101 protein-coding genes and 2 pseudogenes (1 of these 103 cut by a window edge) are annotated in these 112,824 nt (G+C 73.1%); 59 read left to right on the top strand and 44 right to left on the bottom strand.

All coding sequences use genetic code 11. From position 1 onward, the window contains the following. Together ACZ6IM_RS09750 and dacB are read left to right on the top strand one after the other, a co-directional pair. Positions 1 to 139, top strand: partial view of a hypothetical protein gene (locus ACZ6IM_RS09750; protein WP_052837480.1) — the end only. 458 nt of this gene lie to the left of the window's left edge; the window shows 139 of its 597 coding nt (coding positions 459-597); the start codon falls outside the window, past its left edge; the stop codon is at positions 137 to 139. A gap of 192 nt (positions 140 to 331) precedes the next feature. Next, positions 332 to 1,687 carry a D-alanyl-D-alanine carboxypeptidase/D-alanyl-D-alanine endopeptidase gene (gene dacB / locus ACZ6IM_RS09745; RefSeq protein WP_052837479.1) on the top strand — a complete coding sequence of 452 codons (1,356 nt, stop codon included), beginning with the start codon at positions 332 to 334 and terminating at the stop codon, positions 1,685 to 1,687. A gap of 65 nt (positions 1,688 to 1,752) precedes the next feature. Here dacB and ACZ6IM_RS09740 read toward each other — a convergent pair whose 3' ends face one another. Next, on the bottom strand, positions 1,753 to 2,190 hold the full coding sequence (locus tag ACZ6IM_RS09740) for an ATP-binding protein (protein WP_469555603.1): 438 nt from the start codon (positions 2,188 to 2,190) through the stop codon (positions 1,753 to 1,755). Positions 2,191 to 2,275: 85 nt separating this feature from the next. On the opposite strand from ACZ6IM_RS09740, the gene ACZ6IM_RS09735 reads away from it, so the two are divergent. Both ACZ6IM_RS09735 and ACZ6IM_RS09730 read left to right on the top strand, forming a co-directional pair. Further along, positions 2,276 to 3,094 (top strand): helix-turn-helix domain-containing protein, encoded by an 819-nt coding sequence (locus ACZ6IM_RS09735; RefSeq protein ID WP_052837690.1) that lies wholly within the window; start codon positions 2,276 to 2,278, stop codon positions 3,092 to 3,094. Next, positions 3,091 to 3,324 carry a DUF397 domain-containing protein gene (locus tag ACZ6IM_RS09730; protein WP_052837477.1) on the top strand — a complete coding sequence of 78 codons (234 nt, stop codon included), beginning with the start codon at positions 3,091 to 3,093 and terminating at the stop codon, positions 3,322 to 3,324. The genes ACZ6IM_RS09735 and ACZ6IM_RS09730 overlap by 4 nt, the downstream gene beginning before the upstream one ends. Here ACZ6IM_RS09730 and ACZ6IM_RS09725 read toward each other — a convergent pair. Continuing rightward, positions 3,278 to 4,795: a carboxylesterase/lipase family protein gene (locus ACZ6IM_RS09725; RefSeq protein ID WP_052837476.1), complete on the bottom strand. Its 1,518-nt coding sequence runs from the start codon at positions 4,793 to 4,795 to the stop codon at positions 3,278 to 3,280. The two genes, ACZ6IM_RS09730 and ACZ6IM_RS09725, sit on opposite strands and share 47 nt — an antisense overlap. Positions 4,796 to 4,937: 142 nt before the next feature. Between ACZ6IM_RS09725 and ACZ6IM_RS09720 the strand changes: the two genes are divergently transcribed. After that, on the top strand, positions 4,938 to 5,252 hold the full coding sequence (locus ACZ6IM_RS09720; protein WP_052837475.1) for an STAS domain-containing protein: 315 nt from the start codon (positions 4,938 to 4,940) through the stop codon (positions 5,250 to 5,252). Positions 5,253 to 5,257: 5 nt separating this feature from the next. Here ACZ6IM_RS09720 and ACZ6IM_RS09715 read toward each other — a convergent pair whose 3' ends face one another. Beyond that, positions 5,258 to 5,911, bottom strand: a complete 654-nt coding sequence (locus tag ACZ6IM_RS09715) for a hypothetical protein (RefSeq protein WP_469555598.1) — start codon at positions 5,909 to 5,911, stop codon at positions 5,258 to 5,260. Positions 5,912 to 5,962: 51 nt separating this feature from the next. Further along, positions 5,963 to 6,292, bottom strand: a complete 330-nt coding sequence (locus ACZ6IM_RS09710) for a hypothetical protein (RefSeq protein WP_052837473.1) — start codon at positions 6,290 to 6,292, stop codon at positions 5,963 to 5,965. A 128-nt stretch (positions 6,293 to 6,420) separates the two neighbouring features. Here ACZ6IM_RS09710 and ACZ6IM_RS09705 point away from each other — a divergent pair, with 128 nt between their 5' ends. Continuing rightward, on the top strand, positions 6,421 to 6,822 hold the full coding sequence (locus ACZ6IM_RS09705; protein WP_469555908.1) for a VOC family protein: 402 nt from the start codon (positions 6,421 to 6,423) through the stop codon (positions 6,820 to 6,822). On the opposite strand, the pseudogene ACZ6IM_RS09700 reads toward ACZ6IM_RS09705, so the two are convergent. The 5 genes and pseudogenes from ACZ6IM_RS09700 to ACZ6IM_RS09680 form a co-directional block, all read right to left on the bottom strand. After that, positions 6,811 to 7,491: pseudogene (locus tag ACZ6IM_RS09700) on the bottom strand (helix-turn-helix transcriptional regulator); the annotation flags it as partial. The gene ACZ6IM_RS09705 and the pseudogene ACZ6IM_RS09700 sit on opposite strands and share 12 nt — an antisense overlap. 133 nt (positions 7,492 to 7,624) lie before the next feature. Beyond that, positions 7,625 to 8,563: an AraC family transcriptional regulator gene (locus ACZ6IM_RS09695; RefSeq protein WP_052837472.1), complete on the bottom strand. Its 939-nt coding sequence runs from the start codon at positions 8,561 to 8,563 to the stop codon at positions 7,625 to 7,627. Between the two features lie 33 nt (positions 8,564 to 8,596). After that, positions 8,597 to 9,385, bottom strand: coding sequence for a copper homeostasis protein CutC (locus ACZ6IM_RS09690; protein ID WP_052837471.1), 789 nt, complete (start codon positions 9,383 to 9,385; stop codon positions 8,597 to 8,599). Beyond that, positions 9,382 to 10,935, bottom strand: a complete 1,554-nt coding sequence (locus ACZ6IM_RS09685) for a M81 family metallopeptidase (RefSeq protein WP_052837470.1) — start codon at positions 10,933 to 10,935, stop codon at positions 9,382 to 9,384. Before ACZ6IM_RS09685 ends, ACZ6IM_RS09690 begins: the two co-directional genes overlap by 4 nt. Positions 10,936 to 11,036: 101 nt before the next feature. Then, positions 11,037 to 12,257 carry an ROK family protein gene (locus ACZ6IM_RS09680; RefSeq protein WP_469555595.1) on the bottom strand — a complete coding sequence of 407 codons (1,221 nt, stop codon included), beginning with the start codon at positions 12,255 to 12,257 and terminating at the stop codon, positions 11,037 to 11,039. Positions 12,258 to 12,467: 210 nt separating this feature from the next. On the opposite strand from ACZ6IM_RS09680, the gene ACZ6IM_RS09675 reads away from it, so the two are divergent. The 5 genes from ACZ6IM_RS09675 to ACZ6IM_RS09655 all read left to right on the top strand — a co-directional run bounded on the left by ACZ6IM_RS09675 (position 12,468) and on the right by ACZ6IM_RS09655 (position 18,858). Next, on the top strand, positions 12,468 to 14,276 hold the full coding sequence (locus ACZ6IM_RS09675) for a peptide ABC transporter substrate-binding protein (protein ID WP_469555592.1): 1,809 nt from the start codon (positions 12,468 to 12,470) through the stop codon (positions 14,274 to 14,276). 61 nt (positions 14,277 to 14,337) lie between these two features. Beyond that, positions 14,338 to 15,297 (top strand): ABC transporter permease, encoded by a 960-nt coding sequence (locus ACZ6IM_RS09670; RefSeq protein WP_052837467.1) that lies wholly within the window; start codon positions 14,338 to 14,340, stop codon positions 15,295 to 15,297. Continuing rightward, positions 15,294 to 16,187, top strand: a complete 894-nt coding sequence (locus ACZ6IM_RS09665; RefSeq protein WP_052837466.1) for an ABC transporter permease — start codon at positions 15,294 to 15,296, stop codon at positions 16,185 to 16,187. The genes ACZ6IM_RS09670 and ACZ6IM_RS09665 overlap by 4 nt, the downstream gene beginning before the upstream one ends. After that, entirely contained in the window at positions 16,184 to 17,914 is a 1,731-nt protein-coding gene (locus tag ACZ6IM_RS09660) for a dipeptide ABC transporter ATP-binding protein (protein ID WP_469555588.1), read from the top strand. The genes ACZ6IM_RS09665 and ACZ6IM_RS09660 overlap by 4 nt, the downstream gene beginning before the upstream one ends. Then, on the top strand, positions 17,911 to 18,858 hold the full coding sequence (locus ACZ6IM_RS09655) for an ROK family protein (RefSeq protein ID WP_469555585.1): 948 nt from the start codon (positions 17,911 to 17,913) through the stop codon (positions 18,856 to 18,858). Before ACZ6IM_RS09660 ends, ACZ6IM_RS09655 begins: the two co-directional genes overlap by 4 nt. On the opposite strand, the gene ACZ6IM_RS09650 is transcribed toward ACZ6IM_RS09655, so the two are convergent. After that, the gene (locus ACZ6IM_RS09650) at positions 18,859 to 20,028 is read right to left on the bottom strand and encodes a YihY/virulence factor BrkB family protein (RefSeq protein ID WP_469555582.1); all 1,170 of its coding nucleotides are present in this window, start codon (positions 20,026 to 20,028) and stop codon (positions 18,859 to 18,861) included. Between the two features lie 100 nt (positions 20,029 to 20,128). On the opposite strand from ACZ6IM_RS09650, the gene ACZ6IM_RS09645 reads away from it, so the two are divergent. The 15 genes from ACZ6IM_RS09645 to ACZ6IM_RS09575 all read left to right on the top strand — a co-directional run bounded on the left by ACZ6IM_RS09645 (position 20,129) and on the right by ACZ6IM_RS09575 (position 35,181). Next, a complete protein-coding gene (locus ACZ6IM_RS09645; protein ID WP_469555579.1) occupies positions 20,129 to 21,772 on the top strand; it encodes an acyl-CoA dehydrogenase family protein in 1,644 nt (547 codons plus the stop codon). 242 nt (positions 21,773 to 22,014) lie between these two features. Next, positions 22,015 to 23,304: a helix-turn-helix domain-containing protein gene (locus ACZ6IM_RS09640; RefSeq protein WP_469555576.1), complete on the top strand. Its 1,290-nt coding sequence runs from the start codon at positions 22,015 to 22,017 to the stop codon at positions 23,302 to 23,304. 196 nt (positions 23,305 to 23,500) lie between these two features. Next, the gene (locus ACZ6IM_RS09635) at positions 23,501 to 24,814 is read left to right on the top strand and encodes a hypothetical protein (RefSeq protein ID WP_469555574.1); all 1,314 of its coding nucleotides are present in this window, start codon (positions 23,501 to 23,503) and stop codon (positions 24,812 to 24,814) included. A gap of 78 nt (positions 24,815 to 24,892) precedes the next feature. After that, positions 24,893 to 25,465, top strand: coding sequence for a GNAT family N-acetyltransferase (locus tag ACZ6IM_RS09630; protein ID WP_052837460.1), 573 nt, complete (start codon positions 24,893 to 24,895; stop codon positions 25,463 to 25,465). A 150-nt stretch (positions 25,466 to 25,615) separates the two neighbouring features. After that, positions 25,616 to 25,699: a putative leader peptide gene (locus ACZ6IM_RS09625; protein WP_350890428.1), complete on the top strand. Its 84-nt coding sequence runs from the start codon at positions 25,616 to 25,618 to the stop codon at positions 25,697 to 25,699. A 150-nt stretch (positions 25,700 to 25,849) separates the two neighbouring features. Further along, positions 25,850 to 27,547 carry a sulfite reductase SirA gene (sirA, locus tag ACZ6IM_RS09620; RefSeq protein WP_052837459.1) on the top strand — a complete coding sequence of 566 codons (1,698 nt, stop codon included), beginning with the start codon at positions 25,850 to 25,852 and terminating at the stop codon, positions 27,545 to 27,547. Further along, positions 27,544 to 27,723 (top strand): hypothetical protein, encoded by a 180-nt coding sequence (locus tag ACZ6IM_RS09615; RefSeq protein WP_469555571.1) that lies wholly within the window; start codon positions 27,544 to 27,546, stop codon positions 27,721 to 27,723. Before sirA ends, ACZ6IM_RS09615 begins: the two co-directional genes overlap by 4 nt. After that, on the top strand, positions 27,720 to 28,430 hold the full coding sequence (locus tag ACZ6IM_RS09610) for a phosphoadenylyl-sulfate reductase (protein WP_469555568.1): 711 nt from the start codon (positions 27,720 to 27,722) through the stop codon (positions 28,428 to 28,430). The genes ACZ6IM_RS09615 and ACZ6IM_RS09610 overlap by 4 nt, the downstream gene beginning before the upstream one ends. Position 28,431: 1 nt before the next feature. After that, on the top strand, positions 28,432 to 29,025 hold the full coding sequence (gene cysC / locus ACZ6IM_RS09605; protein ID WP_469555565.1) for an adenylyl-sulfate kinase: 594 nt from the start codon (positions 28,432 to 28,434) through the stop codon (positions 29,023 to 29,025). After that, complete coding sequence (gene cysD / locus ACZ6IM_RS09600) at positions 29,022 to 29,969, top strand: sulfate adenylyltransferase subunit CysD (protein ID WP_469555562.1); 948 nt, start codon at positions 29,022 to 29,024, stop codon at positions 29,967 to 29,969. The genes cysC and cysD overlap by 4 nt, the downstream gene beginning before the upstream one ends. Positions 29,970 to 29,971: 2 nt before the next feature. Then, positions 29,972 to 31,363 carry a sulfate adenylyltransferase subunit 1 gene (locus tag ACZ6IM_RS09595; protein ID WP_469555560.1) on the top strand — a complete coding sequence of 464 codons (1,392 nt, stop codon included), beginning with the start codon at positions 29,972 to 29,974 and terminating at the stop codon, positions 31,361 to 31,363. Positions 31,364 to 31,596: 233 nt separating this feature from the next. After that, positions 31,597 to 32,700 (top strand): aliphatic sulfonate ABC transporter substrate-binding protein, encoded by a 1,104-nt coding sequence (locus ACZ6IM_RS09590; RefSeq protein WP_052837454.1) that lies wholly within the window; start codon positions 31,597 to 31,599, stop codon positions 32,698 to 32,700. Positions 32,701 to 32,733: 33 nt separating this feature from the next. Further along, positions 32,734 to 33,528 (top strand): ABC transporter ATP-binding protein, encoded by a 795-nt coding sequence (locus ACZ6IM_RS09585; protein ID WP_469555556.1) that lies wholly within the window; start codon positions 32,734 to 32,736, stop codon positions 33,526 to 33,528. Next, positions 33,515 to 34,426 carry an ABC transporter permease gene (locus ACZ6IM_RS09580; RefSeq protein WP_052837452.1) on the top strand — a complete coding sequence of 304 codons (912 nt, stop codon included), beginning with the start codon at positions 33,515 to 33,517 and terminating at the stop codon, positions 34,424 to 34,426. The genes ACZ6IM_RS09585 and ACZ6IM_RS09580 overlap by 14 nt, the downstream gene beginning before the upstream one ends. Positions 34,427 to 34,434: 8 nt before the next feature. Next, positions 34,435 to 35,181 carry a sirohydrochlorin chelatase gene (locus tag ACZ6IM_RS09575; protein ID WP_469555553.1) on the top strand — a complete coding sequence of 249 codons (747 nt, stop codon included), beginning with the start codon at positions 34,435 to 34,437 and terminating at the stop codon, positions 35,179 to 35,181. Positions 35,182 to 35,196: 15 nt separating this feature from the next. Here the strand turns inward: ACZ6IM_RS09575 and ACZ6IM_RS09570 are convergent, their stop codons facing one another. Next, positions 35,197 to 35,745, bottom strand: a complete 549-nt coding sequence (locus tag ACZ6IM_RS09570; protein ID WP_052837450.1) for a DUF1697 domain-containing protein — start codon at positions 35,743 to 35,745, stop codon at positions 35,197 to 35,199. A gap of 351 nt (positions 35,746 to 36,096) precedes the next feature. On the opposite strand from ACZ6IM_RS09570, the gene ACZ6IM_RS09565 reads away from it, so the two are divergent. Next, positions 36,097 to 38,367, top strand: coding sequence for an MMPL family transporter (locus ACZ6IM_RS09565; RefSeq protein WP_469555550.1), 2,271 nt, complete (start codon positions 36,097 to 36,099; stop codon positions 38,365 to 38,367). Positions 38,368 to 38,457: 90 nt separating this feature from the next. On the opposite strand, the gene ACZ6IM_RS09560 is transcribed toward ACZ6IM_RS09565, so the two are convergent. The 5 genes from ACZ6IM_RS09560 to ACZ6IM_RS09540 all read right to left on the bottom strand — a co-directional run bounded on the left by ACZ6IM_RS09560 (position 38,458) and on the right by ACZ6IM_RS09540 (position 43,850). After that, positions 38,458 to 39,714, bottom strand: coding sequence for a glycosyltransferase (locus tag ACZ6IM_RS09560; protein WP_469555547.1), 1,257 nt, complete (start codon positions 39,712 to 39,714; stop codon positions 38,458 to 38,460). Then, entirely contained in the window at positions 39,711 to 40,493 is a 783-nt protein-coding gene (gene erm(O), locus ACZ6IM_RS09555) for a 23S rRNA (adenine(2058)-N(6))-methyltransferase Erm(O) (RefSeq protein WP_469555544.1), read from the bottom strand. The genes ACZ6IM_RS09560 and erm(O) overlap by 4 nt, the downstream gene beginning before the upstream one ends. A gap of 290 nt (positions 40,494 to 40,783) precedes the next feature. Beyond that, positions 40,784 to 42,073 carry an ABC transporter substrate-binding protein gene (locus ACZ6IM_RS09550; protein ID WP_469555542.1) on the bottom strand — a complete coding sequence of 430 codons (1,290 nt, stop codon included), beginning with the start codon at positions 42,071 to 42,073 and terminating at the stop codon, positions 40,784 to 40,786. Next, positions 42,073 to 42,906, bottom strand: coding sequence for a carbohydrate ABC transporter permease (locus ACZ6IM_RS09545; protein WP_469555539.1), 834 nt, complete (start codon positions 42,904 to 42,906; stop codon positions 42,073 to 42,075). Before ACZ6IM_RS09545 ends, ACZ6IM_RS09550 begins: the two co-directional genes overlap by 1 nt. After that, entirely contained in the window at positions 42,903 to 43,850 is a 948-nt protein-coding gene (locus tag ACZ6IM_RS09540) for a carbohydrate ABC transporter permease (protein WP_052837445.1), read from the bottom strand. The genes ACZ6IM_RS09545 and ACZ6IM_RS09540 overlap by 4 nt, the downstream gene beginning before the upstream one ends. A gap of 152 nt (positions 43,851 to 44,002) precedes the next feature. On the opposite strand from ACZ6IM_RS09540, the gene ACZ6IM_RS09535 reads away from it, so the two are divergent. Then, positions 44,003 to 44,869 carry a phosphotransferase enzyme family protein gene (locus ACZ6IM_RS09535; RefSeq protein WP_052837444.1) on the top strand — a complete coding sequence of 289 codons (867 nt, stop codon included), beginning with the start codon at positions 44,003 to 44,005 and terminating at the stop codon, positions 44,867 to 44,869. 40 nt (positions 44,870 to 44,909) lie between these two features. Here the strand turns inward: ACZ6IM_RS09535 and ACZ6IM_RS09530 are convergent, their stop codons facing one another. Further along, on the bottom strand, positions 44,910 to 45,644 hold the full coding sequence (locus ACZ6IM_RS09530) for a 3'-5' exonuclease (RefSeq protein ID WP_052837443.1): 735 nt from the start codon (positions 45,642 to 45,644) through the stop codon (positions 44,910 to 44,912). A 116-nt stretch (positions 45,645 to 45,760) separates the two neighbouring features. Beyond that, the gene (locus ACZ6IM_RS09525; protein WP_469555533.1) at positions 45,761 to 47,008 is read right to left on the bottom strand and encodes an SAV2148 family HEPN domain-containing protein; all 1,248 of its coding nucleotides are present in this window, start codon (positions 47,006 to 47,008) and stop codon (positions 45,761 to 45,763) included. Positions 47,009 to 47,373: 365 nt separating this feature from the next. Here ACZ6IM_RS09525 and glgX point away from each other — a divergent pair, with 365 nt between their 5' ends. Continuing rightward, positions 47,374 to 49,482: a glycogen debranching protein GlgX gene (gene glgX, locus ACZ6IM_RS09520; protein WP_469555530.1), complete on the top strand. Its 2,109-nt coding sequence runs from the start codon at positions 47,374 to 47,376 to the stop codon at positions 49,480 to 49,482. 71 nt (positions 49,483 to 49,553) lie between these two features. Continuing rightward, positions 49,554 to 52,025, top strand: coding sequence for a malto-oligosyltrehalose synthase (gene treY / locus ACZ6IM_RS09515; RefSeq protein ID WP_052837441.1), 2,472 nt, complete (start codon positions 49,554 to 49,556; stop codon positions 52,023 to 52,025). 51 nt (positions 52,026 to 52,076) lie between these two features. On the opposite strand, the gene ACZ6IM_RS09510 is transcribed toward treY, so the two are convergent. Together ACZ6IM_RS09510 and ACZ6IM_RS09505 are read right to left on the bottom strand one after the other, a co-directional pair. Continuing rightward, positions 52,077 to 53,402, bottom strand: a complete 1,326-nt coding sequence (locus ACZ6IM_RS09510; RefSeq protein ID WP_052837440.1) for a M14 family zinc carboxypeptidase — start codon at positions 53,400 to 53,402, stop codon at positions 52,077 to 52,079. A gap of 237 nt (positions 53,403 to 53,639) precedes the next feature. Next, the gene (locus ACZ6IM_RS09505) at positions 53,640 to 54,191 is read right to left on the bottom strand and encodes an FHA domain-containing protein (protein ID WP_052837439.1); all 552 of its coding nucleotides are present in this window, start codon (positions 54,189 to 54,191) and stop codon (positions 53,640 to 53,642) included. Positions 54,192 to 54,370: 179 nt separating this feature from the next. Between ACZ6IM_RS09505 and treZ the strand changes: the two genes are divergently transcribed. After that, complete coding sequence (treZ, locus tag ACZ6IM_RS09500; protein ID WP_469555526.1) at positions 54,371 to 56,116, top strand: malto-oligosyltrehalose trehalohydrolase; 1,746 nt, start codon at positions 54,371 to 54,373, stop codon at positions 56,114 to 56,116. Positions 56,117 to 56,148: 32 nt separating this feature from the next. On the opposite strand, the gene ACZ6IM_RS09495 is transcribed toward treZ, so the two are convergent. Continuing rightward, complete coding sequence (locus ACZ6IM_RS09495; RefSeq protein WP_469555523.1) at positions 56,149 to 57,087, bottom strand: aminoglycoside phosphotransferase family protein; 939 nt, start codon at positions 57,085 to 57,087, stop codon at positions 56,149 to 56,151. Between the two features lie 55 nt (positions 57,088 to 57,142). Beyond that, complete coding sequence (locus ACZ6IM_RS09490) at positions 57,143 to 58,273, bottom strand: M24 family metallopeptidase (protein WP_052837436.1); 1,131 nt, start codon at positions 58,271 to 58,273, stop codon at positions 57,143 to 57,145. 173 nt (positions 58,274 to 58,446) lie between these two features. On the opposite strand from ACZ6IM_RS09490, the gene ACZ6IM_RS09485 reads away from it, so the two are divergent. Next, a complete protein-coding gene (locus ACZ6IM_RS09485; protein WP_469555519.1) occupies positions 58,447 to 59,202 on the top strand; it encodes a metallophosphoesterase in 756 nt (251 codons plus the stop codon). Positions 59,203 to 59,256: 54 nt separating this feature from the next. Here ACZ6IM_RS09485 and ACZ6IM_RS09480 read toward each other — a convergent pair whose 3' ends face one another. From ACZ6IM_RS09480 to ACZ6IM_RS09465, 4 genes are all read right to left on the bottom strand, one after another. Further along, positions 59,257 to 59,865 (bottom strand): PDZ domain-containing protein, encoded by a 609-nt coding sequence (locus ACZ6IM_RS09480; protein ID WP_469555516.1) that lies wholly within the window; start codon positions 59,863 to 59,865, stop codon positions 59,257 to 59,259. Positions 59,866 to 59,940: 75 nt separating this feature from the next. Next, on the bottom strand, positions 59,941 to 62,139 hold the full coding sequence (gene cyc2 / locus ACZ6IM_RS09475; RefSeq protein WP_052837433.1) for a germacradienol/geosmin synthase Cyc2: 2,199 nt from the start codon (positions 62,137 to 62,139) through the stop codon (positions 59,941 to 59,943). A gap of 139 nt (positions 62,140 to 62,278) precedes the next feature. Further along, positions 62,279 to 63,496, bottom strand: coding sequence for a damage-control phosphatase ARMT1 family protein (locus tag ACZ6IM_RS09470; RefSeq protein WP_469555512.1), 1,218 nt, complete (start codon positions 63,494 to 63,496; stop codon positions 62,279 to 62,281). 16 nt (positions 63,497 to 63,512) lie between these two features. Continuing rightward, entirely contained in the window at positions 63,513 to 64,160 is a 648-nt protein-coding gene (locus tag ACZ6IM_RS09465) for a ScbR family autoregulator-binding transcription factor (RefSeq protein ID WP_052837431.1), read from the bottom strand. 389 nt (positions 64,161 to 64,549) lie between these two features. Between ACZ6IM_RS09465 and ACZ6IM_RS09460 the strand changes: the two genes are divergently transcribed. From ACZ6IM_RS09460 to ACZ6IM_RS09440, 5 genes are all read left to right on the top strand, one after another. Continuing rightward, positions 64,550 to 65,563, top strand: coding sequence for a substrate-binding domain-containing protein (locus ACZ6IM_RS09460; RefSeq protein WP_052837430.1), 1,014 nt, complete (start codon positions 64,550 to 64,552; stop codon positions 65,561 to 65,563). Positions 65,564 to 65,631: 68 nt separating this feature from the next. Further along, positions 65,632 to 68,157, top strand: coding sequence for a sensor histidine kinase (locus tag ACZ6IM_RS09455; RefSeq protein WP_469555507.1), 2,526 nt, complete (start codon positions 65,632 to 65,634; stop codon positions 68,155 to 68,157). Then, positions 68,154 to 68,573, top strand: coding sequence for a roadblock/LC7 domain-containing protein (locus ACZ6IM_RS09450; protein ID WP_007445343.1), 420 nt, complete (start codon positions 68,154 to 68,156; stop codon positions 68,571 to 68,573). The genes ACZ6IM_RS09455 and ACZ6IM_RS09450 overlap by 4 nt, the downstream gene beginning before the upstream one ends. A 1-nt stretch (position 68,574) precedes the next feature. Then, positions 68,575 to 68,934 (top strand): DUF742 domain-containing protein, encoded by a 360-nt coding sequence (locus ACZ6IM_RS09445; RefSeq protein ID WP_052837428.1) that lies wholly within the window; start codon positions 68,575 to 68,577, stop codon positions 68,932 to 68,934. Continuing rightward, entirely contained in the window at positions 68,921 to 69,532 is a 612-nt protein-coding gene (locus ACZ6IM_RS09440) for a GTP-binding protein (RefSeq protein WP_052837427.1), read from the top strand. Before ACZ6IM_RS09445 ends, ACZ6IM_RS09440 begins: the two co-directional genes overlap by 14 nt. Positions 69,533 to 69,553: 21 nt before the next feature. Here ACZ6IM_RS09440 and ACZ6IM_RS09435 read toward each other — a convergent pair whose 3' ends face one another. The 8 genes from ACZ6IM_RS09435 to ACZ6IM_RS09400 form a co-directional block, all read right to left on the bottom strand. Then, positions 69,554 to 70,516 carry an ABC transporter substrate-binding protein gene (locus tag ACZ6IM_RS09435; protein WP_052837426.1) on the bottom strand — a complete coding sequence of 321 codons (963 nt, stop codon included), beginning with the start codon at positions 70,514 to 70,516 and terminating at the stop codon, positions 69,554 to 69,556. A gap of 74 nt (positions 70,517 to 70,590) precedes the next feature. After that, the gene (locus tag ACZ6IM_RS09430; RefSeq protein WP_052837425.1) at positions 70,591 to 71,256 is read right to left on the bottom strand and encodes an ABC transporter permease; all 666 of its coding nucleotides are present in this window, start codon (positions 71,254 to 71,256) and stop codon (positions 70,591 to 70,593) included. Further along, a complete protein-coding gene (locus ACZ6IM_RS09425) occupies positions 71,253 to 71,954 on the bottom strand; it encodes an ABC transporter permease (RefSeq protein WP_052837424.1) in 702 nt (233 codons plus the stop codon). Before ACZ6IM_RS09425 ends, ACZ6IM_RS09430 begins: the two co-directional genes overlap by 4 nt. Further along, positions 71,951 to 73,108: an ABC transporter ATP-binding protein gene (locus ACZ6IM_RS09420; protein WP_052837423.1), complete on the bottom strand. Its 1,158-nt coding sequence runs from the start codon at positions 73,106 to 73,108 to the stop codon at positions 71,951 to 71,953. Before ACZ6IM_RS09420 ends, ACZ6IM_RS09425 begins: the two co-directional genes overlap by 4 nt. 227 nt (positions 73,109 to 73,335) lie before the next feature. Next, positions 73,336 to 73,743 (bottom strand): peptide-methionine (R)-S-oxide reductase MsrB, encoded by a 408-nt coding sequence (gene msrB / locus ACZ6IM_RS09415; protein WP_052837422.1) that lies wholly within the window; start codon positions 73,741 to 73,743, stop codon positions 73,336 to 73,338. 14 nt (positions 73,744 to 73,757) lie between these two features. After that, a complete protein-coding gene (murC, locus tag ACZ6IM_RS09410; RefSeq protein ID WP_052837421.1) occupies positions 73,758 to 75,155 on the bottom strand; it encodes a UDP-N-acetylmuramate--L-alanine ligase in 1,398 nt (465 codons plus the stop codon). Positions 75,156 to 75,218: 63 nt separating this feature from the next. Further along, entirely contained in the window at positions 75,219 to 75,692 is a 474-nt protein-coding gene (locus ACZ6IM_RS09405; protein ID WP_469555498.1) for an indole-3-glycerol phosphate synthase, read from the bottom strand. A 217-nt stretch (positions 75,693 to 75,909) separates the two neighbouring features. After that, entirely contained in the window at positions 75,910 to 76,707 is a 798-nt protein-coding gene (locus ACZ6IM_RS09400; RefSeq protein ID WP_052837419.1) for a pyrimidine reductase family protein, read from the bottom strand. Between the two features lie 260 nt (positions 76,708 to 76,967). Here ACZ6IM_RS09400 and zapE point away from each other — a divergent pair, with 260 nt between their 5' ends. The 9 genes from zapE (at position 76,968) to ACZ6IM_RS09355 (ending at position 86,035) form a co-directional block, all read left to right on the top strand. Further along, entirely contained in the window at positions 76,968 to 78,080 is a 1,113-nt protein-coding gene (zapE, locus tag ACZ6IM_RS09395; protein ID WP_469555496.1) for a cell division protein ZapE, read from the top strand. A gap of 195 nt (positions 78,081 to 78,275) precedes the next feature. Next, a complete protein-coding gene (locus ACZ6IM_RS09390; RefSeq protein ID WP_052837417.1) occupies positions 78,276 to 78,677 on the top strand; it encodes a hypothetical protein in 402 nt (133 codons plus the stop codon). Between the two features lie 78 nt (positions 78,678 to 78,755). After that, complete coding sequence (locus ACZ6IM_RS09385; protein WP_052837416.1) at positions 78,756 to 79,337, top strand: carbonic anhydrase; 582 nt, start codon at positions 78,756 to 78,758, stop codon at positions 79,335 to 79,337. A gap of 8 nt (positions 79,338 to 79,345) precedes the next feature. Next, the gene (locus ACZ6IM_RS09380; RefSeq protein ID WP_469555492.1) at positions 79,346 to 80,842 is read left to right on the top strand and encodes a SulP family inorganic anion transporter; all 1,497 of its coding nucleotides are present in this window, start codon (positions 79,346 to 79,348) and stop codon (positions 80,840 to 80,842) included. 109 nt (positions 80,843 to 80,951) lie between these two features. Further along, positions 80,952 to 81,728 carry a slipin family protein gene (locus tag ACZ6IM_RS09375; protein ID WP_052837415.1) on the top strand — a complete coding sequence of 259 codons (777 nt, stop codon included), beginning with the start codon at positions 80,952 to 80,954 and terminating at the stop codon, positions 81,726 to 81,728. An 89-nt stretch (positions 81,729 to 81,817) separates the two neighbouring features. Continuing rightward, complete coding sequence (locus ACZ6IM_RS09370; RefSeq protein WP_469555489.1) at positions 81,818 to 83,215, top strand: PhoX family protein; 1,398 nt, start codon at positions 81,818 to 81,820, stop codon at positions 83,213 to 83,215. 69 nt (positions 83,216 to 83,284) lie between these two features. Next, positions 83,285 to 84,808: an FAD-dependent oxidoreductase gene (locus tag ACZ6IM_RS09365; protein WP_052837413.1), complete on the top strand. Its 1,524-nt coding sequence runs from the start codon at positions 83,285 to 83,287 to the stop codon at positions 84,806 to 84,808. A gap of 89 nt (positions 84,809 to 84,897) precedes the next feature. Next, entirely contained in the window at positions 84,898 to 85,782 is an 885-nt protein-coding gene (locus tag ACZ6IM_RS09360; RefSeq protein ID WP_469555486.1) for a polysaccharide deacetylase family protein, read from the top strand. A 31-nt stretch (positions 85,783 to 85,813) separates the two neighbouring features. Further along, entirely contained in the window at positions 85,814 to 86,035 is a 222-nt protein-coding gene (locus ACZ6IM_RS09355; RefSeq protein WP_052837411.1) for a hypothetical protein, read from the top strand. Here the strand turns inward: ACZ6IM_RS09355 and ACZ6IM_RS09350 are convergent. Next, positions 86,027 to 86,449: pseudogene (locus tag ACZ6IM_RS09350) on the bottom strand (hypothetical protein); the annotation flags it as partial. The gene ACZ6IM_RS09355 and the pseudogene ACZ6IM_RS09350 sit on opposite strands and share 9 nt — an antisense overlap. On the opposite strand from ACZ6IM_RS09350, the gene ACZ6IM_RS09345 reads away from it, so the two are divergent. The 4 genes from ACZ6IM_RS09345 (at position 86,446) to ACZ6IM_RS09330 (ending at position 91,249) form a co-directional block, all read left to right on the top strand. After that, the gene (locus ACZ6IM_RS09345; RefSeq protein ID WP_052837410.1) at positions 86,446 to 87,180 is read left to right on the top strand and encodes a peptidyl-tRNA hydrolase; all 735 of its coding nucleotides are present in this window, start codon (positions 86,446 to 86,448) and stop codon (positions 87,178 to 87,180) included. The pseudogene ACZ6IM_RS09350 and the gene ACZ6IM_RS09345 sit on opposite strands and share 4 nt — an antisense overlap. A 138-nt stretch (positions 87,181 to 87,318) precedes the next feature. Next, positions 87,319 to 88,635, top strand: a complete 1,317-nt coding sequence (locus ACZ6IM_RS09340) for an MbnB/TglH/ChrH family RiPP precursor modification enzyme (RefSeq protein ID WP_052837682.1) — start codon at positions 87,319 to 87,321, stop codon at positions 88,633 to 88,635. 115 nt (positions 88,636 to 88,750) lie between these two features. Beyond that, positions 88,751 to 89,548: a TIGR04222 domain-containing membrane protein gene (locus tag ACZ6IM_RS09335; RefSeq protein ID WP_469555483.1), complete on the top strand. Its 798-nt coding sequence runs from the start codon at positions 88,751 to 88,753 to the stop codon at positions 89,546 to 89,548. 117 nt (positions 89,549 to 89,665) lie between these two features. Further along, entirely contained in the window at positions 89,666 to 91,249 is a 1,584-nt protein-coding gene (locus tag ACZ6IM_RS09330) for an alpha/beta hydrolase (protein ID WP_469555480.1), read from the top strand. 28 nt (positions 91,250 to 91,277) lie between these two features. Here the strand turns inward: ACZ6IM_RS09330 and hemQ are convergent, their stop codons facing one another. Together hemQ and hemG are read right to left on the bottom strand one after the other, a co-directional pair. Beyond that, positions 91,278 to 92,009: a hydrogen peroxide-dependent heme synthase gene (hemQ, locus tag ACZ6IM_RS09325; RefSeq protein ID WP_052837407.1), complete on the bottom strand. Its 732-nt coding sequence runs from the start codon at positions 92,007 to 92,009 to the stop codon at positions 91,278 to 91,280. Positions 92,010 to 92,013: 4 nt separating this feature from the next. After that, the gene (hemG, locus tag ACZ6IM_RS09320; protein WP_052837406.1) at positions 92,014 to 93,513 is read right to left on the bottom strand and encodes a protoporphyrinogen oxidase; all 1,500 of its coding nucleotides are present in this window, start codon (positions 93,511 to 93,513) and stop codon (positions 92,014 to 92,016) included. Positions 93,514 to 93,660: 147 nt separating this feature from the next. On the opposite strand from hemG, the gene ACZ6IM_RS09315 reads away from it, so the two are divergent. After that, entirely contained in the window at positions 93,661 to 94,659 is a 999-nt protein-coding gene (locus ACZ6IM_RS09315) for a DUF4349 domain-containing protein (protein WP_469555475.1), read from the top strand. Between the two features lie 33 nt (positions 94,660 to 94,692). Continuing rightward, entirely contained in the window at positions 94,693 to 96,090 is a 1,398-nt protein-coding gene (locus tag ACZ6IM_RS09310) for an FAD-dependent oxidoreductase (protein ID WP_469555903.1), read from the top strand. Between the two features lie 14 nt (positions 96,091 to 96,104). Here ACZ6IM_RS09310 and ACZ6IM_RS09305 read toward each other — a convergent pair whose 3' ends face one another. Beyond that, positions 96,105 to 96,452 (bottom strand): hypothetical protein, encoded by a 348-nt coding sequence (locus ACZ6IM_RS09305; RefSeq protein WP_052837404.1) that lies wholly within the window; start codon positions 96,450 to 96,452, stop codon positions 96,105 to 96,107. Positions 96,453 to 96,587: 135 nt separating this feature from the next. On the opposite strand from ACZ6IM_RS09305, the gene ACZ6IM_RS09300 reads away from it, so the two are divergent. After that, positions 96,588 to 97,406 (top strand): rhomboid family intramembrane serine protease, encoded by an 819-nt coding sequence (locus tag ACZ6IM_RS09300; protein WP_052837403.1) that lies wholly within the window; start codon positions 96,588 to 96,590, stop codon positions 97,404 to 97,406. Between the two features lie 18 nt (positions 97,407 to 97,424). Here the strand turns inward: ACZ6IM_RS09300 and ACZ6IM_RS09295 are convergent, their stop codons facing one another. Genes ACZ6IM_RS09295 through ACZ6IM_RS09275 form a run of 5 tightly spaced genes read right to left on the bottom strand, consistent with a single transcriptional unit; the run spans position 97,425 to position 102,801 of the window. Then, positions 97,425 to 98,636: an MFS transporter gene (locus ACZ6IM_RS09295; protein WP_052837402.1), complete on the bottom strand. Its 1,212-nt coding sequence runs from the start codon at positions 98,634 to 98,636 to the stop codon at positions 97,425 to 97,427. An 11-nt stretch (positions 98,637 to 98,647) separates the two neighbouring features. Further along, positions 98,648 to 99,220 (bottom strand): GNAT family N-acetyltransferase, encoded by a 573-nt coding sequence (locus ACZ6IM_RS09290; RefSeq protein ID WP_469555471.1) that lies wholly within the window; start codon positions 99,218 to 99,220, stop codon positions 98,648 to 98,650. Continuing rightward, the gene (locus ACZ6IM_RS09285; protein WP_052837679.1) at positions 99,213 to 100,421 is read right to left on the bottom strand and encodes a type III PLP-dependent enzyme domain-containing protein; all 1,209 of its coding nucleotides are present in this window, start codon (positions 100,419 to 100,421) and stop codon (positions 99,213 to 99,215) included. Before ACZ6IM_RS09285 ends, ACZ6IM_RS09290 begins: the two co-directional genes overlap by 8 nt. Continuing rightward, positions 100,418 to 101,743 (bottom strand): DUF6271 family protein, encoded by a 1,326-nt coding sequence (locus ACZ6IM_RS09280; RefSeq protein ID WP_469555469.1) that lies wholly within the window; start codon positions 101,741 to 101,743, stop codon positions 100,418 to 100,420. Before ACZ6IM_RS09280 ends, ACZ6IM_RS09285 begins: the two co-directional genes overlap by 4 nt. Further along, entirely contained in the window at positions 101,725 to 102,801 is a 1,077-nt protein-coding gene (locus ACZ6IM_RS09275) for a YbiU family protein (protein WP_052837400.1), read from the bottom strand. Before ACZ6IM_RS09275 ends, ACZ6IM_RS09280 begins: the two co-directional genes overlap by 19 nt. 417 nt (positions 102,802 to 103,218) lie before the next feature. Between ACZ6IM_RS09275 and ACZ6IM_RS09270 the strand changes: the two genes are divergently transcribed. Next, positions 103,219 to 104,739 (top strand): glycoside hydrolase family 3 protein, encoded by a 1,521-nt coding sequence (locus tag ACZ6IM_RS09270; RefSeq protein WP_469555466.1) that lies wholly within the window; start codon positions 103,219 to 103,221, stop codon positions 104,737 to 104,739. Positions 104,740 to 104,764: 25 nt separating this feature from the next. Here ACZ6IM_RS09270 and hemE read toward each other — a convergent pair whose 3' ends face one another. Next, positions 104,765 to 105,832, bottom strand: coding sequence for a uroporphyrinogen decarboxylase (gene hemE, locus ACZ6IM_RS09265; RefSeq protein WP_052837399.1), 1,068 nt, complete (start codon positions 105,830 to 105,832; stop codon positions 104,765 to 104,767). Between the two features lie 150 nt (positions 105,833 to 105,982). Between hemE and ACZ6IM_RS09260 the strand changes: the two genes are divergently transcribed. The 5 genes from ACZ6IM_RS09260 (at position 105,983) to ACZ6IM_RS09240 (ending at position 112,695) form a co-directional block, all read left to right on the top strand. Next, positions 105,983 to 106,672, top strand: a complete 690-nt coding sequence (locus tag ACZ6IM_RS09260) for a DUF3000 domain-containing protein (protein ID WP_469555463.1) — start codon at positions 105,983 to 105,985, stop codon at positions 106,670 to 106,672. A 293-nt stretch (positions 106,673 to 106,965) separates the two neighbouring features. Further along, complete coding sequence (locus tag ACZ6IM_RS09255) at positions 106,966 to 107,628, top strand: response regulator transcription factor (RefSeq protein WP_003972894.1); 663 nt, start codon at positions 106,966 to 106,968, stop codon at positions 107,626 to 107,628. Positions 107,629 to 107,825: 197 nt separating this feature from the next. After that, entirely contained in the window at positions 107,826 to 109,112 is a 1,287-nt protein-coding gene (locus ACZ6IM_RS09250) for an HRDC domain-containing protein (protein WP_469555460.1), read from the top strand. A 239-nt stretch (positions 109,113 to 109,351) separates the two neighbouring features. Continuing rightward, positions 109,352 to 110,569 carry a thiolase family protein gene (locus ACZ6IM_RS09245; RefSeq protein ID WP_052837396.1) on the top strand — a complete coding sequence of 406 codons (1,218 nt, stop codon included), beginning with the start codon at positions 109,352 to 109,354 and terminating at the stop codon, positions 110,567 to 110,569. Further along, entirely contained in the window at positions 110,566 to 112,695 is a 2,130-nt protein-coding gene (locus ACZ6IM_RS09240; protein WP_052837395.1) for a 3-hydroxyacyl-CoA dehydrogenase NAD-binding domain-containing protein, read from the top strand. The genes ACZ6IM_RS09245 and ACZ6IM_RS09240 overlap by 4 nt, the downstream gene beginning before the upstream one ends. Positions 112,696 to 112,824 lie beyond the last annotated feature (129 nt).

Below are 112,824 nucleotides of genomic sequence, written 5' to 3'. Positions count from 1 at the left end.
GCCGGTGACCGGGACGGGCTCCGGACTGGGCCGGGTGATGGCCGCCGCGACGGTGGCGGGCCTGGCGGTGGCCGGTGGCGCGGTGCTGCGCGCCCGGTGGCGGGGCGATGCCCCGAAGTCCCGCGCTCCGGGGAACTGAGGGGCAACGGAATTTCCCGTCCGGCATCGGGAGAATCCCCTGCGCGAAAGCGCTCGGACAGCCGTCCGCCAATTCGGTCGCAAGATATTCACACGCCGTCAATTTCCGCCCGAGCCCTTCATATGACGGCTGGTAGCGTGCCCAACGCTTCACCCCCACAGAACGAAGTAACCGATCCTTGGATTTCACTTCATGACTGGTACGCCTGACGAAACCCCCACGAACACATTCGCGCCGGGCGGACGGCGCAGGCACCGCAAGGCGAGAGTGAGCCGTGTCGGCGCCCGCCGGGCCCTCGTCCTCGCGATGGCCGTGCCCGTGGCCTCCGCCACGCTGGCCGGAACGTCCGCCTTCGCCGCCGACGACAGCACCCCGCAGTCGCAGGGCATCTCGGTCGACGACCTCGCCGCCGACGACGCGCAGCTGGTGAAGAACCTCAACGAGCGTCTCGCCGACGAGCGCCTGGGCACCGACGTCAGCGGTGTGGTGCTCGACGCCGACTCGGACACCGCCCTGTGGGACCACAACGGCTCCACCGCGCTGATGCCGGCCTCCAACGCCAAGCTCGCCACGGCCACCACGGCCCTGACGCTGCTGGGCGCGAACCACGAGTTCACCACGAAGGTCGTGTACGGCGAGGGCACCCTCACCCTCGTCGGCGGCGGTGACCGCACCCTCACGAGCGAGGACGTCGCCGAGCTGGCCAGGACCGCCGCCGACGGGCTCAAGGCGGCGGGCCGGTCCGACGTCCAGGTCCGGGTGGACGACAGCCTGTTCGCCGACCCGAGCCTCGCCGAGGGCTGGAACGAGGGCTACTACCCCACCGAGGTCGCGCCGGTCCGTTCCCTCGTCGTCGACGGTGCCGCCGTCCAGGACACGTCGATCGACGCGGGCAAGGTCTTCGCGAAGAAGCTCGCCGAACAGGGCGTCACCGTCACGGGCGAGGTGGGCCGTACGACGGCGAAGCAGTCCGACGTACCGGTGGCGCAGCACAAGTCGGCGCCGCTGTCGGACATCGTCAAGAAGATGCTCAAGACCAGCGACAACAACATCGCCGAGACCCTGCTGCGGATGACCGCCGTGGAGCTGGGCAAGCCGGGCACCTTCGAGTCCGGCACCGCGCTGGTCCGCCAGGTGCTCAGCTCGTACGGCATCTCCCTGGACAACTTCGAGATGCACGACGGCAGCGGCCTCTCCCGCGCCGACCGCATCCCGGCCACGACGCTCGCGCAGCTCCTCGACGCGATCACGGAGTCCCCCGCCCTGGGCTCGATCCTGGAGGGTCTGCCGGTCGCGGGCGAGGCCGGGGCCAGCCTCGGCCCGGAGTGGGGACGCTTCGACGACCCCAACTCCCAGTGCGCCGTCGGCAAGGTGCAGGCCAAGACCGGCACGCTCACTGGTGCCATCGCCCTGAGCGGTGTCACCCGGACCGACGACGGCGACTGGCGGATCTTCTCCTTCATCGAGAACAACTCGACGGCCGACCCGAGCGACATCAAGGACGCCATGGACGGCCTCGCCGCGACCGTGAACGGCTGCTGGGCCTGATCCGTCGCAGGTGACGGAGCGTGGAGATCCGGTGAAGGCCCCCGAGGGCAGACGGGCGTGCCCCGTCAGTCCACCGGGAGGACGCACTCGAACCACACGACCTCGCCGGGCTCCCGCTCCGTCACGCCCCACTTGTCCGCCAGCTCCGACACCAGCAGCAGCCCGCGCCCGCCCTCGTCCGAGCCGCCCGGCTCCAGCGGTACGGCCGGTACGCCGCCCCCGCTGTCGTGGACCTCCACGCGTACGCCGTCCCCGCAGGGCAGCAGACGCAGCAGGAAGCCCCGGCCCGGCGGTACGCCGTGCAGCAGGGCGTTGGTCGCCAGTTCACTCACGCACAGCACCACGTCGTCCGCGCGCCCGCGCACACCCCAGTCGGCCAGCACCTCCCTCGCGAACTCCCGCGCGGCGGGGACGGACCGGCGCTCCCGGCGATAGAAGCGCTCACGTGGGGACGGGGGTGGAGTTTCGTTGTTCACGGGACGAGGGTCACGCTCCGTGGTCATGATGGGACAGTGCGCATGGCCGTACATCCGGTCCGTACGGGTGCGCGTTGGTGAACGTACGCGCGCGGGTGGGGAGTTCGACCTCATGGGCACGACGACACGGAGGAACGCCTCCGCGATGAAGATGGTGGGCGCGCTGCTCGCCCTCTACCGGCAGGCGGCGGGACACACCCAGCGCTCCCTGGGCGAGCGCTTCGTCATCGGCGAGCAGCAGATCGCGTCGATCGAACAGGGCCGACGCCCGCTGAAGCCGGATCTCGCCGAGCAGCTCGACGAACTCCTGGGGACCAAGGGCGCGTTGTCGACCGCGCTGAGCAAGATGCCGGAGGTGGATCTGGTCCCGTTGTGGGCGGAGGAGTATCTGGACAGGGAGCGGGAGGCAATCGTCATTTCCTCCTACGAGAACCAGGTGTTGCCGGGGCTGCTTCAGACCGAGGGCTACGCCCGAGCGGTGTTCCGCAGCCGCATCCCCGCCCTCGAAGACGACGAGGTCGAACGTCACGTGGCGGCCCGCGTGGAGCGCCAGGCTCTCTTCCACCGCAAGGACCCGCCCATCACTTGCTTCGTCATCTGGGAGGCGGTGCTGCGGGACCACTTGGGCGGCAAAGGGGTGTTCCTGAGCCAGGTTCGCCATCTGCGCGAGTGCTGTGAACTCCCCAACCTCGCGGTTCAAGTCCTGCCGCTGGCACGCACCGCCCACGCGGCACTGGACGGGCCGTTCGTGCTCCTGGAGACACCAGATCACCAACGGCTCGCCTACACGGAAACGCAGCGGGGCAGCCAACTGATCGCTGCCCCCGATGAGGTGGCCATCCTTACACAGAGGTGTGCGATGCTGCGGTCGCAGGCCCTCACCCCTGAGGACTCGAGGGACTTTCTGGACCGTCTGCTAGGAGACCAATGAGCGGCAGCGCACTTCGGTGGTTCAAGTCGAGCTACAGCGGAAGCGACGGCGGCAACTGCATCGAAGTCGCCTACGAGTGGCGCAAGTCCAGCTACAGCGGCAGCGAAGGCGGCCAGTGCGTCGAGGTCGCCCAAGAACCCACCGCCGTCCACATCCGCGACTCCAAAGCCCCGCAGGGACACCTCACCGTCGGACCAGACGCCTGGGCCGCGTTCCTCGCGGCGTGCTGACGTCGGCCTTCCACAGGTCGTACTCGGCGTCGAGCGGGCCGTGGGCCGTGTGCGGGTCGCCGTCGCCGAAGACGCGCACGGGGTGTGTGGCGTCCCAGGGCGCCCACCCGGGGTCGCCGGTCTCCGCGAAGCGGACCCACGCCCCGTGCATCGCGTCGGCCAGCTCCTGCGGAGCGCCCTCGCCCGCGAGTCTGCGTGCGTCGGGGCCGTCGCCGGAGTCGAAGACGAAGCCCAGCTCCAGGGCGTGGCAGGCGCCGAGGTCGGGCAGGTTTGACGGCCAGGCGAACTCGTAGACGTACGAGGAGGCGGGCCGCGCGTCGGCCAGGCGGTGCATGGGCATGCGCAGCAGGTGGTCGGTGACCAGCTGGCCCACGATCTCGGCGGCCCCCGCGCCGGGGCGCAGCGCGCGGTAGCCGCGTACCACCTCGTTGCCGCAGTGGCAGCGGGCGCGGGCGCCCGCGAGGGCCACCGCGCCGAGCCGGTCGACGCGTTCGAGGAGGCCTCCGGGGACCAGCCAGAGCCGGTACTCGTCGCGGGTCCAGCCCATCATGAGGTCGACGCCGGGTGCCGCGTCGCCGTCGACGAGCGCCTCCAGCGGGTCGCGGGGCAGCACGTCGCCGTCGACGACGAGGCCGAACCCCGGACCGCCCAGCACCGGACTGCTGAACCTGCCCACGTCGGCCTGGACCCGCAGCAACTGGTCGCGGTCGGCGGCGGCGAAGGCCTCGGCGGTGGCGGGGATCTTCAGGCGGGAGGCCATGCGGCGGACCATGCGCCGCACCTTGTCGCGGTCGGAGGCCTCGGGTGCGCCGCTCTGGAGCACTGCCCGCCGGAACAGGCCCCGGGCCCCGGGTGCGGCGAGGAGCGCGCCGGTGCTGATGGCGCCCGCGGACTGCCCGGCGACGGTGACCCGGTCGGGGTCGCCGCCGAAGGCCGCGATGGACTCCCGCACCCACTTCAGGGCGGCGATCTGGTCGCGCAGGCCGGCGTTGGCAGGGGCGTCCGGGAACAGGCCGTAGCCCTCCACACCCAGCCGGTAGTTGATCGACACGCAGACCACGCCGTCCCGGGCGAAGGTGCTGCCGTCGTAGACCGGTACGGCGGAGGATCCCCTGGTCAGGGCGCCGCCGTGCAGCCAGACCAGGACCGGCAGGCGGGAGCCGGGACCGGGCTCGGGGGTCCAGACGTTGAGGTTGAGGCAGTCGTCGCCGGGGATCGCCGGGTCTGAGAGGTACCGGGCGAATGCCTCGGAGTACGGCGGTTTCGGGGCCGTCGGGCCGAAGGAGCCCGCGTCGCGGACGCCGTCCCAGGGCTCGGGGGGTACGGGCGGGCGGAAACGGCCCGGCCCGAAGGGGGGCGCCGCGTAGGGGATGCCGCGAAAGACCGCGACACCGTGCTCGTACCTGCCGCGTACCGCGCCGTGAACCGTCCTGACCACGGGGTTCGTCTGGTTCGTCTGGCCTGACCGCATGCGCCCACCAGCCCTTCGCCGCACTCTCGTACCGCTCAACGCATAGCGCCACACGACCGGGGATCTATTCCGGGAGGCCCCGGTCGCCACGGCTGGGGGACAATGGAGACCACGCACGCGATGCGCGACCGAGGAGGCTGCCGTGACGGACGCACCCGTGAGGATCGCCGAGGCCGACGGGCGGCACGCGGTGCTGGCCTTTTCCGGGGACCTGGACGCCCCGGCCCTGGGCGTGCTGGAGGAGCTGCTGCTCGACCCGCGGCTGCGGGAGCCCGGGGCCTGGACCCTGGACATGAGCGGCCTGGACCACATCGACCTGGCCTGCGCCTACGCGCTGCTGCGGACGGTGACCCGGGCGCCCGAGCCGGTCGCCCTCACGGTGCGCGGTGCCCGCCCGTCCGTGCACCGGACGCTGCGGCAGGCCGGTCTGGACACGGTGGCGGCCTTCACTGCGTAGCCGGGTCAGCCGCCCACGTCCACGTGGTTGTCGGGTGCCCCGTCGCCGAACGGGGGCAGGTCGCCGCGCTCGACCGGCGCACTGGGCGCGGGTTCGGCGGAGGGCAGGAGGCGGTCGGTCTCGGCGGCGTCCGGGCGGTGGGCGGCGAGGGCGGCGGCGCGCAGGACGTCACGCGGTACGGCGTCCTTCTCTGCGGAGACGCGGACGACGTGGCCTTCCTCGGGCAGGGCGTACTCGTGCCGTCCGGCACCGGTGCGGTACCAGGCCCGGCCGTCGCGCTCGCACGTGGTGTGCTCGCCCGGCATGTCGCCGACGGGCTGGTCGGCGCAGGTGCCGGCCGTGATCGTGCCCCGGTCGACGGCCAGGCGCAGCAGCGCGTTGGTGTCGCCGTCGACCCAGGTGGCGGAGAAGCCCTCGTCGCCCAGGACGCCGACGGACTGCTGGGCGAGGGTGAAGCCGGCGGCCTCGGTGACGTAGACCAGTTCGGGGGCCACGCCCATCGCCTGGGCGCGGGAGGCGAGTTCGCCGGTGCCGGCGTCCGCGGCCGGGGCGGAGGCGGGGCCGGACGGGCCGGGGCCGCCCGCCTTCTCCGAGCCGCAGGCGGTGAGCAGCAGCGGGGCCAGCAACAGCACCGGCAGGACACGCGCGTGACGAATCATGCGGCCATCCTGCCGTACGGGTGTTCCCCCGGGGCCGGCTTCGGTGTGGGCCTAGGGGTGGTGCGCGGCGGCGTCCTTGGTCAGTTTGACGGCCTGGCGCAGGCTGAGTCCGGGGGCCGCCTCGCGCAGGGTCTTGACGGCTCGGACGGAGTCGACGGGGCCCTCGTGGCCGGCCGCGGCGAGGCGTTCGTGCACCCAGCGGGCGAGCAGCGCGGCGTCGGGCTCCGCGGCGGCCTGCTCGACCAGGGCGGCGGCGCGCTCCAGTCCGGGCCGGTCCTCCGGTGTCGCCTCGGCGAGCGCCTGACGGATGCCGTGGGCGACGACGTCCGTGTCGCGCAGGACGAGGACGTTGAGTTCCGGTGGTGCGAGTCGTCCGAACATGCGGCCATGATCGGCTGTACACCCCGTGCCGTTCAACGGACTTGAGGAGCTTCTGAGGCGGGCGGCGCGGCGCCCGGCTGGCCGTCTTCTTCAAGACCGGGTTCGGGCGCCCGGCCTACGGTGGGCCCATGACCGCACGATTCAACGCCATGGGCCTCGTCGTCTGCGACATGGCCGCGTCCGTGACCTTCTACCGCAGGCTCGGTTTCGCCTTCCCCGAGGGCGCCGAGAAGGAGCCGCACGCCGAGGCGGAGTTGCCGGGCGGCATCCGGCTGCTGCTCGACACCGAGGAGTCCGTCCGCTCCTTCACCCCCGGGTGGGAGCCGCCGGCCGGCGGCGGGCGGCACTCGCTCGCCCTGCTGTGCGACACGCCCGCGGAGGTGGACGCCTTCTACGCGGAGCTGACCGGCGCCGGATGCCACGGCGAGCGCGCGCCCTGGGACGCCCCCTGGGGGCAGCGGTACGCCGTCGTCAGCGACCCGGACGGCCACGGCGTCGACCTGTTCGCGCCGCTGGCTGCCGCGCAGTAGCTCGCCGGGCGTCGCACCCGCCAACTCGCGTACGTCCCGCGCCAGGTGTGCCTGGTCCGCGAAGCCGGTCAGGGCGGCCGTCTCGGCGAGGGGCGTGCCGGTCCGGGCCAGGGCGAGGGCGCGCTGCAGTCTGAGGACGCGGGCCAGCGTCTTGGGGCCGTAGCCGAAGGCCGCAAGCGAGCGGCGGTGCAGGGTGCGGGCTCCGATACCGAGGGCGTCGGCGGTGGCGGCGACCGGGCGGCCCGCGTCGAGGGCGGCGACGATCCGGACCAGCAGCGGGTCGGGCGGCCCGGTCTCGGCGGCGCGGAACAGCGCGGCGTCCTCCAGGCCGGTCGCCGGGTCGGGGGCTGCGTTCACCCGGTCGGTGAGGTGCCGGGCGCGGGCGGCGGGCCAGAGGTCGGTGAGGTGGACGCGCCGGTCGCGCAGTGCGTCGGCGGGGACGCCGAGGAGGGCGGGCGCGGTGCCGGGGTAGAAGCGGACGCCGGCCCAGGGACCCGGGGCGCCCTCGGTGACGTAGGCGTGGGTGTCGGGGCCCGCGACCAGCAGCCGTCCGTCGTGCCAGAGCAGGTCCATGCAGCCGTCGGGGAGGACCCGTCCAGGGCCGGGGCCGGTCGGGGTGTTGGTCCACACCACCGCACCGGCCAGCCGGGACGCCCGCTCCGCGTACACGCGTGCCAGGTTACGCCGGGACGGGGTTCGCACCGGTGCGGGTCGCACGCCGCACGCTCCGCCGCAGCCCCGGGCACACGTGCCCCGCCCGCTCGACCGAGGCCGTGCGTGTTCCGCGTACCCGTCTGCCGGGCTAGGCCGGGCCCCGGGTCCGGTACTCCTGCGGGCTGACGCCGTACTCCCGTTTGAAGGCGGTGGACAGGGCGAACGCGCTGCCGTAGCCGACCTGGCGGGCGATCGCGGCGAGGGTGTCCTCGCCGTCCCGCAGCCGGTCGGCGGCCACGGCGAGGCGCCAGCCGGTGAGGTACGCCATGGGCGGTTCGCCGACCAGGTCGGTGAAGCGGCGGGCGAGCGCGGCGCGGGAGACCCCGGCCTTGGCGGCGAGGGACGCGACGGTCCAGGGGTGCGCCGGGTCGTCCTGGAGCAGCCGCAGGACCCGGCCGACGACCGGGTCGCCCATCGCCCGGTACCAGGCGGGCGCCTCGGCCGACGGCCGGGCGAACCAGGCCCGCAGCGCGGCGATGACCAGCAGGTCCAGGAGCCGGTCCAGGACCACCTCCTGGCCCGGCTCGTCCCGCGTGACCTCCGTCATCAGCAGGGGGGTGAGGGGGTTGTCCCACGCCTCGGCGGTGAGGGACAGCAGCGGGGGCAGCGCGTCGAGGAGGCGGCCGCCGATCTCGCCGCGGACCAGGTAGGTGCCGATGAGGAGCACCGCCTCGCCGTCGGGGCGGTCGCCCCAGGTGCGTACGCCGAGGTCCATCGAGCCGTTGAGGGGGCGTCCGTCGGGGTAGCTGCACGCGCCGCCCGGCAGGATCACCGCCTGCGGGGCGGTGGCGGGGTCGTCGGCGCAGACGTACGGGTCGGGGCCGCGCGCGACGGCCAGGTCCCCGGCCCTCAGCCGCAGCCGCTCCCCCGTGTCCGGCACGATCCAGGCGTCGCCGCGGACCATCAGCATCACGGTCAGCGGCGCCCCGTCCTCGACGCGCACGGCCCACGGCGGATCGAAACAGGCGCGGATCATGAAGGCGCCACGGGCCCGGGGGCCCTCCAGAAGTCCGGCGAGTGCGTCCACGGTGACAGTGTCCCGGTCCGGCCCGCGGACGGTTCACCGAGGGGCGCCCGGGACCTCCCCCCGCCGGCCGAGCGTCGCGTCCAGAGCCCTCCTCGCCTCCACGACGACGGCGGCGTCGGTGACGAAGTGGGTGTCGTCGGCGGCGGAGGTGCCGCCGGCGCCGAGCGGTACCCAGCCGGCCGCGCGCCGGGGCGTGGCCCGGGACTTGGCGGACAGGTGCACCGAGGTGGCGCCCGCCGCCAGCAGCCCGGCGACGTCGCCGGGCCGCACTCCGCCGCCGGCGGCGACGTCGATCCCGGGGGCCGCGGCGGCCATCGCGGTGAGCACGGCGCTGCCCTCGATCGCGGTGGGCGCGCCGCCGGAGGTCAGGACACGGGTGATGCCGAGCCCCGGCAGCGCCGCGACGGCGGCCACCGGGTCGCTCGCCTGGTCCACCGCCCGGTGGAGCGTGACCTGCGCGGCGGGATCGGTGTCCCGCGCGGCGCCCAGGAACGCGGCGAGGGCGTCCGTGTCGAGGGCGCCGTCCGGGGTCAGCGCCCCGACGACGACGCCGCGGGCACCCGCCCGCAGGGCGGCGCGCACCTCGGCGGCCATCAGGGCGACCTCCTCGTCGTCGTACACGAAGTCGCCGGGCCGGCAGCGGACGAGGACGTGGACGGGCGGCCCGGCCTCGACGGCCGCCTCGACGGCCGCGGTCGAGGGGGTGAGGCCGCCCAGTTCGAGCCCGGTGCACAGTTCGATGCGGTCCGCCCCCGTGTCGCGGGCGGTGCGGGCACCGGCCGGGGAGGTGACGGCGATCTCCAGGCTGGGGCGGGCGCTCACTCGTCGGCCCCGGTCAGCGGCTGGTCGGCGGCCGGGACGAGGCGGGCGGACAGGTCCGGGTCGGCCATGGCGGGGTCGAAGGGGAACATCGGCCGGCGGATGCGGTGGTGGCCGAGCCGGACGAGGTCCTGGTCGACGCCGCCCGGGGTGAGGGCCATCTTCCAGTCGGCGGCCATCGCGAACAGCTCGGGCTCCAGGTAGCCGATCTTCACGATGACGATGTCGGCTCCGCGCGGGTCGAGGTCCAGGCCGGTGAAGTCGTGCTCGTGGTGGTAGGGCTTGCGCAGCTCGGTGAGGATGACGTACGCGCTGCCGACGCGTATCACCACCTCGGTCCGCGCGTCGCGGTCCCCGTGCCGGACGGCGTGCACGACGCCGGTGAGGGTGACGGGACCGGCGTGCCGGTCGTCGACCTCGGCGCCCGCCGTCACCGTCACCGTGGCCCCGACGCCCGCCGCGGCGGCGTGCCGGACGGCCTCGGGACCCGGCACCGAGGCGTACAGGACGGTCGGCCCGTCCTCCTTCCGGAACTCGGGGCGGGCCAGCAGCCGCGCCAGGCCCCAGGTCACGTCACCGGCGCCGCCCGCGGTGGGGTTGTCGCCGGTGTCGCTGACGTAGTACGGGCGTCGCTCGCCCGCCAGGGCCTCGTCCAGGATGTCGTCGAAGGTGCCGGTGGGAGCGACGAAGTCGAAGTCGTGGCGGGCTTCCCAGAAGCCGCGGGCCAGCCGTTCGGCGCCCGCGGACACCGCCCGCTCGTCGTGCCCGGTGACCACGACCGCGGCCCGGTTGCGGGGTTCGTCCGCCCAGGCGTAGCCGACCCAGATCGCCGCGTCGATCACGCCGTCCTGGGCCTCGACCTCGGGAACGGCCCCGTACACGCTCTTGGCGGGCTCGATCCGGGTGGAGGTCTGCTCGCCGGCCAGCAGGACGGGGACGGGCACCCATGCCTTCACCGGGCGGGGGGCGCCGGAGGCGAGGTGGGTGAGCAGATTGCGGACGGCGCGTTCCTTGGTCTCCATGTGGTCCTCGTGCGGGGCCATCCGGTAGCAGGTGATCAGGTCGCTGCGGTGGACGAGGGCGCGGGAGACGTTGCCGTGCAGGTCCATGGAGGTGGAGACGATCACGTCGTCGCCGACGACGGAGCGGACCTTCTCCAGGAGCAGCGCCTCGGCGTCGTCGATGCCCTCGACGGTCATGGCGCCGTGGATGTCGAACCAGAGGCCGTCCAGCGCGGGCAGCGCGGCGAGCCGGGTGAGGAGTTCCCCGGTGAGTTCCTCCCAGGCCGCGGCCGTGACGGTGCCGCCCGGCAGCGACTTGCCGACCAGGGCGCCGTGCCAGTCGGCCGCCTCGCGCAGTTCCTCGCCCGCGGCGAGGAAGGGGTAGCGGTCCAGCACCTCCTGGCCGCGGGAGGGGTGGAAGGCGGGCGCCTGGGTGCGGGCGGGCGAGAAGGTGGACGACTCGATGCCGAGACCGGCGATGGCGATGACGGGGCGGCGGGAGGGGGTGCCTGCGGGGGTGCTGGGGGTGCTGGGGGTGCTGGGGTGCGACATGGCTCCTCGTTCGTGCGAGTGGTGCGGGAGGTGCGTGGTGCGCGGGGTGTGTGGTGCGGGAAATGCGGGTTCAGGGAGAGAGGGGTGCAGGGAGTGCGGGTTCAGGGGGCGGAGGTCTGGAACCGGTCCGGGTCCAGCTGGGCTCCGCCGACCTCGCGCAGGGCCTGGGCCAGCGCCCGCTGGAGGGCGAACTGTCCGGCGCCCAGGAGGCCGGCGTCGGCGCCGAGGACGGCCCGTTCGATGGCGAGGTGTTCGGTGACCAGGGGATGGCAGCTCTCGTAGAGCTGGCTGCGCACGGCGGCGACGAACGGTTCGACGGTGGAGAGGATGCCGCCCAGGTAGACGGCGTCCGGATTGAAGAAGTTGACGTTCGCGGCGAGCACCTGACCGAGGTAGTCCCCGGCCCTGCGCACCGCCCGGTTGGCCTCCGGGTGCGCGTCGGTGGCCAGCCGCACCACGTCCTCGGCGCTGGTGACGTCGACGCCCTCGTCCCGCAGCACCCGGACGAGGGCGGCGCCCGAGGCGACCGTCTCCAGGCAGTCGGTGTTGCCGCAGGAGCAGGGCATGTGGTCGCCGTGGGCGATGCGGATGTGGGTGATCTCCCCGGCCACTCCCCTGCCACCCCGGTAGAGCCGGCCGTCCACGAGGGCGGCGGCGCCGATGGCGGTGCCCGTCTTCACCATGATCACCTGCTGGTGACGCCCCTTGCGGGCCGTGTGCTCGCCGACGGCCATGCAGTTGGCGTCGTTGTCGGCGACGGCCGGGACCGCGAAGCGCTCCCGCAGCCAGGACTCGACGGGGAAGCGGTTCCATCCCGGCATGCGGGAGGGCTGCACGACGCTTCCCGTGGCGGTGTCGACCGGACCGGGCAGGGAGAGACCGACGCCGCGCAGCCGTGCCCTGCCGTGGCGTTCGACCAGCTCGTCCAGGGTGGCCGCGAGCCGGGAGAGCGCCGCCTGCGGGCCCTCGGCGATCACCAGCGGCACGGTGGAGACGTCGCGCAGCTCGCCGCCCGGCAGGACCACTCCGACGCGGGCGTGGCTGCCGCCCAGGTCGGCGGCGAGGGCGAACTCGTCCTGGCCACCGAGCCTGAGCACCTTGCGCGGGCGCCCGCCGTTGGAGGACTGGGTGCCTTCCTCGGCGACGAGACCGTGCTCCACGAGCTGTGCCACGGCCACCGAGACGCTGGAGGCCGCGGCGCCGAGCAGCTCGGCGAGCTGGGCCCGGGAGGTCGCCCGGCCGGAGGCGATCAGTTCGAGGGCCCGCGCCGCCAGCGCCGAGGTACCCGCCGCCCGCCGCCCCCGCGTACTTATTTCATTCATCTACGTGCTTACTTCCCCATGGTCGGTCCGAAGCAGACAGTACGCCTGAAACGCGGTCCCGTGAATGGCAATATCCGCAGCAATTCGTAGCTGGAACAGCGTCCGGACTTTTTTCAGAAACGGAGATACTTAGTTGTTACGCAACTTTGTTTGAACCTGCATCGAGTCAGGCGTTAGCTGACCTCCAGGCCACTCACCTGGAGGAGATACATGTCCCCTGCTCGCACAGCGACACGCCGACGCCGGGCGCTCGTCGTCGGCGCATGCGCGGCCGTGGGCGTGCTGCTCAGCGGCTGCGCGGGCGGTGTGACCGCGCCCTCCGGCTCGAAGGACGAGATCAACTACGCCCTCCCGGCGAACTTCACCCCCAACTGGATCGTCCCGATCGGAACGCCGGGGCACCTCAACACCAACAACTCCTCCATATCCCAGGTCATGTGGGAGCCGCTGATCGCCTATGACGGCTCCAGCGGCGAGATCGGCTGGAACAAGGACAACTCACTGGCGACGGACGCGGAGTTCGCCGCGGACAACAGAAGCGTCACCATCACCCTCGGCGACCGTCATTGGAGCGACGGCGAGCCGGTCACCTCCCGGGACGTCGAGTTCTGGTTCAACCTGGTCCGGGAGAACAAGAAGTCGTGGGCCAGCTACAGCCCGGGCAAGGCCCCGGACACCTGGACCTCCTTCCGGACCATCGACGACCGGCACTTCACGCTCGGCTTCGACCGCTCCTACAACCGGCAGTGGATGCTCGCCAACCAGCTGAGCATGATCCGCCCGATGCCGCAGCACGTGTGGGACAAGACCGGCGACTCGGGGGAGGTCTCCGACCTCGACCGCACCCCGGCCGGCGCCGAGAAGGTCTGGACGTACCTGATCGACGCCGGCAAGAAGATCTCCCACTACGCGAGCGACCCGCTGTGGAAGACGGTCAGCGGACCGTACACGCTCAAGTCCTTCTCCACCGCGGGCAAAGTCGAACTCGTCGAGAACGAGAAGTACGACGGCGGGGGCGCGGCCCAGGTCGGGCAGATCAACCTGCTGTCCTTCACCACCGTGGCCGCCGAGGAGAACGCGCTGCGGGCCGGCACGGTCGACTACGGCTACATCAAGGCCTCCGACCTCGGGATCAAGAAGTCCTTCACGGACCTCGGCTACCACGTCGAGCGGTGGTCCGGCTGGGCCGTCACCTACATGCCTTACAACTTCAACAACCCGGAGATGGGCGCCGTCTTCCGGCAGTTGTACGCCCGGCAGGCCATCCAGATGTCCGTCGACCAGAAGACCCTGGCCAAGGTGCTCTACAACGGCACCGCCGTACCCACCTACGGCCCCGTCCCGCAGGGGCAGGCGTCCGCCTTCCTCTCGGACGAGCAGAAGGCCGAGCCGTACCCCTTCTCCAACTCCGAGGCGCGCAAGCTGCTGACGGACCACGGCTGGAGCCCGAAGGACGGCACCATGGTGTGCACCTCACCGGGCGAAGGCGCGGGTCACTGCGGCGAGGGCGTCGAGAAGGGCACCGAGTTCAGGATGCGGGTGCTCTCCCAGTCCGGCTCCACGGAGACGGACAACATGATGAGCGCCCTGCAGTCCTCCTTCGAGGAGACCGGCATCGACTTCGACATCAAGACCGCGCCGGTCAACTCGGTCCTCTCGCAGACCGGGCAGTGCGAGCGCGACGACCCCGCCTGCAAGTGGCAGCTCTCCTTCTTCGGCAGCGCGGGCAGCTGGTACTTCCCCGCCTACCCCAGCGGTGACGCGCTCTTCGCGAGCGGCGGCGGCTCCAACTTCGGCAGTTACTCCAACCCCGAGGTGGACAAGCTGATCGACCGGACCACCACCTCCTCGTCCCCCGAGGCCATGCCCGCCTACGGGACGGCCCTCGCCAGGGACCTGCCCGTGATCTGGCTCCCCGAGCCCGACTACCAGGTCTCCGTGATCAGGGACGGCCTCGGCGGGTTCGCCCAGGACTCCCTCGCCAACTTCCACCCCGCCATGTGGGCGTGGACCGAGTGAGCCCGCGCCCGGTCCCGCTCCCCCGCAGACGCCCCGTCCCCACCCAGTCACCCGGAAACCCATGAGCACATACTCCTTCCTGATCAGGCGTGTCCTGCAGGCCCTGGCGGTGGTCCTCCTCGTGACCGTCGTGGTGTTCTGCCTGCTGCACGCCCTGCCCGGGGGCCCCGCCCGCGGCATCCTCGGCCCCCAGGCCACCGCCCCGCAGATCGCCGCCTTCAACCACGAGCAGGGGCTCGACAAGCCGCTGCCGGTTCAGTACGCGTACTTCCTGAACCAGCTGGTCCACGGCGATCTCGGCATGTCCTACACCCTCAACGAGCCCGTCTCCCAACTGATCACCGAACGGCTGCCGAAGACGCTGCTGCTGACCGTCCTCTCGGCGGTCGTCGGCCTGCTGGTCGCGGTGCCGCTCGGCGTGTGGCAGGCCGTCCGCCGCAACAAGCCGGTCGACTACGTCATCACCACGCTCAGCTTCATCGCCTACTCCACCCCCGTGTACTTCCTCGGCCTCGTCCTGGTCCTCGTCTTCAGCCAGGTCCTGCCCTGGTTCCCGGCCCAGGCGCCCCAGGGCAACAGCGTCGCCGACGTCCTCGCCCAGCCCCAGGGGCTGGTGCTGCCGGTGGTGGCCGGCGCGGCCACGATGGTCGCCGTCTTCAGCCGCTACATGCGCTCGGCCACGCTGGAGAACCTCACCGAGGACTACGTGCGGACGGCGCGGGCCGGCGGCTCCCGTCCCCGGGCCATCCTGACGCGGCACGTCTTCCGCAACTCGCTGACCCCCGTGGTGGCCATGCTCGGCTACTACGTACCGGTGCTCTTCGGCGGTGCGCTGGTGGTGGAGCAGCTCTTCAACTACCCCGGAATGGGCCTGCTGTTCTGGACCGCCGCCCAGTCCTCCGACTATCCCGTGCTGCTGGGCTGCGTCCTGGTCATCTCGGTCGCCACGGTGACCGGCACCCTCCTGGCCGACATCCTCCAGCGCGTCATCGACCCCCGAGTGAAGGCAGGTCGGTCATGAGCTCCCTCACCTCCCTGGACGGGCTCGCCGCGAAGCCCGCGCGCGCCGCCTCCGGCACCCGGCTCGCGGTCCGCCGCTTCCTGCGCAACCGCCTCGCCGTAGTGGGGCTCGGTGTCGTGGTCTTCTTCGTGCTGTTCTGCTTCGTGGGCCCGCTGATCCACTCCACCGACCAGACCCACACGCTGCTCCAGCAGGTCAACCAGTCGCCCAGCGCCGCCCACTGGCTCGGCACCGACGCGGTCGGCCACGACGAGCTGGGCCGGCTGATGTACGGCGGCAAGGTCTCCCTGATCGTCGGTTTGTCGGCCGGCGTCCTCGCCACGGTCATCGGCACCCTGTGGGGCGCCGCGGCCGGCTACGCGGGCGGCTGGATCGACGCGGTCATGATGCGCGTGGTGGACGCGGGCATCGCCATCCCCGCCCTGTTCATCCTGCTGGTGGTCTCCGCGATCACCACCCCGGACCTGACCGGTCTCGTCGTCATCCTCGGCCTCATCTCCTGGCTCGTGCCCTCACGGCTGGTGCGGGCGGAGACCCTGACACTGAAGAACCGGGACTTCGTCCTCACCCTGCGCGCCATCGGCGGCACGCACGCGCGCGCCATCGTCCGGCACATCCTGCCGAACTCGGTGTCGACCATCATCGTGGCGGCCACCTTCCAGATCGCCGACGCGATCCTGCTGGTGGCCTACGTCTCCTACCTCGGCCTGGGCGTCCAGCCCCCGGCCACCGACTGGGGCGGCATGCTCTCCACGGGAATGACCGCCGCCTACTCGGGCTACTGGTGGCTGATCGTGCCGCCGGGCCTCGCCATCATCCTGGTGGTGTGGGCGTTCAACGCGATCGGAGACGGACTCCGGGACGCATTCGACGTGAGGGGGCGCGCGTGAGCGCCGTTCGACGACCGGCCGCTCCCGCCGCCGGGGACCACATCCTCGACCTCGACGACCTGGGCGTCGTCTTCACCACGGAGACCGGCACGGTGCAGGCCGTGCGGGGCGTGTCCCTGCACGTAGCGCCCGGCGAGACGCTCGCCCTGGTCGGCGAGTCGGGCTCGGGCAAGTCCACCGTCGCGCTGGCGGCCATGGGGCTGCTGTCCGGCAACGCCCGCGCCACCGGGAGGGCCGTCGTGGACGGCACCGACATCGTCGGCGCCGACGAGGAGCGGCTGACCGGGCTGCGCGGATCGACCGTCTCGATGGTCTTCCAGGAGCCGGCCACCGCGCTCGACCCGCTCACCCGGGTCGGCAAGCAGATCGCCGAGGTGATCCGCAACCACCGGCGGACGTCCGCGCCCGACGCCGCCGCGCGCGCCGTCGAACTGCTGCGCCGCGTCGGCATCCCCGAGCCCGAGCAGCGGGCCCGCTCCTATCCGTTCCAGCTCTCCGGCGGCCAGCGCCAGCGGGTCGTCATCGCCATGGCCATCGCCAACGAACCGGCGCTGCTGATCGCCGACGAACCCACCACCGCGCTCGACGTGACCGTGCAGGCCGAGATCCTCGACCTGCTGCGGCGGCTCGCGGCCGAGACCGGCACGGGTGTCCTGCTGGTCACCCACAACATGGGCGTCGTCGCGGACTTCGCCGACCGGGTCGCGGTGATGTACCAGGGCGCCATCGTGGAGACCGGACCCGTCGAGGACGTACTGCTGCGCCCCTCGCACGACTACACCAAGCGGCTGCTGTCCGCCGTACCGCGGCTCTCCGTCGCCGAGGTGTCCGAGTCCGGCGAGTCCGGCCAGCGGCGGGCGCAGGAGCCCGACGCGGCGCCCGCCGGAGAACCGGCGGTGGAACTGAGGGACGTCTCGGTGGTCTTCGGCCGCGGGAAGCGGGCGGTGCACGCCCTCAAGGGCGTCTCCTTCGCCGTCCACCCCGGTGAGACCCTCGGCCTGGTGGGAGAGTCGGGCTCCGGCAAGTCCACCGCATCCCGGGTGGCGCTCGGCCTGATCACCCCCACGGCCGGCTCCGTCACCCTCTTCGGCGCCGACCTGGCCGCCACCCGCGCGCGGGCCCGGCGGGCGCTGCGGGCCGGCATCGGTGTCGTGCTCCAGGATCCGGTCGCCTCGCTCGACGCCCGGATGACGGTGGGCGAATGTGTCGCCGAACCGCTGCGGATCCACCGCGGGAGGCTGTCCGGCAGGGAACGGGAGTCCCTGGTCGGCGCCGTGCTCGACCGGGTCCGGCTGCCGCGGGAGGTGGCCCGGCGCACGCCGCGCGAACTGTCCGGCGGCCAGCGCCAGCGCGTGAGCCTCGCGCGCGCCCTGGTCCTCGAACCGCGCCTGCTGGTGGCGGACGAACCCACCAGCGCCCTGGACGTGAGTGTGCAGCAGGCGGTCCTCGAAGTCATCCGCGAACTGCAGGATGAGCTGGGCTTCGCCTGCCTGTTCGTCTCCCACGACCTGGCCGTCGTGCAGCAGTTCGCGCGCCGGGTGGTGGTGATGCGGGCCGGGCGGGCCGAGGAGCAGGGGCTCACGTCGGCCACGCTGCTGCATCCGGAGACCGACTACACCCGGCGCCTGCTGGCGGCGGTGCCCGTGCCCGACCCCGTCGTCCAGCGGGGCCGCCGGGCGGAGCGACTGGCGACCCTCGCCGCCGGACGGACGGAGGAGCAGGCGTGAGCGGTCACGACACGCCGGTCTTCGCGGGGGTCGACATCGGCGGCACCACCACCCAGGTGGTGCTCTGCGACGAGGAACTGAGGGTGCTCGACCGGGCGGACACGGCCACTCCGGCCCGTTCCGGCGGGCGGGCGATGATCGCCGCGACGCTCGACGCGCTCGCCGACGTGCGGGCGCGCACACCCGGCCGGCTGGCCGCCGTGGGAGTGGGCGCCGCCGGAGTGGTCGACGCCGTCTCCGGTCACGTCCTGGTGGCGAGCGACTCGTTCACCGACTGGGCCGGTTTCCCGGTGGCCCCGGCCCTGCGCACCGCGCTGGGCGTCCCCGCCTTCCTCGACAACGACGTCAACGCCTTCGTGCGCGGCGAGACCGCGTGCGGCGCGGCGGCGGGCGAGCGGGACGTCCTGGGCATGACGCTGGGCACGGGCGTCGGCGGGGCGCTGTGGACGGGGGGAGAGCTGCGCACCGGCGCCCACGGCGCGGCCGGCGAGATCGGCCACATCCCCGGCTTCGGCGACCTGCCGTGCACGTGCGGTGGGCGCGGCCACCTGGAGACGCTGGCCTCGGCCCGTTCGCTGCGGGCCCGCTACGGCGAGCGCACCGGGCGGGAGCTGTCCGCCCGCGAGGTGGCCGAGGCGGCCCGGGGCGGGGACGCCGACGCCCGGGCCGTGTACGCGGCGGCGGGCGCCGGGGTCGCGCGCGCGATCGTGATGACCGCCGGTCTCGTCGACATCACCACGGTCGTGATCGGGGGAGGCGTCAGCGGCGCCTGGCCGCTGCTCGAACCACTGATCAAGGGGCCGCTCGCCGCCGAACCGCCGATCAGCGGCCATCCCGTCAAGCTGCTGCGGGCGGCCCTGGGGACCGACGCCGTGCCGCTGGGCGCGGCGGCCCGGGCACGCCACGAGCTGACCGCCCGCCGGGCCCGGCCCGGGGCGGCGTAGCTAGGAGGCCTCCGGCTTGTCGTGCCCGTGGCCGTCGTCGTGGTGGTCGTGATGGGTGTGGTTCGCGGGGGGCAGGCTCTTCGGGTGGGTGCGCAGGCGGGCCGTGACGTCCTCGGGGGGCAGGAAGCGGGACCAGCGCTCGGGGAACTCGGAGGGCATGTCGGGGTCGCCCTCGCCGTTCGCCGAGGTGCGGGCCACGTACTCGGCGACCTGGGCCTGACGCAGCCGCTCGTTGGCCTCGCGGGCGGCCGCGGTCGCGGCGGCCGGCCACACCCGGTCGATGGCCGCGTTGACCGCGGCCCCGACGAGCACCGCGAACGCGGACACGCCGATCCACAACAGCACGGCGACGGGCGCGGCGAGGGAGCCGTAGATGGTGGGCCCCTCGACGGTGCTGGTGAGGTAGATGCGCAGCAGGAAGCTGCCGAGCACCCACATGGCGAGGGCGACCAGCGCGCCGGGGACGTCCTCGATCCACGGGGAGCGCACGGGCACCGACACGTGGTACAGCGTGGTCAGGAACGCCACCGACAGGATGATCACGACCGGCCAGTAGAGCACCTGGACGACCGTCGTCGACCACGGCACGATCCGCACCACGGCGTCCGGTCCCGCCACCATCAGCGGCAGCGCGATCGACCCGATCAGCAGCGCCACGATGAACAGCAGGAAGGCCATCAGGCGGGTCCTGACGATGCCCCGGACGCCGTCGAGGCCGTACATCACGGTGATGGTGTCGATGAAGACGTTCACCGCGCGGGAGCCCGACCACAGCGCGAACAGGAAGCCGATGGAGATGACGTCGGGCCGGCCGCCCTTCATCACGTCGTCCAGGATCGGCTCGGTGATCTGCTTGACGCCCTTCTCGGAGAGCACCGCGCGGGAGGCGTCCAGGATGTTGTTGCGCAGGCTCTCGGTGGTGTCGGCGCCGATCCAGGAGTCGACGTAGCCGAGCAGTCCGAGCAGGCTCAGCAGGAGGGGCGGCACCGAGAGCAGGGTGAAGAACGCGGCCTCGGCGGCCAGGCCGAGGATGCGGTACTCCATGCACGAGTTGACCGTGTCCTTGAGCAGCAGCCAGGCGGTCCTGCGTTTGGAGACGTTCCGGTACAGGACCCGGGCGCGGTGGAGCCGGCCCGAGGGCCGTTCGGGGGAGTCACTTGCTGGCTGCACGCCCTAAAGGTATCCGGCGCCGGGGGTGCCACTCATCCGCGGACGCCCGCCGCCGCGGTCCCGGCCCGCCCAGGGCCCGCGGCACGGTAGGTTCACGGTCATGGCAGGCAGTACCCACACCGTGACGAATCAGGCGCCCCCGCTGTCCGGCTACGACGTCTTCACCTCCGACCGGGTCCTGACCGAGGCGGTCGGGCGGCATCTGGCGGCGGGGCCGCGCGAGGAGGCGTCGGCCGAGCTGTCGGGCCTCGGCCGGGGCTGCGGGTCCTTCCAGACCCAGGAGTGGGGCGCGCAGGCCAATGACCATCCGCCGGTCCTGCGCACCCACGACCGCTACGGCCACCGCGTCGACGAGGTCGACTTCCACCCGGCCTGGCACCGGCTGCTCGGCAAGGGCGTCTCGGCGGGCCTGACCGACGCCTGGTCGCGGCCGGGCGGACACGTGCGGCGCGCGGCGGCGTTCCTGATGTGGACCCAGGTGGAGGCGGGAAACTGCTGTCCGCTGTCGATGACCCACGCGGCGGTGCCGGCCCTGCGCGCCGACCCGGAGCTGGCCGCCGAGTGGGAGCCCCGGCTCACCTCCCGGGTCTACGACCGGGAGCTGCGGCCGGCCCACCTGAAGGCCGGGGTGCTGTTCGGAATGGGCATGACGGAGAAGCAGGGCGGCAGCGACATTCGGGCGAACACCACGTCGGCGCGGCCACTGGCCGAGGACGGGGCCTACGAGCTGACCGGGCACAAGTGGTTCTGCTCGGCGCCGATGTCGGACGGCTTCCTGGTCCTGGCACGGGCCCCCGGTGGGCTGACCTGCTTCCTGGTGCCGCGCGTGCTGGCGGACGGCACCCGCAACGTGTTCCTGATCCAGCGGCTCAAGGACAAGCTGGGCAACCGGTCCAACGCCTCGGTCGAGGTCGAGTTCGCCGGGACCTGGGCGCGCCGGGTCGGCGCGGAGGGGCGCGGGGTGCCCACGATCATCGACATGGTGGCGGCGACCCGGCTGGACTGCGTGCTGGGCTCGGCGGGCCTGATGCGGCAGGCGGTGGCCCAGGCGGTGCACCACTGCGCCTACCGGGAGGCGTTCGGCGCGAAGCTGGTCGACCAGCCGCTCATGCGCAACGTCCTCGCGGACCTCGCGATCGAGTCGGAGGCGGCCACGACGCTCGGACTGCGGCTGGCGGCGGCCTGTGACGCGGCGGGCGGGGGCGACGAGCGGGAGCGGGCGCTGCTGCGCCTCGCGGTCCCGGCGGCCAAGTACTGGGTGACCAAGCGGTGTGCGCCGGTGGTGGTGGAGGCGGCCGAGTGCCTGGGCGGCAACGGGTACGTCGAGGAGTCCGGCCTGCCCCGGCTGGTGCGCGAGTCGCCGCTGAACTCCGTCTGGGAAGGTGCCGGGAACGTGCAGGCGCTGGACGTGCTGCGGGCGCTGGGGCGCGAACCGGCGGCGCTGGACGCGTACCTGACGGAGGTGGGCGCGGCGCGCGGGGCCGATCACCGGCTGGACGCGGCCATCCGGGACCTGCTGACGGACCTGGCCGACCTCGCGGCCGCCGAGGGCCGGGCCCGGCTGCTGACGGAGCGGCTGGCGCTGGTGCTGCAGGGCTCGCTGCTGGTGCGGTACGCGCCGCCGGAGGTCGCCGACGCGTTCTGCGCCTCGCGGCTGGGCAGCGACGGGGGCGCGGCCTTCGGCACGCTGCCGTCGACGCCGGCTCTCGCGGCGGTGGTGGAGCGGGCCCGCCCGGAGGCCTGATTCCGGCCGCGTGGCGCGGGGGTGGTGCTGCGCCGACACGGCACCACCCCCGCCACACGGGCCTGTTCAGGCCGCGTACGCCGCTCGGGACGGCGTGGTTCGAGTTTGGCCACCCGCAGAGCGGTCCACCAGGGTTGCAGGGGGTTGCAACTTGCGGTCGGCTGTGTGCGGACTGTGCCCGCGGGGGGTGGGCAACCGGTCAGTACGAGACGAACGTTCGGATTCCGGAAGGACGAGGTCCCGTGGCGCTCTCGCCCATGGACGTGACGCAGTTCGCCGCCGTCGACACGGCGCGTGCGGCCCGGATGCTCAGCGAGGTCCGCTCCGCGAGACTCTCGGGCGGCCGTGCCCCGGTGGCACCGCGTCCGGTGATCGAGCAGTCCTGGGACCGGATGCTGCGCAGCGGCGTCGACCCGGAGCACGACTTCCGCTCCGGGCTGCTGGCCCCGGAGGAGGTCCGCCGGCGGCGCGAGGCCTCTGAGCTGCGGCATGTGCTGCCGGTGCTGCGGGAGGCGCTGCTGTCGGTCGCGGACGTGGCCCACCACATCATGGTGATCGCGGACGAGGACGGCCGGGTGCTGTGGCGGGAGGGCAGCGCGCGGGTGCTGCGCCGGGCCGACGGGCTCGGCTTCGAACTCGGGGCGGACTGGCGGGAGGAGGTGGTCGGCACCAACGGCGTGGGCACACCGGCGGTCACCCGGCGGCCCGTACAGGTCTTCGCCTCCGAGCACTTCGTGCGGTCGCAGGCGACCTGGACCTGCGCCGGGGCCCCGATCACCGACCCGCGCAGCGGGCGGCTGCTCGGCGTGGTCGACGTGAGCGGGCCGCTGGAGACGATGCATCCGGCGACGCTGGCGTGGGTGGACTCGGTGGCCAAGCTGGCCGAGGCACGGCTGCGGGAACTGCACACCCGGTCGCTGGAGCGGCTGCGGGCGGTGGCGGCGCCGGTGCTGGCCCGGCTCGGCGGACGGGCACTGGTGGCGGACCGGGACGGCTGGACGGCGGCGGTGACGGGGATGCCGTACCTGGACCGGGTGGTGCTGCCCAAGTCGCCGGAGGCGGGGGCGCGGTGGCTGCCGGCGTTCGGGGCGTGCACGGTGGAGCCGCTGGCCGGGGGCTGGCTGGTGCGGGCCGCGGCCGAGGCGGTGCCGCAGGGCGCCACCCGGATCGTGCTGGACCTCGGGCAGCCGCGCCGCTGGTCGGTCCGGGTGCTGGGCGGCGCGGAGGACTGGGAGCGGGAACTGAGTCCCCGGCACGCGGAGTTGCTGTACCTGCTGGCGGTGCACCGGGGCGGCCGCAGCGCCGCCGCGCTGGCCGAGGACATGTTCGGCGACGCCGCTCGCACGGTGACTGTACGGGCCGAGATGTCGCGGGTGAGGAGGTACCTCGGGGCCTACCTGGAACACCGGCCGTATCGTTTCTGCGAGGACGCGGAGACAGAAGTCCTCCTCCCGGCCGACCCCCGCGACCTGCTCCCCCACTCCACGGCCCCGACGGTGGCGAAGGGGCGGGCGTCGATGGGGGTGCCGTGACCCTCCGGGGCCGCCGCCCCGCCGCGGGACCGGGGTCCGGATGGCCGTAAAGGCGGGTTGATTTCGCATATTTGCATCGTCTGCGTCCGCCGGACCGCCGGTCTGTCGTAGCATCCTTGATGGACCGCCCCATCCGCTCCTCGGTCAACACGACCACCGTCGAGCGCAGTTGGTCCGGGGTGTCCGTGGAGGTTCTATGAAGCAGCGCGGCAGACACCGCCGGCGCAGACGGGGCAGGGCACTGCGCGCGGCCCTGACCGGTGCGGCCCTCGCGCTGACCGGTGCCGCCACCCTGATCAGCGCCTCGCAGGCCACGGTCGCCGACGACCCCGGCGCCCTCAAGCCCCTCACCTCCGCCGCCGAGACCGACGCGCTGCGCCTGACCGAACACCGGGTGCCGACGGCCTGGCTCGACCGGCTCTCCGCCGCGATGGGCGACCCGGTGGGCGTCGACACCGTCCTCGAATCCGCCGACCACACCCTGCGCGACGCCGCCGACTGCACGGCCGGGGACCGCGAGGCACTCCCGGTCTCCCCCGCCGCCACCCGCGCCTACTGCTGGGACGAGGCCGACACCGACGGCTGGCGCCCCGGCGCGGTCACCACCTCAGGGGACGCCGACGAGGACGGCCGCTGGGGCACCCACCGCGTCATCCTCTCCGCCTGGTCCCGCGACGACGGCACCCCCCAGGGCGGCCTCGCCCGGGTCTCCTTCGTCGACGCCGACGACCCCGGCCGGCTCGGCTACACCTCCGCGCTGCTCGCCGTCCCGGTCGACGGCGGCCACGACTACCGGGGGCTCGCCTCCCCCGTCACCGGCATGGTCTGGTACCAGGACAAGCTGCTGGTCACCACCGCCGCCGGAGACCGCGACGCGCTGTACGTGTACGACGTGGAGCGCGTCCAGCGCGCCACCACCGCGGCGGACGCCGTCGGACGGGTGCCCGGCGGCTGGGCCGCGGGCGGCCACCGGTACGTGCTGCCCGCCATCGCCTCCTACCGGCTCCCCGACACCGACACCGCGGCCCGCCCCGGCGCGATCTCCCTGGACCGCGGCACCGCCCCCGACAGCCTGGTGGCCACCGAGCACGTGGACGCGGACGGCGACCGGCCCACCCGGCTGTGGCGCTACCCGCTGCGCACCACCACGGACCCCGACCACACCGGACTGCCCGCCACGGACCCGGCCGGCCGGGTGAACGCGGTCGAGGCGTACGAGACCGGGGCGGACGAGGTCGGAGGCGTGCTGTCGTACCGGCCGCCCGGCGCGGCGCGGTCCGAGTGGTACCTGGGACGCGCGGCCGGCGGACAGGACGGACGCGGGACCCTGTGGCGCCAGGACACGGAGGGCGCCCGGGCCGCGGAGTGCGGGGCGGACCGGTCGCAGCAGTGCTGGAGCGGCCGGGCGGGCTCGATGTCGTACTGGGCGCGGACCGGCGAGGTCTGGTCCCAGTCGGACCGCATGCTGTTCGCGTTGCCGCTGGCTTCGATCGAGGACGCGCTCGACTGACCGCCCCGGCCCGCACCGCACCCCACCCCACCGGGCGGGGATCGACAGATCCGCGGAGCGGATGATTCCCTGACCGGCATGACCAACATCGCCGTGACCACCTGGTCCCTGGAGCAGACGGCGCCCACCGATCTGCTGCCGGCCGCCGCACCGGAGGGGGACGTCCGGATCGTCCGCGCCGAGGTGCCCTCCCCCGAGTTCAGCCGCTTCCTGTACGCCTCGGTCGGTGGCGACATCCGCTGGACGGACCGGCTCGGCTGGAGCCACGCGCGGTGGCGGGAGCACCTGGAGCGGCCGGGCGTGGAGACCTGGGTCGCCCACGACCGCGGCACCCCCGCCGGATACGTGGAGCTGACGCCCGGCGACGACGGCGTGGTGGAGATCGAGTACTTCGGCCTGATCCCGGCCTTCCGCGGCCGGCGCATCGGCGGTCACCTCCTCTCTTACGGCACCGCCCGGGCCTGGGACCTGGCGGAGCGCTGGCCGGGGCTGGCCACCACCAAGCGGGTGTGGCTGCACACCTGCAGCAAGGACGGCGAGTACGCCATGGACAACTACCAGCGCCGCGGCTTCCGCCTGTTCGACACCAAGGTGGAGGAGGAGCCGGACGTGGCCGCTCCGGGTCCGTGGCCGGGCGCTTTCCCCGCCTGACCGCTGCCGACACGGCTGTTTCCGGCCGACTGACCGACCGGGTCGCCCCAGGTGTGACCAACGACACCCTTGTCTCGCTCTACGAGACAAGGGTGTCCACATTTTGGATTAAGCTGGACCAGTCACAGATCGCCGTGCCACGCTTCCGTCATGTCTGGAACTGGAATTGCCTTGGTGAGTCGGCGGCACGTCGACCTCGGCCGCATGTCCAGCGCCATCTGTCCGGGCCGCTGAGAGCACCCTCCAGCACCTTCGGATTCCCCGCATTCGCCTCGCTCCCGCGCAATGACGCGCACGCGTGTCTCACGTACGCCCACGTAGTGCCATGCGCCATGCGCGCAGGTCAGAGCCGCATTTCGCCTGTCTCCAAAGGACGTGTCAACCATGGCCGCCACCCCGCCGAAGCCCGCTGCCGCGACCCCGCGCCGCAAGGTGAGCCGTCACCGCGGCGAGGGCCAGTGGGCGGCCGGGCACTTCACCCCGCTCAACGGCAACGAGCAGACCAAGAAGGACGACGACGGTCTCAACGTTCGGACACGTATTGAGACGATCTACTCCAAGCGCGGTTTCGACTCGATCGACCCCGGTGATCTGCGCGGCCGTATGCGCTGGTGGGGGCTGTACACCCAGCGCCGCCAGGGCATCGACGGCGGCAAGACGGCGGTGCTCGAACCGGAGGAGCTGGACGACCGCTACTTCATGCTCCGCGTCCGCATCGACGGCGGCGCGCTGACCACCGCCCAGCTGCGCGTCATCGGTGAGATCTCGCAGGAGTTCGCGCGCGGCACGGCCGACATCACCGACCGGCAGAACGTCCAGTACCACTGGATCCGGATCGAGGACGTGCCGGAGATCTGGAACCGCCTGGAGGGCGTCGGCCTGTCCACGGTGACCGCCTGCGGCGACACGCCCCGCGTGATGATCGGCTCCCCGGTGGCGGGCATCGCCGAGGACGAGATCATCGACGGCACGCCCGCGCTGGAGGAGATGAAGCGCCGGGTGCTGAACAACCCGGCGTACTCGAACCTCCCCCGCAAGTTCAAGACCGCGATCTCCGGGTCGCCGGTCCTCGACGTGGTGCACGAGATCAACGACGTGGCGTTCGTCGGCGTCGAGCACCCCGAGCACGGACCGGGCTTCGACCTGTGGGTCGGCGGCGGCCTGTCCACCAACCCCAAGCTGGGCGTGCGGCTCAACGCCTGGGTGCCGATCGACGACGTGCCCGACGTCTACGAGGGCGTCATCTCCATCTTCCGCGACTACGGCTACCGGCGGCTGCGCAACCGCGCCCGGCTGAAGTTCCTGGTCGCCGACTGGGGCGCGGAGAAGTTCCGCCAGGTGCTGGAGGACGAGTACCTGAAGCGGAAGCTGACCGACGGCCCGGCGCCCGCCGAGCCCACCAGCCGCTGGCGCGACCACATCGGCGTGCACCGGCAGAAGGACGGCCGCTTCTACGTCGGCTTCGCCCCGCGCGTGGGCCGCGTCGACGGCACGATCCTGACCAAGGTCGCCGACCTGGCCGAGGCGCACGGCTCGGGCCGGGTGCGCACCACGGTCGAGCAGAAGATGATCGTCCTCGACGTCGAGGAGGGGCAGGTCGACTCGCTGGTCGAGTCCCTGGAGGCGCTGGACCTCACCGCCCGGCCCTCCACCTTCCGGCGCGGCACCATGGCCTGCACCGGCATCGAGTTCTGCAAGCTCGCCATCGTCGAGACCAAGGCGCGCGGCGCCTCGCTCATCGACGAGCTGGAGCGGCGCCTCCCGGACTTCGACGAGCCCCTCACCATCAACCTCAACGGCTGCCCGAACGCCTGCGCCCGCATCCAGACCGCGGACATCGGTCTCAAGGGCCAGCTCATGCTCGACGAGCACGGCGAGCAGGTCGAGGGCTACCAGGTGCACCTGGGCGGCGCCCTCGGTCTGGAGGCCGGCTTCGGGCGCAAGGTGCGCGGCCTCAAGGTCACGGCCCAGGAGCTGCCTGACTACGTGGAGCGCGTCCTCAAGCGCTTCCAGGCCGAGCGCGCGGACGGCGAGCGGTTCGCCTCCTGGGCGGCCCGGGCCTCCGAGGAGGCCCTGTCGTGAGCGAGCGCGCCGCGCCCTTCTACTGCCCCTACTGCGGCGACGAGGACCTGCGTCCGGGTGAGCAGGGCCACGGCGCCTGGGAATGCGGGGCGTGCAACCGCGCCTTCCAGTTGAAGTTCCTCGGGCTGCTAGCCCGGGGCCTTCAGCCCAACTCCACGGGAGGGGAACCGGCATGACGGCGGTTCAGGAAGAACGTACGACCGAGGAACTCAAGGCGCTCGCCGAGCGGGCGGGCCGCGAGCTGGAGGACGCCACCGCGCTGGAGATCCTGCGGTGGGCGGCCGAGACGTTCGGCGACCGGTTCTGCGTGACCTCCTCCATGGAGGACGCGGTCGTCGCCCACCTCGCCTCCCGCGCCCTGCCCGGCGTGGACGTGGTGTTCCTCGACACCGGCTACCACTTCCCGGAGACCATCGGCACCCGTGACGCGGTCGAGGCGGTGATGGACGTGAACGTCATCACGCTCACCCCGCGCCAGACGGTCGCCGAGCAGGACGCCGAGTACGGTCCGCGGCTGCACGACCGCGACCCCGACCTGTGCTGCGCGCTGCGCAAGGTCAAGCCGCTGGAGGAGGGCCTGAAGGGCTACCAGGCCTGGGCGACCGGGCTGCGCCGCGACGAGTCGGAGACCCGGGCGAACACACCGGTCGTCGGCTGGGACGAGAAGCGGGGCAAGGTGAAGATCTCGCCCATCGCCAAGTGGTCACAGGAAGACGTGCAAACGTACGTCACCGAGCACGGCGTCCTCACCAACCCGCTGCTGATGGACGGCTACGCCTCCGTGGGCTGCGCGCCCTGCACCCGTCGCGTCCTGGAGGGCGAGGACGCCCGCGCCGGACGCTGGGCGGGCCGCTCCAAGACCGAGTGCGGGCTGCACGGCTGACATGACGACGACCACCGGACCGACGACCACCGGACCGAAGACCTCCAGGGAGAACCACGTGACGACCGGAGCCACCGTCTGGCTCACGGGGCTGCCCAGCGCCGGCAAGACCACCATCGCCCGCGAGCTGGCCGACCGCCTGCGTGAGGAGGGCAGGCGCGTCGAACTGCTCGACGGCGACGAGATCCGCGAGTTCCTCTCGGCGGGCCTCGGCTTCGACCGCGCGGACCGGCACACCAACGTGCAGCGCATCGGCTTCGTCGCCGAACTGCTCGCCCGCAACGGCGTCACCGCGCTGGTCCCGGTGATCGCGCCGTACGCGGACAGCCGCGACGCGGTGCGCGAACGTCACGAGGCGAACGGCACGGCGTACGTCGAGGTGCACGTGGCCACGCCCGTCGAGGTGTGCTCGGTGCGCGACGTGAAGGGCCTGTACGCCAAGCAGGCCGCGGGCGAGCTGACGGGGCTCACCGGGGTCGACGACCCGTACGAGGAGCCCGTCAAGCCCGACCTGCGCGTCGAGTCGCAGGACCAGACCGTTCAGGAGTCCGCCGCGGCGGTCCACGCCCTGCTCACCGAAAGGGGACTGGCATGACGACGTCCTTGACGTCCGCGGCCGCGGTGGAGGAGGGTGCGGACAGCCCGTACGCCCTCTCCCACCTGGACGCCCTCGAGTCCGAGGCGGTGCACATCTTCCGCGAGGTGGCGGGCGAGTTCGAGCGGCCGGTGATCCTCTTCTCCGGCGGCAAGGACTCGATCCTGATGCTGCACCTGGCGCTGAAGGCCTTCGCCCCGGCGGCGGTGCCGTTCTCCCTGCTGCACGTGGACACCGGGCACAACTTCCCGGAGGTCCTGGACTACCGCGACCGCACGGTCGCCGAGCACGGGCTGCGCCTGCACGTCGCCTCCGTGCAGGACTACATCGACCGGGGTGTGCTCAAGGAGCGCCCGGACGGCACCCGCAATCCGTTGCAGACGCTGCCGCTGACCGAGAGGATCCAGGCGGAGAAGTTCGACGCCGTCTTCGGCGGCGGACGCCGGGACGAGGAGAAGGCCCGCGCCAAGGAGCGGGTGTTCTCGCTGCGCGACGAGTTCTCCCAGTGGGACCCGCGCCGCCAGCGCCCCGAGCTGTGGAACCTGTACAACGGCCGGCACGCCCCCGGCGAGCACGTCCGCGTCTTCCCGCTCTCCAACTGGACCGAGCTGGACGTGTGGCAGTACATCGCCCGTGAGGGCATCGAGCTGCCCGCCATCTACTACGCCCACGAGCGCGAGGTCTTCGCCCGGGGCGGCATGTGGCTGACGGCCGGCGAGTGGGGCGGCCCGAAGGACGGCGAGACGGTGGAGAAGCGCAAGGTCCGCTACCGCACCGTCGGAGACATGTCCTGCACCGGCGCCGTCGACTCGGACGCCGACAGCATCGAGAAGGTGATCGCCGAGATCGCCGTCTCCCGCCTCACCGAGCGCGGCGCGACGCGTGCCGACGACAAGATGTCCGAGGCCGCGATGGAAGACCGCAAGCGCGAGGGGTACTTCTAACCATGACCAGCACCACCGAACCCATCGAACCCGCCGGGTCCGCCGTGCCCGCCGAGTCCGCCGAGGCGCTGTCGGTCTGGCAGCTGTCGGAGACGACCCTGCTGCGCTTCGCCACCGCCGGTTCCGTCGACGACGGCAAGTCCACGCTGGTCGGCCGTCTCCTGCACGACTCCAAGTCGGTCCTCACCGACCAGCTGGAGGCCGTCGAGCGCGCCTCCGCGAGCCGCGGCCAGGACGCCCCCGACCTCGCGCTGCTCACCGACGGCCTGCGGGCCGAGCGCGAGCAGGGCATCACCATCGACGTGGCCTACCGCTACTTCGCCACCCCGCGCCGCCGGTTCATCCTGGCCGACACGCCGGGCCACGTGCAGTACACGCGGAACATGGTCACCGGCGCCTCCACGGCCGAGCTGACGGTCATCCTGGTCGACGCCCGCAACGGCGTCGTCGAGCAGACCCGCAGGCACGCCGCGATCGCCGCCCTGCTGCGCGTCCCGCACGTCGTCCTCGCCGTCAACAAGATGGACCTGGTCGACTACCGGGAGTCCGTGTTCGCCGCGATCGCCGAGGAGTTCACGGCGTACGCCACCGAGCTGGGCGTCCCGGAGGTCACCGCGATCCCCATCTCGGCGCTCGCGGGCGACAACGTGGTGGAACCGTCGGCGGTCATGGACTGGTACGGCGGCCCGACCGTGCTGGAGCACCTGGAGACCGTCCCGGTCAGCCACGACCTGGCGCACTGCCACGCCCGGCTGCCCGTGCAGTACGTGATCCGCCCGCAGACCGCCGAGCACCCCGACTACCGCGGCTACGCGGGGCAGATCGCCGCCGGCACCTTCCGCGTGGGCGACGAGGTCACCGTGCTGCCCTCGGGCCGCACCTCGAAGGTGTCCGGCATCGACCTGCTCGGCGACCCGGTCGAGGCCGCCTGGACACCGCAGTCGGTGACACTGCTGCTGGAGGACGACATCGACGTCTCCCGCGGCGACCTGATCGTGCCCCGCCAGGACGCGCCGGCCACCAGCCAGGACGTCGAGGCCACCGTCTGCCACGTCGCCGACGCACCGCTCACCGTGGGCCACCGGGTCCTGCTCAAGCACGGCACCCGCACCGTCAAGGCGATCGTCAAGGACATCCCGGCCCGGCTCACCCTGGACGACCTGTCCCTGCACCCGCACCCCGGACAGCTGGTCGCCAACGACATCGGCCGCGTGAAGATCCGCACCGCGGAACCGCTGCCCGCCGACTCCTACGCCGACTCCCGGCGCACCGGCTCCTTCATCCTGATCGACCCCGGCGACGGCACCACGCTCACCGCCGGCATGGTCGGCGAGTCCTTCGCCGCGCCGGAGCCGGTCAAGGACCCGGCCGACGACGACGGGTGGGACTTCTGAGCATGTCCTCCCCCGACTTCTACTCCACGTTCGCCAAGGAGGGCGGCCGCGTCGGCAGCGGCGCCCTCGGCAGCGGGCAGGGCGGAGTGGCGCGATGTGCGCGCTGACGTACGCGCACCGCTCGCGCGCCCTCACCCCCCACAGCCGAAGACCTGCCGACCTCCCGGCCACGCCCTGACACCTCGGACCAACCGACAGGCGTGAGAGCCGGGCCAACGAGAGGAACACCTCCCGTGCCTGCCGCCACCGCCCTGCGCCGCACCCTCGCGGTCATAGCCGCCCTTCCCCTGCTCACCCTGGCCGCCTGCGGGTACGGCTCCGAGTCGAAGGACGACGACAGCGCCAAGGTCGCCGACGGCGCCGAGAAGATCGACGGCCTCGACTCCGTCCGGATCGGCTACTTCGGCAACATCACCCACGCCACGCCGCTGGTCGCCAACCAGAAGGGCTTCTTCCAGAAGGCGCTGGGCGCCACCGAGGCCAAGTACGCGGTCTTCAACGCGGGGCCGTCCGAGATCGAGGCGCTGAACTCCGGCTCCATCGACATCGGCTGGATCGGCCCGTCCCCGTCGATCAACGGCTACACCAAGTCCGCCGGCAAGAACCTGCGCATCATCGGCGGTTCGGCCTCGGGCGGCGTGAAGCTCGTGGTGAACCCGGACAAGATCAAGTCCCTGAAGGACGTCAAGGGCAAGCGCATCGCGACCCCGCAGCTGGGCAACACGCAGGACGTGGCGTTCCTCAACTGGATCGCCGAGCAGGGCTGGAAGGTCGACGCCCAGAGCGGCAAGGGCGACGTGACCGTCGTCCGCAGCGACAACAAGGTCACCCCGGACGCCTACAAGTCCGGGGCCCTGGACGGCGCCTGGGTGCCCGAGCCCACCGCGTCCAAGCTGGTCGCCGAGGGCGGCAAGGTGCTCCTCGACGAGTCGACGCTGTGGCCCGACAAGAAGTTCGTGATCACGAACATCATCGTGTCGCAGAAGTTCCTCAAGGAGCACCCGAAGGCCGTGGAGGCGGTGCTCAAGGCGTCGGTCGACACCAACGAGTGGATCACGGCCAACCCGGACGAGGCGAAGACCGCGGCGAACGCCCAGTTGGAGAAGGACTCCGGCAAGGCCCTGCCCGCCGACGTGCTGGACCCGGCCTGGAAGTCCATCAAGCTCACCGACGACCCGCTGGCCTCCACCCTCGACGCCCAGGCGGAGCACGCCGTGAAGGCCGGTCTGCTGGACAAGCCCGACCTGAAGGGCATCTACGACCTCACGCTGCTCAACAAGGTCCTCGAGGCCAAGGGCAGGCCCGCGGTCGACGACGCCGGACTCGGCGTCGAGTAAAGCCCGGATCCGACCACCCAGGAGGTGACGACCATGGCCACGACCACGACCCTCGCCAAGGCCGACGACGGCACCGAGCCGGCCGCGTACGCCGCCCGGATCGAGCACGTCTCGAAGTCCTTCGCGGGCCCCGCCGGGCAGCAGCTCGTCCTGGACGACATCACCCTCGATGTCGCGCCCGGCGAGTTCGTCACCCTCCTGGGCGCCTCCGGCTGCGGCAAGTCCACGCTGATGAACCTGGTGGCGGGGCTGGACAGGCCCAGCGCGGGCGGCATCAGCACGGACGGGCGGCCGGCCCTGATGTTCCAGGAGCACGCCCTGTTCCCGTGGCTGACCGCGGGCAAGAACATCGAACTCGCCCTCAGGCTGCGCGGCGTGCCGAAGGCCGAGCGCCGCGACAAGGCGGAGGAACTGCTCGAACTCGTCCGTCTGAAGGGCGCGTACGGCAAGCGGGTGCACGAGCTGTCGGGCGGCATGCGCCAGCGGGTCGCGCTGGCCCGGGCGCTCGCCCAGGAGAGCAAGCTGCTGCTGATGGACGAGCCGTTCGCGGCGCTGGACGCCATCACGCGGGACGTGCTGCACGACGAGCTGACCCGCATCTGGCGCGAGACGCGGCTGTCCGTGCTGTTCGTGACGCACAACGTCCGCGAGGCCGTGCGGCTGGCCGAGCGGGTCGTCCTGCTGTCCTCGCGTCCCGGACGGGTCGCGCGCGAGTGGACGGTGGGCATCCCGCAGCCGCGCCGCATCGAGGACACCGCCGTGGCGGAGCTGTCCGTCGAGATCACCGAAGAACTGCGTGGGGAGATCCGCCGACATGGCCAGCACTGACACGACGCGTCCCGCCGGGGACCGAGGCGCGAAGGACGGCGGTGACCTCGCCGGTCTGGAGGCGGGCCTGGACGCACTGGAGTCGGTGCAGCCCGGCCGCACACCGCTGCGGCAGACCCTGGTCGAGAAGGTCCTGCCGCCCGCCCTCGCGGTCCTGCTGGTGCTGGCGGTGTGGCAGGCACTGGTCTCCTTCGAGATCGTCGACGACCCGACCAAGCTGCCCGCCCCGTCGGACGTGTGGAACGTGCTCCACCAGGCCTGGCTCCGGGGCGAACTGCTCGGCTACATCTGGACCAGCGTCTCGCGCGGCCTGCTCGGCTTCTGCTTCGCGCTGCTCATCGGCACCCCGCTGGGGCTCCTGGTGGCGCGGGTGAAGTTCGTGCGCGCGGCGATCGGCCCGATCCTGTCCGGCCTCCAGTCGCTGCCGTCGGTGGCCTGGGTGCCGCCGGCCGTGATCTGGCTGGGCCTGAACAACTCGATGATGTACGCCGTCATCCTGCTCGGCGCGGTGCCCTCCATCGCCAACGGCCTGGTGTCCGGCGTCGACCAGATCTCCCCCATCTTCCTGCGCGCGGGCCGCACCCTGGGCGCCACGGGGCTCAGGAACACCTGGCACATCGTGCTGCCGGCCGCGCTGCCCGGCTACGTCGCCGGTCTCAAGCAGGGCTGGGCGTTCTCCTGGCGCTCGCTGATGGCCGCCGAGATCATCGCCTCCTTCCCCGACCTCGGGGTCGGCCTCGGGCAGTTGCTGGAGAACGGCCGCAACGCCAGCGACATGGCCATGGTCTTCGAGGCGATCCTGCTCATCCTGGTCGTCGGCATCGCCATCGACCTGCTGATCTTCAGCCCGCTGGAGCGGTGGGTGCTGCGCAGCCGCGGTCTGCTGGTGAAGGGCTGAGACACGACATGTCCGCGCCGGTCCGCCCCGTACTCCTGGTCATCGCCCACGGCAGCCGCGACCCGCGGCACGCCGCGACCGTGCACGCCCTGGTCCGCCGGGTCAGGGCGGTGCGCCCGGACGTACGGGTGGAGACCGGCTTCCTGGACTTCAACGTCCCCTCGGTGCAGGGGGTCCTGGAGTCCCTGGAGACGGAGGGCGTGCGGGACGTGGTGGCGCTGCCGCTGCTGCTGACCCGCGCCTTCCACGCCAAGGCGGACATCCCCGCGGTCCTGGCGGCGGCGCCGCCGCGGCTGAGGATCCGGCAGGCCGAGGTGCTCGGCCCCTCGCCGCTGCTGCTGTCGGCACTGGAGCGGCGGCTGTACGAGGCGGGTCTGACGCCCGCCGACAAGTCCTCGACCGGGGTCGTGCTGGCCTCGGCGGGGTCCTCCGACCCGGAGGCGATCGCAGTGATCGCAGAAATCGCGCGGGAGTGGCGGCACACCGGTTGGTGCGCCGTGCGGCCTGCGTTCGCCTCCGCATCCCTTCCGCGCACCGAGGACGCGGTACGCCGGCTGCGTGAGCTGGGCTGTGCGCGCGTCGCCGTCGCCCCGTACGTCCTGGCGCCCGGCTTCCTGCCTGACCGCATCGCGCGGGGCGCCGCCAGGGCGGACGTGCTGGCGGAGGTGCTGGGTCCCGCGCCGGAGGTGGCGCGGGTCCTGCTGGAGCGGTACGACGCGGCGCGGGTGCCGGTGGCGCTGGCGGTCGGGGCATGAGGGCCCGACGGACCGTCAGGGGGCGGTCAGCTCCACGAGCTTGGTGACCGTGTTCCAGTTGCGGCTGGTGGCGACCAGTCCCTTGTTGACGCGAGGTCTGGCGAGGGCCTCGGCGAGCTTGGAGCGGCCGAGGCCGTCCGGTGCGTAGAGGTACAGTGCACGGTCGCCGAGGCGGAACTCCTCGGGCCGGAAGGCCGCCGCGTCGATCGCCGCGAAGCGGTCCGCGTCCACGGGCACGGAGAAGTAGGTGACGTGCAGCTGCCTGGCCTCCAGCTCGGCGGCCGGGAAGGGGCACGCCTCGACGACCGACTTCAGGTAGGCGTGGTCGCGCACGATCACGTCCACGGGGAAGCCGAACCGCTGCTCGATCGCCTCGGCCAGCTCCGCGGCCAGGGAGTCCTCGTCGCCGTGGGCGGAGGCGAAGACGGCCTGCCCACTCTGCAGATGGGTGCGTACGGCGTCGTGGCCGAGGGAGGTCAGCAGCGCGCGCAGGTCGGCCATCGGGACCTTCCTGCTGCCCCCCACGTTGATCCCGCGCAGCAGCGCCGCGTACATCGTCGTCATCGGCACACCATAGAACGGCCGTCGTGCCCCGTGGGGGTGGGCACGACGGCCGGGTCCGCGCGGGGCGGACGTGCGCGCCACTCTCGCCGATGCGGTGCGCGGGGTTCAACCACTACACGCTCCTGTGACTCAATCAACAACCTTTCCCATGGGCCGCGCTGTCCGGTGTCCCCCGGTAGATGTAAGGGGCCGGGGTCCTCCTCAGCGGTGAGTGCGGCGGTACGGAGGGATGAGGGCGAGGCCGCCGCACGTCACCAAGGAGCACGACGCGACGGCCTTACGCGGGCCATACCTTCGAAACGCAAGGTGGCGGCAGGGGGCCGGCACCGCTCACGAGGGGGCAGGCCGGTCATGCGGAACCGAGAGACACGGGTGCGGGGCATAGCCGCCCGGGCGGGCGGCTGGAGTGCCCGGCACCGATGGGCCGCCGTCGGGATCTGGGTGTTGTTCGTCGTCCTGGCGATGGGGCTCGGTTCGGCGGCCGGCCGGGTCGACGTCAAGGACAGCGACCAGATGGGCGGCGAGACGCACACCGCCGCCCGGATCGTCGAGGACGCCGGGATCGACGAACCGGCCGGTGAGACGGTCCTGGTCCAGGCGAGGTCCGGTGATCTGAAGGCCACGGACCCCGAGTTCCGGGCCGCGGTCGGCGCGGTCGTCACGGCGGTGGAGGGGACGGGGAAGGTCACCGGGGTGACCTCGCCGTACGACGCGAAGACGATCTCGAAGGACGGCCGCAGCGCGCTGGTGCAGTTCGACATGCGCGGCGAGGCGGACACCGCGGGCGAGCGGGTCGAGCCGGTGCTGGAGGCGGTCGAGGGCGTCCAGAAGGAACACGAGTCGCTGCGGATCGAGGAGATCGGCGGCGCCAGCATGATGAAGACGTTCGACGACGCGTTCGGCGACGACTTCAAGAAGGCCGAGTACTCGGCGGTGCCGGTGGCGCTCGGCATCCTGCTCGTCGCGTTCGGCGCGCTGGTGGCGGCGCTGGTCCCGGTGGCGCTGGCGATCACCGCGATCGTCGCGACGATGGGCCTGATGGGCCTGGTCAGCCACCTCCAGCCGATGAGCGAGACCGCGAACTCCGTGATGCTGCTGGTCGGGCTGGCCGTCGGTGTCGACTACTGCCTGTTCTACCTGCGCCGCGAGCGCGAGGAGCGCGCCGCCGGGCGGGACGCGCAGACGGCGCTCAGGATCGCCGCCGCCACCAGTGGCCGGGCGATCGTGGTCTCCGGTGTGACGGTGTGCGTGGCGATGGCGGGCATGCTGTTCACCGGCATCGCGGAGTTCGAGGCGATGGGCCTGGCCTCGCTGATGGTGGTCGCGGTCGCGATGGTCGGCTCGGTGACGGTGCTGCCGGCGCTGCTGTCCCTGCTGGGCGAGCGGGTGGAGAAGGGCCGCGTGCCCTTCCTGCGCCGGCGCCGGCCGAGCGGTTCCACCGGCGAGGGCAGCCGGTTCTGGACCGCCGTGCTGAAGCGCGTCCTGGCCAGGCCGCTGCTGGCCGCGGTGGTGGCCGTCGGGGCGCTGCTGGCCGTGGCCGCGCCCGCGCTCGGCATGAAGACGCAGAACCTCACGCTGGACCAGGAGTTCGGCGACTCGCTGCCCATCGTGCAGACGTACAACCGGGTCAACGAGGCCTTCCCCGGCGGTTCCGACCCGGCCGAGGTGGTCGTGAAGGCCGACGACATCAACGCGCCCGAGGTGCGGGCCGCGCTCGCCGACTTCCGGGAGCGGGCGATCAGTTCGGGTGCCTCGCGCGGGCCGGTGGAGATCACGACGCACGACGGGCAGAACGTCGCGCTGGTGTCCGTCCCGCTGGTCGGCGGCTCCGACCAGGACAAGGCGGGCGAAAGCCTGGACAAGCTGCGGGACGAGGTCCGGCCCGCGACGCTGGGCAAGGTCGAGGGCGTCCAGGCGCCGATCACCGGTCAGGTGGCGGGCAGCAAGGACTTCAACGACCAGCTCGTCGGATCGGTGGTGCCGGTCTTCGCGTTCGTCGTGGTCTTCGCCTTCGTGCTGATGCTGCTGTCCTTCCGCTCGCTGACGGTCGCGCTCACCTCGATCGTGCTCAACCTGCTGTCGGTGGGCGCGGCGTACGGCATCCTGGTCGCCGTCTTCCAGCACGGCTGGGGCGCCTCGCTGGTGGGCGCGGAGGGCGTGGGCGCCATCATCACGTGGCTGCCGCTGTTCCTCTTCGTGATCCTGTTCGGCCTGTCGATGGACTACCACGTGTTCGTGGTCTCCCGGATCCGCGAGGCCCGGCTGCGCGGTCGCTCCACCCGGGACGCGATCCAGCACGGCGTGGTCACCACGGCGGGGGTCGTCACCAGCGCCGCCGTCATCATGGTCGCGGTGTTCGCCATCTTCGGCACGCTGTCCATGCAGTCGATGAAGCAGATGGGCGTGGGCCTGGCGGCGGCGGTGCTGATCGACGCGACGGTCATCCGGGGCGTGCTGCTGCCGGCCGTGATGTCGCTGCTCGGCGAGCGCAACTGGTACCTGCCCAAGTGGCTGCACCGGCTGCCGGACCTGACCCACGACGAGTCGCCCGAGGCCATCGCGGCGCCGGTGCGGGACGGCGAGGGCGAGCGCGGGGAGCGGGGTGAGCCGGTCGGGGTCTGACCCGGCACGCCACCACGGCGGCAGGGCCCGTCGGTTCCGGGGGAACCGACGGGCCCTGCCGTGTGCTGTCCCGGCCGTGTGCTGTCCGGGTCAGCCGCGCGCCGCGGCGAGTTCCGCCTCGATGAGGTCGGCGGCCCGCCGGGTGCCGCCCTCCTGGGCCATCTCCGCCTGGATCTTGTTCAGACGCCCCGCCACCTCCGGGTCGTCGAGCAGGGCGAGGGCGGCGGTGCGCAGCGCCTCGGCGCCGGCCTCCTCGGTCGGCAGCGTACGGGCGACGCCGAGGCCCTGGAGCATGTCGGCGTTGCCGAACTGGTCCGCCGCCTGCGGTACGGCGATCATCGGCGTGGCGGTCGCCAGGCCCTCCTGGCTGCCGCCCGCGCCCGCGTGGGTGACGAACAGGTCGGCCTGCTGGAGGATCGCCAACTGCGGCACCCACGTGCGCACTTCCACCTGGTCCGGTACGTCGCCCAGCTCGGCGGGGTCGATGTGCCGGCCGACCTGGAGCACGGTGTGCCAGCCGGGCAGCTCGCCGAAGGCCCGGACACACTCCCGGTAGAACGCCGGCTGCTTGGTGAAGGCGGACCCGAGGGAGACGAGGACGACCTTCTCCGCACCCTCGGGACGGGTCCAGCCGCCCTCGGCGGAGCGGTCCCCCTGGCAGGCCCCGACGAAGGTGTACGCCTTCTCGTCCACCCGGTCGGCGTTGGGCTGGAGCGCCTTGGGGATCAGCACCAGGGAGCGCTCGGGGCGGCCGAGGAACGGGTCGGGGTGGTCGGTGATCCCGTTCTCCTCCAGCCAGGTGCGGAAGCGGGCGTAGTACGCCTGCCCCCGCTCGGTCTTCAGCGGCTCCTCCCACATCGGCTCGGCGACCTCCTGCTCGTACCCCTCCCAGGCGACCATGCAAGGGGACAGGGAGATCACCGGCACGCCCCAGCGGCGGCCGAGTACGCGGGCGGGGTAGGAGGCGATGTCGTGCAGGACCAGGTCCGGCTCGTCCCCCTCGTACGCCTCGGCGAGCTGTGGCAGCGACTGGACGGCATCGTCGAGGAAGGGCTCCACGTTGTCCAGCAGGGTGCTCCCCCACGCCTCCGGGTCGGCGTCGGGGCCGGGCAGGGTGCTGTTCCAGAGCTTGGGTTCGGCGCCCGCCTCGGCGACCTTGTCCGCGAGGAGCGGCGGGATCGCGTACGTCACCCGGTGCCCCCGCGCGACGAGTTCGCGGATCACCTCCAGGCTGGGGTTCACGTGGCCGTGGGCGGCGATGGAGAACATGGCGATGTGCGCGGGGCGACTGGTCATGCCCGCACCGTACGCGAGACGAGACGTCTCGTGCAAATGGTTTCGCCTCATCCCGCCAGCTCCTCGTGCAGCCGCAGCCACCGGTCGGGCGCGACCTCGCCGACGAGCACACCGGGATCGAGCCGCGCGGCCCGGAACGCCGCGTCCACCCGGCGCCGCGGGTGGGCCCGGCGCAGGGACGCGTGCAGCGAGCCGCCGACGCCCGAGAAGCCCAGCTCGACCAGGTCCGCCCAGGTACGGCGGGCGGCGGCGTCGGTGAGCAGCGGGGTGGGGCGGCGTTCGACGCGGAGGATGCCGGCGTCGACGCGGGGCGCCGGGCGGAAGCGGTGCCGGCCCACCCGGCCCAGCAGCCGCCACTCGTGGCGCGGCCAGGTCAGGACCGTGAGCAGGCTCCAGCGGCCGTAGTCGCCGGTGCGTTTGCGGGCGTACTCGAGCTGGGTGATGAGGGTGGCGTCGGTGAGGCCGGGTGCGGACAGGCACCAGTCGACGATGTCGGCGGTGCGCGAGAAGGGCACGTTTCCGGCGACCGAGAACGGCGTGCGCGGGGGCCGGGCGGTGAGGAAGTCACCGGCGACGACGTGGACGTGGGGGCTGCGTGCGAAACGGGCGCGCAGCCCGGGGACGAGCCGGGGGTCGATCTCGTAGGCGTGCAGTTCGCGGCTGCGGCGGGCGAGGGGCTCGGTGAGGGCGCCCTCGCCGGCGCCCACTTCGAGCAGGAGGGGAGGGTTCCCGCGGTCGGGGGCGGCGAGCCGGGCGACGCGGTCGGCGACGGCGCGGTCGGTGAGGAAGTTCTGCGAGAGCGTGCGGGCACGCTGGGTGGGGCGGGCCATGGCCTGCGGTCCTTGTCTTCCGTGACAGGAGGGGAAAAGGGCAGCCGAAGGCCCTGACCGGAAGACGAAGGCAGAAGTGGATGCGGAGGCTCAGCCCCGCCGCACGCGCGTCGGGCGCGTCAGCGGCGGGGGGACCCCGGGCCGGTCAGGGCTCCGGGGCCACGACGCATCCTGATGGAGTACGTGCAGCCCCGGCCGAGACCGGAGTTGAAGATCGCGTTGAAAGCTGCCACGGAGGCGACGCTAGGCGGGCGGGCCCAGGCGGGCAAACCGTTTTCCCGCGGCGGCCGTCAGCGCTGGTACCGGGCGAGCACCAGGTTCCCGTCCTCCTCCAGTCTGTGGCGCAGTTCGTCGAGACCGATGGCTCCGCTGTAGTACTCCTGGAGCGCGGGCGTGGCCACCTTGTCCTTCCACTCGGCGTACCCCCGCACGGACTGCGCGGGCGCCGAGCGCAGATGGCCGGCGAGGGCGGTGCCGGTGGCCCAGCCGTGCTCGGCCGTGTGCAGGGCGGGGTCCTTCAGGGCCTGCTCCCCGGTGGGCAGCATCCAGTCGCCGAGTGCGAGGCGCACCATGTTGTCCGGCTGGAGGAGGAAGTCGACGAACGCGGCGGCTTCCTTCTTGTGCGGACTGTCCTTTGCGACGGACAGGGTCTGCGGGCTGACACCCTGGGCGAGCCCGTCGGCGCCGGCCGGGGCGGGCAGCACCTGCCAGTCGAAGCCCTCGGGTGCCTGCTGCTCGATCTGCTGGCGGTAGGAGAAGCCGAGCGGCACCATCGCGTACTTGCCCGCGAAGAAGCCGGGCAGGGTGTCGGAGCCGCCGCTGCCCAGGGTGGTGGGCGAGGCGCTGCGGTCGGTGCCGACCTGGTCGTGGACGGTGCGGGGCACGACCTGGTCGCCGTCCTCGAAGCGAACGGTCACCTTGCCGTCGGCACCCCGGTGGAACAGCTTGCCGCCGGCGGACAGGGAGAGGTTGAGCGTGGCGGAGACGGGCTCCTTGAGCGGCCAGGCCACCCCGTACGTCCCGTCGCCGCTCAGCTCCTTCGTCACCTGCCGGAACTCCGCCCAGGTCCAGGGGTGTTCGGGGGTAGGGATGCGGACACCGGACTTCTTGAGCAGGGACGCGTTGGCGATCAGCACCCGGGGCTCCTGGAGGAACGGCACACCGTAGACGCCGTCGCCGAAGGTGACCGTCTCCCAGCTGTGCCGGGGTATGTCCGACTTCAGCCGTGCGGGCAGCAGTCCGGTGAGGTCGGCGAGATAGCCGCCGTAGGCGAAGTCGGCGAGGTCGTCGGAGGCGTCGTGGATGACGTCGGGCGCCTCACCGCCCTCGAAGGAGGTGAGCAGTTGGTCGTGGACGCTGTCCCAGCTGCCCTGGACGTACTCGACGCGCACGTCCGGGTGGGTGGCGTTCCACTCCCGTACCAGCTCCTTGTTGGCCTTCACCGACTCGTCCTGCCAGGCCAGGGACTGGAAGCGCAGGATGATCCGGCCGTCGTCCGCCCCGCCGCCGCCGTCCGAGCAGCCCGCCAGCAGCAGGACCGCGCAGACGAAGAGGGTCACGATCCTCGTACGCGCACGCATCAGCTCTTCACCGCCCCGGCGAGCATGCCGCCCGTGATCCGGCGCTGGATGAGCGCGAAGACCACCAGCGAGGGCAGGGTGGCGAGGAAGGCCGCCGCGGCGAGCGGTCCGAGGTCGGCGACGCCCTCGGCGCCGATGAAGTGGGTGAGGATCACGGGCAGCGTCTGTTTCTCCGGTGTCTTCAGCAGGACCAGTGCGAAGAAGAACTCGTTCCACGCGGTGATGAACGCGAACAGGGCCGTCGCCACGATCCCCGGCGCGAGCAGCGGCGCGGTCACCGAGACCAGGGTCCGCAGCCGTCCGGCGCCGTCGACCGCGGCGGCCTCCTCCAGTTCGCGCGGTACGGCGCGGACGTATCCGGCCAGCATCCACAGCGCGAACGGCAGCGACCACACGACGTACACCATCACCAGGCCTGGAACGGAGTTGATCAGGCCGAGGTTCTTGAGGACCAGGAACAGCGGGATGATCAGCAGCACGAAGGGGAAGGCCTGGCTGACCACGACCCACCCGGTGGCCGCCTTGGTGAGCCGGCCGCGACGGCGGGTCATGACGTACGCCATCGGGGTCGCGATCAGCACCGCGATCAGGGCGGCACCGAGCGCGGCGAGCAGGGAGTTGAGCCCGGCGCGCAGCAGCGGCTGCTCGTCGAAGGCCTGCCGGAAGTTGTCGAGGGTGGGGTCCTCGGGGATCCAGGCGGGATGCAGACTGGCCAGCTCGCGCGGCGGTTTGAACGCGATGGAGATCAGCCAGAGGAACGGGAAGGCCAGGAAGACCAGATAGCCGAGCAGTGCCGCGTACTGGCCCGTGCGGGCCGCGGTCGAGGTCCTCATGCCTCGTCACCTCCCTTGGACTCGCCCCGGAGCCGGCCGACCAGGAAGACGGCCAGCAGGACCGAGATCACGGCGACCATGACGCAGCCCATCGCCGCCGCGTAGCCGAACTGGCCGTAGCGGAAGGCCTCCTCGTAGGCGAAGAGCATGGGCAGCCGGGTGCGGCCGCCGGGTCCGCCGTTGGTCAGCACGTAGACCAGGGCGAAGGAGTTGAAGTTCCAGATCAGGTTGAGCGCGGTGATGGCGAGTGCGACGGGTCTGAGGGCGGGCCAGGTGACCGTGCGGAAACGGCGCCAGGCTCCCGCGCCGTCCACCGCGGCCGCCTCGTGCAGCTCGCGCGGGGTGTTCTGCAGTCCGGCGAGCAGGGCGACCGTCGTCTGCGGCATGCCGGCCCACACGCCGACGACGATGACGGCCGGCAGGGCGGTGCCGAGGCCGCTCAGCCAGTCGTGGCCGCTTCCCAGGCCGAGGTCGCGCAGGGTCTCGTTGAGGATGCCCGCGTCCGCGTTGTAGACCAGCCGCCACATGATGCCGACGACGACCTCGGGCATCGCCCAGGGGATGATCGCCAGGGCCCGGGCCAGCCAGCGCATCCGGAGGTTCTGGTTGAGCAGCAGGGCGAGACCGAGGGCGAGCAGGAACTGCGGCACGGTCACGCCGACGGCCCACACCAGGCCGATCCGGAAGGACTCCCAGAACAGCGTGTCGTGCAGCAGGTCCTGGAAGTTCAGGGTGCCGATCCACCGGGTGGGCTCGGTGCGGCCCGACTGGGCGTCGGTGAAGGCCAGCACGATGCCGTAGAGCAGCGGCCCGACGCTGAGGACCAGGATCGGGATCAGCGCGGGCAGCACCAGGAACCAGGCGCCCTGGTCCGGCGCGCCCCGTGGGGCGTCCGGGCCGGGCGCCCGGTGCGCCGGTCTGCTCGACTCGGTCACCGATGTCACGTAATCAACCCCTTTGCACGGCTCGGGCGGGCCTGGTCATGGTCGTGGGGTGACCGCGTCCCGTCAAGGGCCCCCGACCTGCTCCCACCTGTGCGAATGGGACACTGACCGACGCATGGCGACAACCGGTACGGACAGGGAGGCGCGGGACGATGGACGAGGCACGGGCGCGGGAGGTGCTGGCCGCGGCGGGGGTGCTGCCCGGCCCGACGTCGCGGGCGCGGCTGCTGGCGCTCGGCGAGAACGCCGTGTTCGCCGCCGGCGGCCTGGCGGTCAAGGTGGGCCGGGACGCCGAGCTCCTGGAGCGGGCACGCCGGGAACTGGCCGTCGCGCTCTGGCTGGAGGAGGCGGGCGTCCCCGCGGTGCGGGCGGCCGAGCCGACGGCGCTGTTCGTCGACGGGCATCCGGTGACCGTGTGGCGGCGGCTGCCCGAACCGGTGCGGCCCACCGAGCCCCGGGACGTGGCGGCGCTGCTCCGGCTCGTCCACGAACTGCCCCTCCCCTCCTCCTTCGAGCTGCCGCCCCGCGAGCTGCTGGGCGGTGTGGAACGCTGGCTGCGCCTCGCGGGCGACGTGATCGACCCCGCGGACGCCGCGTACCTGCGTGAGCGCCGGGACGGCTTCGCGGCGGCCGCCGCCGCGCTCACCCCGCACCTGCCGCCGGGGCCCATCCACGGGGACGCGCTGCCCCGCAACGTGCACGTCGGCCCCGACGGCCCGGTCCTGATCGACCTCGAGACCTTCTCCGCCGACCTGCGCGAGCACGACCTGGTGGTGATGGCGCTGAGCCGCGACCGCTACGGGCTGCCCGCCGAGGCGTACGACGCCTTCACCGCGACCTACGGCTGGGACGTGCGCGAGTGGGACGGCTGCGCGGTGCTGCGCGGCGCCCGGGAGACCGCCAGCTGCGCCTGGGTGGCCCAGCACGCACCGAGCAATCCCAAGGCACTGGCCGAGTTCGAACGCAGGGTGGCGTCGCTGCGGGACGGGGACCCCGAGGTGCGCTGGTACCCCTTCTGACCCTCGCGGACCGGCCCTCGCGCCGTTCCGCCGGTGCGGGTCAGACCCGCTCGTCGGCCGGCTCCCCGGCCGGCTCACGCATCGGCCAGGTCCCGTCGACGACGGCCGTGGCATCGCCCTTGCGGCGCAGGAAGCTCTGGAAGTCGGCCGCCCACTCGGCGTACCACTCGATCTGGCGGCGGTGCAGGTCCGCCGGGCCGAGGGCCGCGACCTTGGGGTGGCGGCCGGCTATCGCACCGGCCAGGCGGGCCGCGGCGAGGGCGTCGGCCGCGGCGTCGTGGGCGGCGTCGAGCGGGACGCCGTACTCCCGGCAGACCGCTTCCAGATTGCGCTTGCCCCGGCGGTAGCGGTCGACGGAGCGGTCGATGGTGTACGGGTCGATGACCGGGGCGGGGTCCAGGCCGCCCAGGCGCTCGCGCAGGGACGGCAGTCCGTGGCGCCGCAGCTCGGCGGAGAGCAGGGTGAGGTCGAAGGCCGCGTTGTAGGCGACGACCGGGACGCCTGCCTTCCAGTGGTCCGTGAGGACTTCGGCGATGGCGTCCGCGACCCGGTCGGCGGGGCGGCCCTCGCCGGCCGCGCGTTCGTTGCTGATGCCGTGCACCGCGACCGCGTCCGCCGGGATCTCCACTCCGGGGTCGGCCAGCCACTCCCGCCGGCCGAGCGGCTCCGAGCCCCTGACCTCGATCACGGCTCCCGTGACGATGCGCGCCTCGTGCGGGTCGGTGCCCGTCGTCTCCAGGTCGAAGCCGATCAGCAGCTCCCGGTGCCAGCCCATGGGCGGTCCCCCTTCTTGGTGGTGCTTTCCCCCAGTGGTCTCCACCTTCCCACGGGCCACTGACAATCAGAGGATCGCATTCCGTTTACCCCCGCACCGGCCCCGGGGGGCGGGGGTCACGACACGGGGCGCGAATCCGCCCACATCAGCTCGAACTCCTCGCGGTAGGTGGGGAAAAGTCCGCCTTCTTCGAGCCGGTCCGACTTCACGACCTTTCCTCCGTTGCGCCCGTTGCGCAGGACGAGGACCGGCGCCTCCATGCCCCGCGTGCGGCGCAGGTAGGACTGCACGACCGCGATGCCGTCAACGCCGTCCCCGTCGACGAGGTAGGCGGTGAAACGGGGCGTCTCGTCGAAGACCTGGATCTCGAAGGCGCCCGGGTCCCGCAGCCGAGCCCGCACTCGGCGCATGTGCAGGATGTTCATCTCCACGGCGCGGCTCAGCTCGCCCCGCTTGATGCCCAGTTCGCGCTCGCGGCGCTTGATCGCGCTGGAGGCCGGGTTCAGGAAGAGCAGCCGCACCCGGCCGCCGCCCTCGGCCATCCGCAGCAGGCGGCGGCCGGAGAAGTTCTGCACGAGCAGGTTGAGACCGATGCCGAGGGCGTCCACGCGCCGGGCGTTGCCGAACAGGTCCTCGGCCGGGAACTGGCGCAGCAGCCGCACCCGGTCCGAGTGCACGGCGACCACGTCGGCGTAGCGGTCCCCGACCAGGTCCTCCACCGCGTCGACGGGCAGCCGGCGCGCGGACGGCACGTCGCTGCCCGCGCCGAGCACGTCGAGCAGCCGGGCGGAGGCCCGTTCGGCCTGGTTCAGGACCGCCTCCGACAGGGCCCGGTTGCGGGAGACGACGTTGCGGGTGACCTCCAGCTCGTCCAGGGCGAGTTCGACGTCCCGGCGCTCGTCCACGTAGGGCTCGAAGCAGGGCCAGTGCTGCACCATCAGCTCGCGCAGCTGGGGCAGGGTGAGGAAGCTGAGGACGTTGTCGTCGGCCGGGTCGAGCAGATAGCCCTTGCGGCGGCTGACCTCCCGTACCGCGACGGCGCGCTGCACCCACTCCTGGCCGGCGGGCCCGGCGGCGGCGACCACCCAGTCGTCGCCGTGGACCGGTTCGTAGACGGGCCGCAGGACGGCGGCCACGACCGCGCGCAGGCGCTGCTCGACGAGATTCAGCCAGATGTAGGCCCGCCCGGCCCGCTGCGCACGCGTGCGCACCTCGTGCCAGGCGGCGGCGTCCCAGTCCAGCTCCGGACCGATCGCGCCCGCGTTCATCGGCCGCGCCAGGGACACCGCACCGGGCGGGGCGTCCGCGGAGTTCCCCTGGTGACCGTCGTCACCAGGAGGCAGCTCCAGCCCTCCCGAGCCCACCCGAGTACCGCCTTCCGCTCCCCCGGACACTGCCGGGGCACCCCGTCCCAACGATCAAGGAAGGGTACTCCGCGAGCGGTCCGCGGTGCAGCCCGATGGACGGGCCGGTTTTGCCAACCTCCTTGATCCGCGGGCGTGTTCCTCGCGTGCTCACACCGGGGAGTGAGCGGATTCATAGCGGTGACGTGGCCGGGTACGGGGAAGACTCCCTCGCACCCCGCACCGGGGCGCATGCGGAGCAGAATGCCGAAGGGTGGGTAGGAGGACGTGAGTGCTAGGTGGTCGCCTCACTTTCGGGGAGACTTCCGGGGGACTCGGAGCCAAGGCGTCCGCACCGGCGCCCCACACCTGAAAGAGTCGTGTTCATGCAGGTCTGGCCTGGAGAGGCGTATCCACTGGGTGCCACGTACGACGGCGCCGGCACCAACTTCGCGGTCTTCACGGAGGCCGCCGACCGAGTAGAGCTGTGTCTGCTGCACGACGACGGCTCGGAGACGGCGGTCGAACTGCGGGAGAGCGATGCCTTCGTGCGGCACGCGTACGTGCCCGGCGTGATGCCGGGGCAGCGGTACGGGTACCGCGTGCACGGCCCGTACGCCCCGGAGCGCGGGCTGCGCTGCAACAGCGCCAAGCTGCTCCTCGATCCGTACGCGCGTGCGATCAGCGGGGCGGTCCAGTGGGGCGAGGAGGTGTACGGCTACCACTTCGGCGAACCCGAACGGCGCAACGACCTCGACTCGGCCCCGCACACGATGACGTCGGTCGTGGTCAACCCCTACTTCGACTGGGGCGACGACCGCCGCCCCCGGACGGAGTACCACCACACGGTGATCTACGAGGCCCACGTGAAGGGCCTGACCATGCGGCACCCGGGCCTGCCGGAGGAACTGCGCGGCACCTACGCCGCCCTCGCGCACCCGGCGCTCATCGAGCACCTCACGGGGCTGGGGGTGACCGCGCTCGAACTGATGCCGGTCCATCAGTTCGTCAACGACCACCGGCTGGTGGACATGGGCCTCAACAACTACTGGGGCTACAACACGGTCGGCTTCTTCGCCCCGCACAACGCGTACGCTTCCTGGGGCGACCGCGGACAGCAGGTGCTGGAGTTCAAGTCGGCGGTCAAGGCGCTGCACGAGGCCGGGATCGAGGTGATCCTCGACGTGGTCTACAACCACACCGCCGAGGGCAACCACCTGGGCCCGACACTGTCCTTCAAGGGGCTGGACAACCCCTCGTACTACCGGCTGGCCGACGACCCCCGCTACTACATGGACACCACGGGGACCGGGAACTCGCTGCTCATGCGGTCCCCGCACGTCCTCCAGATGATCATGGACTCGCTGCGCTACTGGGTCACCGAGATGCACGTCGACGGGTTCCGCTTCGACCTCGCGGCCACCCTGGCCCGGCAGTTCCACGAGGTGGACCGGCTGTCGTCGTTCTTCGACCTGGTGCAGCAGGACCCGGTGGTCTCGCAGGTGAAGCTGATCGCCGAGCCCTGGGACGTCGGCGAGGGCGGCTACCAGGTGGGCAACTTCCCGCCGCTGTGGACCGAGTGGAACGGCAAGTACCGGGACACGGTGCGGGACCTGTGGCGCGGCGAGCCTCGCACGCTGGCGGAGTTCGCGTCCCGGCTGACGGGGTCCTCCGACCTCTACCAGGACGACGGACGCCGTCCGCTGGCCTCGATCAACTTCGTGACCTGCCACGACGGCTTCACCCTGCACGACATGGTGTCCTACAACGACAAGCACAACCACGCCAACGGCGAGGACAACCGGGACGGCGAGAGCCACAACCGCTCCTGGAACTGCGGCGTCGAGGGCGACACCGACGACCCGGCGGTGCTGGAGCTGCGGGCGCGGCAGATGCGCAACTTCATCGCCACCCTGCTGCTCTCCCAGGGCGTTCCGATGATCAGCCACGGGGACGAGTTCGCCCGCACCCAGCAGGGCAACAACAACGCCTACTGCCAGGACAACGAGCTGGCGTGGGTGGCATGGCCCGAGGAAGACCACGACCTGCTGCGGTTCACCCGCGCGATGGTGTGGCTGCGCAAGGACCACCCGGTCCTGCGCAGGCGCCGGTTCTTCCACGGGCGGCCGGTGCAGGGCACCCACGACGAGCTGTCGGACATCGCCTGGTTCACCCCGGAGGGCGCGGAGATGACCCAGCGGGACTGGAACTCGGCGCGGGCGTCCGCGCTCACGGTGTTCCTGAACGGCAACGCGATCTCCGAGCCCGGCCCGCGCGGGGAACGCATCGCCGACGACTCTTTCCTGCTGATGTTCAACGCCTCACCGAAGCCGCTGGACTTCGTGGTGCCGGTCGACCACGGCCGGCAGTGGGAGGTGGTGGTCGACACCGCCCTGGCGACCGGGGTGCCCGCGGACACGGGCCCGAAGGTGCAGGCCGGGGACCGGCTGACCCTCGTCGACCGGAGCCTGACGGTGTTGCAGCGGCCGGTGTAGGCGGCGCGCCCCCTGCACCCGTGCAGGGGGACGGTGACAGGAAAGGCGGCGGGGCGGGTACGTAGGTTTCCATGACACCTGAGCGACCCGACCCGGTGCCGTCCCCGGCCTCTCCCGCCTCCGCCGTCCCCGCCCCCTCCCCATTCACCCCCTCCTCCCCCGTTGCCCCCGCCCCCGTCCCCTCGGCCACCTACCGGCTCCAGTTGCAGCCGTCCTTCCCCTTCAAGGCCGCGGCGGCGGCCGTGCCGTACCTGGCCTCGCTCGGCGTGTCGCACCTGCATCTGTCCCCCGTCCTGGAGGCGGTCCCGGGCTCACCGCACGGCTACGACGTCGTCGACCACGCGCGCGTGCGCGCGGAACTGGGGGGCGAGGAGGGACTGCGGGCGCTGTCGCGCACCGCGCGGGAGCACGGTCTGGGCCTCGTGGTGGACATCGTGCCCAACCACATGGCGATGTCGCCGCGCCACAACCGGGCCCTGTGGGAGGTACTGCGCGAGGGGCCCGAGTCGCCGTACGCGCGGTGGTTCGACATCGACTGGCAGGCGCAGGACGGCCGGCTGCTGCTGCCGGTGCTGGGCGCCCCGGTCGGCGAGGTGCTGGGCGACCTCCGGGTCGACGGCGACGTGCTGCGCTACCACGAGCACGCCTTCCCGCTGCGGGACGGCACCGCGGACCTGCCGCTGCCGCGGCTCCTGGACGCGCAGTGGTACCGCCCGGTGTGGTGGCGGCTGGCCCGCACCGAGCTGAACTACCGGCGCTTCTTCAGCATCTCCGAGCTGATCGGCGTCCGGGTGGAGGACCCGGAGGTGTTCGAGGCCACGCACGGCACGATCCTGCGGCTGCTGCACGAGGGCGTGGTCGACGGACTGCGCGTCGACCATCCCGACGGACTCGCCGATCCCGACGCGTACCTGGAACGGCTGCACCGGGCGAGCGGCGGCCGGTGGACGGTGGTGGAGAAGATCCTCGCGGACGGGGAGCGGCTGCCGGCCGCCTGGCCCGTCGCCGGCACCACCGGCTACGACGCCCTGCGGCACGTCGACGGGCTCTTCACGGACCCCGCCGGGCACGGGCAACTGCTCGACCGGTACCGCCGGTTCGCCGCCCCGCCGGAGGACCGGGGCGGTGACTGGGCGGCGACGGTGCGGCGCGCGGCGTACCAGGTGCTCACGCACGAGCTGGCCACCGAGCTGGACCGGCTGACCCGGGTGGCGCACCGCCTGTGCGTCACCGCGCCGGACCCTGCGCTGCGCGACCGGGCGCCCTGGGCGCTGCGTACGGCGTTGCGGGAGCTGCTGGTGCGGCTGGAGGTGTACCGGCCGTACACCTCGGTGGACCCGGCGACGGTCGTCACCGAGGAGGCGGCGGCCGGGGCGCGGCTCGCCTTCGCGGTGCCCGAGGAGGCCGGCGCGGTGGACGTCGTACGGGACCTGGTGCTGGGGCGGTACGGGGACGGGCCCGGCCACGTGGAGTTCCGGACGCGGTTCGCGCAGACGGCGTCGGCGCTGCGCGCCAAGTCGGTCGAGGACACGGCCTTCTACCGCTACGTACCGCTGCTGTCGGCGACCGAGGTGGGCGGCGACCCCGGCCGTCCGGCCGTGTCGCCGCAGGAGTTCCACGCCTACTGCGCGCGCGTGCAGCGCGACTGGCCCGCCACGGGCACGGTCGTCTCGACCCACGACACCAAGCGCAGCGCCGACGTGCGCGCCGCGCTGGCGGTGCTCACCCAGTGCCCCGCGCGATGGGCGGACGTACTGACGGAGGTCACCGAGGCCACGGCCGCCACCGTCAGGAGCGGGGGCCCGCCGGACGGGCAGCTGGCCTGGGCGGCCTGGCAGACGGTGTTCGGTCTGGGCCCGGCGGACGAGGAGCGGGTGCGGGAGGCGCTGCTGAAGCATGTGCGCGAGGCGGGGACGCACACCAGCTGGACGGAGCAGGAGCCCTCGTACGAGGAGGCGGTGGCGGGGTTCGTGGCGGCGGGGCCGTGCGGGCCGCCGGGCGAGCGGGTGGCCGCCCTCCGCGACGCGCTCGCGCCGCACATCCGGGCCAACGTCCTCGGCACGGCCCTGGCCCATCTGACGATGCCGGGCGTGCCTGACCTCTATCAGGGCACCGAGCACGAGTACCTGGCGCTGGTGGACCCGGACAACCGCCGCGCGGTGGACTTCCCCGCCGCCGGGGACGAGGGCTGGGCCGGGGGCCCCGGGGAGAAGGCGGCGCTGACCCGGGCGGCGCTGGCGCTGCGGGCGCGGCGGCCCGGCACCTTCGGCGACGCGGGGACGTACGAGCCGCTGCCCGCCGAGGGTCCGGCGGCGGCACACTGCGTGGCGTTCGTCCGCTCCGGCCGGGCCCTGACGGCCGTGACCCGGCTGTCGCTGCGGCTGGCGGAGGCGGGGGGCTGGCGCGGCACGACGCTGCCGCTGCCGCCCGGCAGATGGGCCGACACGCTGGCACCGGGACGGGAATTCACGGGGCACGCGCGCGTGGAGGACCTGTTTGCGGACACGCCGGTGGCCCTGCTGGAGCTGGCGGAGACGGCGTAGGGACAGAGGCGGCTGAGGGGAACAACAACGGCGGGTCGGGGACCGGGCGCGTCAGTCGCGGTGCATCGGCAGTGCGGCCTCGGAATCCCGGCCGGGCTCGCCCGAGCGCGGGCCGGCGCCGACCCGCCGCCCGGCCAGTTCGAACGCGGCGAGCACCACCCGGGTCTGGTACTCCACCTGCCGCCCGACCGGTATCCAGTGCGCCGCGCAGCCGTCGCGGTAGTCGGCGCAGCCCTCGTCGACGAGCCGGTCCAGCTCGGACAGGACGCCCGCCGGATCGCCCCCGGTACGGGTGACAAGCTGGTGCAGCAGCCCCGCCGTCCGCAGCGACAGGCGCCGTCCGGCCAGCCGCAGCGCGACCAGGTGGGAGGTGTTCATCGGCGGCAGTGAGCGGCCCGTCCCGTCGTCGGTGTCCGGATCCCACGCGTCGGCGAGCCGGGGACAGACCAGCAGGTAGTCGTCGACCGGTGCGAGCAGGTGCGCCGCCTCCGGCACATCGGCGAGGTGGGGTCTGAGCCGGGCGAGGACGCGGTGCAGGCGCCGGGTGTCGTGGCGCAGGGTGCGGCTCACGGCGCGCAGCGTCCCGTCGCGGTCGGCCGGGGGCGAGGCGTCGGCCACGGCCGCCACGGCCCACATGGGCGCTTCGACGACCGCGGTGACGGTGCCGTGACGCCGCGGGTGGCACCACGTCGAGTCGACGGCCGCCTCGGTGATGGCGGCGGTGAGGTCGCTGCGGCGGGGCGGCGGGATGCGGTAGACGGCGGGCCCGAGGTCGGGCCAGTACAGGGTGTCGTAGGCGCCGAGTTCGCGGGGGATGCCGAGCCGGGCCGCGGTGTGGGCGATGCGCTGGGCGAGGCCCGGCAGGTCGTGGGTCAGCTCGACGAAGCCGCCGCCGACGTCCACGCCGTGCAGGGAGCACTGCAGGAAGGGCCTGAGTTCGTCCTGGAGCGCGAGCAGGGTGCGGGTCTCGGGCAGCGTGGCGCGGTCCGGTCCGTCGGGCAGCCACTCGGGCTGCTCCAGGAAGCCGGGCCGGAAGAAGTTCCGGGCGTAGCGGCCCAGGGTGTACGGGCCGGTGAGCCAGCCCTCGTTGCGGCGCAGGCCGTCGGGATCGACGCACAGCAGCAGGTTCCAGGTGGCGTCGGCGCCCTCGGTGAGCCGGGTGTCGGCGACGGCCCGCTCGGCCAGCCGCAGGGCGGTGGCGCCGCCCACGGGCTCGTTCGCGTGCGGTCCGGCGACGACGAGGACCTGGCGGCTGCCGTGGCCGACGGAGAGCAGCAGCAGCGGACTGCCCGCGCGGGAGGTGCCCACGCGGCGCAGCCGGGCGTGTCGGGGATGCCGGGCGACGAGTGCGGCGGCCCGGGTCCCCAGCTCGTCCACGGTTGGATAGCGCAGGAGGGGCGGCAGGGCACACCTCCAGGAAGAGGGCCGTCGGTTCACCTGGTGTGCGCGGTGTACGCACAGTCAGTCACGACTTGCGGGGTACGTCAACACCGCGAAAAGCAAAGGGGTTTGCGCCACGGAAACGACCGCCACCCGGAGTGAAGCGAGGGCCATGGATCTCCGTGGTCTGCGGCGGACTGCCCGGCCCCGTGTCCGACGGGGAGGCAGATCTCGTCAGTTCGCCGCCAGGCGGAACGCCATCCCGCCGAAGCCGATCTGGTCGCCCTCGCGGACGACGGCCGCGCCGATGACCCGCCGCCCGTTGACCGTGGTGCCGTTGGTGGAGCCCAGGTCGCGCAGCACCCACATGCCGCCCTGGAGACTGAGTTCCGCATGCACCCGGGAGACCGTCTCGTGGCTCAGCCGCAGCCCGCTGGCCGGGTCGCGCCCTATGCGCAGCGGATGACCGGCGCCGGGGTGGGGCAGCAGCAGCTTGGGCAGCCGCTCGGCCCGCCACGCCCGGCCGAGCCGTACGCCGAATCCGGACACCGCCTCGACGGTGCCGAAAACCAGCCGCGACAGCCGGCTCTCGGTGCGCAGGTCGGCGGTGAGCGCGGACAGCTCATCCAGGCGGCGGGCGGCGAGCGCCAGCTCCATCCGGCGGACGAACGTGTCGTGCGACAGGCGCCCCATGGCGACACCGTCCCGGAGCACGCTCAGCGCCTTGTCGCGCTCCGCGTCCGACAACCGCGCGGGATACGTGGGGAACTCGAAGGACGACGTCACGAGCCGATTGTCGGTCAGCGTGGGCCGGAGTGTCCAGAAAACGGGGAAACGACGGCCCGCCCTCGCGCGCGTGCCGCACGACACTCGCCGTGAGCCGGGGCAATCCCCAGCGGAACGATCTCTTATGCAGGACCATGAGTGGGGCTACATCACGGTGAGCAGACGAAGGGGAACCGTCCGTGCAGTTCGAGGTGTGGGCACCGCAGGCCGGCCGAGTGACGTTGCAGTGCGACGGCGCCACGCGCGCGCTGGAGCGCGATCCGGAGCGGCCGGGGTGGTGGTGCGGTGAGGCGGAGGCGAGTGACGGGTCGCGGTACGGCTTCGCGGTGGACGACGGGCCGGTGCTGCCGGACCCGCGATCGCGCCGCCAGCCGGACGGCCCCGACGGGCTGAGCGCGGTCGTCGACCACGGGCGGTACGCCTGGCGTGCCCCGTGGGCGGGGCGTCCGCTGCCCGGCGGGGTCCTGTACGAGCTGCACGTGGGGACGTACACCCCCGAGGGCACCCTCGACGCCGCCGCCGAGCGCCTCGAACACCTGGTGCGCCTGGGCGTCACCCACGTCGAGTTGATGCCGCTGTGCCCCTTCCCCGGACGGCATGGCTGGGGGTACGAGGGGGTCTCGCTGTGGGCGGTGCACGAGCCGTACGGCGGGCCCGAGGCGCTGAAACGGTTCGTCGACCGGGCGCACGCGCTCGGCCTCGGCGTGGTCCTGGACGTGGTGCACAACCACCTGGGCCCGTCCGGCAACTACCTGCCCGCCTTCGGCCCGTACTTCACCGACACCCACCACACGCCCTGGGGCATCGCCGTGAACCTGGACGCGCCCGGCTCCGACGAGGTGCGGACGTATCTGGTGGACAGCGCGCTGGCGTGGCTGCGGGACTACCGGATCGACGGGCTGCGCCTGGACGCGGTGCACGCCCTGGCCGACACGCGCGCGTGCCACTTCCTGGAGCAGCTGTCGACCGCCGTGGACGGCCTCGCGGCCGATCTGGACCGGCCGCTCTTCCTGATCGCCGAGTCCGACCTGAACGACCCGCGGATCATCACCCCGCGCGCGAAGGGCGGCCTGGGCGTGCACGCGCAGTGGAACGACGACTTCCACCACGCGCTGCACGCCGCGCTGACCGGGGAGTCGCAGGGCTACTACGCCGACTTCGCGCGCGACCCGCTGGCGGCCCTCGCCAAGACGCTGACCCGGGGGTACTTCCACGACGGCACCTACTCCAGCTTCCGGGGCCGCTCGCACGGCCGTGCGCTGGACCGCGGCCGGGTCGCCGCGCACCGGCTGACCGGCTACAGCCAGACCCACGACCAGGTCGGCAACCGCGCCCAGGGAGACCGCCTGGCGTCCCTGGTCTCCCCCGGGCTCGCCGCCTGCGCGGCCACCCTGACGCTGACCGCGCCGTTCACGCCGATGCTGTTCATGGGCGAGGAGTGGGCGGCGGGCACCCCGTGGCAGTTCTTCACCGACCACACCGACCCGCAGCTCGCTCAGGCGGTACGGCGCGGCAGGCGGCGGGAGTTCGCGGCGCACGGCTGGCGGGAGGAGGACGTGCCCGACCCGCAGGACCCGGCGACGCGCGAGCGCTCCTGCCTCGACTGGTCGGAGCCGGAACGCGAGCCGCACGCGCGCGTACTGGACTGGTACCGGCGGCTGATCGCGCTGCGCGCCGAGCAGCCGGACCTGACCGACCCGGACCTGGCCGACACCCGCGTGGCGTACGACGGCACGGCGGGCTGGCTGGCCTTCCGGCGCGGTGACATCCGGGTGGCCGTCAACCTGGGCACCGAACCGGCGGCGATCCCCCTGGGCAACCGCCCCGCCCGGGTGCTCGCGGCGTGGGAACCGGTCGAGGGCCCGGGCGCCAACGGAATACTGCGGGTGCCGGGCGAGTCGAGCGTGGTGCTGGCGCAGGAGTGAAGGGGCTCCCGGGCGGAGCCCGCACGGCACGCTCAGGTGGCGTCGTCCGGGGCGTCGTCGCGCAGTTCCGTCACGCGTTCCAGCAGGATCGGTTCCCAGGCGCGTCGCAGTCGGGTCCTGAGCAGGGGCAGGCGCGGCGGCGCACCGGACCGGCCGGCGAGTGCCTCCGCGAGGTCCACGACCGCGTCGCAGCGGGCCAGCCACAGGCCGCGCAGACAGGGCCGGGCGCCGTACCCGGCGAGGGTGGCGGCGCGGACGGCGGCCGGTGAGCCCACGGAGAGGGCGAGCCCGGCGATGTCCTCGGCCGGGTCGCCGAGGACCGCATCGCTCCAGCCGAGGACGCCGCGCACCCGCCCGTCGGCGCTGACCACGAGGTGCTCCCCGGTCAGCCCGTGGTGGACGAGGACCGTCGCGCCCGGCTGGACGCCGAGCTGGGCCGTCGCCTCCCGCGTGAGCCGCTCCGGCCGCGCGGCGTCGAACTCGTCGGCCGCGGCGAGGTCGCGGGCGGCGCGCTCGGCGGACTGCCGCAGGGTCTCCAGCAGGCGCGGGGCCGCCCGCGGCACCCCGAGCGTCTCGGCCTGGCGGACCGGCACCTCGCGCAGGCCGGTGAGCACCGCCGCGAGGTCCGCCTCGCCCAGGGCGGACACGTCGTGGTCCTCGCCCGACCCGCCGGTCATCTTGGCGTCCAGCGTGTAGGTGAGGCCCGGTGCCCACTCGCCGTGCGCCACGCTCGTCGGCAGCGCGACCGGGACGTACGGCCGCACCAGTTCGCGCAGGCGCAGTTCGCGGCGTCTGCGCGCCGCGGTCTCCCGGTCCGGGGCCAGCCGCAGGACGTGCCGGGTGCCGACCCACCACGTGTCGGGTTCGACGCCCTCGGCGACCGGCCGGACGTCGGGTTGCGTGCTCCCGCCCAGCAGGGAGCGGACCAGCCGGCGGACGGTGTCCGCGGTGGGTGTCGGTGCCTGGGTCATCTCGCGCCGTCGTCCTTGGGGTCTGCCGGGGCGTTCGGGGTCCGTCCGTCACCGGTCACTCGACGACGACCATCTCCCGGGTGGTGTCGTTGAGCCGCCGGCCGCCGTCGGCGGTGACGGTGACGATGTCCTCGATGCGTACCCCGAACCGGCCGGGCAGGTAGACGCCGGGCTCGACGGAGAAGCACATGCCGGGCACCAGGGGCTGCTCCTCGCCCTCGATCATGTACGGCGGTTCGTGCGTGGTGACGCCGATGCCGTGCCCGGTGCGGTGGATGAAGTACTCGCCGTACCCGGCGTCCGCGATGACCGCGCGGGCGGCGCGGTCGACGTCCTGGCAGGCGGCGCCGGGCCGCACCGCCCGGAAGCCGGCCTCCTGCGCCTCGCGGACCAGGTCGTGCACCCGGCGCTCCTCGTCGGTGGGTTCGCCCACGTGGACGGTGCGGGAGGTGTCCGAGCCGTAGCCGTCCTTGAGGCCGCCGAAGTCGAGGACGATCATGTCGCCGTCCTCGATGACCCGGTCGCCGACCTCGTGGTGCGGGTTGGCGCCGTTGGGGCCCGAGGCGACGATGGTGAAGTCGACCTGGGAGTGCCCGGAGCGGCGCAGGAACTCGGCCAGGTCGGCGGCGACCTCCGACTCCCGGCGCCCGCCGAAGCGGACCTGCCGGATCTCCTCGAAGGCGGCGTCCGCGGCCGCGCCCGCCGCCGCCAGCAGCTCCAGCTCCGCCGCGTCCTTGACGGCGCGGAGCATCGGCAACGCCTCGGTGAGGGAGGCGTACGAGGTGTCGGGCAGGGTGCGCTGGAGCGCCAGCAGGTGCAGGGCCCAGGCGTTGTCGCTGATGCCGAAGCGTCCGGATCCGTCGAGGAGGGCGGCGGTGGCCGCGTAGGGGTCCTTGCCGTCGGTCCAGTCGCGCAGGGTCAGGGCGGGCGCGCCGGCCGCCTTCGCGGCGTCGGGGGCCTCCAGGGCCGGGACGACGAGGACGGGGTCGCGTCCCGGGGCGAGGACGAGCAGGGTGAGCCGTTCGGTGTCCGCCGTGGGCGCGTAGCCGGTGAGCCACACCAGGTCGGGGCCCGGGGCAACCAGCAGCCCGGCCAGCCCGGCGTCGGCGGCCGCGTGCGCGGCGCGCTCCATGCGGGTCCGGTAGTCGTCGGCGGTGAAGGAAGCAGCGGGCCTGCTGCCGGTCATCCGGGCCTCCCGGGGCGCAAGGGTGAAGGGACCACGGGCAGCATCCTGCCCCCAGGACGGGGGCGACGCGAGCCGATTGGCATGGAACAACCCCGACAACTAATGATTGGATGCCTTCCAAGCATTAGCAACGGGAGGCGTCCGCGGTCGGGCGCCCGAAGGAGGCCGGCATCGTGCTCGTACTCGCGCACATCAGCGATCTGCACCTGGACGGAAGCCCGCGGGCGACGGAGCGCGCCGAGCGGGTGCGCGACCGGCTGTGGCGGCTGCCGGGACGGGTGGACGCGCTGCTGGTCACCGGGGACGTCGCGGACCACGGCACGGAGGCGGAGTACGAGGAGGCCGCCCGCCTCCTGGGACTGGGCGACGGCTCCGCGCCGTTCCCCGTGCTCACCTGCCCGGGCAACCACGACAGCCGCGCGCCCTACCGCAAGGCGCTGCTCGGCCGCCCCGCCGCCGACGGCCCGGTCAACGGCATGCACGTCTTCGACGGCGCCGCGGTCCTGATGTGCGACTCCAGCATCCCGGGCAGCGACGAAGGCGAACTGGACGAGGAGACCTACGCCTGGATCGAGGCGTCGCTCGACGGACTCGACGGCGACATGCCGGCCCTGCTCGCCTTCCACCACCCGCCCACGCCCGTGCACCACCCCCTGCCCGACTCCTGCCGGCTGCGCCACCCCGAGCGCCTCGCCGCACTGCTGGAGCGAAGGCCCCGGATCGCCGGGCTGATCACGGGTCACGCCCACACACCCGCCGCCACGGTGTTCGCCGGGCGGCCGCTGATGGTCGGCCCCGGGGTGACGTGGACGCTGCGGCTGCCCTGGGAGGGCGAGGAGATCGCGGACCGGGACGCGCCGGTCGGGCTCGCCTTCCACGTGCTGGACGACGCCGGACGGCTCACGAGCCACTTCCGCACGGTGGCGTGACGGCGGTGTCGCGCGACGCACCGTCGGGCGACGGCAGGCGGCCGGTGCGCAGTGTCATGTGACGACGCCCGGTACGGCCGTCAGCTGCTGGTAGCCGCCGCTGCGGTGGCGCACGGTGAGCTTGACCTCCTTGCCGGGGCGGGCGCGGGCCACGGCGTGTGCGAGGTCGGCGGCCGAGTCGACGCGGGTCCTGCCGAACGCCAGCAGGACGTCACCCCGCACCAGACCCGCCGCGTACCCGGGCCCCGGCACGTGGACGCCGACGACCCGGGCCCCGGGCTTCTCGTCGTCCACGGCCTCCACACCGAGGGTCGCGCCGACCGGCGCCGGGGAGGGGGACGGGCCGGCCGAGGAACCGGCCGACGGGTGCGCCGGGGCGGCCCGGGTGCCCGTCGCCGCTCCGGCGCCCTCTCCCGGCCCCGCCGCCCCGGCCTGCTGCTGCATCTCGGCCAGCTTGCTCATGCCGATCACCGTGGCGCCCACCGTGCCGAGTCCCACGCCCGCCAGGAGCAGGACCACCGCGGTGAGCACGCCGAGCAGCAGGGTGGTCAGCCGCCGCCGGCGCCGGCGCCCGGGGTGCGGACGCAGGTCGGTGCCGGGCTCGGTGCCGGGCCCCGGGTCCCGGCCGGGCATCGGCTTGGGACGCAACGCTGTCTGTTCCATGGATCGCCTCCGGCAGGTGCTCTACCCGGCGCACGGGCGCGTGACGAGCCACGAAAGAGTGAGACTGAACGTCGGTCAGGGCGTCAGGGCGGGACTGCTCCCCGGCACGGTGACCGGCCTGGGCACGGGCGCGGCCGGGATCCGGTCCGGGAGGAAGCCGTGGGTGCGGCTCGCCAGGTACTCGGCCTTGTAACGCGGGACGCTCCGGTGCCAGTTGAGGATGCCCGCCATCCAGTTCTGCAGGTCGGTGACATAGCCGTGCATGATGCCCCGCGCCTCCTCGGACAGCTGGAAGTCGTCGTAGACGACGGGGAGTTCGTGTGCGACGACGTGCTCGAACTGGCGCATGCGCTGGTTCATCAGGTCCTGCACGACGCCCAGGGCCGCCGGGTAGTCGACGCCGAAGAAGTTCTGCACGACGAGGATCGCGTTGTGGATCTCGCCCTCGTACTCGATCTCCTTCTGGTACGAGAAGACGTCGTTGAGCAGGCAGGCGTAGTCGATCGCCGCGTTCTCCAGGGAGCGGACGGGACCGCTGCGGTAGACCTCGGGCGGCACCGCCGGGCCGTGCCCGGCGCGGCACAGGCCCAGGGTGAGGTCGGAGCCGAAGGTGGCGCGCCGCATCTCCAGGTAGTCCACCGGGTCGGGGACGCGGTTCTGGATCTGGTTGGACAGCTCCCACACCCAGGCCTCGGTCATCGTGTCGACGGCCGCCCTCAGTGGACGCCGCTCCTGCGGCGTCATCCCGGCCGTGGTGCGCGCCCACAGGTCGATCAGGGAGCGTTCCATGGCGTTGACGGGCGGCGGGACGGGCTCGCCGTCGAGCGGCATGCAGGCCGACAGCCGGGCGGTGGTCAGCCGGGCGGCGGCGAGGTCCCGGCGATGACCGTAGACGAGGGGGTAGTAGTCGTCGCCGTATGTGCCGAATGCCAGCCAGCCGGAAGCGAGGTCGAGCTGGTCCTGGGTGGCGTCCGGGTCGAGGCCGGCGGCGCACAGGGGGAGGTCGCAGCTCGCGAGCTTGTCCTCGTCCCAGACCCCCTCGCTGAGCATGCCCGTCCTCGCGCACCACTCGGACAGGTGCCGCCGGGCGCCCTCCAGGGCGGGGCTCAGCTCCAGCGGGTAGGGCATGCGGATGTCGGGGATGACGGAGGGGCCGACCTTCTGGAAGGGCACGTAGGAATAGGGGCGGGCCCGCTGGGCGGCCGCGGCGGCGAGCAGTGCGCCGACGTCCGCCGCGGAGGTGCCGGGGCCGGTCAACGTCTGCCAGCCGGCCAGGGGGCGCTCGCCCTTGTTCATGTAGCGGCTGGAGCGCATGTGCCATTCGTGGCCGCCGGACTGCCAGTCCTGCAGCCCCTTCGTATAAGCCGCGACGGCGGCGGCCTCCGGCGGGGTCAGGCCCTTCTCCAGGGCGACGGCGGGCACCTCGGTGAACGCGGTGTGCTCGAACTGGTGCAGCCGTGAGGTGAGGACGTCGTTGACCAGCTCGGCGGCCTCCTGGGTGGTGCAGCCGAAGAAGGTCTCCAGGACCAGCACCCCGTTGCTCAGCTCGCCCTCGTCCTCGACCTCCCGCTGGTAGGAGAAGAGGTCGTTGCGCAGGTGCACGGCGTCGGAGAACGTCTCCATGAGCACCCTGAGCGGCCTGGTGCCGGCGACGGCGTCGGGCACCTCGGCGGTCGCGTACTCCACGAGCCCGGCGGACCAGGGGGCGCCGCCGACCTTGCGGCGCATCTCGATGTACTCGACGGGGTTGGCGACGCGCCCCTCGTTGATGTTGGACAGCTCCCACATCGACTCGTTGAGCAGGTGCTCGGTGGCGACGGCGAAACGGCGGCGCCAGTCGGCCGACATCGCCGGCACCGTCCGGGTCCACAGGTCGGCGAGGCCGGCCTCGACCGGATTCTCCGGCTCGGGCATCCCGGTGGCGTCGTCGAGCGGCATGAACAGGGGGAGCCGGTCCAGGTGGGCCTTGCCGGCGAGGCGGTCCTGAGTGCGTTTGAACTTCTCCAGGAAGTGGTCGTCGAAGAAGAAGACCCACACGTACCAGTCGGTGATGAGGGAGAGCGCCGGCCCGTCGCAGTCGGGGTGGGTGTAGGCGCAGAGCAGGCCGTAGTCATGGGCGTCGAGGTCGGACTGCTCCCAGACCCCGGAGCCCTCCAGCATGCCCATCTCGCGCGCCCACGTCGTCGAGTGGGCACGCGCCTCGTCGAGATGCGGGTTGAGCCGCGCGGGATGCGGCAGGTAGAAGTGCGGGAGTTGGAAGGGCTGTTGCGTCATGGCCGGGCACTACCCATGGCCCTCCGGACGCATCCACAGGGCCGCACATGATCACACCATCGCGTGAATCCGCCCGGAATGCGGGAACTTCTCCCCAAGCACTCCCTCAGTACTCCCTGAGCACTCCCTCAGTACTCCTTCAGCGCCTGACCTGGATCAGGGCGTGCGTCCCGCTCGTCCGCCAGCGCCGCTCGCCGCTCGCCTCCAGCGCGGCCTCGGTCCTCGCGTCGAGCCCGGTGACCACGTCGGACTTCAGGGTGCGCAGCGCGGCGACGGGACCGGGGAAGTACGCGGTGACGTCCGCGAAGGAGGTGGTCGGCGGCCACCACCGGTCGCCCACCAGACGCCGGTAGTTGAGGTCGCCCTTGAGGACGGTGACGGTGGCCGCGGCGAAGTCCTCGCGCAGGCCGTCGGGCATGTCCGCGTACGGCAGCGGGGCGCAGGAGAAGGGGTGGGCGCGGACGGTGACGCGGCCGTCGGTCAGCGCGGTCCAGAGCCGGTCGCCGTGGACCGCCGCCGCGCCGCCCGCCCTGACGAGCCGCCGCAGCGCGTCGAGCACGTCGGTGGGCGTGGCGTCGGAGACGTAGTACGGGTACGGCTTGACGTGCAGGACGGCCCGGTCGACGCGGCCCTCGGCGAGGAGGTGCGAGACGAGGAGCAGGTCGGGGACGAGTTCGCGGCCGGCGTTGTCGGCGACGAGGCACAGCGTGACCGGCCCCCGGTGCAAGACGCCCGGCCCGGAGGCCGGGAGCAGCGACCAGAGGGTGTCGCCGTCGTCGGCGACGAGGGCCTCGACCGCCCCCTCGGTGCCGCCGCCCCGGTCGGAGAGCCGGAAGCCGAGGTCGGCGCGGTTGCCCCACAGCGAGCCGTGCAGCAGGGCCCGGTCGCACTCGTCGGCGGACAGGGCGCCGAGACCGTCGAGCGCGGCGAGTTCCTCGTCCGTCTCCGGCGCGTCGAGTTCGGCGAGCTTCGCGGGCCGGAAGGGGTCGACGCCCTGCCACGCGCCGGGGCCGAAGTAGCCGACGGCGTCGAGGAGCCGGCGGTAGAAGTGGCTCTCGGCCCACAGCCAGGGCACGTCGTACCAGGAGCGGCCGGCGTACGCGTCCATGCCCCACCTCGCCCAGCGGTCCCGGTCGCGGCCGGTGGGGTCGGCGGCGGCGGGCGGCGGCTCGACCACGCCGTCGGCGCAGCTCGCGAGCAGCGCGTCGAGCGCGTGGCGCCGTTCGGGATCGAGGGGGAAGGCGTCCCGCACCTGCCGCACGATGGCGGGGTGCCGCTCGGCCAGCACGCCGTGCGGGAAGGAGCCGGGCTCGTCGCCGACGATGACGGGGGCGGGCACGAACGGGGTGTCGGGCATGCACGTCACCGTACCGTCAGGCCGTGCCCGTCTCCTGTTCCAGGCGGGCCGCGAGGGTGAGGTAGCGGGCGCGCCGGGTCACCGGGACCATGCCGCGGATCAGGATGTACCACATCTCGGCGAGGCGACGGGGCTGGCGCCCGGCCGGTTCGAGGGTGCCGCTGACGACGCGGGTGCCGACGACGGAGCAGACGAGGGTGTGGGCGACGGAGTCGACGTCGATGTCCGGGTGCACGTCGGACTGCCGTACGGCGTTCAGCAGCCGGGACGTGGCGATCTCGCGCCACTCGGTGAAGGGGTGCGGCAGTGGCGGCCGTACCGGTACGCCCGCGGTGGCCAGCCGCAGCCCGGCCCGCAGCACCGGGCCCTCCTCGCAGAGCCGGGCCATGCCGAACGTGATGCGCATCAGCGCCTCCAGCGAGGAGTAGCCCCGCCCGTCCAGGTCGCTCGCCAGCCGGCGGGAGGTGCGGGACTGTATCTCCATGATGGCGTGCGCGAGGTCTTCCTTCGCCGCGAAGTGGAAGTACAGGGCGCCCTTGGTGACCCCGGCGTGGGCGACGATCTCGCTCAGGCTGGTCGACTCGTAGCCGTGGCGGTCGAAAAGGTCGGCCGCCGCACCGACGATCGTCGCGCGGGTCTGCTCGGCGCGTAGCTGCCTCGCCATCGGCTGGACTCTCCTGGGCTGGAACTCGACAGACCGGGCCGCCTGTTTTTACCCCCTGTACACGATAACTCACTGACTAACTGTCCATCAGATCAGCCTCGGCGGGACCCCCGCACGCCCGGACGCCACCGCGGACCCGCCGCCGACGCCACCGGGCACGGCGCCGGGCATACCGCCCGGCATTCCGCTTCGGCCCGCTTTCGCCACCTCGTTCATCACGATGCGGCACCGACAACCGGCAGCGGTTCGCTGGTCACTTGACTACCAGCGGTCACACACGGTTTGCTCCGGCCAGGCGACTTTCACCCGGTTGGCGCACTGACCCGCGACTCCGGGCCCGCTCGCCCCGTTCCTCCTGCTCGGCCGCACAGCGAGGTGCCCCCGCCCCCATGAGTACAGCTCACCCGCCCACCCACTCCCCCGCACCCCTGCGCGCCGCGGCCCTCGCCGCGGCCGTCTGTCTGCTGGCGGCCGGCTGCTCCGCCCTCGGCGGGGACGAGGACGGCTCGGCGGCGGACGCCGCCGGCGGGTCCAGCGGCGACCGGTTGAAGATCGTCATGGTCACCCACGGCGGTGAGGGCGACGCCTTCTGGGACCGGGTGCGCAAGGGCGCCGAGGCGGCGGCCGCCAAGGACGGCATCGACCTGACCTACGCCGGGGACGCCGACACCGCCGACCAGGCCGACCTGGTGCGGGACGCCGTCCGCGACAAGGCCGACGGCATCGCCGTGACCCTGGCCAAACCGCAGGCGATGAAGGCGCCGGTCGCCGAGGCCAGGGCCGCCGGCATTCCCGTGGTCGGCCTCAACTCCGGTATCGACGCCTGGCGTTCCACCGGGCTCCTGGAGTACTTCGGGCAGGACGAGAGCGTCGCGGGCCGGGCCGTCGGCGACAAGCTGAACGACCTCAAGGCCAAGCACGCCCTGTGCGTCATCCACGAGCGCGGCAACGTCGCCCTGGAGGCCCGCTGCGCCGGCGTGAAGAAGACCTTCGGTGGCGAGACCGAGATGCTCTACGTCGAGGGCACCGACATGAAGGCGGTCGGCGCGGCCGTCACGGCGCGGCTGCGGCAGGACTCCGGGATCGACGAAGTCGTCATGAACGGCGCGGCGTTCGCCCTCACCGCCGTCAAGTCGGTCGACGAGGCGGGCAGCTCCGCCCAGGTCGCCACCTTCGACCTCGACGACGACCTGGTGGCCGCGGTCAAGAGCGGGGACGTCCAGTTCGCGGTGGACCAGCAGCCGTATCTGCAGGGCTACCTCGCGGTGGACGCGCTCTGGCTGTACCGCACCAACGGCAACGTCAGCGGCGGCGGGGTGGCCCCCGTGCTGACCGGTCCCGCCTTCGTGACCCGGGCCAACGCCGACTCGGTCGCGAAGTTCGCCGCGGGCGGCACCCGGTGACCGGGTCCCGCGGCCGACGGCGTCCGCCCGCCTCCGCTCCCCTCCCCGACTGATCGCCTAGGACGACGATGTCTGCACGCAAGACACGGAAGGCCAGTCGGACGCGGCGGAAGGGCGCCCGGCGCCGCCTCGGCTCCATACGTCTGTCCCTGATCCTCCTGGCCCTGGTGCCCGGCGTCACCCTCGCGGCCGTCTGGGGCGTCACGACGATCCAGATGTTCTCCGAGGGGCTGCGGCTGCGGGCGCAGACGGAGCTGAGCCGCGACACCGGTGCCATGGGCACCGAGGCCGCCCTCGCCCTGCAGAAGGAGCGCAGTCTGTCGGCCGCCTGGCTGGCCGCGCCGGGCGGCGACCGGGCGGAGCTGGACGCGCAGCGCAGGAAGACGGACGAGGCGGTGGCCCAGCTCGTGGGCCAGTCGGACGCGATCGAGAGCGCCCCCGACCGGATCTCGGACCGGCTGTACTCGGTGCTCGGTTCGGTGGGCAGTCTGGAGTACTACCGCGACCAGGTGGACGACCCCAGCGACATCACCGCCGAGCAGGCGCTCGACCAGTACACCTCGATCGTCGACGAGCAGATCCACGCCTTCCAGGAGCTCTCCCAGGTCGACGACGGCGACCTCACCTCCCGGGCGGGTCCGCTGGTGGCCCTGGAGCACGCCGCCGAACTGGTCTCCCAGGAGGACGCCCGGCTCACCCTGGCCTGGCCGTCGGGCCGGATGGACGAGGAGCAGTGGTCCCGGTTCGCCCAGCTGGTGCACACCCGCCGCTGGCTGGTGCAGGACCAGATCGTCCCCTCGCTGACCGGCAGCGCGAAGACGCAGACCGAGCGCATCCTCGCGAGCTCCGAGTGGAAGTCCATGCAGGACGTCGAGGACCAGGTGCTGGAGGCCCGTTCGGCAGGCGGGGGCGACCGGATCGACCTGCCGGACGCACGACAGCGCTGGATCACCGCCTTCGACAAGATCTCCACCCAGTACGGGCAGCTCATCCGGCAGCAGACGGACAGTCTGCTCGACCGCAGCGCCGAGGAGGCCCGGGGCCTGCTGCTCAAGGCTGGCATCCTCAGCGCGGGCGGCCTGATCGCCCTGCTGCTGTGCATCGTGATGTCCTGGCGCATCACCCGCTCGCTGTCCCGGCGGCTGCGCGGGCTGCGGCTGGCCACCCTGAGCCTGGCCGAGGAACGGCTGCCCGACGTGGTGGCCCGGCTGGAGCGGGGCGAGACGGTCGACGTGGAGTCGGCGACCCCGCCGCTGGACTACGGGCGGGACGAACTCGGCCAGGTCGCGCAGGCGTTCAACACGGCCCAGCGCACCGCCGTGCACACCGCCGTCGAACTCGCCGACACCCGGCGCGGCTTCCAGAAGGTCATCCTGGGCATCGCGCGGCAGAGCCAGAACCTCGTCAACATGCAGCTCGGCAAGCTGGACGCGCTGGAGCGCGAGCACACGGACCCCGAGATCCTCAAGGGCCTGTACGAACTGGACTCCACCGCCAGTCAGTTGCGGCGCTACGAGGAGAACCTCGTCATCATCAGCGGTGAGCAGCCCCGGCGCACCTGGCGCGAGCCCGTGTCGCTGGTCGACATCCTGCGCAGCGCGGTCGGCGAGGTCGCCGAGTACCAGCGGGTGGAGCTGCACACCGACGAGGAGGTGGCCCTGGCCCCGCCCGCGGTGGCCGACGTGATCCACCTGCTGGCCGAGCTGATCGACAACGCGACCGCGTACTCCCCCGCGCCCAACCCGGTCGGGGTGCGGGCGGCAGTGGTGGCCAAGGGCCTGGCCGTCGAGATCGAGGACCGCGGGCTCGGCCTGTCGGAGGAGGACTACGCGTCGTTCAACGCCCAGTTGGCGGTGGCCCCGCAGTTCGACGTGGTGGCGCTCGCCGACGACCTGCGGCTCGGCATGTTCGTCGTCGCCCGCCTCGCGCACCGGCACGGCATCACCGTCACGCTGCGCCCCTCGCCGTACGGCGGGACCACGGCGATCGTGCTGATCCCGCACGACATCGTGGTGCGCGAGCCGGTCGGCGGGGCGGACGGCACCGACGTGACGGTGGCCGGGGCGCGCGACCGCCGTGTCGGCGGGGCCTCCGCGGCCACCCCGCGCGACGAGGCCGCCCCGGCGGGCCGGTCCGCCGCGCCCGCCGCCACCGCCGCGGCCTCGGGGCCGGAAGGGGACCCGGCCGGCGGCGAACGGTCCGTGCGGCCCGTACGGTCGTCCCGGCCGGCGCCCGCGAGCCGGTCCGCGGCCGCGGCGGGCTCCCCCGACGGCTCCGCCGGTGAGCGAGGCGGCCTGGCACCGCTGCCCCGCCGGGTGCCGCAGACCAGCCTCGCCGCCGAGCTGCGCGACGAGGATCTGGGCGACCGCCGGGACGGCTCGCAGGACGCGTCCGACGACTACGCCGACTTCACGGCCGAGCGCGCCGCGTCCTCCCTCGCCGGTTTCCAGCGCGGCACGCTGCGGGCCCAGACCGATGAGGACACCGCCGACGCGGAGGACACCGGCACCGGCACCGACGGGCACGTGTTCTCCTCCGCCGCCCCCACGACCCCGACCGCCGACCGCCGACCGCCGACGAAGGACACGCGATGACCCGACCCTCCCCCGCCACGCACACCGAGCTGGACCAGTTGCTCACCGGACTCGTGGAGCGGGTCGCCGACGTGAACCAGGCGGTGGTGCTCTCCGAGGACGGACTGGTCGTCAGCAAGTCCACCGGGTTCCTGCGGGACGACGCCGAGCGGCTGGCGGCGACCGCGTCGGGCCTGATGAGCCTCAGCAAGGGCGTCAGCATGGACTTCCGGGGCGGTCCGGTGCGCCAGGCGCTCATCGAGATGGCCAACGGCTACCTGATACTCACCTCCGCGGGCCCCGGCGCGCACCTGGTCGTGCTCACCGGGCCGAACGCCGACGTCGGCGTGGTGGCGTACCAGATGAACATGCTGGTGAAGAAGATCGGCGAGCACCTGAGCGCGGCACCGCGGGCCACCGCCGGCCCCGGCGAGTGACGTGACCGGAGGCGACGCGGGGGGCCGGCTCGTGCGGCCGTTCACCCTGACCGGCGGCCGGACCCGGCCCAGCCGCGCCGACTTCACCCTCATCACGACGGTGACCGCTCTCGACCCGCAGCCCAGCCGGGCGGCGCGTCCGCAGCCCGAGCACCTGCGGATCCTGCGGCTGTGCGCCGAGCCGATGGCCGTGGCGGAGATCGCGGCCCGTCTCGACCTGCCGGTGAGCGTGGTCGTCATCCTGCTCTCGGACCTGCTGGAGGCCGGCCGGATCACCGCGAGGCCGCCGCACCCCGTCTCCCGCGCCACCGAGGACCTGGACCTGCTGCAGAAAGTGAGGGACGGCCTTGGCCGGCTCTGAGCGCGTCGCCGAGACGCCCACGGCATCCGCACGCTCCACCGCGCCCGAGGCGGTGAAGATCCTCATCGCCGGCGGTTTCGGCGTCGGCAAGACCACCATGGTCGGGTCGGTCAGCGAGATCGCCCCGCTGCGCACCGAGGAACCGCTGACGGCGGCGGGCCTGGACATCGACGACCTGGCCGGGATCGAGGAGAAGCGGGCCACGACCGTGGCCCTGGACTTCGGCCGGATCACCATCGGCCGGGACGTGGTGCTCTACCTCTTCGGTACGCCCGGTCAGCAGCGCTTCTGGTTCATGTGGAACGACCTGGCGATCGGGGCGCTCGGCGCGGTGGTCCTGGTCGACGTCCGCAGGCCCGAGTCGAGCTTCGCCGCGATCGACTTCTTCGAGCGGCGGGGCATTCCGTTCGTCGTCGCCGTCAACGGCTTCCACGGCCGGCATCCGTACCCGGCCGCGGAGATCCGCGAGGCCCTCGCGCTGCCGGAGCACGTGCAGGTGCTGCTGTGCGACGCGCGGGAGCGGACCTCCAGCCGGGACGTCCTCATCGCCCTGATCGACCAGCTGATCGACGCCGCGGCCGGGGCCGCGGCGTCGTGACGAGTCGTCCCCGGGCGTCCGTCAGACCAGACCCGCGGACTTCAGCCACGCCTTGGCCACGTCCAGCGGGTCCTTCTTGTCCAGCTGGACCTGCGCGTCCAGGTCGAGGAGCGTCTCGGTGTCCAGCTTGGCGGAGACCGCGTTCAGCGCGGCCACGCCCTCCTTGTCCAGGCCCTCCTTGGCGACCAGCGGGGTCACGTTCGCGTGGCCGAAGAGGTTCTCCGGGTCCTTCAGGACGACGAACTTCTCCTTGATGATGGTGGGGTCGGTGGTGAAGACGTCCGCCGCCTGCACGGTGTTCTTGGTCAGCGCCGACTGGGTCAGCGGACCGCCCGCGTCGAGCGCCTTGAAGGACTTGAACTTCAGGCCGTACACCGACTCCAGCCCCTTGAGTCCCTGCTGACGCGTCTGGAACTCGGGCGATCCGCCGATCACCAGGTCCGGTGCGGCGTCCTTGAGGTCGGCGAGGGTCGACTCGGCGGTGAGGCCGTACTTCTTCGCGGTCTCGGCGTTGACGCTCACCGAGTCCTTGTTCTCGGCCGGTGACGACTCCAGCAGCGTCAGCTTCTTGTCCAGCTTGCCCTTCGCCGCCTCGTTCACCTCCTCGACGGACTTCTGCTCGGCCTTCGGGTCGAGGTAGGCGAGCAGCGAGCCGTTGTACTCCGGGAGCACCGTGACGGAGCCGTTCTTCATCAGGCCGTACGTCGTCTCGCGGCTGCCTATGTTGTGCTGGTAGGTGACCTTGAGGCCCTTGGCCTTGAGCGCCTCCCCGTAGATGTCGGCGAGCAGGGTGCTCTCGGCGAAGTTGTTCGAGCCGACGACGACGGTGCCTGCCTCCGCCTTGTCACCCGCGAGGGGGTTGTCGGAGGTGTCGTCGGAGCCGGAGGAACAGCCCGCGAGCAGCGCCGCGGCGGCGGTGAGCGCGACGGCCGCCGCGCCGGTGTGCCTAGTCCTGGACCTGCTGCTCTTCGCGGTGAAAGTCATCCGTCGATCCAAACGATCCGGTCGCCGATCAGTCAAGAACGGCCTGGTTACGGTTTTTTCGCCGCCGTGCGCCGTCAACGTCTGCGCACCCCCGGCGACACGGCCAGCCGCCCGGCCGCCCAGAACACCGCGAGGGTGACGAGCGCCATGAGGGCGACCAGCGTGGCGCCGCCGACCACCTTCTCGTAGTCGCGCTGGTAGAGCCCGTCGATGATGTAGCGGCCGAGCCCGCCGAGGCTGACGTAGGCGGCGATGGTCGCCGTCGACACGACCTGGATGGCGGCCGAGCGCAGCCCGCTGAGGACCAGCGGGAGGGCGACGGGCAGTTCGACCCGGAAGAGGATGCCGGTCTCGTGCATGCCCATGCCGCGCGCGGCGTCCACCGGGGAGGGGTCGACGGAGCGGACGGCCTCGTAGGTGGTCACCAGGATCGGCGGGACGGCGAGCACGACCAGCGGGACCATCACGGGCAGCAGACCGATACCGACACCGACGGCGATCAGCACCAGCAGTCCGAAGCTGGGCAGGGCGCGGGCGGCGGTGGCGACGAAGGCGACGGCGTTGCCACCGCGCCCGGTGTGCCCGGTCAGCAGCCCGGCGGGCAATCCGATGGCGGCGGCGAGGCCGAGGGCCATCAGCGTGTACTGGACGTGTTCCAGCAGGCGGGCGGGGATGCCGTCGTAGCCGTGCCAGTGGGCGCTGTCGCTGAAGAAGGCGTTGACGAAGTGGAGCACGTTCACCGGGCCGCCGCCTCCTCGGGCTCGGGCCGCGCGGCGGCGTCCTTCGGGCGTTGCCGCTTGCCCCGGGGCAGCCACGGGGTCAGCAGGTTCCGGGCCAGGACGAGGAGCGCGTCGCACAGGACGGCCAGTACGGCGGTGGTGAGGACGGAGTTGACCGCCAGTTCGGGCCGGCCGTACTTCTGGGCGTCCGCGAGCAGGTTGCCGAGGGCGCCCTGGTTGCCGATGAGGGCGCCGACGCTGACCAGGGAGATGCTCGCCGACACGGCCACCCGCAGTCCGGCGAGGATCGCGGGCACGGCGATCGGCAGCTGCACCTGGAGGTAGCGCCTGACGGGCCCGAAGCCCATGGCGGTGGACGCGGCCAGGGTCTCCTCGGGCACCGACCGCACGCCGTCGACGATCGCCGGGACGAGCACCACCAGGCTGTACACGGCCAGCGGGATCATCACGGTCATCTCGGTCTGGCCGGTGTAGTCGATGAGGACCACGAAGACGGCCAGCGAGGGGATGGCGTAGAAGACGGTCGTCACCCCGAGCACCGGCGGGTACAGCCAGCGGAAGCGCACGCACAGCTGGGCGAGGGGCAGCGCGGCGAGCAGCCCGGCCAGGACCGGCAGCAGCGCCTCGCGCAGATGCAGGCCGATCAGTCCGAAGTAGGTGTTGTCGAGGTCGCTCGGTATGTCGAAGAAGCCGTTCACGGGGCGACCTTGGTGATGTCGGCGGGCTCCTCGGTCCGGGTGTCGCCGGGGCCCGCCGCGGCGCCGTGGGCGGAGCGGATCGCCTCGCCGATGGTCTGCTGGGAGACGACGCCGGTCACCCGGCCGTCGCCGTCCACGGCGACGGCCCAGCCGGTGGGCGAGAGCACGGCGCAGTCGAGCGCGGCCCGCAGCGAGTCGGTGCCGGGCACGAAGGGCCGCCCGTAGGACAGCAGTCGCCCGGCGGCGAGGTCCCCCGCGGTCGGGCCGCCCGGCTCGGCCCAGCCCAGCGGCCGGTCGTCCGCGTCGGTGACCAGCAGGTGGGTGGCACCGTCGGCGGCGGCGAGCTGCTCGGCGGTGGCGTCGGTGCGCACGACCGGGCCGGTGCTCAGCGCCAGGGCGGCGGAGGAGAAGAAGGAGAGCCGCCGGATGCCGCGGTCGGCACCGAGGAAGTCCTCGACGAAGTCGTCCGCGGGGTCGGACAGCAGCTCGGCGGGCGGCGCGAACTGGGCGAGCCGGCCGCCGGTGCGCATCACCGCGACCATGGTGCCGAGTTTGATGGCCTCGTCGATGTCGTGGGTGACGAAGACGATGGTCTTGCCCAGTTCGTCCTGGATGCGCAGCAGTTCGTCCTGCAGCCCCTTGCGGACGACGGGGTCGACGGCGGAGAACGGCTCGTCCATGAGCAGCACCGGCGGGTCGGCGGCGAGCGCCCGGGCCACGCCGACGCGCTGCTGCTGGCCACCGGAGAGCTGGTACGGATACCGCTTGGCGAGGGAGGTGTCGAGCCCCACCCGTGCCATCAGCTCGGCGGCCCGCTCGCGGGACTTCTGCTTGCCCCAGCCGATCATGCGGGGCACGGTGGCGATGTTGTCGAGGATCGTCCGGTGCTGGAAGAGCCCCGCGTTCTGGATGACGTACCCCATCGACCGGCGCAGCGTGGTGACGGGCTGTTGCTGGAGGTCCTCGCCGTCGAGCAGGATCGTTCCCTCGGAGGGCTCGACCATTCTGTTGATCATCCGCAGGGTGGTCGTCTTGCCGCAGCCCGAGGGACCGACGAGGACCGTGATCGAGCGGTCGGGTATCTCCAGTGACAGCCGGTCGACCGCCACGGTGCCGTCCGGGTACCGCTTGGTGACTGAGTCCATCCGTATCAAAACGCCGAATACCCTTCGGGTCTGGCAGAAGCTGCCCGCTCCGGCCGCGGTCGGTGGGGCCGTCGCCGGTCGAGTGTAGACGGCTGGTCCGCGGGGCCCCCGTTGCTCCGGGGCGACTCCTTCCCGCTGCTCGGGCGTTCACACCGGAAATCCGTCCGACGGACGGCGGCCGGGAGCGACGGTACTCACCGTGACGCTCCCGGCCGCCGTCCGCGGACCCGGCCCGCTCAGCCCGCCTTCGGCTCCAGGCGCAGCGAGATGCTGTTGATGCAGTAGCGCTGGTCGGTCGGGGTCGGGTAGCCCTCGCCCTGGAAGACGTGTCCGAGGTGCGAACCGCAGCGGGCGCAGCGCACCTCGGTGCGCACCATCCCGTGGGAGCGGTCCTCGATCAGCTCGACCGCGTCGGTGTCCTTCGGGTCGTAGAAGGACGGCCAGCCGCAGTGCGACTCGAACTTGGTCGTGGAGGTGAACAGCTCCGCACCGCAGGCGCGGCAGGAGTAGACGCCCTCGGTCTTGGTGTCGGTGTACTCACCGGTGAAGGCCGGCTCCGTGGCGGCCTCGCGCAGCACGGCGTACTCGGCCGGGGCCAGCTCCGCCCGCCACTGCTCGTCCGGCTTCTCGACGTCGTACGACATGAGTCCTCAGCCCCTTACTTCGCCTTGCTCGACAGCTCGTCCAGGATGCGCGGTCCGAGGTCGGTGACATCACCCGCGCCCATGGTGAGAACGAGATCACCGGCCTTCGCCATTCCCGCGACCAGCGCGGGCGCGGCGTCCTTGTCGTGGACCGGCGTGACGTCCGCGCCCGCCGCGCGGGCCGCCTCGATGATCAGCTCGCTGGTGACGCCCGGGACCGGGTCCTCGCGGGCCGGGTAGATGTCGAGCACGACCGAGGCGTCCGCGAGGGACAACGCCTGGCCCATCTCCTTGCCCAGCTCCTGGGTGCGGGAGAAGAGGTGCGGCTGGAAGAGGACCAGGATGCGGGCGTCGCCGACGGCGGCGCGCATGGCCTCCAGGTCGGCCGTCATCTCGGTGGGGTGGTGCGCGTAGGAGTCGACGACCTGCACGCCGGCCGCCTCGCCCTTGAGCTGCAGGCGCCGCTTGACGCCCGTGTAGGCGGCCAGTGCGGGGGCCAGCTCGGCGGCGGGGACGCCGAGGGCCGCGCCCGCGGCGAGGGCGGCGACCGCGTTGTGGGCGTAGTGGCGGCCGGGGACGGACACCGCGAAGGTCAGCTCGGCGCCGTCCATGACGACCGTGACCTCGCTCTTGAGGCCCTGTGGGACGACGGACAGGATGCGCACGTCGGCGTCCTCCGCCTCCCCGTACGTCACCGTCCGCACCGAGCCCGCCAGCCGCCGGGTCAGCTCCCGGGCGCCCTCGTGGTCGGCCGCGATCACCAGGGTGCCGCCGGGGACGATCTTCGCGGCGAAGGTCTCGAAGGACTCGTAGATCTCGTCCATCGAGGCGTAGTTGGCGTGGTGGTCCAGCTCGACGTTGAGGACGATGGCGACCTCGGGGGCGTACTTGTGGAAGCTCCGGTCGCTTTCGTCCGCCTCGGCGACGAAGATCTCGCCGTCGCCGTGCAGGGCGTTGGAGCCGGGCGCGTCCAGGTCGCCGCCGATCGCGTACGACGGGTCCAGGCCCAGCTCGGACAGGGAGACCGCCAGCATGGAGGTGGTGGTGGTCTTGCCGTGGGTGCCGGCCACGGCGATCGGGCGCAGGCCGTTCATCAGGGCGGCGAGGGCGTCGGAGCGGTGCACGACCGGGATGCCCAGCTCGGCGGCGCGGGCCAGCTCCGGATTGTCCTCGCGGATCGCCGAGGAGACCACCACGCAGCTCGCGTCGTCGGCGAGGTGCTCCGCCGCGTGCCCGATGTGCACCGTGGCGCCCAGGGCGCGCAGCGCCTCGGCGGTCGCGGACTCCTTGGCGTCGCTGCCCGCCACCGCGGCGCCGCGCTGGGCGAGGATCTTGGCGATGCCCGACATTCCGGCGCCGCCGATGCCGATGAAGTGCGGTCGGTCCATGGCGGTAGGAAGGCCGGGTGCCATGCGCTGTTCTCCCAGGGTGATCCGTCGGTGGGCGCGCCCCCTCGGCGGGGGCGCGGCACCAGCCTATGCCTTGCTGTGCGAGAAGAGTTTCAGGACGGGGACGCCGACCTTGTGCCGGGCCCGGGAGGCCCAGTCCCGGTGGAAGAACTCCTCCACGTAGTGGGGGTCGGTCAGGACGATCACCTCGTCGGCCGCGACCTCCATGACCACGGCCTTGAGCTCGTCCAGCGGGTGGTCCTCGATCAGCCGTCCCTCGGCCTGGGCGCCGGACGCGCGCAGGGCCGTGAGGGACACCTCCAGGGCCCGCTCCCCGACGCTCTGCGCCTCCTGGCCCTCCGGGGTCTCCCCCTCGCGTACGGCGTCGTCGAGCTCGCCGAGCGCGACGTCGTCGATGGCCCGCAGCAGCCGGTCCGCCTGATCGCCGCGCGGCTGGAGCAGCACGTGGAAGCCGACCTGCTCGTCCCCGTGCAAGGTGGTGACGAACTCCACGTCGGCGGACGTCAGGGCCTTCTCGATCATCAAAACGCTTGTGAACACCAGGCGCCCCTTCTCCTTCGAGGGCCCGTGGGCCCACCCTCCGTAGGCCGTACCAGACCCTGCGGAAACCATCCTGCCCCGTGATCGCACGGGTACTGCCGGATTCAGTGTGCCCGGCGCGGGCTAAACGGAACGGGAGATTCCGCTGATTCCCGGCTGCGCGGTAACGACCGGACCCCTGTTCGGCCGCCGCCGTCCGCGCCTGCCCGGGATCGCCCTAGTCACGCCGGTAACGACTGAAGAGGAAACCTTCCTCCTCCAGCAGGGACGCCAGTACGAACCGCCGTGGGACCTCGACCGCCGGTCCGCCCGCGATCCGCTGCGCGTCCCCCGCGGTCAGCATCGGGGAGACGGTCAGGCACAGCTCGTCGAGCACGCCCGCGGTGACGAACTGCCCCAGCAGCCGCGGACCGCCCTCGGTCAGCAGCCGGGTGTGCCCCAGCCCGGCGAGTGCCGCGAGGGCGCGGGCCGGGTCCACGCCGACGCCGTCGCCCGCGATCACCACCCGGGCCCCGGCCTTCTCGGCGGCCGCGATCCGGTCCGGGGCGGCGGCGGCTCCGGTCAGGACCAGGGTGGGCACGAGCGGGGAGGTGAACAGCGGCAGGGAGAAGTCCAGCTCCAGGCTCGCGCTGACCACCGCGATCGCCGGCACGGGCGCCTGACCGGCCGACCGCCGCGCCTCGGCGAAGTCAGCCCGCGCGCGTGCCGGGCGGTACCCCTCCTGCCGTACGGTCTCGGCACCGGCGATCACCACGTCCGCCAGGGCCCGCAGGGTGCCGAAGACCCGCATGTCGGCCGCGCTGGAGATGGGCTGGGAGCGGCCGTCGTGCTGGGCGGCGCCGTCGAGGGTGGAGACCATGTTGGCCCGCAGCCACGTCCGCCGGTGCCCGTCCGGCTCGGGGTACGCGTAGGCGGCGGCCAGCTCGGCCAGGCTCCACTCCCGGTCGGTCTCAAAGCCGCCGCCCGGATCGACGGTCGGATCGGTCGCGGGGGACACGGGGAACAGGCGTCGCATGGGGTGCAGTGTTCCACGCAGCCGCCGGCCCAACCGCGCAGGCCGGAGCCCCGCACCCGCCCACCGCACCCACGGCGCCGATCCCGCGCCGGACCACGGTCGGCGCCCGGTTCCCACACCCCCGCGGCGTCCCTCCGCATACCGGGGGCGCCCCCTTCGCACCGGCCCCCGCATCCGCACGGCCCGCCGCGCCACACCTCCCGGAGACCGCCGACCGGCCGACGACGAGGCGTGCCGGGCAGGCCCTACCATTGAGTACCGTGTCGTCCTCCTCCCCCGCCTCCGTGCCCGCCCCGATAACCGGGTCGGCTCCGGCCACGGTCTCCCTGTGCGCCCGCGAGCCCCGTGTCCCCGCGGACCGTCTGGTCGCCGAGATGGTGCCCCCGCCCCGTTTCGACTCCGTCCGCTTCGGCACGTACATCCCGGACCCGAACCAGCCCAGCCAGAGCGAGGCCGTCCGGGTGCTGGAGGACTTCGCGGGCGGACTCGGCGAGGCGCCCGGCGCGGCCACCGGCAGGCGCGGTTTCTTCGGGCTGGGCCGCGGCAAGGCGCCGAAGACCCCGGCCGGACCCCGCGGCGTGTACCTCGACGGCGGCTACGGCGTCGGCAAGACCCACCTGCTGGCCTCCCTGTGGCACGCCACTCCCGCCGAGCCCTCCCGCAAGGCCTTCGGCACCTTCGTGGAGCTGACCAACCTCGTCGGCGCCCTCGGCTTCCAGCAGACCGTGCAGACGCTGTCCGGGCACCGTCTGCTGTGCATCGACGAGTTCGAGCTCGACGACCCCGGCGACACCGTCCTCGTCTCCAGCCTGCTCGCCCGGCTGGTGGAGGCCGGCGTGGCGCTCGCCGCCACCTCCAACACGCTGCCGGGCAAGCTCGGCGAAGGCCGGTTCGCGGCGGCCGACTTCCTGCGCGAGATCCAGGGCCTGTCCGCCCACTTCCGCGCCCTGCGCATCGACGGCGAGGACTACCGCCACCGCGGCCTGCCCGAGGCCCCGGCGCCGTACTCCGACGAGCAGGTGACCCGTACGGCGCGGGCCACCGAGGGTGCTTCCCTGGACGACTTCCCCGCCCTCCTCGACCACCTCGCCCGCGTCCACCCCAGCCGTTACGGCGCCCTGACCGACGGCCTGACGGCCGTGTGCCTCACCGGGGTCCGCCCGGTGCCGGACCAGTCGACGGCGCTGCGGCTCGTGGTGCTCGCGGACCGGCTCTACGACCGCGAGGTGCCCGTCCTGGCCTCCGGGCTGCCCTTCGACCGGCTGTTCAGCGAGGAGATGCTGAAGGGCGGCTACCGCAAGAAGTACTTCCGGGCGATCTCCCGGCTCACCGCGCTGGCCCGGGACGCCGGACGCCTGGTCGACACGCCCTGAGGGCGGCCGAGGCGGCCCATTCCCGCCAACCCACCCGCCAATTTCAGGCTCTCTTCGGCTCGTAACGCCACGTTAACCCTGCAAAGCGCTTTGCAGGGTTAACGTGTTTCTTGACCACGCATTGACCATGCGTTGACCTTGCTTTGACCGTGCACCGGCGCACGCCACCGCCGTGAACTGCCTGGAGGGGGGCGTATGTCACGAGCCACGACGGCCCGGACCGCGCTTGCGCTCCTCGCCGCCGTCCTGCTCGTCCTGACGGTCTTCGCACCCGCCCCACCCTTCGCATCCGCGCATACGAGCCGTGATGCCGTGGCCAACACCCACTCCGGAACCACCCACTCCGGCACTGCCGCATACGACGAGACCGTCACCTGCCACGACACCGGCCGCCCGGGGAACCCGAACGGTTCCGCGCGCGCCCGTGACCGGCACCGCACCACCACCGCGCCCCAGCCCGACGCCCCCGAGCGCTCGGGCACGCGACAGCGCGGCCCCGCGGCGCCCGCGCCCCTCACGTCCGCCCTGGCGGCCGCGGACCGGCCGAGATCCGCGCCGGACCACTCGCCCGCGGCCCTTCAGGTCTTCCGCTGCTGACGGACCACCGGAACATCCCCCACCTCTGTCCCACCCGTCCGACGCGCCCCCACGGCGCGCCAGGAGGAAAACAGCATCATGCAACCCCTCATCGACAACGCCCGTACGTTCGGACAGCGCCCTGAGGAGTTCGCCGGGCACGCCGAAGGCCAGTCGCCCGAAGTCCTGTTCATCACCTGCTCCGACTCCCGGGTCGTACCGGCCCTGATCACCGGCGCCCGGCCCGGCCAGCTCTTCGAGCTGCGCACCGCGGGCAACATCGTCCCGCCCTACGGTGCCGAGCACCCCTCCGGCGAGGCGGCCACCATCGAGTACGCCGTCGAGGTCCTCGGCGTCACGGACATCGTGGTCTGCGGCCACTCGCACTGCGGCGCCGTCGGCGCGCTGGTGCGCGGCGACGACCTGACCGCCGTACCCGCCGTGCGCGACTGGCTGGCGCACGCGGCCGACGAGCCGAAGCCCTGCGATCCGGCCGACCCGACGGTCGCCGGGGCCGTGCAGCACCACGTACTGGCGCAACTGCTGCGCCTGCGCTCCTACCCCTGCGTCGAGCAGCGGCTGACGGACGGCCGGCTGCGGCTGCACGGCTGGTACTACGAGGTCCACACCGGCCTCGTGCGCCGGCACCGTGCGGACACCGACGCCTTCGAGGCCCTGTGAGCGCCGGCATGAGTTCCATAGCCGGCCAGAACCAGAACCGGAGGTTCCCGCACTGGCGGCAGGACATCACCGCCTCCCTCGTCGTGTTCCTGGTCGCGCTCCCGCTGTGCGTGGGCGTGGCCGTCGCCTCCGGAGTCCCGGCCGAACTCGGCCTGGTCACCGGCATCGTGGGCGGCCTGGTCACCGGATTCCTGCCGGGCAGCAGCCTCCAGGTCTCCGGCCCGGCCGCCGGGCTGACCGTGCTGGTCTTCGGCGCGGTCGACCAGTACGGACTGCCCGCGCTCGGCGTGATCGTGCTCGCCACGGGGCTCATCCAGCTCGTGATGGGCGCCCTGAAGCTGGGGCGCTGGTTCCGGGCGATCTCCCTGTCGGTCGTCGAGGGCATGCTGGCCGGCATCGGCCTGGTGCTCATCGCGGGCCAGCTCTACTCGGCCGCCGGTCTCGAGGCGCCCGCCTCCGGCATCGACAAGCTCACCGGGCTGCCCGGGGCCGCGGCCGACGCGCTGGGCAGCACGGCGGCCATGACCTCGCTCGTCCTCGGCGCGGGCACCGTCGCCGTGATGGTGCTGTGGAAGCGGCTGCCGAAGCGGGCGCAGACCGTGCCGGGGGCGCTGGCCGCGGTCGGTCTGGCCACCGCGGTCACGGCGGCGTTCGGACTGTCGGTCGCGACCGTCGAGGTGAGCGGCCTGCTGGACGTGATCCAGCCGCCCGGCGCCGACGCCTTCGGCGAGCTGGCGAACGTGGGCCTGCTCGGCACGATCGTCGCCTTCACGCTGATCGCCTCGGCGGAGAGCCTGTTCAGCGCCGCGGCGGTGGACCGGCTGCACGACGGACCGCGCACCGAGTACGACAAGGAGCTGATGGCGCAGGGCGCGGGCAACACCGTGTGCGGTGTGCTCGGCGCGCTGCCGATGACCGCGGTCATCGTGCGCAGCTCCGCCAATGTGAGCGCCGGAGCCAGGACCAAGGCGTCCCGGGTGCTGCACGGTGTGTGGCTACTGCTGTTCGCGGCGCTGCTGCCGTCCGTGCTGGCCCTGATCCCGCTGCCCGCGCTGGCGGGCATCCTGGTCCACGCGGGCTGGAAGCTGATCCCGTTCCGCAGCATCGTGCCGCTGTGGCGCGACCACCGGGGCGAGGCGCTGATCCTGGTGGTGACCGCCGTCTCGATCGTCGCGGTCAACATGTTCGAGGGCGTGCTGATCGGTCTGGCCCTGTCCGTGGTCAAGACCGCCTGGGAGGCGTCGCACCTCAAGCTGGAGATCGTCGACAAGGGCGCCGGCCCCGTCCAGGCGCATCTGACCGGCAACGCGACCTTCCTGCGGCTCCCGAAGATCCTGGAGGGCCTGGAGGCGCTGCCGCAGGACCGCCCGGTCGAGCTGGACCTGTCCGGGCTGCACCACCTGGACCACGCCTGCCGCACGGCCCTGGAGAACTGGGCCGAACGGCACAGCGCGACCGGCACGGACCCGGTGAAGGTCACGGAACCGGAGAAGGCGGGGGTGTAGCGGGAAGCCCGTCGCCGGGTCCGGGGCATGGCCCCGGACCCGGCGACGGGCCTATCGTGACAAGAAGGGTGAAAACCGTCCTCCGAGCAGTCCGAGTGAGGAGGTCGCCATGGTCCAGGAGCTTCTGACCGCGGCCGCCGCCGTCGGCAGCGCGGGCGTCCTCTACGTCGCCGCGGCGGCGCGGGTCGTCCGGCAGTACGAACGCGGGGTGGTCTTCCGGCTCGGACGGCTGGCGGGTGAGTCGCGAGGTCCCGGGTTCACGATGATCGTGCCGTTCGTGGACCGGCTGCACAAGGTGAACCTGCAGATCGTGACGCTGCCCGTGCCCGCGCAGGAGGGCATCACCCGTGACAACGTCACCGTGCGGGTGGACGCGGTCGTGTACTTCAAGGTCGTCGACGCGGCCAACGCGCTGGTCCGGGTCGAGGACTACCGCTTCGCCGTCTCGCAGATGGCCCAGACCTCGCTTCGCTCCATCATCGGCAAGAGCGACCTGGACGACCTGCTGTCCGACCGGGAGAAGCTGAACCAGGGGCTGGAGCTGATGATCGACAGCCCCGCGGTCGGCTGGGGCGTGCAGATCGACCGGGTGGAGATCAAGGACGTCTCCCTGCCGGACACCATGAAGCGCTCGATGGCCCGCCAGGCCGAGGCCGACCGGGAGCGGCGCGCCCGGGTGATCAACGCGGACGCCGAACTGCAGGCGTCCAAGGTGCTCGCGGAGGCGGCCCGGGAGATGTCCGAGACGCCCGCGGCCCTGCAACTGCGGCTGCTCCAGACGGTCGTGGCGGTGGCCGCCGAGAAGAATTCCACCTTGGTGCTGCCCTTCCCGGTGGAGCTGCTGCGGTTCCTGGAGAAGGCGCAGGAGCACCCTGCCGAGCGGTGACACGAGCTACACGCGTGGTTCCCGGGACTCCTGGCAGGTGATAGACACGGCGGGTCACAGTCCTGTCCGCCAGCAGGAAGGTTTCCCCCATGTCCACGTCCCACAGCGCGGCGACCCGCCGCCAGGTGCTCGCCCGTACCGGAGCCCTGGGCGCAGGCATCGCCTTCACCGGCGCCCTGTCCGAACTCTTCGCCGGCACCGCCGCCGCCCAGTCCCTGGGCCACACCGGCTACGGCCCGCTGGTCCCCGACCCCGACGGCCTGCTGGACCTGCCCAAGGGCTTCCGCTACCGGGTGCTGTCCCGCGAGGGGGACCGGCTGCGTTCCGGGGAGGGCCCGGTGCCGTCCAACCACGACGGCATGTCCGCCTTCCCCGGGCGTTCCTCCGGCAGACACGGCCGCACCACCCACCTCGTCCGCAACCACGAGAACCGCGCCGACGGCCGCGTCCCCGTCCCGACCGTCAAGGGCCTCACCTACGACCCGGAGGGCAAGGGCGGCTGTACCGCGCTGGAGCTGGACTCCCGCAACCACGTCCTGTCCGAGCGCGTCGCCATCGCCGGTACGGCCGTCAACTGCGCGGGCGGGCCCACGCCCTGGCACACCTGGCTGACCTGCGAGGAGACCGAGGACAGGGCCGGGACCAACGGCTACACCAAGGACCACGGCTTCATCTTCGAGGTCGACCCGGCCGACCCGCACCGCACCGGCGCGGTGCCGCTGACCGCGATGGGCCGCTTCCAGCACGAGGCGATCGCCGTGGACCCGCGGCGCGGGGTCGTCTACGAGACGGAGGACGCCTTCGACCGGCCGTTCGGCCTCTTCTACCGCTTCCTGCCCGAGAAGCCACTGGGCGGCCGGGGATCGCTGCGGGCGGGCGGCAGGCTCCAGGCGATGCGCGTGCCCGGCGTGCCCGACCTGTCGTCGATCCAGGAGACGGGGGCCCACTTCGACGGCATCGAGTGGGTGGACGTGCCCGACCCGCTGGCCGACGGGACGCCCATCCGCTTCCAGGACTTCGGCCGGGGCGGCATCACCCACGCCCAGAAGCTGGAGGGCTGCTACTGGGGCGGGCGGAGCGTGTACTTCGTGTCGTCCTTCGCGCGCAGCGACGAGGGCTCGGCCGCCGACCACTTCGGCCAGATCTGGCGCTACGACCCCGAGCGGCGCCGGCTCACCCTGGTGATCGTCTTCGGCCCGGACACCGACGTGCGGCTGCCGGGCGAGTCCCCGGACAACATCTGCCTGGCGCCCAGCGGCGGCCTCATGGTCTGCGAGGACGGCAACGGCGCGCAGCACGTCTTCGGCGTGACCCGGCGCGGTGAGGTGTACGCCATGGCCCGCGGCGCGCAGAACATCGGCACGGAGGAGGAGCCCGAGTGGGGTGAGTTCGCCGGCGTCACCTTCTCCCCCGACGGCGACACGATGTACGTCAACTGCTACACGCCCGGCACCACCTTCGCGGTGACCGGGCCCTGGCGCAGGTAGCGGCCGGGCTCCCCAGGCGGGGCGCGCCGCCCGGTCACTGAAGCCGCGGCCACGGGGTACCCGGGCCGCATGACTCAGAACGTGCAGGTCAACGGCTCGTACTGGCTTCAGACGGCACCGGGCGGCGCGCCCCGTCCCGCACTCGCGGAGGACCTCGACGTCGACGTCGCCGTGATCGGCGCCGGTGTCGCCGGGCTCAGCACGGCGTGGGAGCTGGCGCGGACCGGGCGGAGCGTGGCGGTCCTGGAGGCCGGGCGGGTCGCCACCGGTGTCACCGGGTACACCAGCGCCAAGCTGACCGTCCAGCACACCCTGGTCTACGACAGGCTGCGTCGCACCCGCGGCCCCGAGGGCGCCCGCCTGTACGCCCGCTCGCAGTCCGAGGCGATCGAGCGCGCCGCCGGCATCGCCGCCGAGCTGGGCATCGACTGCGACTGGGAGACGCGCGACGCGTACACCTACGTCCGCGATCCGGGCCGCGTCGACGAGGTACGGGCGGAGGCGGCCGCAGCGAAGGAGGCGGGGCTGCCGGCGTCGTTCGTGACGGAGACCGGGCTGCCGTTCCCGGTGGCGGGCGCCGTGAAGGTGACCGGGCAGGCCCAGTTCCATCCCCTGAAGTACCTGCGGGCGCTCGCCGCGGACCTGGAGGCGCGGGGCGGGCGGATCTTCGAGGACACCACCGTCCAGGGCCTGGACGAGGGCGGGCCGTGCCGGGTGAGGACCGAGGCGGGAGCGACGGTCACCGCCCGGGACGTCGTGGTCGCCACGCACTACCCCGTCTTCGACCGGGCGCTGCTCTTCGCCCGCCTCTCCCCGCGCCGCGAGCTGGTCGTCGCCGGGACGATCGAGGCGGACCGCGACGTCGACGGCATGTACATCACGCCGGAGGAGAACACCCGCTCGGTGCGTACGGCGCCCCTGGACGACGCGGGCCGCCGCCTGCTCGTCGTCACCGGGGAGCACTTCACCCCCGGCACGGGCGACACCCGCGAGCGCTTCGAGCGCCTGGCCTCCTGGGCGGACGAGCACTTCCCCGGCGTCGACCGCACCCACGCCTGGGCCACGCAGGACATCGACCCCACCGACACCGTGCCGATGGTCGGCCCGCTGCACCCGGGCGCGCACCACACCTACGTGGCCACCGGCTTCGGCGGCTGGGGACTGAGCGGCGGCATGATGGCGGGCCGGCTGCTCACCGCGCAGATCACCGGCGAGGAGTGCGCGTGGAGCGGGCTGTACGACCCGCGCCGGCTGCGCACGGCGGTGCGTGAGGCGCCGGCGCTGCTCAAGACCCAGGCCGAGGTGGCCAGGCACTTCGTCGGCGACCGGCTGCGGCCCGCGCCGCCGGTGGAGTCGCTGCCGCCGGGCGAGGGCGCGGTGGTCCGGGCGGGCGGCGACCGGCTCGCGGTCTACCGCGACGAGGAGGGCACCCTGCACGCCGTTTCGCCGCGCTGCACCCACCTGGGCTGCCTGGTCGACTTCAACGCGGCCGAGCGCGCCTGGGAGTGTCCCTGCCACGGCTCCCGCTTCGCCACGGACGGCACGGTGCTGGAGGGCCCGGCGACCAAGCCGCTGGAGCAGCGGGACATCTGACGCCCGGGGGCTGAGCCGGGCGGGTGACCGGTCGGCACGTCACCCCACATAGTCCTATAAACAGAACATCTCACTCCTAGGTTCGTACGGTGATCACTCTCGTACGACGCGCAGCCGCGCTCTGTGTCCTGGGCGCCGCCCTCGCCGCCTGCGGCACCACCGGGGCCGAGCAGACCCCCCGTCCGGCACCCTCGGCCCCCGCTCCGTCCCCCTCCCCCTCCCTCTCCTCCTCCGGGACGCCGACCCTCGCCCCCGGGCCGGCGGGCCTCACCCCCGTCTTCGAGCACGGCCCGCGCACGGACGGCACGAGGGACGGCGCGGGGGACGACAAGCTGGTCGCCCTCACCTTCGACGCCGACATGACCGCCGACCAGGGGCCGCGGGCGGCGTCGGGCGAACGGTTCGACAACCCCGAGCTGATCGCGACGCTGCGGAAGCTGAAGGTGCCGGCCACGGTGTTCATGACCGGCCGCTGGGCCGAGGAGTACCCGGACGAGGCCCGCTCCATCGGCCGGGACCCGCGGTTCGAGATCGCCAACCACTCCTACAGCCACTACGCCTACACCGACGACTGCTACGGCCTGCCGACCGTTTCCGAGGACGGTATGCGCTCGGACCTGGAGCGGGCGTACACCGCGTTCGGGAAGGCCGGGGTGCCGAACCCGATGCCGTACTTCCGCTTCCCCGGCGGCTGCTACGACAAGGCGGCCCTCAAGGAGCTGTCGGCCACCGGAGTCACCGCCGTGCAGTGGGACGTGGTCAGCGGGGACGCCTTCGCCACGGACGCCGACGCGGTGACCCGGCAGGTGCTCGACGGGGTGCGGCCGGGTTCGGTCGTCGTCATGCACTGCACGCGCAGCGCCGCTCCGGTGACCGAGGAGGTGGTACGGGCCGTGGTGCCCGAGCTGCGCCGCCGGGGCTACCGCTTCGTGAAGGTCTCGGAGCTGATCGGCGCCGCGAACGGGAGCCGCTGACGGGCACCGCCGACGTGCCTAGGCTGGACCCATGAGCAGCGACCACGACCAAGACCCCGACGGCTCCGGCTGCGACCCCGGCGGCTACTCCCTGATCGACGCGGCGCCCCGCCCGCCCAGGGCCGACGGCCCGCCGTACGCGGACTGCGTCATGTGCCGGGAACCAACGGAGTACCCGGAGTCGTACAAGGGCGTCACACTCTGCCCGGTCTGCGAGTGGCAGGAGGCGCAGCGCACCGCCTGCTCAGGCTGATGACCTGCGCGAACTCAGCGCACAGGCCACGGCGGTCGCGGCCACCGCGATGACCGCCGCCCCGGCCAGCGGCAGCAGCGGCAGCGGGACCGCGCCCGACCTCGACCCGGAGACCAGGTTGCCGACCGCAGCCCGCGCCGGGGACCCCGACGCCACCAGCGCCGGCACGGCCGCCAGCAGCAGGGCGGGGACCGCGCGACCGGGCGAGCGCAGCACCGGCCAGGCGGTGAGCGCGCCGACGGCGGTGCCGAGCAGGGCGCACACCGGCGCGGCGAGCAGCCCGGCACCGGCCGCCGGGAGCGGGGGCACGCGCGTTCCGCGACCGGTGCTCACGGGGTCGCTGATCAACGTCACGACGCCGGTCCCGACCGCGGCGAGGCCGGGGCCGGAGGCTTGGCAGACTGTAGGACGTGAGCAACGATCCGACGACGCCCGTCCCCGCCCCCGTCCCCGACAGCCCCTTCCGCCCCGAGCCCGGCGACCGCGACCTCGCGCCGCAGTTCGTGCTGCCGCTGGTCGTGCGCATCGAGCGGGCGGCGCCCCCGCCCCGTACCGACGCGCTGGAGACCGCGGCCCGGGCGGTGCTGGTGATGCTCGCCGACGAGCGGTCGGCCGGTGACGGCCAGTGGGCGCGGGCGATGCGGGACTGGCAGGACGCCCGCATCCGCAAGGTCGTGCGGCGGGCCCGCGGCGCCGAGTGGCGGCGGGCCGAGGCGCTGCCCGGCATCACGGTCACCGGCAAGACGGCCGAGGTGCGGGTCTTCCCGCCCGTTCCGCTGGACGGCTGGCCCAAGGACCTGGCCCGCCTCCAGGTCTCCGGCACCGACCTCGACGACCCCGAGCCGCCGGTCGACGCCGATCTCTCCGCGCCGGTGCTCTGGCTCAATCCCGACCTGGACATGTCGGCGGGCAAGGCGATGGCCCAGGCGGGCCACGGTGCGCAGCTCGCCTGGTGGGAGCTGTCCGACGCCGAGCGCGCGGCCTGGCGCGACGCGGGCTTCCCGCTGTCGGTACGCACCGCGGACCCGGCCCGCTGGACCGGCCTGACCACCGCCGGCCTCCCGGTGGTGCGCGACGCCGGCTTCACGGAAATCGCCCCGGGTTCGTGCACGGTGGTGGCGGACCACCCGGCGCTGCGGCGGTAGCACCCGCGTGGCGCGGAGGCCCCGGCCCGGCCGCGAACCTCAGATGTTGCTCTGAACAAGCCCCGCCGGGGGTTCGGCCCGCGCCGGGTGGGCGATACCCCCGACATGTGCGCAGGAGGGGAGGCAACCATGCAGCGCATGGCGCGGCTGGGCACCGGTATCGGATGGCGGCCGGAGATCGCGGATGTCGTCGAGGGGATGCCCGGCATCGACTGGGTCGAGGCCGTGTCCGAGAACCTGTGTCCCGGGCATCTGCCCGACTCGCTGCTGCGGCTGCGCGAGCGCGGCGTGACCGTCGTGCCGCACGGGGTCTCGCTGGGGCTCGGCGGCGCGGACCGACCGGACGCGGGGCGGCTGGCGGCCCTGGCCGAGCGCGCCGAGGTCCTGGGGTCGCCGCTGGTCACCGAGCACATCGCGTTCGTCCGGGCGGGCGGGGCGCCGACCGCCTCACCGCTCATCGAGGCGGGGCACCTGCTGCCCGTTCCCCGCACCCGGGACGCCCTCGACGTGCTGTGCGAGAACGTGCGCATCGCCCAGGACGCGCTGCCCGTGCCGCTCGCCGTGGAGAACATCGCCGCGCTCGTCTCGTGGCCGGACGAGGAACTGACGGAGGGGCAGTTCCTGTACGAACTGGCCGACCGGACCGGCGTGCGGCTGCTGATCGACGTGGCGAACCTGCACACCAACCACGTCAACCTGGGCGAGGACCCGGCCCGGGCGCTCGGCGAACTCCCCCTGGAGGCCATCGCGTACGTCCATGTCGCGGGCGGCTTCGAACGGGACGGCGTCTGGCACGACAGCCACGCCCACCCCGTGCCGCGCCCGGTGCTGGACATCCTGACCGACCTCGCCTCGCGGGTCGCACCGCCGGGCGTCCTGCTGGAGCGGGACGAGAACTTCCCCGACGGCGACGAGTTGCGGGGTGAGGTGGAGGCGATCCGCGTCGCCGTGGAGAAGGGGCGGGCGGCGGCCACCGGGACGGGAGCGGCCGCCCGCGCCTCGCGTACCGGTACCGCTTCGGGCTCCGGCGCCGACGACGCCGTACGGCAGCGGCTCGGGCTGGCGCAGGCCGCGCTGCTGTCCGCGCTGGTCGCGGGGACACCGGTGCCCGAGGGGTTCGACCGGGTGCGGCTGGGGGTGCAGGCGCGGGCGCTGGCCGGGAAGCGGGCCGACGTGGTCGGCAAGGTCGCGCCCGAGCTGCCGGTGATCCTGGGCGCGCGGTACCGGCCGGTCTTCCTCGCCTACGCGCAGGGCCGCCCGATGACCGGCGGCTACCGGCGGGACGCCCTCGACTTCGTCGCGCACGTGTTGCGGACGGCGCCCGGGGACGCGGCCCCGGGTGTGCGGCGGGAGTTGCGGCAGTGGTGGCTGGAGCGGTCGGGACCGGTGCCGCGGTCGGCGCGTCCCGGGGCCCGGCTGGCCCGTGTGACCAGGCGCGTTCTGCTGCGCCGCTGAACCGGGCCGGTGTCGGGGGACATCGCCGAGCGGAACGTCACATACCCACAACACTGCGTCCCGGAATGTGAAAAGGGCATGGCGCCGGCGAAAGCCTTTGGCATAGAAGTACGGCATGTTCTGGGTCCTTTTCCTCCTGTCGGCCTGGGCCGTCGCCGGCCTCGCGTGCCTGCGGCTGTGCCTGGCCGCCGTGCGCGCGGCGGCCGTCGAACCGCGCACCGTCGTCCGTGAGCACACGCTGACGCTGTACGAGGCGGCGTTCCTGTCCGGCGGTCCGCGGCGGGTGGCGGACCTGACACTGGTCTCCATGGCGCGCCAGCGGCGGCTGCTGCTCGCCCACACCGGCTGGGCGACGGTCGTCGACCCGTGCGGCCGGGACGACATGGAGCGGTCGGTCATCGGGGCGATAGGGCCCGGGGGACAGTCCCGGATAGCACCGGTACGGGCCGCCGCGGCCGCCGCCGACGCGGTACGGAGCCTGGCCGACCGGCTGGTCGGAGCGGGCCTCGCCGTACCCGACGGCGGCACCGGAGGCGTCGCGGCCGGGGTGCGGCGGGTGCGGGCCGCCGCGGTGACCGTGTGCGCGCTCGGCCTGGTCGCCCTGGCGCTGCCGTTGCCCGCCACGGAGCCGCGTCTGCTCATCGCCCTCTGGTTCGCGCTGCCGCTCGCCCTGACCCTGGGGTGCCTCGCCATCACCCGGATGGAGATCCACCCGTACGCGCGCTGGGCCTCCCCCGCCGGGCAGCGGCTGGTCGGCGCCCTGGTCCGGCAGGCCGACGGCACGGCCGACGACCGGACCTTCCTCACCTCGGTCGCCGTGCGCGGCGTCCACGCGATCGGCGAGCCGGACCTGCGTGCGGCCTTCGCCCACCGTGAGAAGTACGCCGGGGACCACTGGGAGCACCGGGCCTGAGCGCGCCGGGGGCGCACGGAGGCACTCGGCGGCGACACCCGCCGGAGGTGCTTGCCCCGCCCGGCCGGTGAACCAAACATCCCTTGTGTCACTCCCGTGCCACCGAAGGGATACGCGATGCGTGCTGCCGCCCTCTGCTCGGCCGCCGGGTCCTTGCTGCTCACCACCCTCGCCGCCGCCCCGGCCCAGTCGGTGCCCCCGGCCGGGCCCGGTTCCGCCGAGACACGCGGTACCGAGGTGGCCGCCCGGCGCGCGGCGGCGGCCGGGATCGAGTTCGGCAGGTGCCCGAAGGCGGAGGAGCTGCCGGGCGGCGTGCGCTGCGGCACCGTGTCCGTGCCGCTGGACTACGCCCGCCCCGACGGGAAGCGGATCGAGCTGACCGTCAGCCGGGTGCGGGCCACCCACAAGGACCCGGACGACGACGGGCGCGAGGTCCCCGGCCAGGGCGCCCTCCTCTACAACCCGGGCGGCCCCGGCGCCTCCGGGCTGTACTTCCCGCTGGTCGGCATGGTGCCCGAGTGGAAGCGCATCGCCGCCGCCTACGACCTCGTCGGGTACGCCTCGCGCGGGGTCGCGCCGTCCGCGCCCCTCTCGTGCCAGGACCCCGGGGGCTTCTTCAAGGGGCCCCGGCCGGCGCCGACGCGGCCCTCGGAGGCGTACAAGAAGGAGCGCGCCGCCGAGGCCGAGGCGTACGCGCGCGACTGCGCGGAACGGGGCGGGGACGCGCTGCGGCACTACCACTCGCTCAACAACGCCCGGGACCTGGAGGTCGTCCGCGCCGCGCTGGGCGAGCGGCGGCTCACCTTCATGGGCGCGTCGTACGGCACCTACCTCGGCGCGCTGTACGCCGAGCTGTTCCCCTCGCACGTACGGCGGATGGTGTTCGACGCGGTGGTGAACCCGGAGCCCGAACAGGTCTGGTACCGCAACAACCTCGAACAGTCCGAGGCGTTCGAGGACCGCTGGGACGACTTCAAGGAGTGGGTCGCCGAGCACGACGACGTGTACGGGCTCGGCAACCGGCCGCGGGAGGTGCAGGACGCCTACGAGGAGGCGAGCGCCCGGCTGGCGGCGGAGCCCGCCGGCGGGACGGTGGGACCCGCCCAGTTGCAGGGCGCGATGCTCAAGGCCGGGTACTACGACGACTACTGGCCGCACCGGGCCGAGGCGCTCTCGGCGTACCTGAAGGGTGATCCGCAGCCGTTGATCGACCAGGCGGGGACGCGGACCGCGGAGGGCGCGGCCGGGGCGGAGAACTCCAACGCCGTGTACACGGCCGTCGAGTGCAACGACGCGCCGTGGCCGACCGACTTCGAGGTCTGGGACCGGGACAACACGCGGCTGGCCCGCCGGGCGCCGTTCGAGACCTGGGACAACGTGTGGACGAACCTGCCGTGTGCCTACTGGCGGGCCCCCCGGCAGCAGCCGCTGGACGTGCGCACCGCGCCGGGTGAGCTGCCGCCGACGCTGGTCCTGGCCGCCGAGCGGGACGCGGCGACGCCGTACGAGGGGGCGCTGGAGCTGCGGCGACGCCTGGCGGGCTCAGTGCTGGTGACCGAGCGGGACGCGGGGACGCACGGCATCGGGGGCGGGCCGAACGCCTGCGTCAACGGCCACCTGGAGGCGTACCTGCTGGACGGCCGCCTCCCGGCGCGGGACACGTCGTGCGCCCCGCGCCCGGAGCCGAAGCCGAGGGCCTGACCAGGCCGGCCCGCGAGCAGCCGGCCGATCAGGCCAGCCCCGCGACCAGCTCTCCGATGTCCTTGCGGCGCCCCGTGAAGAACGGGATCTCCTCGCGGACGTGGCGGCGGGCCTCGGAGCCGCGCAGGTGGCGCATGAGGTCGACGATGCGGTGCAGCTCGTCGGCCTCGAAGGCGAGGATCCACTCGTAGTCGCCGAGCGAGAAGGAGGCGACCGTGTTGGCGCGCACGTCCGGGAAGCCCCGGGCCATCTTGCCGTGGTCGGCGAGCATGCGGCGGCGGTCCTCGTCGGGCAGCAGGTACCAGTCGTAGGAGCGCACGAACGGGTAGACGCTGATGTAGTTCCGCGGCGTCTCGTCGGCCAGGAAGGCCGGGATGTGCGAGCGGTTGAACTCGGCGGGGCGGTGCAGCGCCATGTTCGACCAGACCGGCTCCAGCGCACGGCCGAGCCGGGTGCGGCGGAAGAGGTTGTACGCCTCCTGCAGCTGGTCGGCGGTCTCGGCGTGCCACCAGATCATCAGATCGGCGTCGGCGCGCAGACCGGACAGGTCGTAGGTGCCGCGGATCGTCACGTCCTTCGCGGCGAGCTGGTCGAACAGCTCCTGGACCTCGTCGGCGTACCCGGCGCGGTCCTCGGGGAGGGTGTCCTTGAGCTTGAAGACGGACCAGAGGGTGTAGCGGATGACCTCGTTGAGGTCCTTGGCCAGCTTGCCCTTGTTGGGGATGCGCTCGGCCGCGGGGGTGGAGGCGTCGTCACTCATGGCCCTATTCTCCCGCTCCGCCGTGCAGACTCTGCACCGGGTGGGCCGTGAGCTCCTCCACAGCGCGCAGGTCGCCCCGGATCTGGTCGACGGCCGCGTACGCGCTCGCGATGCTCGCCGGGATGCCGACACCGTCGTACGCCGCGCCGCACACCGCGAGGCCGGGGAGTTTCGCGACGTGCTCGCGGACGCGGGCCACGCGCGCGTGGTGGCCGACGGGGTACTGCGGCAGGCCGTCCTGCCAGCGGGTGACGCGGGTGGCGACCGGCTCGGCGGTCAGGCCGGTGGCCTCGCCCAGGTCGTGCCGGGAGACGGCGACGAGACCGGCGTCGTCGCGGCCGAGGATCTCCGTGTCGCCGTACCGGCCGACCGAGGTGCGCAGGACGACCAGGCCGGGGTCCTCGTCGGCGATCCAGCCCCACTTGCGGGAGGCGAAGGTGGACGCCTTGATGGTGTGCCCGTCGACCGGCGGCACGAGGAAGCCGCTGCCCTCGGGGAGCGCGGCGGCGTCCGAACGGCGGTAGGCGAGGGTGATCAGGGCCATCGAGGCGTACTCGACCGCGGCCAGCTCGGCCGCGGCGGCGGGCGCCTCGGCGCGCAGCAGCTCGGCGGCGGGGCGGGCGGGGACGGCGACGACGACCGCGCCGGCGTGCAGCACCCGGTCGCCGGCGACGATCCGCCAGCCGTCGGACGCCGTGCGGCGCAGCTCCGTGACGGGCGCGCCGGTGACGATCTCGCCGCCGCGCGCGCGGACCGACTCGGCAACCGCGAGCGGGAGGGTGCCGATGCCGCCCTCGATGCCCATGAACACCGGTCCGCTCGGCGGTGAGGTGGCCGTGCGGCCCTGGAGGGCGCGCACCGCCTCGGTGAGGGAGGTGTGGGCGCGGGCGGCCTCGAAGAGCTGGGGTACGGCCGAGCGCAGGGAGATGCGGTAGGCGTCGCCCGCGTAGACACCGCCCAGGAGCGGTTCGACGAGGCGGTCGACGACCTCCCGGCCCAGGCGCGCGGCGACGTACTCCCCCACCGCCACGTCGTCGCCGACCTCGGTGCGGGGCAGTTCGGCGTCGCGCCCGATGCGGGCGAGGCCCTCCTCGGAGAGCACGCCGGACAGGGCGGCGGCGGTGCCGGGGACGCCCATGACGTGGCCCTTGGGCATGGGGCGCAGGGCACCGCGGGTCCACAGCGAGGCGGACGCGGTGGACGGCGGCTGGAGGCGGTCGGCGAGTCCCGCCGCGCGGGCCAGGCCGACGGCCTCGGGGCGGCGGGCCAGCATCGACTCGGCGCCGAGGTCGACGCGGACTCCGGCGATCTCGCCGGGCAGCAGCTTGCCGCCGACGCGGCCGGACGCCTCCAGGACGGTCACCCGGGCCCCGCTCTCCAGGAGGCGGTGGGCGGCGGCCAGTCCGGCGATACCGGCTCCCACGACGACCACGTGTCCGGGTCCCTCTTCTCCGGGCCCGTCTTGTGGAGAGATCTCACCCGCATGGGTCTCGCTCGCGCTCATCTCCCCAGCGTCTCAGACCCCGCCGGCACCGGACCCACGGGTCCCGCGAGTCCGGAACGTGATCTCTTCGGGACCGTTCCGCGCCGTCGTGCGGGCCCCCGCGCGCGTCGTAGAGACATCAGTCGCTACGAACCGGGGGTACCCACGATGCAGGCACGACGGGCAACGACACGAGCGTTCCTACCACCCGCCCGCGCCCTGGCCGGGATGCTGCTGGTCACGGCGCTCGCCCTGACCGGCTGCAGCGGGGCGGACGCCGGCTCCGACTCGGACGGCGGCGCCAAGGCGGCCGCGCCGCGGGAGGGCGCCGGGGCGGAGGGCTCGCAGGCCGACGACGGGAGCGGCGCGGCCGGCGCGGACCGGTCCGACGGCGCCGGCGAGAGCGCCCCGCCGAAGCTCGCCCCGGCCCACATCATCCGCACCGTCTCCCTGAGCGTGCGGGTGAAGGACACGCCCAAGGCGCTCGACGCGGCCCGCACCGCGACCGAGAACGCCGGCGGCTACGTCGGTGACGAGTCCACCACCCGGGACGCCGAGGGCCACGAGCGGACCGAGGTGACGCTGCGCGTGCCCGTGGAGCGCTACGAGGACGTGCTCGACGAACTGGAGGGCGCCGGGAAGCTGCTCCGGCGCGACGCGAAGGCCGAGGACGTCACCGACCAGGTGGTGGACGTGGACAGCCGCGTGAAGTCGCAGCGCGCCAGTGTGGCCCGGGTCCGCGAGTTGATGGACCGGGCGACGAAGCTGAGCGACGTGGTGACCCTGGAGGGCGAGCTGAGCACCCGTCAGGCGGAGCTGGAGGCGCTGCTCGCCCGGCAGGCGGCCCTGAAGGACCGCACGAGCCTGGCCACGGTCACCCTCTCGCTGTCGGAGGCCCCGGTGAAGCACGGGGAGAAGAAGGAGGACGACGACCCCGGATTCGTGGACGCGCTGGCCGGCGGCTGGGACGCCTTCGTGACGATGCTGCGCTGGGTGGCGGTGGTGCTCGGCGCCGTACTGCCGTTCGCGGCGGTGGCGGCGCTGCTCGCTCTGGTGTGGCTGCGGGTCGTTCGCCCCCGGCTGTCGCGCCGTCCGGTGGCGGCCCCGGCACCCGCGGCGCCGCGCGGGAAGGCGGCGCACGGCGGGGAGCCGGGCGGGCAGGACTGAAATGCCCCGCCCACGTAGCGTGTTCGCATGAGCATGAGCACGAGTGCCGCGGGCGGTACGAGGGAACGGCTGGTCGTCGTCGGCGGCGACGCCGCGGGGATGTCCGCGGCGTCGCAGGCGCGCCGGCTGAGGGGCCCGGACGAGCTGGAGATCGTGGCGTTCGAACGCGGTCACTTCAGCTCGTACTCGGCGTGCGGCATCCCGTACTGGGTCGGCGGCGACGTGGCCGAACGGGACGCGCTGATCGCCCGTACGCCCGAGGAGCACCGCGCCCGGGACATCGACCTCAGGATGCGCACCGAGGTCACGGAGATCGACGTGGCCGGCGGCCGGGTCCGCGCGCGGGACGTGGATTCCGGGGCCGAGTCCTGGACGTCGTACGACAAGTTGGTGATCGGGACCGGGGCGCGGCCGATCCGGCCCGAGCTGCCGGGCATCGACGCGCCCGGTGTGCACGGGGTGCAGACGCTGGACGACGGGCAGGCGCTGCTCGACACGCTGGCACGCACGCGTGGCCGTCGCGCGGTGGTCGTCGGCGCCGGGTACATCGGCGTGGAGATGGCCGAGGCGCTGATCAACCGCGGCTACGAGGTGACGGTCGTCAACCGCGGCCGGGAGCCGATGTCGACGCTGGACGCGGACATGGGCCGCATGGTGCACGAGGCGATGGAAGGTCTCGGCATCACCATGGTGAACGACGCCGAGGTCACCGAGGTGCTCACCGGGGACGACGGCCGGGTCCGGGCGGTGGCGACCGAGGACGCCGAGTTCCCGGCGGACGTGGTGGTGCTCGGCATCGGCGTACGGCCCGAGACGGGGCTCGCCGGGGCCGCGGGGCTGCCGCTCGGCGCCCACGGCGGGCTGCTGACCGACCTGGGGATGCGGGTGCGCGGCCACGAGAACATCTGGGCGGGCGGCGACTGCGTGGAGGTGCTCGACCTGGTCTCCGGTCAGGAGCGGCACATTCCGCTGGGCACCCACGCCAACAAGCACGGGCAGGTCATCGGCACCAACGTGGGCGGCGGCTACGCCACCTTCCCGGGTGTGGTCGGCACGGCGGTCAGCAAGGTCTGCGACCTGGAGATCGCGCGGACCGGCCTCAGGGAGAAGGACGCGCTGCGGGCGGGGCTGCGGTTCGTGACGGCGGCCGTCGAGTCCACCAGCCGCGCGGGCTACTACCCGAACGCCTCCCCCATGACCGTGAAGATGCTGGCCGAGCGGCGCACCGGGCGGCTGCTCGGCGTGCAGATCGTCGGCCGTGAGGGCGCGGGCAAGCGCGTCGACATCGCCGCGGTGGCCCTCACGGCCCGGATGACGGTGGAGCAGATGACGGCCCTGGACCTGGGCTACGCGCCGCCCTTCTCACCGGTGTGGGACCCGGTGCTGGTGGCCGCGCGCAAGGCGGCCAGGGTGGTCGAGGAGCGGCGCTGAGGGCTCCGCGCCGGTCAGGCCGTCCCGTTGATGCGGTCGATGGCCTGCCGTGCCTGCTCGGCCGGGGGCCGGGACGGCAGGGAGGACACCGAGCCCGGTGCGGTCATCGGCGTCGGGGCGCTCGCCACGGCGGGCGGCTGCTCACCGGCCGGCCTGGCGTGCGTCGCGGCCCGGGTGCCGCGCAGCCGGTGGCTCACCGCCTCGTCCAGCGTCACCGGCCGCTGCATCTGCGCGGCCAGCCGTCCCGCTTCCTGACCGAGCCGGGCGACGTCCTCCCAGGGCAGCCGCAGCACGAGGGCGACCTCGGCCTCGCCGTCGGGCAGGGCGTGCATCGCCGGAGCCGGTGTGACCCGTTCGTTCATCGCCTGTTCCTCACGTCGTCCCCGCGCCCCGCCTTCCCCGGACCGCGGGCGGTTGAGAGGGCATACGTACACACGGACGGGGGCGTTCAACGAGGCGAACCGATTCGCCGTCCGCCGGGCGGGCAGTAGTGTCTCGTGGTCATCCCCGTCCATGACGTGAACCCGGCGCGCCGCACCCCGTGGGTGACGTACGCCCTCATCCTCGCGAACGTCCTGGTGTTCCTGTTCACCCCCGGCATGACCGGGTCCGCGACGGGCGACGGCAGCCTCGCGCAGATGTGCGACCTCCAGGCCTTCCTGGACCACTGGGCGGCGGTGCCGCAGGAACTGCTCCAGCACCGGATGCCCCGGCTGGTGCCCACGGGCGCCGTCGGGGTCGGCCCGCAGGGGCCCGGTTGCGTGGTCGCGCCGCCCGGCTACGACAAGTCGCCGGAGCTGAGCGTCCTGACGGCGATGTTCCTGCACGGCGGCTGGCTGCACCTGCTGGGCAACATGCTCTTCCTGTGGATCTTCGGCAACAACGTCGAGGACCGGATGGGCCACGTCCCCTTCCTGCTCTTCTACGGCGTCTGCGGTTACGCGGCGACCTACGGCTTCGCGCTCCTCAACGCCGACTCGGGCGCCCCGCTGATCGGCGCGTCGGGTGCGATCGCCGGGGTGCTCGGTGCCTATCTGGTGCTGTATCCGCGGGCCCGTGTCTGGGTGCTGGTGCCTTTCCTGATCTTCCTGCCGCTGCGGCTGCCCGCCTGGCTGGTGCTCGGCTTCTGGTTCGGGCTCCAGGCGGTGTACTCCTCCGGCGGGGCCGTGTCCGACGCGGGCACGGTGGCGTACGTGGCGCACGTCGCCGGCTTCGTCGTCGGCATGCTGATCGCCTGGCCGCTCAGGCGCGGCACCCCGCCCCCGCCCGAGCCGCGCGGGCTGCTGTTCGGGCGGCGGGCGCGGCCCGGGTGGTGAGCGGCGGGCGGGGTGTCCTCAGGCGGCGGTCGCCTCGCTCGGTGCGACGGCGACCGGAGTCCAGCGGATGCGGGTGCTGCACAGCGCGACGGCGCCCGCCGACGCGGCCACGGCGCCCATGCCCCACGCCAGGCTGCTCGCGCCCGCGATGAAGCCGATGAGCGGCGGGCCGGCCAGCAGCCCCGTGGTGCCCATGGCGGCGACCAGCGTCAGCGCGTCCGAGCCCTGCCGGGCGGCGGCGGCGTAGACGCAGGGGGTCACGGCGGCGATGCCCAGACCCATGCAGGCGAAGCCGGCCAGTGCCGGTGCGACGCCGCCGCTGACCAGGGCGACGGCCAGACCCGTACCGGCCACGGCGCTGCCCAGCAGGACGACCCGGCCGTCGCCCCAGCGGCCGCGCCAGCCGTCGGCGAAGAGGCGGGCGACGACCATCATCCCGGACACCACGGCGATGCCGAGCGGGGCGAGTTCCGCCGACGCCTCGGCGACGTCCTTCAGGTAGAGGGCGGACCAGTCGTTCATGGCGCCCTCGGCGACCGTGCCGAAGACCATGGCGCAGCACATCCACAGAGTCAGGCGCGAGGGGACGGTCCAGCGGCGGCGGGCCGGCTTCGGATCGGCGGGTGCCGCCGCGCCGGCCGGGTCCGGTGCGTCGGCCGGGGCGTCCTCGTCGAGCAGTCCGGTGCGCGCCGTCACGCCCAGTGCGGCGAGGAGGACGACGGCGACGGCGAAGTGCGCCGCGACCGATCCGGTGGCGGCGGTCATGCCGGAGGCGAGCAGGGCCGCCAGGAGTGATCCGGCGCTGAAGACGGCGTGCAGCTTCGCCATGGTGTTGCGTTCGTGCCGTGCCTCCAGGGCCGCTCCCTGCGCGTTCATGGCCACGTTCAGGCAGCCCACGAGGACGCCGTCGGCGCACATCACCAGCAGGGCCACCGGGTAGTTCGGCGCCGCGGCCAGGGCGAGCAGCAGCAGGGCGAGGCCCAGCTGGGACAGCAGAGCGAGGAGCCGCGAGCCCATCCGGCGCATCAGCCACGCCACCGCCGGGAAGGACACCGCGGCGCCGACCCCCGCGGCCATCAGGAGCACGCCCACCTCGGCCGCGCTCAGGTCGAGGTCGGCCTTGACGGCGGGGATCCGCGCGGCCCAGGTGGCGTACTGGAAGCCGAGGGACAGGAACAGCGCGGCGATCGCCAACTGGCCGCGCCGGAAGGGGTCGTGGAGACGGGACACGCGCCATCAGCTCACTTCGCGCAGGGGGTGGGGGCGGGCGGGGGGAGGGAGGGGCGGTCCCGGGTCTGCCGGGCGGCCGCCACCGGCCTGGACATGTAGACGGCGCCGTCGCCGTACGCGCCGACGGGCACCACCCCCGGCTCGGCCGTGAAACCGCGCGCCGACCAGAACCGCTCGGTGCCGCCCACGGCGACCAGCGAGATCCGCTCGTCGCCGCGCGCCCGTGCGGTGGCGGTGAGGCGGTGCAGGAGCTGCCGTGCGAGCCCCCTGCGGCGCAGTCCAGGGGAGACGACGATGTCGTGGAGGTGGAGGTTCCCGGGCTCGAAGGCGCCCCGGGCCGCCTCCGCCTCCCTCCGCGTCAGGTCCGGGAAGCGGTGCGGCGGATAGGGCAGCGCGAGCAGGTAGCCGGCCGTACGGGCGCCGACGTCCACGACGAAGCAGGTGTCCGGCGACGCCGCCGCCCGGGACTCGAGCGCGGCCCGCCCCTCCGACAGGCCGAGGCCGGTGTAGGCGTCCCGCTCCAGCGCCACGACCGCGTCCCAGTCCCCGTCGGCGAGGAGGCGCACGCGCACGGTGTCAGTCATCGGCGCCGCTCCCCTCCGGGCGGCCCGCGAAGGCGTACGGGAGCGGGGCGAAGCCGTTGAAGCCCTGGGTGGTGTAGCTGGTCGCGTAGGCACCGCTGGACAGCACCCAGACCGGGTCGCCGGAGGCCAGCGCCTCGGGCACCGGGACCAGGCCCTCCTCGTGGGAGTAGGCGTCGTCGCTGTCGCAGGTGGGACCGGCGACGACGGCCGGGACGTACGGGCCGTCGGGGTGGCCCGGGAAGACCAGCGGGTACTGCAGGGCGTCCATCTCGTACAGGCCGTTGAACTTGCCGCAGCTCAGGTAGAGCCAGTGCCGGCGTTCGCCGTTCGCCGCCCGGCGCTCGGCGAGGCGGGCGACGTGGGCGCGGATCGCGCCGTGGTCGGCGACGAGGTGCCGCCCGGGTTCGACGACGAACTCCAGGGGGCCGCCGTGGATCCGGCGCAGCTCGTCCATGCCCTCCCTGATCACCGCGAAGATCTTGTCCAGCGGTGGGTCGAGGGGAGTGCCGCGCCGGTCGCGGTAGCCGAGCGCGGGCAGGCCGCCGCCGAGGTTGACGTGGTCGACGCGGATGCCGCGCCCGCCGAGTGCGCGCAGGACCTCGCCCAGGTCCTCCACCGCGCCGTGCCACGCCTCGCCCGTCATCTGCTGGGAGCCGACGTGCACGGACAGGCCCGCCGGGACCAGCCCGGCGTCCCGGGCCGCCGCCAGCACGCGGACGGTGTCGCCGGGCGGGCAGCCGAACTTGTTGCTCAGCCCCCACACCGCGCCCGCCCCGCCGGTCGCCACCCGGCAGAACACGCGGGCGCCGGGGGCGTGGGCGGCGAGCGCCGCCACGTCCTGGAGGCTGTCGGTGGCGAAGGTGCGGACGCCGAGCCGGTACGCCTCGGCGATGTTCCGGTCGGACTTGACGGTGTTGCCGTAGTGCACGCTGCCGACCGGCACCCCGGCCCGCAGCGCCTGCTCGACCTCGCCGGGGCTCGCCGCGTCGGCACCGGCGCCCCGGCGCGCCAGGGCGGCGAGGACCTCGTCGACCGGGCAGGCCTTCAGGGCGAACCTCACCTGTACGCCGGGCAGTTCGCCGCGCAGTGTGTCGTGGCGGCCCTCGATGCCGGCCAGGTCGTACACGAGCCGGTCCTCGGTGGCGGCGGCGAGGGCGGCGGCCAGGGGTTCGCTGAGGCCCGCGGCCGTCACCGCGCTCACCGCGGCTGTCCCGCGGCCGGGGGGACGGGAGTCGTCCTGGCCGCGGCCACCATCGGCTCCCACGCCTCCGTCAGCAGCGCGAAGTCCGCCATGTCGCCGCGTGCCTCGTCGAGGAGGCGGGCGCGGCGGCCGGCCAGCAGGTCGGCGCAGTCGGCGTACCGGCCGCCGAGCCGGCGGTAGGCGGCGTCGAAGGAGTCGAGTCGGCGGACGTTCTCCGCGGTGTCCAGGCCGGTGCTCTCGCGGGCCAGGGCGGCGACGGGGGCGGGGCGGGCCCGGCCGTGCTCGTCCAGCAGTGCGTCGCCCGCCTCGGCCATGCGGTCGTAGACGTGGTGGAAGTAGAGCATCGACAGCAGGAACTTGGCGAAGCGCGTCTGGTAGGCGAGGAAGCCGGGGCCCGTCCGGCGTTCGCCGGTGTAGTAGTTGACGATGTTCCGGTTGTGCAGCACGCCCGGCAGCCGGGCGTCGTGCACGAGGTGGATGAGGAAGTAGTCGCTGCCGATGGTGTCCCGGGCGGGCGGCAGCGGCACGCGTTCACTGACCGTCGGGCCGTGGAAGGCGATGTTGCACATGTCCACGCGCATCGGGTCGACCAGCGTCAGCAGCGAGTGGTCCGCGGTGAAGGGCTCGGTGCCCGCGCCGGTGAAGGACTCCTCGACCAGTGCGCGTTTCTGCTCGGCGGACCAGTCCTCGGGGGCCCACAGGGAGACGACGTCGTGGTAGACGGCGGGGTCGGTGTCCCGTATCCGCGCGATGTCGACGGAGAGTTCACCCACGAAGGAGCTGCCGACCATGGCGACCGGCCGCTCCAGCAGGTGTTCCGGCAGCGTCGACTCCGTGACACCGGCCGCGGCGTCGGCGGCGCGTTCACCGAGGGACAGCAGCTCGTGGTGGACGGGGTAGACCGTACGGCCGTCCACGCTCTGGTAGCGGCTGTCGGAGTCCCTGCGGTGGACGGACTCGCAGCCCAGCGCCGCCGCGATCAGGAAGGCGCGGTTGGTGCAGGCGCCGTAGGACAGTCCGTCGGGGAGCATCAGGTCGAGGAGCAGTTCGGGCTTGGCGCTGCCGGACCGTGCCGTGACCCGGGTCAGGAAGTCGCGCTGGGCGGCCTCGTCGAGGTGGTGGGCGGTGATCCGGGGGTGCGCCGGCAGGCGCCGTAACGCGGCGGCATGGGCGGCGCGGTCCGCGGGCGGGCAGGAGTCGAGGACCAGGAGGTGGACATCGATGTCGAAGTGGTCTGCGGCGTAGGCGGCTTCCTCGCCGAGGGCCGCGACGGTGTCCGGGCAGTGCCGGTTGGTGGGGAGGGTCAGGCAGATGCTGCGCATGCGCCGTCCCCGGTGGCCTGGTGCTCGTCGCTGCCGTCGGTGCCGGGGTGCCAGGGCTCCAGGCCCAGCAGCTTGGCGCCGAGTTCGGTCAGTTCGGCGGGGCCGTAGCGCTCGGACTCGGGCCGGCGGGCGTCGCCGAGGAGGGTGGCGTTCCAGTCGGGGGTGGCGAGGGTGCGCCAGGAGTCGATCCGGGAGTCGCGCAGGGTGCGGTGGGTCTCCAGCGCGGGCATCATCGACAGGTACTGCACCGCGCGCACGCCCTCGCCCGAGACGTTGGGGGCGACGCCGTGGGCCAGCAGACCGTTCCAGATGAGGAGGTCGCCGGCCTCCAGGTCGGGCCGTACGACGGGCATGTCCTCGCGGTCGATCGCGGGCCGGATGGGGTCGCGGTCGTCGGGCTGGAGCGCCTTCCAGCGGTCGAAGCGGCGGAACAGCTCGGGGCAGCACTGGAAGCCGCCGTGGTCGGGCTTGGTGTCGTTGAGGGCGATGATGCCCTGGACCCGCTGCGGCAGGACGCCGAGGGAGGTGTCCACGTCCCAGTGCAGTTCGATGTCGAAGCCCCGGTCGGGCTTGTCGATCAGCGCGCGGTCGCGGTTGCCCGTGTTGGGCGGGTTGAGGTTGAGCCGGTCCAGGGTGACCCACAGCTCCTCGCAGTCCCACACGTCGACGAAGGCGTCGTAGACGCGCTGCGTCTGGCGGCTGTCCCAGATGAGCTGGTGGTGGTAGGCCTCGACGAAGCCGTAGATGTGCAGCTCCCGGTCCAGGTCGGAGCGGTACTCGCGGTCCTGGTACCAGGTGTCGGGCCGTTCGGGGTCGAGCCCCTGGAACTCCCAGGCGAAGTCGAGCAGTCGGCGCGCGGAGTCGGCGGGTATCGCCTCCTTCACGACGACGTAGCCGTACGTCTGCCAGTGGGCGAAGTCCTCTTCGGACAGCACCCGCAGCGGACGGGTCTTGTCGAGGTCGCGCAGCTGGGTGCGGGCGAGGTAGGTGTCGGCGTCCGCGCTGAAGTAGGGCAGGTCCGACGGGGCTCGGTGGAGGTAGGAATCGGGCGTCGCCATGTGGTGCTCCAGATCCTCGCCGTCGCCCCGTGCGGGCAACGGCGGTGTGCACGACGGTGGTCGGGCCGTCGCACATGAGGTCGGGTGGTGGCAGCGGGCCCGCTCGCGGCACGGGGCGGGAGCGGGGCGAGGTCCGGGGTGGTCGTCACGGAAGTCGTCGTACGGAAGTCGTCGCCGCGACGGCGGTCTTCGCAGTCCGGCCGCGGCAGGTGCCCGGCGCGGAAAGTGATGTCACATCCGTCCCTCGCCGAACTTGCGCCTCACAATGGACTAGACCAGGGCGGGGTGTCAACACCCCTTCGGACTAGGCAAGTTGTTACTTCCGAGTTCAAGGAAGGGCGCCCTTGACACGTCTGGTTAACCTGAACGCGCAACCCCCTTGGTCTATACCAAGAAACGATCCGAAAGGCGCGGCCGATGTCCTCCAGCAAGCACAGCAGCGAGTTGCGTCGGCTCGCGCTCTCCGTTCTGCAACCGGGTTTCGTGGGCACCGAGGCCCCCGACTGGATCCTGCGCGACATCGGCGACGGACTGGCCTCCGTCGTGCTCTTCTCCCGCAACATCGCCTCCACCGAGCAGGTCGCCCGGCTGACCGCGCAGCTGCGCGCCGAGAACCCCGACCTGATCGTCGCGATCGACGAGGAGGCGGGCGACGTCACCCGCATCGAGTCCGCCACCGGATCGTCCCGGCCGGGCAACTTCGCGCTCGGCACCGTCGACGACGCGGGTCTGACCGAGGCCGTCGCCGCCGACCTCGGCCGTCAGCTGCGCACCGCCGGGGTGAGCCTCGACTACGCGCCGAGCGCGGACGTCAACTCCAACCCGGACAACCCGATCATCGGCGTGCGCTCCTTCGGCTCGGACCCCGAGGTCGTCTCCCGGCACACCACCGCGTGGATCCGCGGCCTCCAGTCCTCCGGCGTCGCCGCCTGTGCCAAGCACTTCCCCGGCCACGGAGACGTCGCCGTCGACTCCCACCACGAGCTGCCCGCCTACACCGCCGGCCGGGACGAGATCGCGGCCCAGGCGCTGCCCCCGTTCCGGGCCGCCGTCGCGGCCGGCGTGCGCGCGGTGATGAGCGGCCACCTGCTGGTGCCCGCCTACGACCCCGACCTGCCGGCCACCCTGAGCCGGCGGATCCTGCACGGCCTGCTCCGCGAGGAGCTGGGCTTCGACGGCCTGATCGTCAGCGACGCCATCGAGATGGGCGCCGTCACCCGCCGGTACGGCATCGACGGCGCCACGGTGAGGGCGGTCGCCGCCGGGGTGGACGCCGTCTGCGTGGGCGGCGAGAGCGCCGAGGAGGCCACCGTCGCGCTTCTGGTCAAGGCACTGACCGCGGCGGTGACCGGCGGGGAGCTGACCGAGGAACGGCTGGCCCAGGCGGCGGGCCGGGTACGGGAGTTCGCCCGCTGGTCGGCCGGGCTGCGGGCGGCCGGGGCCGCGCAGGAGGCGGCCGGGGACGGCATCGGGCACGTCGCCGCCCGCCGGGCCGTGCGGCTCACCGGTGCCGCACGGGCCGCACTCCCGCTGACCGCCGCGCCGCACGTGGTCGAACTGGCCCCGGTGACCAACATGGCCATCGGCAAGGAGACCCCGTGGGGCGTGGCGGTACCGCTGCGGGAACGGCTGCCGGGCACGACCTCCGTGCGGGTGCGCGGGCAGGAACTGGAGGAGGGGACGGTGGCGCTGGAGAGCTGCGCCCTCGAACCGGCCGTGGGGCGCCCGCTGGTGATCGTCGCCCGCGACGCCGCCCGGCACGCCTGGATGAGCCGGGCCGTGACCGGTCTGACCGCCGCCCGCCCGGACGCGATCGTGGTGGAGATGGGTCTGCCGGGCACCACCGGCGCCGCGGCAGCCCAGATCTTCACCCACGGCGCGAGCGCCGCCTCGGGGGTCGCCGCGGCGGAGGTCCTGACGGACGCGTCCGCGCTCTGAGCGGGAACCTCGCGGACGGAGTGCGTCAGCGCGCGGTCTGCGTGTGGACGTACTCCACGAGGCGGGTCAGGGCGTCCGGGTCGGTGGTCGGCAGGACGCCGTGGCCGAGGTTGAAGACGTGGCCCTCCAGGCCCGCCGCCGCGTCCAGGATCTCCCGGGTCTTGGTCTCGACGGCCTCCCGCCCGGCGAAGAGGACCGCCGGGTCCAGGTTGCCCTGGAGCGCCTTGCCGGGGCCGACGCGGCGGGCCGCCTCGTCCAGCGGGACGCGCCAGTCGACGCCGACCACGTCCGCGCCCGCCTCGCCGAGGAGGCCCAGCAGCTCACCGGTGCCGACGCCGAAGTGGATGCGTGGCACGCCGTACCCGGAGACGGCCTCGAAGACCTTGCGGGAGGCGGGCAGCACCGAGCGGCGGTAGTCCTCGGGGGACAGCGCTCCGACCCAGGAGTCGAACAGCTGGACGGCGCCGGCGCCCGCGGCGATCTGCACCTCGAGGAAGGCGGCGGTGATACCGGCGAGGCGGTCCAGGAGGTCGGCCCACAGCTGCGGGTCGCCGTACATGAGGGCCTTGGTGTGCTCGTGGTTGCGGGACGGGCCGCCCTCCACGAGGTAGCTCGCGAGGGTGAACGGCGCGCCCGCGAAGCCGATCAGCGGGGTGGCGCCCAGCTCGCGGGTGAGCAGGCCGAAGGCCTCGGTGACGTAGGTGACGTCCTCCGGGGTGAGGTCGCGCAGCTGTGCCAGGTCCGCGCGGGTGCGGATCGGGTTCGCGATGACCGGGCCGACACCTGGCTTGATGTCGAGGTCGACGCCGATGGCCTTGAGCGGGACCACGATGTCGCTGAAGTAGATCGCCGCGTCCACACCGTGCCGGCGCACCGGCTGCAGGGTGATCTCGGCCACGAGCTCCGGCCGCATGCAGGACTCGAGCATCCCGATGCCCTCGCGCGCCTTCAGGTACTCCGGCAGTGAGCGCCCGGCCTGCCGCATGAACCACACGGGGGTGTGCGGCACCGGCTCACGCCTGCACGCCTTGAGGAACGCGGAGTCGTACGTGGCGGTCGGCTGCTGGCCCGCGGGGCTCTGGTTGGCACTCACACCGGCAAGTCTCGCACGACCCGCGGACGGCACCGGAGCACGGGTGGCGAGGTGCCCGCGCGCCCCGCCGGACCGCGTGATCCGGACATCGCGCCCGCACGTGGGTGTCCCTCCCTGCGCCGGGCCGCCGTTCCGCTTAATGTTCCCCGCATGGCTGCGGCTCAGGGACGACTGTCGGACGGCACTGGCGGAATGGACGACGCGAAGGGGACCGAGGAAGAGGCCCGGCACAAGGAGGGGCACCACGGGAGTACGACACCTCCGGCCTTCACGGCCGCCGTGGAGGCGCTGCGCGCCGCGCGTCTGCGGCCGCAGATCGAGGTGGAGGCGACCCGCGCACCGCAGCGGCTCGCCCCGCACGCGTACGCGCTGGAGGCCGCGGTCGTCGACGGCGACGAGGACCTGGCGGACGGGCGGCTGGTACTGCTGCACGACCCGGCCGGGCACGACGCCTGGCAGGGGACCTTCCGCCTGGTGACCCTGGTCCGTGCCGAGCTGGAACCGGAGATGGCGGCGGACCCGCTGCTGCCGGACGTGTGCTGGTCCTGGCTGACCGGCGCGCTCCAGGCGCGCGGGCTGACGTACGGCGAGCCCAGCGGCACGGTCACGCGTGCGAGTTCCCACTACTTCGGAGGGCTCTCGGCGCGGCCGTCCGCCTCGCAGATCGAGATCCGGGCGTCCTGGACGCCGCGCGAGGGGCTGGGCGGCGTCCCGGACACCGCGGCGCACCTGGCCTCGTGGTGCGACCTGCTGGCCCAGGTCGCGGGCCTGCCGCCGGCGGCGCCGGGCGACGCCTCGATCGTGACGCTGCCGCAGCGGCGCGGCCCGCAGTCGCGCTGACACTCCGCCGGCCCTCGTTCATCGTTCCGGGCAGGGGGTCCGCACGCCCGGGGGAGGTTCCGTCACTTTGTCGACACGGCCACTTTCGGGCTTGTATCGACAAAGTGTGAAACCGTTCGATCTTCGAATGATCGACAGCGTGTCCGAATTGCTCGGATTGTTACTCACCAGATCGTGATCATTCTCTAAAGGCGGACGCGTTCGGTGCCGAAGACGACTGTGACCTTGAAAGCACGGTTCGTCCCGGCTTCACCCCCATGAGCCGGCCCCGTCCCCGCACCCCAGGAGGCCTGGTGTCCGTTCTCCTCGAGCAGCCTGCAAGCCTGGTCGCCTACCGCCCGAACAAGCCGACCGCCATGGTGGTCGTGGCCGACCCGCGCGTCCGTTCCACCGTCACCCGCCATCTGTGGGCGCTCGGTGTGCGCGACGTCATCGAGGCCTCGTCCGTCGCGGAGGCTCGTCCCCGCATCGGCAACCCCCGCGACATCTGCGTCGCCGACGTCCACCTCCCCGACGGCTCCGGCCTGACCCTGCTGTCGGAGACCCGCGCCGCGGGCTGGCCCAACGGGCTCGCCCTGTCCGCCGCCGACGACATCGGCGCCGTCCGCAACGCCCTCGCCGGCGGCGTCAAGGGCTACGTCGTCACCGGCACCCGTACCAACGTCGGGCTCCCCACCCGGCCGGGCGCCGCCCCCATCGGCGCCGCCGCCGCCCGCCTGCACCGCCGCCCCCCGGGCGCCCCGAGCCACCCGGGCGGCTACCGCGAGCTCTCCGGCCGCGAGGTGGAGGTGCTGCGGCTGGTCGCGGAGGGCCAGTCGAACAAGGCGATCGGCGTCTCGATGGGCCTGTCCGCCCTGACCGTCAAGAGCCACCTGGCCCGCATCGCCCGCAAGCTCGGCACGGGCGACCGCGCCGGGATGGTCGCGGTGGCCCTGCGCACGGGCATCATCCACTGACCGCCCCGCTCCGCACGCCCGGCCCGCTCGCCCGGCCCACTCCCCCTTCCCGCTCCCCCACTCCCCCTGTTCCCCACTCCCCACCGCCGCCCCCTGAAGCGGATCTTTCACCGACCTGACTGGTTTACGACCCCCCGGAGCCCGCCGACGGAACGTTCCGTCGGCGGGCTCGGTCGATCCACCGATACCCTTGACAGGTGACCGACGCCCACGAAACCGCAGCAGACCGTCCACTGCGAACCACCGGAGGCGCCCCTCCGGACGACGCCGGATCTTCTGCGAGTCAGGCGCCGATCCCCTTGCTCGAACCACGCGAGGGCATTCCGCCGGTGATCGCCGACGCGGACGCCCTCGCCGAGGTGACCGCCGCCTTCGCCGCCGGGAGCGGCCCCGTCGCCGTCGACGCCGAGCGCGCCTCCGGATACCGCTACGGCCAGCGCGCGTACCTGGTGCAGCTGCGCCGCGCGGGCGCGGGCACGGCGCTGATCGACCCGGTGGCCTGTCCGGATCTCTCCGGTCTCGGCGCGGCGATCGCCGACGCGGAGTGGGTGCTGCACGCGGCCACCCAGGACCTGCCGTGCCTGCGGGAAATAGGGATGGTGCCCACCCGCATCTTCGACACCGAGCTGGCCGGGCGGCTCGCCGGGTTCCCGCGCGTCGGCCTCGGCGCGATGGTGGAGAACGTCCTGGGCTTCGTGCTGGAGAAGGGCCACTCGGCCGTCGACTGGTCGACGCGCCCGCTGCCCGAGCCCTGGCTGCGCTACGCCGCGCTCGACGTGGAGCTGCTGGTCGACCTGCGCGACGCCCTGGAGAAGGAGCTGGACCGCCAGGGCAAGCTGGAGTGGGCCCGCCAGGAGTTCCACGCGATCGCGTCGGCCCCGCCCCCCGAGCCTCGCAAGGACCCGTGGCGGCGTACGTCCGGCATGCACAAGGTGCGCAGGCGCCGTCAGCTCGCCGTGGTGCGGGAGCTGTGGCAGGCCCGGGACCGGATCGCGCAGCGCCGGGACGTCTCCCCCGGCAAGGTGCTCGGGGACGCGGCCATCGTCGAGGCCGCGCTCGCGCTGCCGGCCAACGCGCACGCGCTGGCGGCGCTGAACGGCTTCGGGCGGGTGAACCGCCGGCAGCTGGAGCAGTGGCAGGTGTCGGTCGACCGGGCCAGGGCGCTGTCCGAGTCGCAGCTGCCGCAGCCCGGCCAGCCGGTGACCGGCCCTCCGCCGCCGCGGGCCTGGGCCGACAAGGACCCGGCCGCCGCGGCCCGGCTGACCGCGGCGCGCGCGGCGGTGACGGCGCTGGCCGAGCGGCTGGGCATGCCCCAGGAGAACCTGATCACGCCGGACACGGTGCGCCGGGTCTGCTGGGAACCGCCCGCGACCGTCGACGCCGAGTCCGTGGCCGCGGCCCTCGCCGGACACGGCGCCCGGCCCTGGCAGGTGGAGCAGGTGACACCGGTGCTGGTGGCGGCGCTGACCCAGGAGGCGTCGTAGCGGGAGCGGCGGATTCCGGCCAAGGTCCAGGCGGCGGTTCCGAGGGCGGTCCCGGGGGGGAGTCACGGAGCGGGGGCCCGGTGACCGGTCCTCCGGTGGTGTGACGGACGGTGTGACCTTCGCCGCTCCGGCCGGGGGGACTGGGCAGCTACGTTACTCATAAGTAGCATGGGCCTGAGCGCGCGCTCAGTGCATGCGTGCCGCAGCAGTGCCATCCCGCACCCTGGAGGAGAGCCATCGTGCCTCGTACCGTCAGGGACGTCGTCTTCGTCGACGGCGTCCGCACCCCGTTCGGCAAGGCGGGCCCGAAGGGCATCTACCACGAGACCCGCGCCGACGACCTGGTCGTGAAGGCGATCCGGGAGCTGCTGCGCCGCAACCCCGGTCTCGACCCCAAGAAGATCGACGAGGTCGCCGTCGCCGCGACCACGCAGATCGGCGACCAGGGCCTGACCATCGGCCGTACCGCCGGCATCCTGGCGGGCCTGCCCACCTCGGTCCCCGGCTACTCCATCGACCGCATGTGCGCGGGCGCCCTGACCGCCGTCACCACCGTGGCCGGTTCCGTGGCCTTCGGCGCGTACGACGTCGCCATCGCGGGCGGTGTCGAGCACATGGGCCGCCACCCGATGGGCGAGGGCGTGGACCCGAACCCGCGGTTCGTCAGCGAGAAGCTGGTCGACGAGTCCGCCCTGTTCATGGGCATGACCGCCGAGAACCTGCACGACCGCTACCCGAGCATCACCAAGCGGCGCGCCGACGAGTACGCCGTGCGCTCGCAGGAGAAGGCCGCCAAGGCGTACGCCAACGGCCAGATCCAGGCGGACCTGGTGCCGGTCTCGGTGCGCCGCACCAACGAGGAGGCCGGTGAGACGGGCTGGGGCCTGGTCACCGCCGACGAGCCGATGCGTCCGGGCACCACGCTGGAGAACCTGGCGGGCCTGAAGACGCCGTTCCGCGTGCACGGCCGGGTCACCGCGGGCAACGCGGCCGGTCTGAACGACGGCGCGACCGCCTCCCTCATCGCGAGCGAGGACTTCGCCCGCGAGAACAACCTCCCCGTGAAGATGCGCCTGGTCGCGTACTCCTTCGCGGGCGTCGAGCCGGAGGTCATGGGCTACGGCCCGATCCCGGCGACGGAGAAGGCCCTGGCCCAGGCCGGGCTGTCCATCGACGACATCGGCCTGTTCGAGATCAACGAGGCCTTCGCCGTCCAGGTCCTCGCCTTCCTGGAGCACTACGGCATCGCCGACGACGACGCGCGCGTCAACCAGTACGGCGGCGCCATCGCCTTCGGTCACCCGCTGGCCTCGTCGGGCGTCCGCCTGATGACCCAGCTGGCCCGCCAGTTCGAGGAACAGCCGAACGTCCGCTACGGCCTGACCACCATGTGCGTCGGCTTCGGCATGGGCGCGACGGTCATCTGGGAGAACCCGCACTTCGAGGGGGACAAGTGAGCACCACCGCAGAGCTGCTGAAGGGTGCGGCCGAGCTGTTCCCCGGCGAGGTCGTCACACAGGCGCACGTACGCCACTTCGACCTGCCCCTGGGCGCCGGGCGCTTCGCCCTGATCACCCTGGACAACGGTCACGACCACACCAAGCCGACCACGCTCGGCCCGCAGTCGCTGGCGAACATCGACGCCGCCCTCGACCAGGTCGAGAAGGAGGCCGCGGACGGCGACATCGTCGGCGTCGGCGTCACCGGCAAGCCGTTCATCTTCGCCGTCGGCGCCGACCTCAAGGGCGTCGAGCTGCTGAAGCGGCACGAGGACGCGCTGGCCATCGGCAAGGGCGGCCACGACGTCCTCAAGCGCCTGGCGAACCTCGCGGTGCCGTCGTTCGCGTACTACAACGGCGCGGCCATGGGCGGCGGCGTGGAGATCGGCCTGCACTGCACCTACCGCACGGTGTCGGCGGCCCTCCCCGCGTTCTCCCTCCCCGAGGTCTTCCTCGGCCTGGTCCCCGGCTGGGGCGGCTGCACGCTGCTGCCGAACCTGATCGGCGCCGACAAGGCCGTCTCGGTCATCATCGAGAACAGCCTGAACCAGAACAAGCAGCTCAAGGGCGCGCAGGTCCACGAACTCGGCATCGCGGACGCGATCTTCGAGGGCGCGGACTTCCTGGAGCAGTCGCTGATCTGGACGGCGTCCGTCCTCAAGGGCGAGATCACCGTCGAGCGTCCGCTGATCGACCGCGGCGAGGCCTGGGACCAGGCCGTCGCCAGGGGCCGCTTCATCGCCGACGGCAAGGTGCACGGCGCCGCCCCGGCCGCCTACCGCGCCCTGGACATCATCGCCGCCGCCAAGAGCGGGGACCTCCAGCAGGGTTACGACGCCGAGGACCAGGCCCTCGCCGACCTCATCATGGGCGGCGAACTGCGCTCCGGCATCTACGCCTTCAACCTGGTCCAGAAGCGCGGCAAGCGCCCGGCGGGTGCGCCGGACAAGTCGCTGGCCCGCCCGGTGACGAAGGTGGGCGTGGTCGGCGCCGGCCTGATGGCCTCCCAGCTCGCGCTGCTCTTCCTGCGCCGCCTGGAGGTCCCGGTCGTGCTGACCGACATCGACCAGGAGCGCGTCGACAAGGGAGTGGGCTACGTCCACGCCGAGATCGACAAGCTGCTCGGCAAGGGCCGCATCAACCAGGACAAGGCGAACCGGCTGAAGGCCCTCGTCTCCGGCGTCCTGGACAAGGCCGAGGGCTTCGCGGACGCGGACTTCGTCATCGAGGCCGTGTTCGAGGAGATGGGCGTCAAGCAGAAGGTCTTCGCGGAGGTCGAGGCGGTCGCCCCGGCCCACGCGATCCTGGCGACGAACACCTCCTCCCTCTCCGTCTCGGAGATGGCGTCGAAGCTCAAGCACCCCGAGCGGGTCGTCGGCTTCCACTTCTTCAACCCGGTCGCGATCCTCCCCCTCCTGGAGATCGTCCGCGGCGAGCAGACCGACGAGGCCTCGCTGGCCACGGCGTTCGGCGTCGCCAAGAAGCTGAAGAAGACCGCGGTGCTGGTCAAGGACGCCCCGGCGTTCGTGGTCAACCGCATCCTGACCCGCTTCATGGGCGAGATCCAGAACGTCATCGACGAGGGCACCCCGGTGCCGGTGGCGGAGAAGGCGGTCGAGCCCCTCGGCCTGCCGATGTCCCCGCTGGTCCTGCTGGAGCTGGTCGGCCCGGCGATCGGCCTGCACGTCTCGGAGACCCTCAACCGGGCCTTCCCGGAGCGCTTCACGGTCTCCCCGAACCTCAAGGCGGTCGTCGAGGCGGGCAAGCGCGGCTTCTACGTCTACGACAGCGGCAAGCCCGAGCTGGACCCGGAGGTCGCCGCGCTGCTGAAGCAGGGCGACACCGTCCTGTCCGAGGAGCAGGTGCGGGCCCGGGTGCTCGACGCGGTGGCGCAGGAGATCGGCCTGATGCTCGACGAGGGCGTCGTCGCCGAGGCCCAGGACATCGACCTCTGCCTGATCACCGGCGCCGGCTGGCCCTTCCACCTGGGCGGCATCACGCCGTACCTGGACCGCGAGGGCGTCTCCGAGCGGGTGAACGGGAAGCGGTTCCTGGAGCAGGGCGTGGCGAGCGTGCCGGCGTAACCGGCCCGTCCCCGAAGGGGCGTGGGGGGCCCCGGGGGCGGCCGCCGGCGGGGGGGGGGCCCCCCGCCCCGGTGCGGGTGCGCTGGTGGGGGTCACAGCCGCGGGAGGCGGGGGCGAGGGGGCGGGGGC

The organism is Streptomyces sp. NPDC042336 (assembly GCF_055581985.1).
The sequence above is the reverse complement of the archived record's forward strand: the minus strand, read 5'-3'. Positions and strand labels throughout refer to the sequence as shown.

Excerpts from the sequence above, each read along its gene's own strand:
- dacB (WP_052837479.1), top strand. The coding sequence starts at position 332 with ATGACTGGTACGCCTGACGAAACCCCCACGAACACATTCGCGCCGGGC.
- ACZ6IM_RS09740 (WP_469555603.1), bottom strand. The coding sequence starts at position 2,190 with ATGACCACGGAGCGTGACCCTCGTCCCGTGAACAACGAAACTCCACCC.
- ACZ6IM_RS09735 (WP_052837690.1), top strand. The coding sequence starts at position 2,276 with ATGGGCACGACGACACGGAGGAACGCCTCCGCGATGAAGATGGTGGGC.
- ACZ6IM_RS09730 (WP_052837477.1), top strand. The coding sequence starts at position 3,091 with ATGAGCGGCAGCGCACTTCGGTGGTTCAAGTCGAGCTACAGCGGAAGC.
- ACZ6IM_RS09725 (WP_052837476.1), bottom strand. The coding sequence starts at position 4,795 with ATGCGGTCAGGCCAGACGAACCAGACGAACCCCGTGGTCAGGACGGTT.
- ACZ6IM_RS09715 (WP_469555598.1), bottom strand. The coding sequence starts at position 5,911 with ATGATTCGTCACGCGCGTGTCCTGCCGGTGCTGTTGCTGGCCCCGCTG.
- ACZ6IM_RS09710 (WP_052837473.1), bottom strand. The coding sequence starts at position 6,292 with ATGTTCGGACGACTCGCACCACCGGAACTCAACGTCCTCGTCCTGCGC.
- ACZ6IM_RS09705 (WP_469555908.1), top strand. The coding sequence starts at position 6,421 with ATGACCGCACGATTCAACGCCATGGGCCTCGTCGTCTGCGACATGGCC.
- ACZ6IM_RS09685 (WP_052837470.1), bottom strand. The coding sequence starts at position 10,935 with ATGTCGCACCCCAGCACCCCCAGCACCCCCAGCACCCCCGCAGGCACC.
- ACZ6IM_RS09680 (WP_469555595.1), bottom strand. The coding sequence starts at position 12,257 with ATGAATGAAATAAGTACGCGGGGGCGGCGGGCGGCGGGTACCTCGGCG.
- ACZ6IM_RS09675 (WP_469555592.1), top strand. The coding sequence starts at position 12,468 with ATGTCCCCTGCTCGCACAGCGACACGCCGACGCCGGGCGCTCGTCGTC.
- ACZ6IM_RS09670 (WP_052837467.1), top strand. The coding sequence starts at position 14,338 with ATGAGCACATACTCCTTCCTGATCAGGCGTGTCCTGCAGGCCCTGGCG.
- ACZ6IM_RS09665 (WP_052837466.1), top strand. The coding sequence starts at position 15,294 with ATGAGCTCCCTCACCTCCCTGGACGGGCTCGCCGCGAAGCCCGCGCGC.
- ACZ6IM_RS09645 (WP_469555579.1), top strand. The coding sequence starts at position 20,129 with ATGGCAGGCAGTACCCACACCGTGACGAATCAGGCGCCCCCGCTGTCC.
- ACZ6IM_RS09635 (WP_469555574.1), top strand. The coding sequence starts at position 23,501 with ATGAAGCAGCGCGGCAGACACCGCCGGCGCAGACGGGGCAGGGCACTG.
- ACZ6IM_RS09630 (WP_052837460.1), top strand. The coding sequence starts at position 24,893 with ATGACCAACATCGCCGTGACCACCTGGTCCCTGGAGCAGACGGCGCCC.
- ACZ6IM_RS09625 (WP_350890428.1), top strand. The coding sequence starts at position 25,616 with ATGTCTGGAACTGGAATTGCCTTGGTGAGTCGGCGGCACGTCGACCTC.
- sirA (WP_052837459.1), top strand. The coding sequence starts at position 25,850 with ATGGCCGCCACCCCGCCGAAGCCCGCTGCCGCGACCCCGCGCCGCAAG.
- ACZ6IM_RS09610 (WP_469555568.1), top strand. The coding sequence starts at position 27,720 with ATGACGGCGGTTCAGGAAGAACGTACGACCGAGGAACTCAAGGCGCTC.
- cysC (WP_469555565.1), top strand. The coding sequence starts at position 28,432 with ATGACGACGACCACCGGACCGACGACCACCGGACCGAAGACCTCCAGG.
- cysD (WP_469555562.1), top strand. The coding sequence starts at position 29,022 with ATGACGACGTCCTTGACGTCCGCGGCCGCGGTGGAGGAGGGTGCGGAC.
- ACZ6IM_RS09595 (WP_469555560.1), top strand. The coding sequence starts at position 29,972 with ATGACCAGCACCACCGAACCCATCGAACCCGCCGGGTCCGCCGTGCCC.
- ACZ6IM_RS09585 (WP_469555556.1), top strand. The coding sequence starts at position 32,734 with ATGGCCACGACCACGACCCTCGCCAAGGCCGACGACGGCACCGAGCCG.
- ACZ6IM_RS09580 (WP_052837452.1), top strand. The coding sequence starts at position 33,515 with ATGGCCAGCACTGACACGACGCGTCCCGCCGGGGACCGAGGCGCGAAG.
- ACZ6IM_RS09575 (WP_469555553.1), top strand. The coding sequence starts at position 34,435 with ATGTCCGCGCCGGTCCGCCCCGTACTCCTGGTCATCGCCCACGGCAGC.
- ACZ6IM_RS09570 (WP_052837450.1), bottom strand. The coding sequence starts at position 35,745 with ATGACGACGATGTACGCGGCGCTGCTGCGCGGGATCAACGTGGGGGGC.
- ACZ6IM_RS09565 (WP_469555550.1), top strand. The coding sequence starts at position 36,097 with ATGCGGAACCGAGAGACACGGGTGCGGGGCATAGCCGCCCGGGCGGGC.
- ACZ6IM_RS09560 (WP_469555547.1), bottom strand. The coding sequence starts at position 39,714 with ATGAGGCGAAACCATTTGCACGAGACGTCTCGTCTCGCGTACGGTGCG.
- ACZ6IM_RS09550 (WP_469555542.1), bottom strand. The coding sequence starts at position 42,073 with ATGCGTGCGCGTACGAGGATCGTGACCCTCTTCGTCTGCGCGGTCCTG.
- ACZ6IM_RS09545 (WP_469555539.1), bottom strand. The coding sequence starts at position 42,906 with ATGAGGACCTCGACCGCGGCCCGCACGGGCCAGTACGCGGCACTGCTC.
- ACZ6IM_RS09535 (WP_052837444.1), top strand. The coding sequence starts at position 44,003 with ATGGACGAGGCACGGGCGCGGGAGGTGCTGGCCGCGGCGGGGGTGCTG.
- ACZ6IM_RS09530 (WP_052837443.1), bottom strand. The coding sequence starts at position 45,644 with ATGGGCTGGCACCGGGAGCTGCTGATCGGCTTCGACCTGGAGACGACG.
- glgX (WP_469555530.1), top strand. The coding sequence starts at position 47,374 with ATGCAGGTCTGGCCTGGAGAGGCGTATCCACTGGGTGCCACGTACGAC.
- treY (WP_052837441.1), top strand. The coding sequence starts at position 49,554 with ATGACACCTGAGCGACCCGACCCGGTGCCGTCCCCGGCCTCTCCCGCC.
- ACZ6IM_RS09495 (WP_469555523.1), bottom strand. The coding sequence starts at position 57,087 with ATGACCCAGGCACCGACACCCACCGCGGACACCGTCCGCCGGCTGGTC.
- ACZ6IM_RS09490 (WP_052837436.1), bottom strand. The coding sequence starts at position 58,273 with ATGACCGGCAGCAGGCCCGCTGCTTCCTTCACCGCCGACGACTACCGG.
- ACZ6IM_RS09480 (WP_469555516.1), bottom strand. The coding sequence starts at position 59,865 with ATGGAACAGACAGCGTTGCGTCCCAAGCCGATGCCCGGCCGGGACCCG.
- cyc2 (WP_052837433.1), bottom strand. The coding sequence starts at position 62,139 with ATGACGCAACAGCCCTTCCAACTCCCGCACTTCTACCTGCCGCATCCC.
- ACZ6IM_RS09470 (WP_469555512.1), bottom strand. The coding sequence starts at position 63,496 with ATGCCCGACACCCCGTTCGTGCCCGCCCCCGTCATCGTCGGCGACGAG.
- ACZ6IM_RS09465 (WP_052837431.1), bottom strand. The coding sequence starts at position 64,160 with ATGGCGAGGCAGCTACGCGCCGAGCAGACCCGCGCGACGATCGTCGGT.
- ACZ6IM_RS09460 (WP_052837430.1), top strand. The coding sequence starts at position 64,550 with ATGAGTACAGCTCACCCGCCCACCCACTCCCCCGCACCCCTGCGCGCC.
- ACZ6IM_RS09455 (WP_469555507.1), top strand. The coding sequence starts at position 65,632 with ATGTCTGCACGCAAGACACGGAAGGCCAGTCGGACGCGGCGGAAGGGC.
- ACZ6IM_RS09450 (WP_007445343.1), top strand. The coding sequence starts at position 68,154 with ATGACCCGACCCTCCCCCGCCACGCACACCGAGCTGGACCAGTTGCTC.
- ACZ6IM_RS09435 (WP_052837426.1), bottom strand. The coding sequence starts at position 70,516 with ATGACTTTCACCGCGAAGAGCAGCAGGTCCAGGACTAGGCACACCGGC.
- msrB (WP_052837422.1), bottom strand. The coding sequence starts at position 73,743 with ATGTCGTACGACGTCGAGAAGCCGGACGAGCAGTGGCGGGCGGAGCTG.
- murC (WP_052837421.1), bottom strand. The coding sequence starts at position 75,155 with ATGGCACCCGGCCTTCCTACCGCCATGGACCGACCGCACTTCATCGGC.
- ACZ6IM_RS09400 (WP_052837419.1), bottom strand. The coding sequence starts at position 76,707 with ATGCGACGCCTGTTCCCCGTGTCCCCCGCGACCGATCCGACCGTCGAT.
- ACZ6IM_RS09390 (WP_052837417.1), top strand. The coding sequence starts at position 78,276 with ATGTCACGAGCCACGACGGCCCGGACCGCGCTTGCGCTCCTCGCCGCC.
- ACZ6IM_RS09385 (WP_052837416.1), top strand. The coding sequence starts at position 78,756 with ATGCAACCCCTCATCGACAACGCCCGTACGTTCGGACAGCGCCCTGAG.
- ACZ6IM_RS09380 (WP_469555492.1), top strand. The coding sequence starts at position 79,346 with ATGAGTTCCATAGCCGGCCAGAACCAGAACCGGAGGTTCCCGCACTGG.
- ACZ6IM_RS09375 (WP_052837415.1), top strand. The coding sequence starts at position 80,952 with ATGGTCCAGGAGCTTCTGACCGCGGCCGCCGCCGTCGGCAGCGCGGGC.
- ACZ6IM_RS09370 (WP_469555489.1), top strand. The coding sequence starts at position 81,818 with ATGTCCACGTCCCACAGCGCGGCGACCCGCCGCCAGGTGCTCGCCCGT.
- ACZ6IM_RS09365 (WP_052837413.1), top strand. The coding sequence starts at position 83,285 with ATGACTCAGAACGTGCAGGTCAACGGCTCGTACTGGCTTCAGACGGCA.
- ACZ6IM_RS09355 (WP_052837411.1), top strand. The coding sequence starts at position 85,814 with ATGAGCAGCGACCACGACCAAGACCCCGACGGCTCCGGCTGCGACCCC.
- ACZ6IM_RS09340 (WP_052837682.1), top strand. The coding sequence starts at position 87,319 with ATGGCGCGGCTGGGCACCGGTATCGGATGGCGGCCGGAGATCGCGGAT.
- ACZ6IM_RS09335 (WP_469555483.1), top strand. The coding sequence starts at position 88,751 with ATGTTCTGGGTCCTTTTCCTCCTGTCGGCCTGGGCCGTCGCCGGCCTC.
- ACZ6IM_RS09330 (WP_469555480.1), top strand. The coding sequence starts at position 89,666 with ATGCGTGCTGCCGCCCTCTGCTCGGCCGCCGGGTCCTTGCTGCTCACC.
- hemQ (WP_052837407.1), bottom strand. The coding sequence starts at position 92,009 with ATGAGTGACGACGCCTCCACCCCCGCGGCCGAGCGCATCCCCAACAAG.
- hemG (WP_052837406.1), bottom strand. The coding sequence starts at position 93,513 with ATGAGCGCGAGCGAGACCCATGCGGGTGAGATCTCTCCACAAGACGGG.
- ACZ6IM_RS09315 (WP_469555475.1), top strand. The coding sequence starts at position 93,661 with ATGCAGGCACGACGGGCAACGACACGAGCGTTCCTACCACCCGCCCGC.
- ACZ6IM_RS09310 (WP_469555903.1), top strand. The coding sequence starts at position 94,693 with ATGAGCACGAGTGCCGCGGGCGGTACGAGGGAACGGCTGGTCGTCGTC.
- ACZ6IM_RS09305 (WP_052837404.1), bottom strand. The coding sequence starts at position 96,452 with ATGAACGAACGGGTCACACCGGCTCCGGCGATGCACGCCCTGCCCGAC.
- ACZ6IM_RS09290 (WP_469555471.1), bottom strand. The coding sequence starts at position 99,220 with ATGACTGACACCGTGCGCGTGCGCCTCCTCGCCGACGGGGACTGGGAC.
- ACZ6IM_RS09280 (WP_469555469.1), bottom strand. The coding sequence starts at position 101,743 with ATGCGCAGCATCTGCCTGACCCTCCCCACCAACCGGCACTGCCCGGAC.
- ACZ6IM_RS09275 (WP_052837400.1), bottom strand. The coding sequence starts at position 102,801 with ATGGCGACGCCCGATTCCTACCTCCACCGAGCCCCGTCGGACCTGCCC.
- ACZ6IM_RS09270 (WP_469555466.1), top strand. The coding sequence starts at position 103,219 with ATGTCCTCCAGCAAGCACAGCAGCGAGTTGCGTCGGCTCGCGCTCTCC.
- ACZ6IM_RS09260 (WP_469555463.1), top strand. The coding sequence starts at position 105,983 with ATGGCTGCGGCTCAGGGACGACTGTCGGACGGCACTGGCGGAATGGAC.